Here is a 115,343-nt window from a genome sequence, read left to right on the forward strand (position 1 = left end):
GGCCGCGGCGGCCCGCGCTGCATGAGCATGCCCTTCTGGCGCGAGGACCTCTAAGTCTTTAACGTTCCGGTGCGGTCCCCCTACAACCGCACCGGTTTCGCCCGTCAAACGGGCAACACTGATACTTACGTAATTTATTTCTTCGAAAGGAATCGAACCATGGGTGTTAACCTCTCCGGCCGTAGCTTCCTCAAGCTTCTCGACCTCACCACCGAGGAGATCGAGTACCTGCTCAAGCTCTCCAAGAACTTCAAGGATATGAAGCGCGCTGGCGTTCCGCACCGCTATCTCGAGGGCAAGAACATCGTTCTGCTCTTCCAGAAGACCTCCACTCGTACCCGCTGCGCCTTCGAAGTCGGCGGCATGGATCTGGGCATGGGCGTCACCTACCTCGATCCGGGTTCGTCGCAGATGGGCAAGAAGGAGTCCATCGAGGACACCGCTCGCGTTCTCGGCCGCATGTATGACGGCATCGAGTTCCGTGGCTTTGCCCAGGACGACGTCGAGGAGCTCGCTGCTAAGTCCGGCGTGCCCGTGTGGAACGGCCTGACCACTGAGTGGCATCCCACCCAGATGCTCGCCGACATCCTGACCGTCCAGGAGAACTTCAACTACGACATCAAGGGCAAGACCCTCGTCTTCATGGGCGACTGCAAGAACAATGTCGCTCGCTCCCTCATGGTCGTCTGCTCCAAGCTCGGCATGAACTTCGTGGCCTGCGGCCCCGAGGAGTGCATGCCCGCTGACGACGTCATCGAGGCCTGCAAGCCCATCGCCGAGGCCAACGGCTGCACCATCAAGCTGACCACCGACGTCAAGGACGGCGTCACCGGTGCTGACGTCATCTATACCGACGTGTGGGTCTCCATGGGCGAGCCCGACGAGGTCTGGGCCGAGCGCATCGCTCAGCTCACCCCGTATCGTGTCACCTCCGAGGTCATGGCTATGGCCAACCCGGGTGCCATCTTCCTGCACTGCCTGCCCAGCTTCCACGACACCAACACTACCATTGGCGCCGAGAAGTGCGAGCAGTTCGGCATCACCGAGCAGGAGGTCACCGACGAGGTCTTCGAGAGCCCCGCTTCCAAGGTCTTCGACGAGGCCGAGAACCGCATGCACACCATCAAGGCTGTCATGTACGCTACGCTCAAGTAAGAGCTTCTAGCATCTCGCTCGGGGTGCATCGCTGCGCACCCCGAGCGCTTTTGTCTGGTAAAAATCTCGCACTGAGCGACATGCACGGCACGGAAGAGCCGCTTCGGGCGAGATCAGTAAATGATTTATGAAGGGGGGATGAGAACTATGACTGAGACCGCTAAGAAAAAGCGCGGTATGCCTTCATCGTTCACCATTCTTCTTGCTCTGCTGGCAATCGTCGCGGTTGTTACCGTTATCGTCTCCGGTACGTCCGGTGGCGAGGTTACCGCTGCCCGCCTGAGCGATTTCTGCACCGCCCCGGTCAAGGGCTTCGCTGACGCTCTGCCCGTCTGCCTCTTCGTTATGATCCTCGGCGGCTTCCTCGGCATGATGACCGAGACCGGCGCCCTGGACAACGGCATTGCCGTTCTGGTGCAGAAGCTTAAGGGCAATGAGATTATGCTCATTCCCGTGCTGATGCTCATCTTCTCCCTCGGTGGTACCACCTATGGTATGTGCGAGGAGACCGTTCCCTTCTACGCCCTGCTTGCCGCTACCATGATGGCCGCTGGCTTCGACCCTATGGTCGGTGCTGCCACCGTCCTGCTCGGCGCTGGCTGCGGCTGCCTGGGCTCCACGGTTAACCCGTTCGCCGTCGGCGCTGCCGTCGACGCTCTGACCGGCGTTGGCATTGAGGTCAACCAGTCCATCATCATCGGCCTCGGTGCCGTCCTGTGGATTGTTACCACTGCCATGTCCATCTTCTTCGTCATGAGCTATGCCAAGAAGGTCAAGGCTGACAAGGGTTCCACCATCCTTTCGATGCAGGAGCTCAAGGACGCCGAAGAGGCTCACGGCAAGGCTGCTTCCGAGGTTAACAAGGAGGTCAAGCTCACCGGTCGTCAGAAGGGTGTTCTGATCGCCTTTGCCTTCACCTTCGTCGTCATGATCGTCGGCTTCATCCCGCTGGCCGACCTCAACGAGGGCGTCGCCAACTTCTTCGATGCTGGCGCCGTCTATGACGCCGATGGTAACGCCATCGTTCAGGGCTGGTCTGCCCTGATCACCGGCCTGCCCATTGGCCAGTGGTACTTCGACGAGGCTTCCACTTGGTTCTTCCTCATGGCTATCCTGATCGGTATCATCGGTGGCCTCTCCGAGAAGCAGATCGTCAACACCTTCATCACCGGCGCTGCCGACATGATGTCCGTTGTCCTCGTCATCGCTCTTGCCCGTGGTATCTCCGTCCTCATGGCTAGCACTGGCCTCGACGTCTACGTCCTCGACGCTGCCGCCAATGCTCTGGCTGGCCTGTCCGGCGTGATCTTCGCTCCCATGAGCTTCCTGGTCTACTTCGGCCTGTCCTTCCTGATCCCCTCGACCTCCGGTATGGCTACTGTCTCCATGCCCATCATGGGACCGCTGGCTGTTAAGCTCGGCTTCTCGCCTGAGGTCATGGTCATGATCTTCTCCGCCGCCATCGGCGTCGTGAACCTGTTCACCCCGACCTCCGGTGCCATCATGGGCGGTCTTGCCCTGGCCAAGATCGAGTGGACGACCTGGCTCAAGTTTGCTCTCAAGCTCATCGTCGCTCTCTCCGTCGTCTGCGCCGTCATCCTGACCATCGCTTGCGTGATGCTCTAAGTACCCCTTGGGTACCCCACGGAAACCATGACGATCCTGTAAAGGATCACCTGGTCATCGTCTGTCCGGTGGGGTAACCCCACCGGTAGACTCCTACCTTTAGCCTCCTCCCGTTCCGTGCGCGGGAGGGGGCGCACTTATGTTCCGCGGTTTTACCAAACCGCGGAACCACTCGACGCTGCGCGCCGCCCAGAACTACAATTTGTCATTCAAAAGGCAAGGCATGACCAAAAGGTCTATGCCTTGCCTTTTTCATGCCAACTTGTACGTTCTGGACGGCGCTCGCTGACTTATGCTCAACCTGCGACGCTGTTATTGTTGGTGCAGGGGAACAGCTTGCCCGCTCTGGTGCCCGTTCGTTGACTTTGGCTCTGCCTGTGACGTTTCCATTGTTGGTGCGGAGTGACTTGGTTCCTGCTTCAAATTAGCTATCCCGGGTCCCCGGTGGTTGCGGTGGCGTGTTTGGTTGGTGCCTGTTGGTGGCCAGGCCCTTGCGAGGGGCAGGCTCCGTTATAATCGCCTAGAACATTAAATGGAAACGGGACGGGAGCCATACATGCGCCAGGGTTTCGACAACGCGAAGTATATCGAGCTGCAGGCCGCTCATATTAAGGAGCGCATCTCGCAGTTTGGCGGCAAGCTCTATTTGGAGTTTGGCGGCAAGCTGTTTGACGACTATCACGCGAGTCGCGTGCTGCCGGGTTTTGAACCGGACAGCAAGTTCCGCATGCTCAAGAGCATTGCCGATGACGTTGAGGTCATCATCGCAATCAACGCGAACCATATCGAGAAGAACAAGGCCCGTGGCGACCTGGGCATTACCTATGACGAGGACGTTTTGCGCCTGGTCGACCTGTTCCGCGGCAACGGTTTTGCTGTCGCGGCCGTGGTTATCACGCAGTATGCCGGTCAGCCCGCTGCCGACGTCTTCCGCAATCGTCTGAATGCACTCGGCATTCCCGCCAAGCTGCACTATCCCATTGAGGGCTATCCGCACGACGTCGATCTGATCGTTTCTGACGAAGGCTACGGCAAGAACGAGTTCGTCGAGACCACGCGTCCGCTCGTTGTCGTGACGGCGCCCGGCCCTGGCTCGGGCAAGCTCGCCACTTGCCTCTCGCAGCTGTATCACGAGCATAAGCACGGCACTGCCGCCGGCTATGCCAAGTTTGAGACCTTCCCGGTCTGGAATCTTCCTCTGACGCATCCGGTCAATATTGCCTACGAGGCCGCCACGGCGGACCTCGACGATGCCAACATCATCGATTCCTTCCACCTTGAGGCCTACAACAAGACCACGGTCAACTACAACCGCGACGTCGAGGCCTTCCCGGTGGTCCGTGCCCTGATGGAAAAGATCCTGGGCAAGAGCCCCTACCAGAGCCCCACGGACATGGGCGTCAATATGGTCGGCTTTGCCATCACCGATGACGATGCCTGCCGCGACGCTTCCAAGATGGAGATCGTCCGCCGCTACTTTACCGCGGTCGAAAATGTGCGCCGTACCGGCGTGGGCGATGAGCAAGTCGACCGTCTCAAGATTATTATGAAGAAAGCCGGCATCGATAAGAACTACTCACCGGCGCGCTCGGCGGCCCTCACCAGGGAGCAGCTGACGGGTGGTCCCGTGGGTGCCATGGTCATGCCCGATGGCTCCGTGGTGACCGGTAAGACCTCCACGCGCCTGGGCGCCGCAAGTTCGCTCATTATGAACGCCCTAAAGCATGTCTCGGGCGTCGACCTTGAGCTCGAGGTCATTAGCGATGAGGCGATCGAGCCCATCAGCAAGCTCAAGACGCATTTCCTGGGCAGCAAAAACCCGCGCCTCCACACCGACGAGACGCTTATGGCGCTGTCGATCACCTCGGCCACGAGTGAGACGGCCGCTCGCGTCCTTTCGGGCCTGGAGCAGCTGCGCGGTTGCGATGCCTTCTTTAGCGTGATTATCTCGCCGACGGACGAGACGGTACTGCGCAAACTGGGTATCAACGTGTGCTGCGAGCCCAAGTTTGAGCGTCGCGGTTTCTTCCATCGCTAAGTTTGAAGCACCGCGGTAATTGCATTGCATTTTGGCCGTATCGGGTTAGCGCCCGGTACGGCTTTTTGATCAATAAAGCGCCTATTTCGGCGAAAAATAGCCGTTTACCTGCCTAGAAACAATTTGAGCGGTATACAATAACCGTAACTGTTTCATCCTTAGCGGGATGCCGCATGATGGATATTACCTGCCATCGTGAGGTGTGTCGGTCGCGCACGGCGCGTTAGATGCTCGTGCTCGGTTTGAGGAGGCTGCTATGGCGGGCAAGGGTCGTGCGAGTGTCAACGATATGAAGCGTGTCGAGGTGCTGGTGTTGATGGAGATCGACCAGCAAACCGAAGACAATGGCGGGCCGTATGGTTTCTCGCGCAAAACGCTTGCCGAGCGCGTGGGGGTTTCGCCGTATCGTGCCCGCGCCGCAATCGATCGCTTGGATTCCGAAGGCATGATTGATGTCGTCTCGCGTTATAGCGACGACGGCGGTCAGCTTGCAAATGGCATTTGCCTCACCGAACGTGGCGAGTGGTATCTTGAGGGCGTCCGTACCGGCATGCTCGTTCAGGAAATGCTTGAGGATGAGGCTGCTGATCGATAGCAGCATGTAACCCTTGCCATAGCGACGCCACCCGGGAAACCGGGCGGCGTTTTGTTTCAAGATTGAGAAATGCAACCGCACGCGAGAAAAATTGCGAACGGTCCGCGGCGCGAGTATTACAATGAAGACCCGTAAGATGTGTATGGACAACTTCTACGGGAAGCGCAGGTAACTCAATATGACCAAGCATGTGTTCGTGACCGGTGGCGTGGTTTCGTCTCTGGGCAAGGGTATTACCGCGGCCTCGCTGGGCCGTCTGCTCAAGTCGCGTGGCTACAAAGTAACGATGCAAAAGGCCGACCCGTATCTGAACGTCGACCCTGGTACCATGAGCCCGTTCCAGCATGGTGAGGTCTTCGTTACCGAGGATGGTTACGAGTCCGACCTGGACCTGGGTCATTACGAGCGCTTTATTGATGAGAACCTGACCCGCGATTCCAACTTTACGACCGGTGCCATCTACAAAAGCCTAATCGCCCGTGAGCGTCGCGGCGACTTTTTGGGCGGTACCGTGCAGGTGATTCCCCACGTCACCAATGCCATTAAGGACAAGTTCCGCCGCATCGAGGAGCAGACCGGCTCCGATGTAGTCATCACCGAGCTGGGCGGCACGATCGGCGACATCGAGTCCCAACCGTTTGTCGAGGCCATCCGTCAGTACCGCAAGGAGGCCGGCCCCGAGAACGTCTGCTACATCCACGTGTCGCTCGTTCCCTATATCGCCGCCGCCCACGAGGTCAAGACCAAGCCCACGCAGCATTCCGTCAAGGAGCTCCGCAGCTTTGGCATCCAGCCCGATATCATCGTGCTGCGCTCCGACCACCATATCGATGACGCTATCCGCGGAAAGATCGCAAGCTTCTGCGACGTCGACACCGATTGCGTCTTTACCAACGAGGACTGCGCGAGCATTTACGATGTTCCGCAGCTGCTTGCCGAGCAGGACTTTGACCTGCGCATTTGCGAGCGCCTGGGTCTGGATCCGCGTGAGCGCGACATGAGCGAGTGGAACGAGTTCCTGCGCAAACAGAATCACGCCAACCATCACGCCGACAAGGTGAAGATCGCCGTCGTGGGTAAGTACACGCAGCTGCCCGATGCGTACCTGTCGGTTATCGAGGCCCTGCACCATGCGGGCGTCTTCTACGATCGCCATGTGGACGTCCAGCTGGTCGACGGCGAGAGCCTTGACGAGCAGAATGTCTCCGAGGTTCTGGGCGACGCCTCGGGCATCCTGGTCCCCGGCGGCTTTGGCAAGCGCGCCCTGGAGGGCAAGATTCTCGCGGCCGAGTTTGCCCGTGAGCACAAGATTCCGTATCTGGGCATTTGCCTGGGTATGCAGGTCGCCGTGTGCGAGTTCGCCCGCAATGTCGTTGGCCTTGCCGGTGCCAGCTCCTCCGAGTTTGATCCGGACGGTCCGTATAGCGTCATCGATCTGATGAGCTCGCAGGAGGACGTGACCGAGAAGGGCGGCACCATGCGCCTGGGCGCCTATCCGTGCAAGCTCGCCGCCGATACTCTTGCTCGTGAGGCATATGGTGAGGAACTCGTCTACGAGCGTCACCGTCACCGCTTTGAGTTCAACAACGCCTTCCGCGACCAGCTCGAGGACGCCGGTTTGGTTATCTCGGGTCTGTCGCCTGACGAGCGCTTGGTCGAGATGGTCGAGCTGCCGCGCGACGTGCATCCGTGGTATGTGGCAACCCAGGCTCATCCCGAGTTCAAGAGCCGCCCGACCAACCCGCAGCCGCTGTTCCGCGAGTTCGTGCGCGCCTCGATCGGCCAGCACGAGGGTGTCGACCGTCTGCAGGTGACGCCCATGAACCTCGCTACGGACTAAGGGTGCCGGCGAATAAGGAACATACCGAAGCTACTCCCTCGTCGCTCGCCGTGGCGGCGGGGGAGTATCTCGATTACCTCGCGGTCGAGCGGGGCTTGGCGCGCAACACGATTGCGGCCTATCGTCGTGACCTGACGACGTACTGCGCCTATCTGGAGCGGGCGGGTATTGTGTCTTTTGAAGAGGTGACCCGTCAGGTCGTGGAGGGCTTTGTCGCCGATCGCCGCGACGGAGGCTATTCCGACGCCTCGGTGGAGCGCGCGCTTGCTGCCGTGAAGGGCCTGCATGCCTTTTTGGTGCGCGATGGGGCCGTGGCCCAAAACCCGACGGCGGCGTTGCGCCTGCCTAAAAAGGCTGAGCGTTTGCCGGAGTATCTATCGGTGGAGGATGTCTCGGCGCTGCTCGATCAAGACTTTCCCGAGGGCGAGATGGGACTGCGCGACCATGCCATCTTGGAAGTGCTCTACGGATGCGGTTTGCGTGTGAGTGAGCTGGTTGGGCTCGATGTGGGCGATATCCATATTGACGATGGCTTTGTGCTCGTTCGCGGTAAGGGCTCAAAGGAACGCCTGTCCCCGCTGGTGGGAAGCGCGGCGCGAGCTCTGACGCTCTATTTAACTGAGGGGCGTTCTCGCTTGGCGGCCCATGCCCACGGAACCGAGACCTCGGCGGTCTTTTTAAATAAGAACGGCCGCCGTCTGTCGCGCCAGGGCATCCATGCCATCTGTGAGCGCTACGGGCGCCAGGTGGGGCTGGTGGGACTCCATCCCCATACCTTGCGACACTCCTTTGCCACCCACATGCTCGCGGGCGGTGCCGACCTGCGTGTGCTGCAGGAGATTTTGGGCCATGCCGATATTTCGACCACGCAGGTCTACACGCATGTCGACCGAACGCAACTGACCGAGGTCTATCTGGCGGCGCATCCGCTAGCACATCGCTAGCACCTCGCTGACCTGCATATTTATAAATACTAAAGGGGACGGGCCCCAGATTGCCGAGACGCACTTTTGCGCGCATGGGCAATCTGGGGCCCGTCCCATTTTTCGCCAGACACCGACGCGGTGGTGGGCCGTGTGTACCGTGGGTGGGGGAGTTTGGGGGCGATGTGAACGGCGTGTAAAGGGACGTAAAAATCGCCTCAAGGTCAACTTGAAGGTTGAGGTTCGCGGGCGTGGTTCTACAGGTGGCATCCCGCCTTTGCTGCAGACACAACATATTGTGTTTTCGAACATATGCTCGGGGGTGTTTTACAACATATTGGGGGTGGAATAGTGGGGCGGGGGGGGGGAAGGGGTGGGGAAAGGTGTTGAAAAATGGGGCGGTTCCCCATATTATTGATGACGTCGACAGGCGGGGTGGTTCCCCGCGTACGTGCCATCTGAGTAACCGAGGGGAGGGCGCACATGGGAATGACTGGTGCATACGAGCGCAATCTCGATGCAAAAGGTCGTCTATCCCTGCCTGCACCCCTTCGCGAGGAGCTTGGAGAGCACGTTCGCGTGTTCAAAGCCCTGGATGTCGATGCTCTGTACGTGTTCTCTGCCGAGGCCTTCGATAAGTGGGTCGAAGGACTCTTCGCGGGTCGTGAGGGCCACGAGGGTTTTAACCCGCGTGACATTAATGACCAGAAGCTCATGAGGGCGATCAACAAGCGCACCACGTCGATGGATGTGGACAGCGCCGGTCGTATCGGTCTTTCCGAGTCTCTCCGCAAGCAGGCGAACCTCGACCGCGAGGTCACGGTTGTGGGCAACTACGACCACCTTGAGGTTTGGGATCGCGCCGCGGCCGATGAGGACGATGACGATGAGGCCCTGCTGGACCTCTTCTTCTCGTAAGGGCAAGGCACGGGTAACGGATGGAGCGTGGGATCTTGACACAAGAATATCGGCATGAACCTGTCATGCTCGGCGAAGTGCTTGAGTCGCTGCAGCTAAAGAGCGGCTCCGTCGTCTGCGATTGCACCCTTGGCGGTGCCGGCCATTCGGTAAAGATGGCCGCGCAGGTGGGGGAGACGGGTCTTTTGCTCGGCGTCGATCAGGACGACATGGCCCTCGAGGCCGCTGGCGCCCGTCTGGACCGCGAGGTTCCCGGCGTTCCGCACCAGCTGCTGAAGGGCAACTTCGGCGACTTGGACGAGCTGCTTTGCTCGGCCGAGGTGCCCGGGGTCGATGGCTTCCTGTTCGATTTGGGCGTTTCGTCACCGCAACTCGATATCCCTGGCAGGGGCTTTTCGTATAACGAGGACGCCCCATTGGACATGCGGATGGATCCGGGCAATAACACCTTAAACGCAGCTGAGGTCATCAACACCTATAACGAACACGACCTCGCCCGGATTCTACGCGTCTACGGCGAAGAGAAGTTCGCCTCGCAGATCGCGCGCGAGATCGTGCGCCGCCGCGAGCAAGAACCGATCGAAACCACCGGCCAATTTGTCGAGATCATCAAGGCGGGTATCCCGGCTGCCGCTCGTCGGCATGGCGGACACCCGGCCAAGAAAAGTTTCCAGGCCATTCGCATCGAGGTCAATCACGAGCTCGATGTGCTCGAACGAGGGCTTGATGCCGCCACCAGGTGGCTCAACCCGGGCGGACGTATCTGCGTCATCTCGTATCACTCGCTCGAGGACCGTATCGTAAAGAACCACTTTAAGGAGATGAGCCAGGGGTGCACGTGTCCGCCGGAGATTCCGGTGTGCGTGTGCGGCAACGTGCCGATACTCAAGGTCATCACCCGCAAACCCTTGGTTGCCCAGCCTGATGAGGTTGAGCGCAACCCTCGGGCGAGATCAGCCAAAATCCGCGTGGCGCAGCGTCTGTAGGCACGACCGCGCGATATTGGACCTCCCGCTCGCACCATAAACGAAGCTTAAACACACTACCAACGTACTCGGGATGGGAGGCGGCATATCATGGGCTACAACACTTCAAGCGCAGCACTCGCCTATGATATGAACGCCATGCCCGCCTATCGTGAGACGCCGCAGGCCCCCGTTGCTCCCCGTGAGCAGCGCACGCCGCGCTTTGATGTCTACACGGGCGCGGGCCGTCAGGCAAACCAGGCGGTAAGCCCGGTTTTCATGAGCGTTCTTAAAACGTTTTGCATCATTGCGGCTATCTTCATGACGATCGGCGTCGCCCGCGTGGCGCTCGCCGGCGTTACGGCCCAGGTGCTCAACAGCAACGCCGAGCTTACCAACACGCTCGAAAAGGCGACCGATGAGAGCTCCGACCTGGAGGTCATGCATTCGGTCTATGGCGCCGACACGCGCATTCGCGACCTTGCGGGTGCTTATGGCATGGTGGAGCCCAGCGAGAGCGTTACACTTGACTTTTCGCAGGATGCAGCCGCGGGCGCCAACGCGACCGCGACCGCTCAGTAGCAAGACGGTAGCTGAGTATGACAAATGACTATCGCCGCGGTTCCGATGGGGGCCGCGGTTCTGGACGTCCCTCGTCGCGGGGACGTTCTGGTTATCAAGGAACGGGTCGGCAATCTTACAACGCCGGGCAGTCCCGTGGCAACGACCCGGCGTCGCGACTTCGCGGCTCGGGCGGCCCTCAAGTGCATAACACCAGGTCGCGCGAGAGTTCGTCGACCGAATGGCTCACAGGCACGCCTCTGCCTCGCCGCAAAGCCGTCATGGGCTTCATTGGGCTTGGCTTGGGCTTGGGCGTCTTTCGCCTTGCCGACTATCAAATTGTCGAAGCCGATAAACTGCGCGAGCGCGCCGATGCGCGCCGCCTGCTTGCGCAGACCCTCTATGCCAAACGTGGCACCATCTACGACCGCAACGGTAACGTGCTGGCGTCGTCGGTCGAATGTCGCAACATCGCCGTGAACCCCCAGCTTGTCGAGGATGTTGACAAGACGGTGTCGGCGCTGGTCAAGGCAACTGGAATCGATAAAAAGACCTGCCGCAAGCTCGTTGAGTCCGATGGAACCTGGGTGTATATCAAGCGCCAGGTGGACGAAGACGACGCTGCGGCGCTGGAGAAGAAGAACCTGCCCGGCGTGCTTTTTGAGCAGGCCATGAAGCGCGTATATCCATACGGCAATCTGGCATCGCAGGTGCTGGGTGTAGTGAATGTAGACAACGACGGCTTGACGGGTCTCGAAAAGCAATACAACAAGCTTCTGACCGGCACGAACGGTTCTCTCGTACGCGAGCGCGCGAGGGACGGCAGCTATATCGCGGGCGGTGCCTATAAAAAGGTGGCTGCGGTCGACGGCGTTGATATCGTGACGACGCTCGACGTCAATATCCAGCGTGCGGCCGAGGATGCCCTGGCAGAGGCTGTCGAGAAGACAAAGGCCAAGAACGGCTCGGCGCTGGTCACCGATCCTACGACAGGCGAGATCTTGGCAGCCTGCTCGTATCCGACCTACGACCAGACCAATTTGGAAAACGCCAAGACCGAGGATATGAACCTGCGCCTGGTCACCGACGCCTACGAGCCCGGCTCGGTCTTTAAGACGCTCGTGGCGGGCGCCGGCTTCGACTTGGGTGTCGTGCGGTCGAGTACGTCGTTTGAGGTGCCGGCGAGCATCAAGGTGGGCGACGATACCGTCACCGATGCCGACAAGCGCGACTACGCCATGACCATGGATGTACGCGAGATGATGCGCCGTTCGTCCAACGTGGGTTTTGTCCTGGTGGGGCGCAAGATCGGTGCCGACGACTTTGCCGCCTATGTGGACAAGTGGGGCATCGGTCACAGCTCGGGTGTCGATTTTCCGGGCGAGAGCCTGGGCATCGTCAAGGAGCGTGACCAGTATGACGGCGCCACGCTGGGCTCGATGAGCTTTGGACAGGCGCTGTCTGTATCGCCGATTGAGATCGCACGTGCCGTGGGCGGCATCGCCAACGGCGGCGTGATGATGACCCCGCACTTCTATAAGTCCAGCAAGGGCGACGAGAAGGACTGGGGCGAGGGCGAGCGCGCGATTTCGGAGGACGCCGCATCCCAGGTGACATCGTGCATGCAGACGGTCGTGTCGGAGGGAACGGGCGTTGGCGGCGCTGTTGACGGCTATGACGTGGCGGGTAAGACCGGTACGGCCGAACGTGCCGACGAGAACGGCGGCTACCTCAAGGAGAACTACATGTCGTCCTTTATGGGCTTTGCACCGGCACAATCGCCCAAGGTGCTGTGCTATATCACGCTCGACGGAACGCCGAGCGGCTCAGATGCCGCTGCGGTGCCGTTCCAGTCCATTATGGCCAACGCGCTCGACGTGCTGGGTATCCCGCACACGAAGTAGGGGGTTACAATCTTTGGGGCGTGGTTTGTTGTCCCATATGAGGGGTGTTCACATGCCCTGCACCACGCATGCGCGGCGCTGGGATACAATACGCCGATAGCATTATTTAGGTTTACAGGGGAGCTGCAATGATAGAGATCGCCGTCAACAACCTCGCGGCCGCAACAGGGGCCCGAACCGTGACGGGAGAAGTCGATCGGGTATGCCGCGGGTGCGTTATCGACTCGCGCCAGGTCGAGGAAGGGACGATTTTCGTCGCCTTTCCCGGTGAAAACGTCGACGGCAATGATTTTGCTTCCCGTGCCGTCCAGTCGGGTGCCGGCGCCGTCGTGATGACGCGTGAGCCCGAGGCCGAGCTGGTCTCGCTGGCGCAGGACAAGGGCTGTGCCATCTTGCTGACCGATGATCCCGAGGAGTTTCTGCTGCGTTTGGCGCATGCGTATCGCCTGGAGCTTGGCTGCCTGGTCGTTGGCATTACCGGTTCCATCGGCAAGACGACGACCAAGGACGTGCTCGCCGCTGTGCTCGCCAAGCGCTATCGTGTCTGGGCCACCAAGGGCAATTTCAATAACCTGATCGGCATGCCGCTCACGGTGCTTTCCGCTCCGGCCGATACCGAGATCCTGGTGCTCGAGATGGGCATGAACCATTTCCACGAGATCGAGCGCCTGTCCCAGTCCGCCAATCCCAACCTTGCCATCGTGAGCAAGATCGGCACCTCTCATATCGGCATTTTGGGCAGCCGCGAGAACATCGCCCGCGCTAAGGCCGAGATTGTACAGGGCATGTGCGCCGCCGGCGACTATTTGCCGCTGCTGGTTTTGGGCGGCGAGGACGATTTTACGCCGTTCATTCGCGATACGTTCGCCCAGCCTGCTGGTATCGACGTGATGCTGGCCGGTGTCTCTGACGATGATGAGGTCCGCGCCCGCGACGTTCGCGTTGATGACGAGGGCCGTCCGGTCTTTACGCTCGATTTTGGTCAGGGCGAGACAATCGATACCATGCTTGCCATCCCCGGCGTGCAGTCCGTTCCTAATGCCGTTAAGGCCGCCGCGGTTGCCTATCGCCTGGGCGTGACGCCCGAGCAGATCGATGCTGCCTTTAGGGGCCTCACGATCACCGGTCACCGCCAGGAGATCAAGCGCGCCAAGAGCGGTGCCCGCGTCATCGATGACTCCTATAACGCCAGCGCCGAATCGATGGCAGCCGGTCTCGACCTGCTGTGCTCGCTTTCGTGCACGGGGTCTCGCATGGCGATCCTGGGCGAGATGGGCGAGATGGGCGATGAGGCTCCTCGCATGCATGAGCTCGTGGGCGCTTATGCCGCCGCCAAGAAGCTCGACATGCTGGCGTGCGTGGGTGGTGAGCTGGCCCAGCTTATGGCCGATGCCGCACGCATGATGGGCATGGACGAGGACCGCATCCAGGTGTTCTCCGATTATCAGCAGGTGCTCGACCGCATGGGCGGCGCGCTTGAAAAACATGATGTTGTACTGGTCAAGGGTTCCCGCTTTGTTGAGCTCGACCGCTTTGTGGAAGGTGTGTGCTAGCCCATGTTCGGCAATCCCTCGTATCCAACGTATCAGGCTTTTTTGGGGCTTGGCATCGCCGCAGCCATTGCGCTGCTGCTCATGCCGTGGTGGATCAAGCTGCTCAAGGTCGAGGGTATCGGCCAACAGGTTCGTGCCGACGGCCCCAAGCGTCATTTGGTTAAGCAGGGAACGCCCACCATGGGTGGCGTTGTCATCCTCGTCGCGATCTCGCTGACCTGCCTGCTGATGGGCAAGCTCACCACCGAGCTCGTACTCGTGCTGCTCGCCACGCTGGCGACCGGCGTGCTGGGCCTGATCGACGACCTGACCTCCGTTACGCATGGGCGCTCGCTCGGTCTGACGCCTCATGCCAAGATGATCGGCCTAACCATTATCTGTGTCACCTTTACGGTACTTGCCGTCAACTGGTGCGGCGTCGCCCCCGAGATTCGTTTTCCCGGTGGGTTGACGATCGACCTTGGCGTGCTTTCGACCACCATCTGCGGCTATTCGTTCCCGTGGCTCTATATTGTCTTTTGCTGGCTGATGATTGCCGGTCTTTCTAATGCCGTGAACCTGACCGATGGCCTTGACGGTCTTGCTGGCGGCACCTCCATGATCGCCATGCTCGCCATGGCTGCCATGGCGTTTTTGCACGGAGACGTGAACCTGTCCATCTTCTGTACCGCGTGTGCCGGTGCCTGCTTGGGCTTTCTGTGGTTCAACTGCTATCCGGCGAGCATCTTTATGGGCGATACCGGCTCGCTTGCTCTGGGCGCCGCGTTTGCCTGCACGTCCATCATGACCAACACCGAGGTCGTCTCCCTCATCATCGGCGGCCTGTTTATCGTTGAGACTCTGTCGGTCATGATTCAGGTTGTCTACTTCCATTTTACGCACAAGCGCGTCTTCCTTATGGCGCCCATCCATCATCATTTCGAAAAGAAGGGCTGGGCCGAGACCAAGGTCGTCATCCGTTTTTGGATTATCGCTGCGGCCTTTGGTGCCGTTGGCCTTGCTCTGTTCTTCCAGTTGGGATAGTGGTCTTTCATGCCTCTTGCTGATGTCTTTAGCCTGCTCGTTTTGGGTCAGGGCAAATCCGGTCTCGATGTCGCCCGCTGGGCGCTGGCACATCCCGAGCGCGTAAGCGCCGTTACCGTGTATGGCGGCGGCACCTCTGAGCCCAATGACGCCACGCGTGCGCTCGAGGCTGCTGGTGCGTCGTTTGTCTATGGGACCGAACAGGTCGAGGGCGCCTATGACGTATGCGTGACGTGCCCGGGCATCTCGGAGTTCTCGGGCTTCTTTAAGGCCGGGCGCGAGCATGCCGCCCAGATTATGGGTGAGCCCGAGTTTGCCTATCGCCTGTCGCCCGATAACTGGATTGCCATCACGGGCACCAACGGCAAGACGACCACCACGTCGCTGACCGATTATCTGCTCAAGGCTTCCGGTGAGGCCAGTGTAGCTGTCGGCAACATCGGCGAGCCGCCTATCAACGAGATTGACGGCCGAGCCCACAACGAGTGGTTTGTGGCTGAGCTCTCGAGCTATCAGATTGCTACGACCACCGAGCTCCACCCTCGCGTGGCGGTGCTGCTCAACATCACTCCCGACCACTTGGGCTGGCATAAGAGCCATAAGAACTATGCGCTTGCCAAGATCAAACTGTTTGACAATATGGTCGATGACGATCTGGTGGTCGTCGACGTCGAAGACGCCGGCATTCACGAGTTCGATGAGTACATCTACACGCCGGGTCGTCGCATCTGCAAGGTTGCCTTTGACGAGCCAGAGGGTGAGGATGTCGCCTTTGTGCGCGATGGCAAGATGATCGTGCGCCTGAAGGGCGTCGAGACCCCGCTCATCGCTGCATCCGAGCTCAAGATCTCGGGCCATCACAATGTTATCAATGCCCTGTGCGCTGCCACGGCTGCCTTGGCAGTCGGTGCCGATGTCGATGGCGTCTGCCGCGGTCTGGCCTCGTTCCAGCCGCTCGAGCACCGCGTGGAGCCGTGTGGCGAGATTGACGGCGTGCGCTACGTCAACGATTCCAAGGCGACCAACACCGATGCGGTCGAGAAGGCCCTGACGGCATTTCCCGATGACGATGTGATCTTGCTGCTCGGCGGCCACGATAAGGGCACGCCGCTCACGGACTTCGCGCGCGTCGTTATGGACAACGTGCGCTCGGTCGTCTGCTTTGGCGATGCACGCGAACGCTTCACCGCCGCTATGGACGAGGCCGATGTTGATGGCGATGTGGATATCGCCCAGGCGGATGACCTACGCGACGCCGTGGACGTTGCCCGTTCGCTGTCGAGCCGTGGCGATGTGATCTTACTTTCTCCTGCCTGCTCTTCGTTCGATGAGTTCTCGGGCTATGAGGAGCGCGGCCGCGTGTTTAAGGACTACGTGGCCCAGCTTGCCGCTACAGCGAAATCACAAATGGAATAGGGGTTGCAGTGAGAGAGGAGAGCCCCCGACAAGGTATGAGGAGGCCCGACTCGGACCGTGCTTCCTCACGTCGCATCACACCGCGTTCCAGCCGCGGCGGGCAGTCGTTTAGCGAACGCTATATTGCCGGCGTTCCCGCCCGTATCATGCGCCCCCGTTTGATATTCATGGCCTGCCTGTTTACCTTGGTGTGCTTTGGCCTGCTGATGGTGTACTCGGCATCTTCGGTCGAGGCGCTGCACGAGAATGGCTCGGCGACGTTTTTTCTGGGTCGACAGGCCGCGTTTGCCGTGGTCGGTGTTCTGGCGCTGATTGCCATCGTGCGCGTTTTGCCGGACAGTTGGTTTGGGGAAGACGTGCTCAGGATCTTCCTCATAGGCATGATAGGGCTACTGTTTCTGGTGTTCTTGGTGGGCAGCGGCAGCCGTGGCGCCACGCGCTGGCTCAACATCGCCGGCATTCAGTTCCAGCCTTCCGAGTTTTTAAAGCCATTTGCCATTGCGTATTCGGCCATCATGCTTGATCGCTTCTTTTCGCCCGGTGGCAACATCAACGAATTCCTTCGCAAGATGGGCATCTACCTGGGCATTTCGCTCTTTCTGATCTTTATCCAGCCCGATTTCGGTACTGTCCTGATCATCCTGTTGACCCTCATGTGCATGGCGTTGTTTGCGGGTCTCGACCCTAGATTTATCATCGGCGTGCTAATCTTCGGCATTCTCGTGATCGTGATTGCGCTTGTCGCAGAGCCGTACCGTATGGTGCGTATTCAGGTTGCCTTGAACCCTTGGGCCGACGAGTATGGTGACGGCTATCAGGCCACGCTTGCCATCATGGCCTTTGCCTCGGGCGGTCTGTTCGGCCGTGGCATCGGCAACTCAACCATGAAGTACTCGTATCTGCCTGAGGCGCACAATGACTACATCCTGGCCATCATTGGCGAGGAAGTCGGTTTTGTCGGAACCGTGCTGTTCTTCTTGGTGTTTGCGATGCTGATCTACTCGGCGTTTCGCATTGCCGAGCAGGCGACCGATCGTCGGGGCGCGCTTATGGCGTCTGGCTCCGCGGTCATTCTCGCGGTGCAGTTTTTGATTAACGCGTTGGGCATCCTCAACGTGTTTCCCATGACGGGCAAACCGTTGCCGTTTATTAGCTATGGCGGTTCGTCGATTATTGTGTCGCTTATGCTTGCCGGGTTGGTCCTGCGCGTTTCGTACGAGAGCGCCCGTCGCGATGAGTACGACCGTCGCCGCGAGAGCTTTGCCGTTATGGATGAGAGTACCGCCGGCGTGCCCCACGTGCGCGGCGAGCGATCTTCGCGTAACGGTTTTACCGTCCTGGATGGCTCTGCGACCGAGCCGGCAGCCCGCCCGCGTCAGCGAACGGCTCCGCAAGGTCGTCCGCAGCGCCCCAGCCCTCGCAACGCGGGCGGCGGATATAATCGAATCGATTTGAACTCGGACCCGTCGGCGCGTCTGCGCACCGACGACCAGGGACCGCGTGTACGAAGGGACTACCATGACCGATAAAATGACCGTTGCTATTGCAGCCGGCGGCACGGCAGGACACATCAACCCCGCGCTCGCCTTGGCCGAAGAACTGCGTGACCGTGGCCACCACGTTGTGTTCGTGGGCCAGTCGCGCAAGCTCGAGGGTCGTTTGGTCCCCGAGGCTGGGTTTGATTTTGTGCCCATTACGGTCACGGGCTTCGACCGCTCCCGTCCTTGGACGGCGCTGACCTCGCTGTGGCGTGTCAATAAGGCCAAGCGTGCGCTCGCCAATCATTTCTCAAAGGTCGGCAAGCCCGATGCCGCCATCGGTTTTGGTGCCTATGTCGAGGTTCCGCTGCTGGGGTGGTGCAAGGGCGCAGGCGTTCCGTATCTGCTGCATGAGCAGAACTCTGTTCCGGGCCTGGCCAACAAGATGATGAACTCCCACGCCGCCCGCGTGTGCATCTCGGTGCCGGCAGCGCGTTCGGTCTTTGAGCGCGAAGGTGACCCTGACCACGTGCTCATGACCGGCAACCCCGTACGTCGCTCGGTGATCGAGGGCGATCGCGCTCGTGGCCGCAAGGCACTTGGCGTTCCCGAGGACGCTACGCTGCTGCTCGTCTTTGGCGGTTCACTTGGCGCCCAGCACCTCAACGAGCGCGTGACTTCGCTCAAAAACGAGCTGCTTTCGCGCAAGAACCTCTATGTGTTGCATTCGACGGGTGCCGACGGCTTTGAGGAGACCGAGCGCGCTTTGGCGCTGACGCCCGAGGAGGCGAAGCGTTACCGCGTCCAGCCTTACATCGACAACATGGGCGATATGCTGGCTGCTGCCGATTTGGTGCTCTCGCGTTCGGGTGCATCGAGCGTGGCCGAGATCGCTGCGCTCGCCGTGCCCTCGGTGCTCGTGCCGTATCCGCATGCGACGGCCGACCACCAAACCACCAATGCTCGTTATCTGGTCGACGCCGGGGCCGGCGTGCTCTGCGCCGATGCCGATATCGACGGTTCTGCCTTTGCCGATGAGCTGCTGCACCTGGTCGATGACGCGGCGGCGCGCGACGCCATGCGTCAGGCGGCGCGTGGTCTGGCTCAGGATAGAGCCGCCGCTCTTCTGGCGGATGCGGTAGAGGGTTTGCGTTAGTTAGACGGGATATCTTCGGTCGCCCTCGCGCTGATGCGGTAGGTGCGGTACAGTTAACGGGTTACAGGCAGTGTTTACGCAAGGAGTACACGAGCACATGGCTGATTCCCAGACTGCAACCTCCGCGCCCGAGTTTAAGAGCGCCCACTTTATCGGTATCGGCGGCGCCGGCATGAGCGGCATCGCCCTCGTTCTGCACGAGCGCGGTTATGCCGTTACCGGCTCCGACCTTAAGACGTCACGTTATATCCGCCAGCTTACCCGCGCTGGTGTGAAGGTGCATGTGGGCCATGAGGCCGCCACGATCGACGAGGTCAAGCCCGACGTGGTTGTTGTCTCCACCGCTATTCCGGAGTCCAACCCTGAACTCGTGCGCGCTCGCGAGCTTGGTATTCCCGTGTGGCCCCGTGCCAAGATGCTCTCTGCTTTGGGCCACGGCTACACCACCGTCGCTGTTGCCGGCACGCATGGCAAGACCACCACGTCTTCGATGTGTGCCACCATGCTCGACCGCATGGGTCTGGATCCGAGCTTCCTGATCGGTGGCATCGTCGAGGGCTATGACACGAACGGCAAGAACGGCTCGGGCGACTACTTTGTCGCCGAGGCCGACGAGTCCGACAGCTCCTTCCTGTTCCTGAACCCCAACGTAGTCATTGTGACCAACGTCGAGGCCGACCACCTCGATCACTACTCGGGTATCGAGGAGATCGAGGCAACTTTCGCCAAATTCATGAGCCTGGTGGGCGAGGACGGCACCGTCATCGTCTGCGGTGAGGACCCGCATCTGGTCGAGCTCGCCAAGTCGACGGGCCGTCACGTGCTTTCCTACGGCTTTGCCGAGAGCAACGACATCGTCTGCATGCACCCGGATGTCAAGGGCATCCAGAGTGACTTTATCGTTCGCTTTGAGGACGGCACTGAGCGCGCTGTGGAGATCAAGAGCAATCCCGGTCGCCACAACATGCTCAACGCCACGGCGGTGCTCACCGTCGCCCATGTCCTGGGCCTTGACATCGACGCCGCCGCCAAGGCGCTCTCGAGCTTTGAGGGCGTCCGCCGTCGCTTTACCCACGTGGGCGATATCGATGGCATCACCGTGGTCGATGATTACGGCCATCACCCCACCGAGATCAAGGCGACGCTTGCTGCCGCTTCGTCGCTGGGTTACAAGCACGTCGACGTCGTGTTCCAGCCGCACCGCTATTCGCGCTTGCAGGCCCTGTGCGACGACTTTGCCGATGCATTTGCCAATGCCGATAAACTGCTGCTGATTGATGTGTTCTCGGCTGGCGAGATGCCCATTCCGGGTGTCACCTCTAAGATGCTCGCCGATACCGTGCGCGCCAAGCATCCTGGCAAGGAGGTCGTGTACTGCTCCAGCCGTCTTGAGCTCAATCAGGAGCTCGAGCAGATGGTGGGCGAGGGCGACCTGTTGCTCACCATGGGTGCCGGCGACGTTACGACCGTCGGTCCCGAGTTCATTGAGTATCTGACTGCCAAGAAAGACGCTTAAGTCTAATGGGTCTGTTTAACGCCGTCATGGCGCTCTCGGGCATGATCGACACGGATGTGATCGAGGACGAGCGCCTTGCGCGTCATACGAGCTATCGTATCGGCGGCAAGGCCGACCTCTTTGTGACGTGCCATAGCTATCATGCCCTCCGCCGCGCCGTGGCGGTGCTCGATCGCGAGCAGGTGCCGTGGGTCATCATCGGCAAGGGCTCCAATCTGCTGGTTGCCGATGGCGGTTATCGCGGTGCCGTCATTTCGCTCGGACGTGAGTTCCAGCGCACGGTTGTTGCCGATGACGGTTGTACGCTGACGGTCGGTGCGGGCGTGATGTTTGCGCGCCTGGTCAACGATGCCCTGTCGCGTAGCCTCTCGGGCCTTGAGTTTGCCGTTGGCATTCCTGGTTCGGTCGGCGGTGCGATATCTATGAATGCCGGCACACGGACCGAGTGGATTGGCTCGCTGGTTGAGGATGTCGTAACGTTTGACCCGGCATCCGGTATCAAGCATTATGCGGGGTCCGAGATCACTTGGGGCTACCGCGAATGTAGCCTTCCCCGCAATGAGATCATCCTCGAGTGCGTGTTCAAGCTTAAACCGGCGCCCAAGGCCGACATTCGCGAGCGCATGGAGCGGTACCTGACGAGGCGCAAGCGTACGCAGCCCATGGGTCGCGCATCCTGCGGGTCTGTCTTTCGCAACCCGCCCGATGCGAGTGTGGGCAAGCTTATCGAGGATTGTGGATTAAAGGGTTTTTCGATTGGCGGCGCGGAAGTTTCGCCCGTTCACGCTAATTTTATCGTTAATAACGGAACTGCCTCGGCCGATGACGTTGCCGCGGTTATTAGACATGTGCACGGAAAGGTGAGGGAGGCGTATGGCATCGAGCTCAGACCGGAAGTTAAATTCCTCGGCTTCTAGAGCATCGAAACCCACCTTCCGCCGCGCCGGAGGGCGTTCCGGCGCGCCTGCCAAACCTCAACGCAATACCGTCGCGCACTCTAAGTCTGTCGGGCATGCTCGACAGACCAGTCGTCCGGTCGTCGGCTCGCAGCTCGGTAATCGTCCGGCCGCAAAAAAGTCCTCGCGTCCCTCGACGACGTCAAAGCCTGTTATGGGCGCCAAGCCTGCCCGTCCCATGGCAGCTCCCAAGCCCTCGACGGGAACTAAAGCGGCGCGTCCAGGTCGCACGCTGGGCGCATCGAAACCGCGCTCGCTGACATCGGTGCCGGCTACCGCCAAGAAGCCTTCGAGTAAAAAAGGTTTCAACCCGTTATCTTCACTTGGAGCGATGGCAAATAAAACATCAGACGCCGCTTCTGTCGTTACAGGCAAAGGCAAAATCGTGGGCGGCGTTCTGGTCGTCTTGGCCGTGCTCGTCGTCGTTGCCACCGTGGTGATCAACTCTGGACTGTTTACTGCCACTGATATTCAGATTCAAGGCAGCGAGCATGTGACGAAGCACGATGCTATCCAGCTGATCGACTTGCCCGAGGGAACGTCGCTTTTTAACGTCGATCCCGACCAGATTACCGAGGATCTCAAGCAGAACCCGTGGGTTTCGGGCGTGGATGTCCAGCGCCAGTTTCCCCATACGCTTATCATCACGCCGACGGAGCGTAAAGTTATCGCCATTGCGTATATCAGCTCCGACGACCTTGCCTGGGCTATCGGAGACGATGACACCTGGATCGCCCCGCTGTCGACGTCGGTCGAAGTGGACGACCAGGGCAACGTCATCACGACAGGGCAGGGCTCAAATACCTTGACCGGAATCGATGCCGCGCTGGCGCTCGCCAAGCATTATGGCGCGGTGTTGTTGACTGATGTCTCGGCGGATGTCGCTCCGGTTTCCGGCCAGGCGGTGAACTCCAAGGCCGTTAAGGCCGGCCTGGATTATGTGCGTGGTTTTTCGAGCGAGTTCTTGGGACAAGTCAAGGATATTTCTACGCCTTCGGTCGAAGCCATCTCGGCAAACCTCAATAACGGCATTGAGGTGTCGCTGGGCGATTCGGACGATATCGCCAAGAAAGAACGCATCGTGACCAAACTACTTTCGCAGGTAGAGGGCGTAACTTATATTAATGTGCGCTCTCCGGGCAACTACACGTTTAGGAACGCACCGACCGCCTAGCATCCTAAATGGCTTTGTTGAGGGGCCATACCACGCCGTTTATCTGGTTTGTTTGGTTTTCACGGTCAATTATTTGACTGATACGTTCATAATGTGCAAACATAATACGGTTTACCTTTGCATTTACTTTCAACCTGAAGGTTAATGTGCGCAGGGGTCGACCCATGCTATGGCTATAACCTTTGTTCGGAGGACCGACATGCACGAGACAGAGATCAACAACTACCTTGCCGTCATTAAGGTGGTCGGCGTCGGCGGCGGCGGTACCAACGCGGTCAATCGAATGATCGAAGAGGGCATCCGCGGCGTCGAGTTTGTTGCCATCAACACCGATGCTCAGGCACTCGCGATCTCTGATGCCGATATCAAGGTGCACATCGGCACCGACCTTACCCGCGGCCTGGGCGCCGGCGCCAACCCCGAGGTTGGCCGCAAGGCTGCCGATGAGTCCCGTGACGACATTGCCGAGGCGCTCGCTGGCGCCGACATGGTGTTTATCACCTGCGGTGAGGGCGGTGGCACCGGTACCGGCGCTGCTCCCATCGTTGCCGATATCGCGATGAACGAGGTCGGCGCACTGACCGTCGCCGTCGTGACCAAGCCCTTCACCTTCGAGGGCCGCAAGCGCAAGAAGAGCGCCGAGGAGGGCATCAAGACCCTCTCCGATTGCGTCGACACCATGATCGTCATCCCTAACGATAAGCTGCTCGACATCGCCGAGAAGAAGACCACCATGCTCGAGGCCTTCGCGATTGCCGATGGCGTCCTTTCCCAGGGCACCCAGGGCATCACCGACCTCATCACCGTCCCCGGTATCATCAACCTGGACTTCGCCGATGTTAAGACCATCATGAAGCAGGCCGGTACCGCCATGATGGGTATCGGTACCTCTTCTGGGGATACTCGTGCCGTCGACGCTGCCCAGCAGGCCATCTCCAGCCCGCTGCTCGAGAGCTCCATCGATGGTGCCACGCGCGTTCTGCTCTCCATCGCCGGTTCCAAGGACCTGGGCATCCAGGAGATCAGCGACGCCGCCGACGTTGTCGCCAACGCCGTCGACCCCGAGGCGAACATCATCTTCGGTACCGTTGTCGACGAGTCCCTGGGCGATCAGGTGCGTATCACCGTCATCGCTACGGGCTTCTCCGATTCCAACGTCAACCGTCAGGACGAGCTCTTTGCTGCTCAGCAGTCTCAGAGCAAGGCCGCTGCCTCCGCTGAGCCGCAGCGCACCGCTCCGGCTGCCAGCCCGGCTCAGGCCGCTCCGACCCGCAACGTCGGTGGTACCGAGCTGCCCAACTTTGGCAACGACCAGTTCGAGCTTCCCGACTTCCTGAAGCGCGGCAGCTTCTAGTTCGTTTTTCTCAACGACCTGCACGGGGTGTGTCCATTTGGATGCACCCCGTTTTATTTCTCGTTTGTAAACGAAAGCCTCCAATCTCCTTACGTTCCCTTTACGTTTGGTCCCTACCGCTGCGGGTATCCTTTTAAGGAAGTATGACAGCCGTATAAACGCGGACTGCGCGGCGACGCCGCGGTACTTGTGTTATTAGGAGGCTTTAGTATGGCAGCACGTGCGGACAACGTTTCGCGTGTCGACCATGATGGAGTTACGTTGGTGGAGGGCGCGACATCCGATGTCCGCTTTGCCTTTACCGAGCGCACCGGTGGCGTTTCTGAAGATGCGTACTCCTCGCTCAACCTGGGCTCGCATGTAGGCGATGACCCCTTTGCTGTTCAAGAAAATCGTCGTCGAGCGCTCGAAGCTATGGGCGCCACTGAGTGCGAGCATAATCTGCTCGTGCCCAATCAGGTACATGGTGACCATATCGTTACGGTGGCTTCGAACGGCGCCGACGATCTTGAGGCTGTTCGCGAGCAGATTGCCGAGGGCTGCGATGCCATCGTCTGTACGGCCCATGACGTGCCCGTGCTGCTCTGCTTTGCCGACTGCGTTCCCGTGGTGCTGGTGGCCCCTGGCGGATTTGCCGTGGTGCACTCCGGTTGGAAGGGCACGATTGCACGTATTTCTGCCAAGGCGTGCCAGGCGCTTTGCGATGCTGCCGGCTGCGATGCGAGCGACGTTTCCGCCTATATCGGCCCCCATATCTTGGCTGACGAATATGAGGTATCCCAGGAACTCATGGATCGCTTTGCCGTCGAGTTCTCTTGCATCGATGCGAGTGCCTCTCGCATGCTCGATCTTTCCGCTGCCATTTGTGAGGCGCTGGTAAATGCCGGTGTGGACGCGGATAATATCGTGGATACCCAGCTTTCGACTGTGCGCCAGAACGACCGCTTTTATTCCTACCGTAACGAGGACGGCACCTGTGGGCGCCATGCTGCGATCGGCGTGATGCTATGAGAAAGATCGTATCGGTCCTGAGCGCCGCTGTGCTTACGCTTACGCTGTGCGCCTGTTCTTCGGGATCTTCTACCTCTTCCATTACCGTGGCCGGCTCCACGACCTGCCTTCCTATCGCCGAAATTGCGGCAGAGGGCTTTAAGGAGGAGACCGGCATCGACGTGCTCGTTTCCGGTTTGGGCTCTTCCGCTGGCATCGAAGCCGTCAGCGCTGGCACGGCCGATATCGCCAGCTCCTCCCGTGGACTCAATGCCGACGAACAGGATCTGGGCCTGACTCCCATCGTCATTGCCCACGACGGTATCGCGGTCATCGTGAACGACGATAACCCGGTCGATAACCTCTCGACCGAGCAGCTCCGCGATATCTATGCCGGCAAGATTACTAATTGGAAAGAGGTCGGTGGCGAGGACCTGAAGATTCAGGTCATCAACCGAGACGAGGCATCCGGCACGCGTGAAGCATTCCGCACCATCGTGATGGACGGCACCCCGTTCGATCGCCGCTCGGCCGTTCTTTCGGGCACGGGCCAGGTGCGCGACGTGGTATCTCGTTCGCACGGTGCCATTGGCTACATTTCGCTGGGCTTCGTCGATAGCCTCAACGCCAAGACCTCGGTCAAGGCCGTCTCGGTCAATCATGTTGAGGCGTCCGAGAAGACGGTCGCGAGCGGCGGCTATCCCATCTCACGCGACCTTTACTTCTTTGTGAAGGGTGCGCCTTCGCAGCGGGCACAGGACTACATTGACTATGTGACGTCCCAGAAGATGGACAAGCAGATTCGCGAGGCGGGCTTTATTCCCGTCACCAACGACGGAAAGGGGAGTGAGTAGCGTGGAAGCACAGGAAATCCCCCAGATTGAGCAGGAGGCTCAGGCGCCCAAAAAGCGTGAGTTGGCGTTGGTATCGCATAGCACCTATCTCAAGGAGAAGGCGCTACAGTGGATCTTTTTTGCCTGCGCGTTCTTGGCGGTCGTCACCGTCATCCTGATTTTTGTCTTTACCACGTACTCGTCGCTGCCCGTCTTTACCGATATCGGTCTGGCGGACTTCTTTAGCTTTACGTGGGCGCCCTCCGAGGGTCACTACGGTATCATGTCGCTGCTGGCGGGCTCCGGTCTGGTGACGGTCGGTGCGCTCGCCATGGGCGTGCCCCTGGGTGTGGGCACGGCCGTGTATCTGGTCGAGATCGCCAGTAAGCGCGTGCGCAGGCTCATCAGCCCCGCCGTCGATCTACTGGCGGGCATCCCCTCCATCATCTACGGTTTCTTTGGCATGGTCATCATTCGTCCGTTTATCGCGCAGCTGACCGGCGGTCTTGGCTTTGGCGCACTGACGGCGTGGTTCGTGCTTGCCATCATGATCGTTCCCACCATCACCACGCTCACCATCGATGCCCTCAATTCCATTCCCATGGGTATTCGCGAGGCATCCTATGCCATGGGTGCCACCAAGTGGCAGACCATCTACAAGGTCGTGCTGCCTGCAGCCAAGTTGGGCATCGTCGATGCGATTGTCTTGGGCATGGGGCGTGCCATCGGCGAGACCATGGCCGTGCTCATGGTCGTTGGCAACGCCCCGGTTATTCCCGATAGCATTGCGAGCCCCATCTCGACGCTCACGAGTCAGATCGCGCTCGACATGAGCTATTCCTCGGGCCTTCACCGCTCGGCCTTGTTTGGAATGGGCGTGGTCCTGTTTATCATTTCCGCAGCATTGGTGGGCATCGTCCGTCTGATTTCCAAGAAGAAGAGGGGGTAGGCTATGTCCGATTCCGTTGACACGACGGTCGATGCGACCTCATCGCGCGAGCGCATCAAGCGTGCCCTTTCCCATGGTAAGAAGGGCCGCATCAACAAGGATCTGTCCAACAAGATTATGCTCGGCGTGTTTCGCGCCGCGGCCTATATCACCACGCTGGTACTGGTCGCCATTATCGCCTACGTGGTCATCAACGGTCTGCCGCACATCTCGCTCGACTTTATCTTCGGCTGGCCGCAGGGCGTAAACGCCGAGGGCGGCATTTGGCCCACAATCGTCTCGACCATCTACGTGACGGCGCTCGCCATGCTCATCTGCACGCCGGTTGCCGTCTTGGCTGCGGTCTATCTGGCCGAGTACGCCAAGCAGGGCAAGGTCGTCGACATCATTCGCTATGCTGCCGATGCTTTGGCCTCGGTGCCCTCCATTGTTATGGGCCTCTTTGGCTATGCCTTGTTTGTCGAGGCCATGGGCCTGGGTCTTTCGATGGTTTCGGCCGCCCTGGCACTCGCACTTCTGATGCTGCCCATTGTCATGCGCACCACCGAGGAGGCAATCCGCGCCGTTCCACGCTATATCCGTTGGGGCGCATATGGCCTGGGCGCCACCAAGTGGCAGGTCGTCTCCAAGATCGTGCTTCCTTCGGCTTTTGGCCGCATCGCCACCGGCATCGTGCTTGCCATCGGCCGAGCCATCGGCGAGACCGCCGTGGTGCTCTACACCATGGGTCAGGCCATCAATCTGCCTATCTCGCCGCTCGATTCCGGTCGCCCCATGACCGTTCACCTTTATCTGCTTGCCAATGACGGCATCAACATGAACGCAGCCTACGGCACCGCGCTTTTGCTGATGGCGATTATTCTGGCCTTCAACCTGTTTGCGCGTTATCTGTCGCGCAAACGCCGCTAGTTAAGGAGTCCCATGTCCGTCTATCAGTCCGCTCCCACGCTGGAGCAAGCGGCCATCACGGCCAAGGATTTCAACTTCTGGTACGGTGACTTTCATGCGCTGACGGGGCTCGACCTCAATATCGCTAAGAATGCCATTACTGCTTTTATTGGCCCTTCGGGTTGCGGCAAGTCGACGTTTCTGCGCTGCATCAACCGCATGAATGACCTGATCGAGGGTACGCGCGTCGAGGGCACCATGGCGCTCGACGGCAACGATATCTATGCCGAGGGCGTCGACCCGGTCGACCTCCGTCGTCGCGTGGGCATGATCTTTCAGCAGCCCAACCCGTTCCCTAAATCCATCTACGAGAATGTCGCCTTTGGCCCTCGTCTGCAGGGCGTGACTAGCAAAAGCGACCTCGATGACATCGTGGAAGAATCGCTCAAGCGCGCCAACCTCTGGAAAGAGGTATCCAATCAGCTCAACAAGGATGGTTTGGCGCTCTCGGGTGGTCAGCAGCAGCGTCTGTGCATCGCGCGCGTGCTTGCGGTGCAGCCCGATGTCCTGCTGATGGACGAGCCCTGCTCCGCCATCGACCCTACCTCCGTCTCTAAGGTCGAGGATCTGATGGCCGAGCTGGCGCCCGAGATGACGATCATCATCGTTACGCATTCAATGCAGCAGGCTGCTCGTATTAGCGACTACACCGCATTCTTTTTGCAGGAGGTTGCCGGCGAACCTGCCACGCTCATCGAATATGGTCAAACCGACGCGATCTTTACCAGCCCGGTGGATTCGCGGACGGAAGACTATATCACCGGCCGCTTTGGCTGATCGGTGCGACTAGTCCCAAGCCGATCGGACTTGGTCCGGTGCGTATTCACTGTGCGGGCGGCATGACCGCACCCAACTGATTGGAGTGAACCATGCGCAAACTGTTTTCCCGTCAGCTCATCGAGGCCCGTCACGAGATGCTGAGCATCTACGAGGCGGTAGACCTAGCGCTTCACGACGCCGTGAAGGCCTATGTGACCGACGATCGCAAGCTCGCCACCAAGACCAAGAAGCGCACGCTTTCGATTGACGCGCGCTGCGCCAACTTGGAGGCCGTGTGCTACAACCTGATCGCTACGCAGTCGCCGGTCGCCTCCGACTTCCGTTTGCTGCAGACAATCATCTATGTCGACTTTAACCTGCAGCGTATGACCGATAAGGTTCGCCAGATCTGCCGTGCCGCCAGTCATATGGTCAAGGCCGACATCTCGCTGCCTCAGGAGCTTGTGACCTTGGTTGAAGCCGAGGCCGAGGCCGTCTATCAGGTGCTGGGCTCTTCGCTTTCTGCCCTGGTTGCCAACGACATGTCCATCATCTGCAACCTGGCCGTCGAGGACGAGCCGGTGCACGCCGCCTACGAGAAGTTCTTCCGTACCTTTAACCGCATGGATGCCGGCGAGTTTATGGATGACAACAGCAATTACGACGACCTGCGCCGTGCCATCATGGTCTCGCGCTATCTCGATCGTATCGCCTCGATTTCCATCGATGCCGCCTGCCGTCTGACCTTCTTGTTGACCGGCCAGCGCATGAACGCCGGCGATATCGCCCGTACGGATGAGGATGAGCTCGAGAGCATGCGCGTGCCTTCGGGTGAGGGTGTCATCATAAGGCCCGCCGTCGACGCGCGTTTTGTTGCCAAGGTGCCCGCTGACGAGGTGAGTGAAGGTCTTCGCTACCTGTTTGATCATCTTGAGGATGAGGATGATGCCGAGGACGACGAGGAGTAGGGTAGCCCTGTTCGTCGAAAGATTGTAAATACCTAAGGGAGCGCGGCCTTGCGGATGCGGGGCCGCGCTCTTGCGTTAGCATGGGACTACTTGTTGTGCTGTTAGCGGAGGCGATTGGCAATGGATAACTACTTGGACTTGATACGCGCTCGCCGCGAGCAGATTCTGGAGCGTTTTTATGCAGCGCTCGATCGCGCGGGTCGTCCCCACGATGCCGCGCGCCTGATTGCCGTCTCCAAGACTGTTGGCGTCGATGAGACCGTTGCCGCTATGCGGGCGGGGTATCGCCATTTTGCCGAGAACCGCCCGCAGGAGCTCCTTCGCAAGCTTGTGGGCCTTGCGGAGCATCCGGAGCTACCCGAGGTGCACTTCGATATGATCGGCAACCTGCAGACCAACAAGATCAATGCGGTTCTGGGCTCGGCCGAGCTGATTCATTCGGTCGGCTCGCTGCATTTGGCTCAGGCTATCTCGAGCCGTGCGGTTCGAAAGATGGAGGCGGGCGAGCTCTCTGGCCCCCAGCGTGTGCTGATCGAGGTCAATGTGAGCGGCGAGGAGTCCAAGGGCGGCTTTTCGCCCGATGAGGTTCGTGACGCCGCAGGTGAGCTTGCGGAGCTTGAGGGAATTTGTGTGCAGGGGCTTATGACTATGGCGCCACGGGGGAACAAAGATGTGGCGCGCCGCACCTTTGCCGGACTTCGCGAGCTAAGGGATGAGCTTGAGGCTGCGCACTCCGATCTGAGCCTGACCGAGCTTTCCTGCGGCATGAGCGAGGACTTTGAGTCTGCCCTTGAGGAAGGCTCTACGCTCGTTCGCCTGGGTAGGGTAGTATTTAGCCCGGAGTTTGCAGTAAAATAAGGCTCTGAAGTGCGCGCTGATTATCGGAGTGCCTGCACTAAACCGCGAGAGGACACAAGCATGGGCTTCCTTGACGAGATTAAAAATAAGATGCACCTGGGCGGCCAGCAGGGTTACGACCAGGGTTATGGTCAGGACGACGACTACGGCTACGATGATGGCTATGACGACGGCTACCAGAACAACGGTTACAGCGGTGCCTCGGGCGAGGGCTTCTACACCCAGGATGAGCCGAGCAACGGCCTGTTGGGTCAGACGCGCCGTGGCGAGGCCGAGTCGGTGGCCGTGTACACACGCTCCGGTCAGCTGGTCGGCGACGATTCTCGCCACGCTACGACCTACAACCCGCCATCGCGCTCGCAGGAGACGGTTGCGGGCGGTTATCGCCCCGGTGCCTACGACACGCCGTCGAGCTACGCCGAGAGTACACGTGCCCGCGCTGCTGCCCCCGCACCCGCTTCCTCACCGAGTGATGCCTCGGCGTATGCGAATAACATCATCAACGCTACGCCGCAGCTGCCGGCCTATGTCCTGCGCCCCGAGAGCTATGACGACGTGGAGACCGTTGTGCGCCGCGTGCGTACCAAGCAGCCTGTCGCGCTGATTTTTGTCGGCGTTCGTACCGAGGTCGCCAAGCGCGTCCTGGACTTCTCTTACGGCTTTGCCTGCGGCCTGGGTGCCACAGTCAAAGAGGTGGGCGATCGCGTGTTTATGGTGCTGCCCGCCGGTTGCGAGGTCAAGGATTCGGACCTCAAAAAGCTCCGTGCCGACGGCTACCTTAAGTAAAAGCAAGACGAGGAGATTCTCATCAACATCTACACCATTGTCCAGCTGATCAATACGCTGTTCAACTTCTACTCCACGCTCATCGTGGTCTACTGCCTTATGACGTGGATCCCTATGAAACAGGGCGGATTGCTACAGGATATCGCCGCTGTTCTCGATAGTGTGTGCGGCCCGTGGCTCAATTTGTTCCGCCGGTTTATCCCGCCCATGGGCGGCATCGATTTTTCACCGGTCGTTGCGATTATTGCGTTGCAGTTGGTGCAGAAGCTGGTTCTGCAACTTCTTATAGGTATACTCATATAAAACTGGCTTAGTAACTCACGTCGGGCGCACGGCGCCAAGGCGAAGATAAAGGAGAACTTGTTATGGCTATTACCCCTGCTGACATTCAGGCTCAGACCTTCTCTGAGGCCAAGCGCGGCTACGATCCCGCCGAGGTCGACGTCTTCCTGGAGACGCTGTCCTCTGAGGTCGACGCCATGCTCGCCAAGATTGTCGATCTTAAGGGTCGTCTGACTGCTACCGAGCAGCAGCTTGCCGATACGCAGGCCCAGCTTGCTCAGGCTCAGGACGCCGCCGCGCAGGCCGTTCCCGCCGCTCCTGTGGCCGCTCCTGCACCCGACTTCTCCGCTCAGGAGCGCCAGATTTCCGCGGCGCTGATCGCTGCCCAGCAGACCGCCGAGGGTATCGTTAACGACGCCAACGAGAACGCCGAGCGTATCCGCAACGAGGCCGACGCCAAGGCCCGCGAGGTCATCCGCCAGGCCCTGACCGAGAAGCAGGCCGAGCTCGAGGAGATCGACCGTCTGAAGGCTTCCCGTGAGGAGTTTAAGGCCGAGTACCTCAAGCTCATCCAGCACTTCATGGACGATGCCCAGAACTCCTTCCCGGCCGATCTCATGGCTTCCACGCCGGTCGGTTCTGCCGCTTCTTCGGCTGTGACCGTTCCTGCTGCCGAGCCGCTGCCCGTCGCCGAGCCGGTTATCCCCGTTGCCGATCCCTTCGCGCCGATCGACAACTTCGCCGCCGACGACTTGGACTAACGATCGGACTACAATCTAGCATCCTTGTGAGGAGCTCGCGCCTGTGGGCTCCTTTTTGTAGTTTTTTGGGACATGCCTTAATTTCTACCTTTTTTGATGATTTTAAATACCGTGCTACGGGGGATGCCTGTTACGAGTTCGATTTGTTTGAGCGAAAGTCCGATGTCTGCAAGTTTGATTCGCGCTTCATTTCGCGGTGGTTTTTCCAAGCTTTTGACTTGCACGCATCGCAAAGGATATAAGGCGGCTTCGGCAACTTCACGATAATCCTGCTCAGAAATTGACCTTCCGGTTTTGATGTAATACGCATTGGGAAGTCCGGACGTACTAAATCGATAGAAGCTCTCGGTGCTGCCGAGCAGGGCGTTAATCGTTGATGTGTCGGTAATCTGCGGCTCAGTCATGTATTCGTGAAAACTGCTCCATCGGTATTCCAATAGGGAGGCACGTCCCCCTTTGACTGGGTTATCGTGGATATACCTCATGGCTTGCAAGAGCTGATTGTCGTCTTCGATAGGCTTGCTGTAGAAGCGACCCTTGAACACGGGGCCCTCCAGCCCGGTTTTTTGTATAAAAAGCGATATACTAGATATAACGAAACAACGAACTGAATAAAGAATACAAAAAAAGAGCCACGACCAGTTAAAGCCTGAGAAACTTTAACTGCGAGCCTTAATTGATTACCACCAATCAATTAAAGAAGTCGAGACCCAAAATTTGGTAAAGTATTTAATTACTTTATTAATCAGATACTTAAATATCTGTAAACCCATTATATCGGGTTTTTGAGGGGATTTCAAGTCTTTAAGAAGATACCAGGCAATCAATTAAGAAAACCTTGATTCTCATTTTCATTGCAACAGCCTCAGGACTCAGCGCAACGCGTTGCGCTGAGTCCTGAGGCGCGAATCCGGGTAGGCAACCCCAGAGGGGCCGGAATCCCCCGGCCCGCGATGGAGGGAGGCCGGCATGTCCAGACCCAAGCCGTCCGGAAGGTCGTACGGGAGGCTCACGAGGCACGAGAGGAACACGGTCGAGAGGATGCTCGACCGCAACCGCAGCGCCCGCGAGATCGCCGCGGAGCTCGGCAGGTCGCCCTCGACCGTGACCAGGGAGGTGGCGGCGCACCGCCACGTCACCGCGCCGCGCTCGCGCTACGGCGAGCCCGCGCCCGCGGACCTCTCGGGGGCCTGCCCCAGGCTCTCCGCGTGGCCGAGGTGCTGCAACGGCTGCTCGCACAGGAGGGGCTACGGCTGCTCGAGGAGGCCCAGGGTGTTCTACAGCGCCAGGAGGGCGCAGGAGGCGGCCGACGCCGAGCTCTCGGCGAGCAGGTCCGGGATCGACGAGACCGAGGAGGGCGCCGCCGCCAAGCTCGCGGCCATCAGGGACGGGCTCGCGCGCGGGCTCTCCCCGCAGCAGATAGCGGCGACGACCCCCGGGCTCAGCGCCTCCACCGTCTACAGGTGGGTGGACGCCGGCTACGACGGCATGACGAACATGGAGCTCAGGCGCAAGGTCGGCTACAGGCCGAGGTCGCGCCGGGCCCCGGGGAGGGCGACGTCCCACTCGTCGCGCAGGTCGCACGCGTCGTTCCTCGCGCTCGGCGAGGACGCCTGCGCCGCGGCCTGGGAGATGGACACCGTCGAGGGCTCCAGGGGCGACTCCGCCAGGCTCCTCACGCTCCTGCACCGCCCGAGCCGCTTCCAGCTGGCCCTGCCGCTGCCGGACGGCACGTGCGCCTCGGTCCTGGCGGCGCTCTCCTCCCTGCGCGGGGTCCTCGGCGAGGACGGCGCGAGGCGCGCCTTCGGCGCCGTGCTCACCGACAACGGCAGCGAGTTCGCCGACGAGGGCGCCATCGCGGCGCTGATCGGCGAGCGGGACGGCGAGACCAGGCTCTTCTACTGCGACCCCCGGCAGAGCCAGCAGAAGGGCGCGTGCGAGAAGAACCACGTGGAGATCAGGAAGCTGCTGCCCAAGGGCGCCGGGGCCAGGTTCGACCGGCTGACGGCGGCGGACTGCGCGCTGCTCATGTCGCAGGTGAACTCCGAGCCGAGGGGGGCGCTCGGGTTCCTGACGCCGGCGCGCGTGCTGCGGATGGCCCTCGGGGAGGACGCCTCCGCCCTTATGGACGCGTTCGGGATAGAGGAGCTGGCGCCCGGCGAGCTCGACCTCACGCCCGGCTGCATCGACAGGGCCAGGGCCGCGAGGGGCGAGGGGCCGCTGGCGGGATAGGCGGCGGGCCGGGACATGGGCCGGAGGGCCCGTTGCGCTGAGTCCGGAACGGCTGCGCGGCGGGCTGGCGGAGCATGCGGCGGCGGCATGGTGGCACCGGCCTCCACAGCCTCTCCACCTGCGGAAACGAGGCGACGGCCAGGTGCCGGGAGCTATTCCCGCGTTGCGCTAGCTGCGGAAACGCGGGGCCCGTTCAGGCTGTTGCGTTGAGATTGAAAATCAACCTCAATTAAGAAAAACTTAGTTGATTGCCTTTTTTGTTGTGATTCAACTTTGATCGTAGCTTCTAACTAATTAATTTTCGTAAGAAAGGAGAACAGCTGAATGAATATCCCTTTTGTTGTAGAAACTGTGCTTCATGACGGCTTGTTAAAGTACAAATTTAAAAATAGTAAAATTCGCTCAATCACTACCAAGCCAGGTAAAAGTAAAGGGGCTATTTTTGCGTATCGCTCAAAAAAAAGCATGATTGGCGGACGTGGCGTTGTTCTGACTTCCGAAGAAGCGATTCACGAAAATCAAGATACATTTACGCATTGGACACCAAACGTTTATCGTTATGGTACGTATGCAGACGAAAACCGTTCATACACTAAAGGACATTCTGAAAACAATTTAAGACAAATCAATACCTTCTTTATTGATTTTGATATTCACACGGAAAAAGAAACTATTTCAGCAAGCGATATTTTAACAACAGCTATTGATTTATCTTAAAATTTTGTGTATAATAGGAATTGAAGTTAAATTAGATGCTAAAAATTTGTAATTAAGAAGAGGGATTCGTCATGTTGGTATTCCAAATGCGTAATGTAGATAAAACATCTACTGTTTTGAAACAGACTAAAAACAGTGATTACGCAGATAAATAAATACGTTAGATTAATTCCTACCAGTGACTAATCTTATGACTTTTTAAACAGATAACTAAAATTACAAACAAATCGTTTAACTTCTGTATTTGTTTATAGATGTAATCACTTCAGGAGAGATTACATGAACAAAAATATAAAATATTCTCAAAACTTTTTAACGAGTGAAAAAGTACTCAACCAAATAATAAAACAATTGAATTTAAAAGAAACCGATACCGTTTACGAAATTGGAACAGGTAAAGGGCATTTAACGACGAAACTGGCTAAAATAAGTAAACAGGTAACGTCTATTGAATTAGACAGTCATCTATTCAACTTATCGTCAGAAAAATTAAAACTGAATACTCGTGTCACTTTAATTCACCAAGATATTCTACAGTTTCAATTCCCTAACAAACAGAGGTATAAAATTGTTGGGAGTATTCCTTACCATTTAAGCACACAAATTATTAAAAAAGTGGTTTTTGAAAGCCGTGCGTCTGACATCTATCTGATTGTTGAAGAAGGATTCTACAAGCGTACCTTGGATATTCACCGAACACTAGGGTTGCTCTTGCACACTCAAGTCTCGATTCAGCAATTGCTTAAGCTGCCAGCGGAATGCTTTCATCCTAAACCAAAAGTAAACAGTGTCTTAATAAAACTTACCCGCCATACCACAGATGTTCCAGATAAATATTGGAAGCTATATACGTACTTTGTTTCAAAATGGGTCAATCGAGAATATCGTCAACTGTTTACTAAAAATCAGTTTCATCAAGCAATGAAACACGCCAAAGTAAACAATTTAAGTACCATTACTTATGAGCAAGTATTGTCTATTTTTAATAGTTATCTATTATTTAACGGGAGGAAATAATTCTATGAGTCGCTTTTTTAAATTTGGAAAGTTACACGTTACTAAAGGGAATGGAGATAAATTATTAGATATACTACTGACAGCTTCCAAGAAGCTAAAGAGGTCCCTAGCGCCTACGGGGAATTTGTATCGATAAGGGGTACAAATTCCCACTAAGCGCTCGGGACCCCTTGTAGGAAAATGTCCTAAGTGTGGCAACAATATTGTATTAAAAAAATCGTTTTATGGTTGTTCAAATTATCCTGAATGTAAGTTTACTTTAGCTGAACATTTTAGAAAGAAAAACACTGCATATCCGGTGCCGAGTCTCTGGAATGCCTCGCTCACGTTGGCATCTGGGTCATCGAGTAACAGGTGCGTATGGTTGTCCATGAGACACCATGCCAAGAGGCGCATGTGGTGGCGTTGAAACGACCTGTTGAGTAGATTGAGATAGTAAAGCCTATCTTCGGCGTCCTCGAAGATCTGCTGTCCGCCGGCGCCCTTTTGAACCACGTGATAGCATCCTTTTTCCGTTAGGGTTCGTGGGCCTCGTGACATAGATCCTCCAAAGCATCGGTCTGTCGACTGGACTTTAAGGATAAGCATGGGAAGGCCGAGCTCTGCTGATGTGATTGCAGAACTCGGCGAACGGGTGAGCGGTCAGAGGTAGATTTTGAGGCATGTCCCAAAAATCTACTTGAGGAGGAAGTCGGAGAGGGGAATGGTGCGGGCCTCGCGATGCTCGGGATCGGCGATATGATCGGCAGGATAGCCACAGACGAGCATATGATACGGATAGACGCCCTCGGGCAGGTTGAACTGCTCACAGGCCATCTTGGGCTTAAAATGGCACACCCAACACGTACCCAGGCCCTGCTCCTTCGCCTCCATCATCATCTGATCGCACACGATCGAGGTGTCGATCTCGCTGGAGTTCATCTGGTCATAAGGGCGCACCCAGGCGTCATCGGTAACGCTGCAGATAAGAAAGATAAGCGGCGCCCCAAAGATAGACCCATCACGAGCAAAGCGTGGCTGACAAGCAGCAGCCCTTTCCAACAACTCCGGAGTATCAAGCACCATCACACGGCTTGGATGATTATTGCAAGCAGAAGGAGCAATACGCCCCGCCTCAACAACGGCATCCACCACCGACTGCTCAACAGGACGGTCCTCAAACGAACGACAAGAATACCGAGACCGAGCCAGATCCAAATACGACATAACCAAACCCTCCAAAGTCAGCAAATCAATCCAAAGTAAACCAAAGGGTACCCAAACCCCCATCCACCCAAACGCCCATCACAGCCCCAAAGTACCCAATCGGGCATAAAAGGTCGCATCGGTCAAGTCCTCATCGCATTCTAACTATCAGCCAAGGTTCCCAATGGTGGTACCTAAGGCGAAGGCCCGACACCTATTTACTTTCGAACGACTCTGCCATGCAGCCGGAGTGAGAAAGCAAATAGGTGCCGGGCCTTCGCCGGTGGGACGGGTGCCCCCAATTAACTGTTCTTCATGACAATCGAATCCACAACATCGGCCACATTCTCACAGCAGTCAGCGCAGTACTCCAGGAAGGCATAGACGTCACGCCAGGCGATGACCTCGAGCGGATCCTTGCCGTTGACATGCAGGTTGCGCATAGCGTTGATGTAGAGCTCGTCGGCCTCGGACTCGATGGTGTTGATCTGGATGACGAGTTCGCGCAGGGTCTTGGACTTGCGGTAGTTGGGCAGCTCGACCATCAGGTCCTTCATGGCGCGGCAGGCGTCGGTCACCTTGTGGGCGATCACGATGGCATCGGGATGGATGCTCTGGATGTTGGTGAAGTAGACGCGCTGCACGACGCCCTCGATACGGTCGAGCACGGTGTCGAGCGAGCAGCTCATCAGGTTCAGGTCCTCGCGCTCAAGCGGGGTGATAAAGGCCGTGAGCAGGGCGTCCTCAAGCTCATGGTGTTTCTTGTCGGCCGCATGCTCGATCGCGTGCATCTTGTCGAGCATATCGTGAATCTTCGCGGGATCGAAGTTCTCGAAAATCTGGGTGAGCAGCTCGGCAGCCTGGACGGCAAGGTCGGCGCAGGCGACGTAGTTGTCAAAGTAGAACGAATCGGGTTTCTTTGCCATGAGTGGGTCCTTTCGAGGCGAAGACGGGTGGGCGAAGTATTACGGTCCGGATGGGCGCTCGGTGTGACTAGATGAACATCATGAACAGCTTGGCCATAACAAAGCTGATGAGTCCACAGGCGGGGAAGGTGAAGAACCAGGTGAACATCATGTCCTTGACCACGCCAAAGTTGATGGCCGAAAGGCGCTTGACGGCGCCGACGCCCATGATGGCGCAGGTCTTGATGTGGGTGGAGGACACGGGGATGCCGGTAAGGGTGGCAAGCAGCAGATTCGCGGCGCCTGCGAGGTCGGCGGAGAAACCCTGATACTTCTCGAGCTTGACCATGCTCTGGCCGACGGACTTGATGATGCGCTCGCCGCCCACGCTGGTGCCGATGCCCATGGTGGCCGAGCACAGCAGCATGATCCAGATGGGGATGCCGGCGTCGCCGACGCCGGTCTGGCCGTTGGCGAAGGCGACGCCTAAAAAGAGCACGCCGATGAACTTCTGTCCATCCTGCGCGCCGTGCATAAAGCTCATGGACGCAGCGCTCGCGATCTGAGCGTATTTAAAGAAGACGTTGGCGCGTCGCCTATTGGCGGCGGCAAACAGAATCGAGACGAGTTTGCACAGGACCCAGCCCATGACAAAGCCCAGACCGATGGAGAGCGCCAAGCCGTAGATGACCTTCATCCACTCGTGGATGTTGACGCTGCCGGCACCGCCGAGGGCGATGGCGGCGCCGGTGAGGCCGGCGATGAGGCTGTGGCTCTGAGAGGTGGGAATGCCAAAGCGCGATGCCGTGGCGCCGTAGACGACGATAGAGAAGAGCGCCGCACACAGGCAGGCGAGCGCCATGGTGCTGTTTCCGCCAAAGTCGACGATATGTGAGATGGTGTTGGCGACGCTCGCGTTAAAGTGCGTCATGATGAGCACGCCCAAGAAGTTGAATGCGGCGCTCATGAGAATGGCGGCGCGGGCGGGCATGCAACGCGTGGTGACGCAGGTCGCGATGGCGTTGGGCGCGTCGGTCCATCCGTTGACGAAGATGGCGCCGAGTGCGAGGATCACGGTGACGGCAAGGACTGGGTTTGACACAAGTTGGCCGAGGAAGGTTGAGAACGTTACGTCCATATATGGGCTTTCTCGAAGTTTGCAGACACGTTACAAAAACATGATAAATCGTATCACCTCCTGCGGGTTTCTTTGCCGAGTTCTGATGGGAGAAGTAATTTTTTGGCACTAAAATTGAATATTAGCCCTGTTGACCGTGGGTGTTCTTTTTGCTATCACGCCATGCGGACACGCGCGTTCGCTCCGACATTCCAAAACCACAGTCTGTTCGCTTTACAATATGCAAACATGCGTTCGATAATGGGAAGCATGGAATATCGACAGACAGATGGCAAAACTCGACGCGTGCACAAACAGTATGTGGACGTTGTGGCTCGCATCCTCGCGGGCGGACAAGTTGTGCCGGTCACCGTCTGCTGGGTCGACGGTCGTTGCTTTACAATTGACGAGATTGTCTCGTCCACGGGCTTTGGCTTAACGGTTCACGGTGTTCGTACGGCAACGTATAAGGTTCGTTTTGGCGGGCATGCGACCGAGTTGTATCTGGAGGACCAGGCGTGCGGACGGCCGGACGGCTCGCAGGCCCACGTGATGCGTTGGTGGGTCTGGGCGTTTGACCGTACGCTTGAGGGCGAGCGCCGTAGGTAAGGACGCACGGCGTTCGGGTACAATGACAGGAATCTTGTCAGCTACTGCGCCGTTATTTGTGGCGCTTTTTGAAAGGACGAACCTATGAACGATATCCAGGGCTATCAGAACGGCCCCGTCGAGAGCGGCGCAAGCCGCGCCAAGGAGATGTCGCCGCGCGCGTACAACCTTGTCATGTCTGCCCTGATCTTTTTGGGCTTTTGCGCCATGGGCGCCGGTGCTTACTTTACGAGCACCATGTCGTTTGCCCGCATGATGATGAGCGGCGCCGCTTTGCCGCTGGTCTTTGGCTCGTTTATTTTGACCATCGTCGGCATTGTCATGATGTCGGCTGCCGCGGGCAAGCAGTCTGTGGGCCTGTCGCTCACGGGTTACGTGATCTTTGCGAGCACCTTTGGCCTGACCGCGTCGTTTGGCCTTGCCAACTACGACCTGCCCACCATCAACGCCGCCTTTATCGCCACCGCCGCCATCACCTTTGTCTTTGGCGCGCTGGGCGTGACCTTCCCCAAGTTCTTCCAGCGCGTGTACGGCATCGGTTTTGGCGTTCTGCTTGCCACGATCCTGGTCGAGATCGTGCTGATGTTTATGGGTGTTTCGCAGTCTATTACCGACCTGATCGTGATCGTGGTGTTCGCCGGTTTTATTGGCTACGACACCTATGTGGCCACGACGGTGCCGCCCACGCTGCCCAACGCCGTGCTCATGGCGTCCAACCTGTTCGTGGATATCATCAACGTGTTCCTGCGTATCCTGAATATCCTTGGTCGTCGCGACTAGCGGCGAGTTGCAGCGGTGCTTGCCGCGTGCGTAAATCAATGCGAAAGGCGGTCCTTCGGGGCCGTCTTTTTTGTACGTGGCGGGGTATCATGGATGGGAAAAACCGAAAGCGGCAGCGACAGGAAAGGTGACCACTCATGGCAGATGTCGACAACAGGAACCGTAACCGCAGGCCCAACCGCGCGGGACAGTCCAACCCCAAGCGTGAGGCTCGCGCAAAGGCCGCCGAGCGCCACGTGGCGGCTGTGTCCGAGGCGTGTGCCAAGGATATCGAGCGCTCGCTTGCCGGCGTTCGCGAATTCGACGGTATGCCTGCCGGCTTTGTCGCGGCGATGAAGGCCAAGGCCCAAGCGGCTGCGGCTGCCGAGGAGCCGGTTGCCGAGGAGTCTGAGTCCGCCGAGGTCGAGGCCGCTGAGGTTGCGTCCGTCGAGACCGAGGTCACGGACGAGTCTGCGCCTGCCGAGGAACCCGCAGAGACCGAGTCCGCGCCTGCCGAGGAGTCCGCTCCGACCCTGCCCGAGGTCACCGTGCTTGATGCCTCCGCCACGCAGGCCATTCTGGACAACGGCCGTGGCTATGCGCAGTTCTGCGACATGGCAGTGCTCGCCTTTGCCTCGTTCACCAACCCGGGTGGCGGCTACATCCAGGGCTATCTGGGCCAGGAGGCTACGCTCTGCGCCGATTCGTATCTGTACAACGTGCTCGACAAGCAGCGCAAGTGGTATGGCGAGAACCGTCGCCGCAATATCAACTGCGAGCTCTACCGCAACCGTGCGCTGGTAGTGCCTGCGGTGCGTTTTGACCGCAACCACGTGCATGCGTATGCCGATGTGATCGTGGCCGCCGCGCCCAATGCCAAGCGCGCACGCCAGGAGTACCGCGTGAGCGACGATGCACTGCTGGACGCGCTGCGCGAGCGTATCCGCTTTGTGCTCGCCATCTGCGACGAGCTGGATCGCGAGAAGCTCGTACTGGGCGCTTGGGGCTGCGACAACAACGGTTTTGATGCCGAGGCCGTGGCCGAGATTTTCCGCAAGGAGCTCGCATCGGGCGACTTCAAGGTCAAGCAGGTCTTCTTTGCTGTGCCCTCTACGCGCTGGGATGAGGACTTCGCCAAGTTCGAGCATGTGTTGGCAAGCTTCCCCGAGCGCAACGAGGAGTCCTATGCCCAGGTTGCCGCCCGCGCTGCGGCCGCCCGTGCCGCCGAGCAGGCTCAGGCCGCTGCCGAGGACGATGAGGACGAGGACGATTGGCGCAAGTACCTGTAATCGGTACGTGCTGACAGATAGGTCGAGCCGACGGGAGAGGCTGCTTCCGTCGGCTTTTTATTGAGTGGGGAGCTTACGATGAAAAACGTTATGTGCTTTGGCGACAGCAACACCTATGGCTATGATCCGGCTGGTATGCGCGATGGCACCGCGGTACGCTATGCACAGGATGTACGCTGGTGCGGCGTGGCGCAGCGTGACCTGAGCGAGGGCTGGCATGTGATTGAGGAGGGGCTCAACGGCCGCACGACGGTGCGCGACGATATGTGCCACCTGGACACTAACCTCAACGGCATTCGCGCGCTTCCGATGCTGCTCGAGGCCCATAAGCCGCTGGACGCCATTGTGATCATGCTGGGCACCAACGACTGTAAGACGGTCTTTAACGTGACGGCTTCCGATATCGCCCGTGGCGCCATGGCGCTGATTCGCGCCGTCCGTGCGTTTGCCTGGACCGATGCCGCGCCCTGCCCACGGATTCTGCTGATGGCACCTATCAAGATTAAGCCGCAGATCGCCGACGTATATATGACCGACTTTGACGAGCATTCCGTAGAAGCCTCGGAACATTTTGGTGAGTACTACGCGCATGTGGCTGAGCAGTTTGGCTGCGACTTTTTGAATGCCGCCGACTTTGCCGAGCCGGGCGATATCGACTATCTGCATATGATGCCCGAAAGCCACGAGAGCCTGGGTCACGCCGTGGCAGCCAAGCTCCAAGAGATGCTCGGTGAGTAGTGCGATCCCAAGCCACCGCAAAGGTGTCTGTCCCCTTTGCGGTGGCTTGGGCTGCGAATCTTAATACTGCCACATGTGGTTGACGGGGCCGGAACCTTTGCCCATGTCAAAGCCGGCGGCCAGAGCGCCTGTCAGGTATGCCTTGCCGGCGTTGACGGCATCGGCAAGATCCATGCCCTGGGCCAGCGCGCAGGCGATGGCGGACGAGAGCGTGCAGCCGGTGCCATGCGTGTTGCCGGTCTCGATGCGCTTGTGGCGGAACCACGTGGTGAGTGGATCTCCCAGATGGTTGCCCTCGTCATCGAGTGGCGCGGGCTCTGCTAGCACATCGTTGGCCTCGTTGACGAAATGCCCGCCCTTAACGAGGGACGCGCATCCAAAGCGGCGGGTGAGAAGCATGGCGGCATTTTGCTGCGTGCGCTCGGAATCGACTTCGTAATCGAGCAGGGCCATGGCCTCGGGAATATTGGGCGTGATGACCGTTGCCAACGGGAACAGGCGGCGGGTGAGCGCCTCGGCGGCATCTTCGGCAATCAGCCGTGCGCCCGAGGTGGCTACCATGACGGGGTCGACTACCACGTTTGTCGCGTTCCAAGCGCTCAGGCGGTCGGCGATAACATCGATAATTTCGGCAGAGGAAACCATGCCAATCTTGACGGCGTTGGGGCGGATATCGTCAAAAACGGCATCGATCTGCGCCGCGACAATATTCGGGGAGATGTTCTGCACGGCGGTGACGCCCAGGGTGTTCTGTGCGGTGATGGCGGTGATGGCCGTCTCGGCATACAGGCGGTGCGCCGTGATGGTCTTGATGTCGGCCTGAATGCCGGCGCCGCCGCTGGAATCGGATCCCGCGATGGACAGGACGGCAGGTACCTTACTACGATCCATGTTCGCTCCCTTGTTCGGTCGGAATCAAATGGGTCTATAAGCCAGCATTATAAAGATGCCCGGGCCGGCTGTATGCCGATCCCGGGCGGGCGGTGCAATCTTTACGCAAATGCAAGCAAATGTTCACACGTCAACAATTGACAGGCACCAACTCGCCGCCAGAAGCGGCCGCGGCGACAGGGCTAGTCCTCCATGCCGAGGTCGATCGTGGTGCCCTCGAAGATCTTGTTGACGGTGCGGACGGCGCACATCTTGCCACACATGGTGCAAGTGCCCTCGGTGGCGGCGGGGGACTCCTCGTAGCGCTTCTTACCCGTAACCGGGTCGAGCGCGCACTTCCACATGGCGTCCCAGTCGAGCTTGCGGCGTGCCTGGCCCATCTTGTCGTCCATGTCGCGGGCGTGGGGCACCTTTTTGGCGATGTCGGCGGCGTGTGCGGCGATCTTGGTGGCCATGAGGCCGTCGAGCACATCCTGGGCGTTAGGCAGGCATAGGTGCTCTGCCGGTGTCACGTAGCACAGGAAGTCGGCACCGGAGCTGGCGGAGATGGCGCCGCCGATGGCAGCGGTGATGTGGTCGTAACCTACGCCGATATCGGTCACCAGCGGCCCGAGCACATAGAACGGGGCGTTGTGGCACAGGCGCTTCTGTAGCTTCATGTTGGCGGCGATCTCGTCGAGCGCCATGTGACCCGGGCCCTCGACCATGACCTGGACGCCGGCGGCCCAAGCGCGCTTGCACAGCTTGCCCAGCTCGATCATCTCAGCGGTCTCGGTGGCGTCGTTGGAATCGTAGAGGCAGCCCGGGCGGCAGGAGTCGCCGAGCGAAATCGTCACGTCGTACTCGTGGCAAATCTCGAGCAACTCGTCGTAGAACTCATAGAACGGGTTCTCGTTACCGGTGACCTCCATCCAGCCAAACAGCAGTGAGCCGCCGCGGCTCACGATGTTCATCAGGCGGCCGGTCTCCTTAAAGGTCTTGGTGACCGACTTGTTGATGCCGCAGTGGATGGTCATAAAGTCCACGCCGTCCTCGGCATGCGCGCGCACGACCTCGAACAGGTCGTCCTTGGTCAGCTTGACCAGTGGCTTTTCCATGTAGCCGATGGCGTCGTACATGGGGACGGTGCCCACCATGAGCGGCGTCTCGTCGATGAGCTGCTGGCGGAACTGGCGTGTCTTGCCCGAGTTGGAGAGGTCCATGATGGCGTCGGCGCCAAAGTCCTCGGCAATCTTGACCTTCTTCCATTCCTCGGCGGCATCGGCCTTGTCGCCCGAGATGCCCAAGTTCACATTGACCTTGGTGGACAGGCCCTCACCGACGCCAAAGGCGCGCATGCCCTTTTTGATGTGCACGATGTTGGCGGGAATGGCGATGCGGCCGTCTGCCACGCGCTCGCGGATGTACTCGGGGTCGCGATGCTCGCGCTCGGCAACCTCCTTCATCTGCGGCGTGATCTGCCCGGCGCGGGCGAAGTCGATTTGCGTGACGAGCTTGGGCTCGGTCTGTGTGCTCATTGGCACGGCTCCCTTCGTTGGCATTACCCATATCAGGTTTGCGGGTCAGGGCGGGCGCGCCCAGTCTCAGCCTGCCGTCTTGTCCTGCAAGCTCCCCGTTTATGTGGTGGGCTCAAGTATAGCCTGAATGGGTACGATTGACGCGATGAGCATGCCCATGGGGAGGCGAACATGGAAGACAAGCATCTATATCGAGAGACGCAATGGGATGTATCGGCCGAGGAGGGCCGTGCCCATCATGGACTGGTCGCAATTGGTTTTGCGATCCTTGTCGTGATGGTGGTTGCCTGTTGTATCTGGACGTTTGGTGGTCGCGGCGGCGCTTCCTGGGAGTTTGAGGCCGACGATGCCCTGCCGATCATGACGGTGAAGGTCACTGGCGGTAATACGGTGGTCGCGCCGGGCGACTATTGGTATCCGTGCGATGGATTTGTCCAGCTGCAGCTGAGTGGTGGGTCCATTCCAGGTGAAGAAATCGAACGCGTGACGTTTGACGCGGCGCTCAAAACGCTCACGGTGAAGCTCAAAGATCAAGGAGATGTGCCCACGACCATGGATATCGCCCTGACGGAATGGCGTCTGGAACCTCCGTCGGGCGTTACGGTATCCGACGTAGAGCACATTAGGATTACCTACCAAGATGGCTCGACGAGCGAGATTGCAAAGGCCGATGGCTTGGCGGAGTAATGGGGTGTTTGGAAACGGCGGGCCTATTGTGCCTGCGCGTTCATGAAAACCAGGGTGTTTTTGTCTGAAAGCTCGGGGATGTGCCGATAGCCGATGTTGAATGCGGTAAGTTCACTTTCATCCTCGAGCTTGTTTTCCGCCATCCACCGCACCATGGAGCCGCGCGCCTTTTTGCTGGCGGTCGACCGTTGGATGGGCTTGCCGTTGCGGATACCCTCGCCAAAGAGGCATGTGACGGCCGTGGCGTCGCCCGCGAGGTGGGGCAGAACGGCTTTGGCATACTCTACGCTGGCGAGGTTGACGATTGTGGTGTTTGAACCTGCCGGGGCGATAGCCCGCGCGAGCTTGTCGCCCCAAAACGCGTAGAGGTCTCGGGTATCGTCGACGGCAAGCTTTGCGCCCATCTCCAGCCGATACGGTTCAACGGCATGAAAGGGGCGTACGCATCCGTAAAGGCCCGAGAGGATCCATAGATGGTCTTGCAGCCATGCGAGCTGCGCGGAATCCATCACCTCGGGCGACATGCTCTGGTACTGAATGCCGTGATAGGACATGATGGCAGGGGAGATGCGGCGCGCGATACCGGAATCGGCAAGATCGTCGTTTCCCAAGATGGGCTCGAACTCATGCAAAATGTCGAGACAAAGGGCCAGCAGCTTGTCGCTGACGTTCCACAGAGCTCGTAGGCCGCTGTCGCCTTCGGTTCGTTCGATGTCCAAGAGCGCATGGTGCAGCTGGGCGGTCTCGCGCGCAAAGGGCGGAATCCCCTGAACTTCAAAAGCATCTTGGGCCGCGCGCATCTGCTTGGCGGGCGAAATGATGATCTGCAGCATGGACTCTCCTCTGCTAAAAAGGAAGTTGCGGTGGAATACGGTCTGTTTTGGCCGTTTATGGGCCAGTTTAGTCCGTATTTCACCGCAAGTTATGAAGGGCTGGCTGGGCTCGTTTTACGAGGGTTGGTTAGGCGCGCTCGATGAAGGCCTTGTAGCCGCGGTAGGCCTCGTAGATATCGGCCTTGTTGGCGACCTCCCACAGGGCGTGCATGGACAGGACGGCAACGCCGGAGTCGATGACGTTCATGCCGTACTTGGCCATGATGTAGGCGATGGTGCCGCCGCCACCTGCGTTGACGCGGCCGAGCTCGCAGGTCTGGAAGTCAACGCCCGCCTCGTCCATGATGTCGCGGATGAGGGCCACATACTCGGCATCTGCGTCGTTGGAACCGCCCTTGCCGCGGCTGCCCGTGTACTTGTTGAAGCACAGGCCGCGACCCATGAAGGCTGCGTTCTTGGTTTCGAACTTGCCGGCGTAGCCCGGGTCGAAGCCGGCGGACACGTCGGAGGAGAGCATGCGGCTGTGGGCGAGTGCACGGCGCAGGGCCAGCGGGCTATCCTCGCCGGCGAGCGTCATGATCTCGGCGACGGTGTTCTCGAAGAAGCGGCTCGTCATGCCGGTGGCACCCACGGAGCCGATCTCCTCCTTGTCGACGATGAGCGTGATGCTCGTGCGCTCGACGTCTGCCACATTGATCTGGGCGAGCATGGACGGATAGGCGCAGACGCGGTCGTCGTGGCCATAGCCCAGAATCATGGAGCGGTCGAGGCCCATGTCGCGGGCCGGGCCGGCGGGCACGACCTCGATCTCGGCGGAGAGGAAGTCCTCCTCCTCGACATCGTACTGCTCCTTGAGGATATCCAGGAACATCTGCTTGACGGGCTCCTTGGGAGCGTCTTTGTCGTCCTCGTCAAACTTGACGGGGCGGCCGCCCACGATCACGTCGAGGATCTCGGCGTCGACGGCGTCCTTGGCGGGCTTGGCCATCTGCTCGCTCGAGAGGTGGATCAGCAGGTCGGAGATGGTAAAGACCGGATCGTCGGCCTTGTCGCCGATGTTGATGTCGACGGTGGTGCCGTCCTTTTTGCAGATGACGCCTACGAGCGCGAGCGGGGAAGCGACCCAGTGGTAGCTCTTGACGCCGCCGTAGTAGTGCGTGTCGAGGTAGGCCATGTCGCCGGCCTCGAAGGCGGGATTCTGCTTAAGGTCCAGGCGCGGCGAGTCCACGTGGGCGCCCAGGATGTTAAAGCCCTGCTCGAGCGGGGCGGTGCCCAGGTTGACGAGCATAAGGTCCTTGCCGTGGTTGGCGGCGTACACCTTGTCGCCTGCCTTGAGCTCGCGGCCTTCGGCGATCACGGTCTCCAGGTCGACGTATCCCGCCTCCTCGGCCATCTTGATGCCGGTCTTGACGCACAGGCGCTCGGTCTTGTTCTCGCTCAAAAACTGCTTATAGCCGCGGCAAAGCTCCTCGAGCTCCTCGACTTGCTGTGGCGTGTACTTTTTCCATGCGCAGGGACGCTCCATGACGCAGGCTCCTTTCGGATCGATCGTGCTGGTTGATGTACCGTGAGCCATCGTATCACGCGCGGGCTCACGGTGGCGGGGGAGCTTGATGTGCGGTGGCCGCGGGGCAGGGAGCGTGTAAACTGGTGTGAGCAAACCGTGCCCAGCCTAAAGCGAGGTATTCAATATGTCTGACAAGCGCCGCACTTTTGCCGTTATCGACGGCAACTCGCTCATGCACCGCGCCTTCCACGCCGTGCCGCCGACCATGAACGCGCCGGACGGTCGCCCCACCAACGCGATCTTTGGCTTTCTGAACATGTTTCTTAAGATGATCGATGCCTTTAACCCCGACGGTGTGGTCGTGGCGTTTGACAAGGGCAAACCGCGCGTGCGCATGGAGATGCTGCCGCAGTATAAGGCGCAACGCCCGCCCATGGACCCCGACTTGCACGCGCAGTTCCCCATGATTAAGGAGCTGCTCGCCGCGCTCAACGTGCCGATTTTGCAGTCCGAGGGCTGGGAAGGCGACGATATCCTGGGCACCATGGCGCGCCTGGGCGAGGAGGCCGGCTGCGACATGCTGCTGGTGACCGGCGACCGCGACATGTATCAGCTCGTGACCGAGCACGTCAACGTGGTCTCGACCCGCAAAGGCCTGTCCGACGTGGCGATTATGACGCCCGAGAGCGTGGACGACCTGTATCACGGCATTACACCGGCGCTCGTGCCCGATTTTTACGGCCTGAAGGGCGATACGTCCGACAACATTCCCGGCGTGCCGGGCATCGGCCCCAAAAAGGCGAGCGCGCTCATCGCGCAGTACGGCAGCCTGGACGAGGTTATCGCGCATGCCGACGAGGTCAAGGGCAAGATGGGCGAGAACCTGCGTGCACATATCGACGATGCGCTGCTGAGCCGCAAGGTTGCAACCATTCGCACCGATGCGCCTGTCGAGCTTGACTTTGACGCAACGTCCTTCCCGGCGTTTTCTGCCGACGAGGTGTCCGCGGCGCTGGGCACGCTCGGCATCACGGCCATGCAGAACCGTTTCCTCTCGCTGATTGGCGGCGAGGGTGGGGCTGCGGCCGCTGCCAGCGCGTTTGAGATGCCTGCCGTTTCGCGTGCCGCCGCCGGCGATGCCGAGGCGCTTGCCGCCGCTGCCGCCGAGATCGCTCGCGCGATTGATGCCGGCGAGTGGGTCGCCGCCGTGGTGGACGACGACAAGGAGGAGGGCGCGCTTTTTGGCCTAACGCGTACGCTGTGGCTGGCGACGTCCAAGGGGCTGTTTGCGCTCGAGGAGGGCGACGGCGCATCGCCTGCCGTGGTCGATGGCTTCAACGTTGCTCACGGCGTGATCGCTGGCGTGCTCGCGCGCCTGTTTATGGAGGGCCGTGTGGCGAGCCCGGATATGAAGGCGCTGCTGCATGAGCTTTCGCCCATTGATTCTTCTGAGCCCGAGCTCATGGATCCGCTGGCCGTCGATTCCACGCGCATCTTCGATACCGTGGTCGCCGCCTACCTGCTGGATTCCGACCGCTCCGAGTTTGATGAGGCGTATCTGGCTGATACCTATCTGCAGATGGCGCTGCCTGCGGCGCGCGGCGCGGAGGGTGCCGGCGAGCACGCTCCTGTTCCCGCTGCCCGCACTGCGGCCCTGACGCTGACGCTCGTGGCGCCGCTGCGCGACCGCATGGCCCGTGAGAACGCTGCCAACGTGTTCGATGGCATCGAGATGCCGCTCGTGCCGGTGCTTGCCAAGATGGAGCGCGCGGGCATGCTCGTGGATCCCGACCGCCTGCGTAATCTGTCCGAGGGCCTGGCGACCCAGATCACCGAGGTCGAGCGCAGCATTCGCGACCTAGCGGGTGACGAGACCTTTAATATTGGCAGTCCCATGCAGCTGTCGCATGTGCTCTTTGATGTGATGGGGCTTCCGACCAAGGGCCTCAAGAAGACTAAGCGCGGCTACTATTCGACCAACGCCAAGGTGTTGAGCGACCTTGCCCGCGACCACGAAATCGTGCGTCTGATCTTGGACTGGCGTGAGAAGTCTAAGATCAAGTCCACCTATCTGGATACGCTGGGCCCGCTGCGCCGTGGTGACGGTCGCGTGCACACCACGTACAACCAGACCATCACGGCAACGGGGCGTCTGTCCTCGAGCGACCCGAACCTGCAGAACATCCCGACGCGCTCGGAGCTGGGCCGTACCGTCAAGACGGCGTTTTCGGCAGGCGAGGGAAGCGTCTTTTTGGCGGTGGACTACTCGCAGATAGAGCTGCGTCTGCTGGCACATCTCTCGGGTGACGAGCACTTGGTGCGCGCCTTTAACGAGGGCGAGGACTTCCATGCCGAGACGGCGGCGCGCGTATTTGGTGTGCCGGTGTCCGAGGTAACGCCCGACCTGCGCAGTCGCGCCAAGGCCGTGAACTTTGGCATCGTGTACGGTCAGCAGGCCTACGGCCTGTCGCAGTCGCTGCATATCTCGATGGCCGAGGCGCGCGACATGATTGACCGCTACTACGAGGCCTACCCGGGCGTGCGTACGTTCCTCGACAACGTGGTGGCGCGCGCCAAGCAGACGGGCTACGCCGAGACCATGTATGGCCGCCGTCGCCATATTCCGGAGCTCAAGGCCAAAAACCCGCAACTCCGTGGCTTTGGTGAGCGCACGGCCATGAACCACCCCATGCAGGGAACCGCCGCCGACATCATCAAGATCGCCATGGCCCGCGTAAGCCGTCGCCTGGAAGAAGAGGGTTTTGCCGCTCACATGATCTTGCAGGTGCACGACGAACTGGACTTTGAGTGCCCAGTGGATGAGGTCGAGGCGCTCACCGCGATGGTCCGCGACGTCATGGAACACGTAGTAGACCTCCGCGTACCGTTGATCGCCGAAGCCAGCACCGGCATAACCTGGGCCGACGCGAAATAGGAAAGCACTCGGTAAGGCAAGCTCGCCCAAGACGCAAGCCCCCACATACTTAAGATTTGGGACAAACACTACTGATTAATTTGTCCCACAGTAACCAAAACAGAGGGGAGCCCCTTCCAACAAGGAGCTCCCCTCTGCTCAAATCATTTCAGCTAAGTATCTAGACACTCAAGACGCCATCCTGGCGGCAGGAAAGTAAACCTAGGGCCTGGCCGGGCGGCACGGGTTAACTTTTCGTAGATTCCGCACGCAAAGAAAGCCACTTAATGTGGCTTTCGTCTTGCGCAGGACCTGACCGAGCGAAAAGTTATCCCGTGCCGCCCGGCCAGGCCCGATGGGACGGCTACCGAGCCGCCAAGATGGCGTCGATGAGCGTCAGTACGCCCCCGTCGTTGTTGCTCGGAATGCGCCACTTGGCGTGCGCGTTCATGTGCTCCTCGGCATTGTCCACGATAAAGCTGTGCCCGACGCGCTCGAGCATGGGGATGTCGTTGTAGGTGTCGCCCACGGCGGCAGCATCGGCAATATCGATGCCCAGGTGCTCGCACAGGTGAGCGACGCCGGCGCCCTTGTCGACGCCCAGGTTCATAAAGTCGATCCACTCGCGCCCGGCGTTGGTGACGTAGAGCTTGTCCGAGAACTCGGGGCTATAGGTCTCGCGGAAAGCGGGCTCGGCGTCGTAGCCGGGGAAGAAGACCGATATCTTGTTGGACTCGAAATCAATGCCCTCAAAGCTGTCGACGTAGTTGATTGTGTTGTAGTAGACGCTGATCTCGTCGTGGTATTGATGGTCGCGGGCAAGCACGTAGAACTCGTCGAAGCAGCACAGGACGGGGACAGCGCGAGGATCCTCCGAGGCACGGCTCAAGACCTGCTGATACAGCTCCACGTCAATATTGCTCTTATAGATATAGCTGCCGCGATAGATCACGCACGCTCCGTTGTCGGGACAAAAGGCGAGGCGGTTCTTAATGCCCTCGAACATTTCCTCGAGCTTGGGGGCGGGACGTCCGCTGGCGGGGCAGAATACGATGCCTGCGTCGGCGAGCTTGTCCAGGCGCTCATCAAGACCCTGGGGCAGCACACGCTCGTCGGTCAGCAGCGTCTTGTCCATATCGACGGCGAGAAGCTTAATGTTGCCGATGTTGGCGTCCGATTCGTAAGTTTGCATAAAAATGCGCCTTTCGTTTCGAAATTGTTTCAGACGTTATAATCATCAACCAGTAACCGAGCGTATTGTCGCAGGAACGGGGCGTATTTGCACCACGCTTCACAAAGTAATGAAAAAAAATTTCAGAAATTTGAATTTGTCGCTTGCGCAGCGTGCACTTTATCGTAATATAGCGAACATCGAAAACGGAGACGGCAAAAGAGCCGTTTACCGAGGAAAAGGTACCGTTTGCGATATTTGAATTGCGCCCGGCGATACGTGAAAGGAGAGGCAGATGCAGTTCGTAAAGATCATCACCACTGCAGACAATGCCATCCGACGTCAGCGCGCAATTTCCCGACGACGATAACAATCGTCTCTGTCCGCATGGGGCGCAATGCCTCAACAGAGTCATTTTGAGGTCGTTGGGTTTAAGCACGACATAGCCGCATGTTTCTAGGGCATGCCTGTGATGCATTCTGCTGAATAACCTGATATTGCACGGTTTTTGACCTCAAGGTGACTTGCAACTGACCGATGTTCTAACTAGCTACCAAGGGCGAAAGGAAACAGCCATGAGCAAGGAAAAAGTCGTTCTCGCATATTCCGGTGGTCTTGATACATCCGTATGTGTTAAGTGGCTCCAGGACGAGAAGAATCTCGATGTCGTTTGTGTCTGCGGCAACGTGGGCCAGGAAGAGACCGGACTGGATGCCAAGAAGCAGAAGGCGCTCGACCTGGGCGTTCTCGATTGCCAGGTGCTCGACCTGCGCGACGAGTTCTCCGATGAGTTCCTGACCAAAGCCATCGCAGCAAACTCCATGTACGAGAACAAGTACCCGCTGCTCTCCGCCCTGTCTCGCCCGCTGCTTGCCAAGAAGCTTGTTGAGGTCGCCCACGAGTTTGGCGCGACCTACGTCGCCCACGGCTGCACCGGCAAGGGTAACGACCAGGTTCGTTTTGAGGCCGCCGTCAAGGCCCTCGACCCTGAGCTCAAGGTTATCGCCCCGGTTCGCGAGTGGGACCTGAAGTGCCGTCCCGACGAGGTCGCCTATGCCCACGCCCACAACGTGCCGGTTCCCGAGGGCGCCAACGACAACCCCTACTCCATCGACGACAACCTGTGGGGTCGTGCCATTGAGTGCGGTCACCTGGAGGATCCCTGGAACGAGCCGCTCGACGACGCTTGGGTTATGACCAAGAACCCCGAGGACACGCCGGACACCCCGACCTACACCGAGATTGAGTTTGAGGCCGGCAAGCCCGTCGCCGTCGACGGCAAGAAGATGAAGCTCTCCGAGATCGTCATCGCCCTCAACAAGATCTCCGGCGACAATGGCTTTGGCCGCCTCGATCTGGTCGAGGATCGCCTGGTGGGCCTTAAGAGCCGCGAGTGCTACGAGGTTCCCGGAGCCCTGACGCTTATCACCGCCCACAAGGCGCTCGAGGACATCTGCGTCGAGGGCGACCTGCTCAAGACCAAGATCAAGCTCGAGCAGGATTGGGCCACCGCCGTGTACAACGGCCAGTGGTACAGCCCGCTCAAAAACGCTCTCGATGCCTTTATGGCCGATACCCAGAAGTTCGTGACCGGCACTGTCCGTCTGAAGTTCTTTAAGGGCAACTGCCATGTCGTCGGCCGCAAGAGCCCCTTCAGCCTCTACGACTACGGTCTGGCTACCTACGACCGCGACACCACGTTTGACGAGAAGGCCAGCGCCGGCTTTATCGAGATCGATACGCTGTCGCTCAAGACGTGGGCAAAGGTCCAGGGCCCCAGCTCTGCTGCCGCCCAGGCCTAGCGCCTCCTTCCCTCGGTATCCGCGCGGCCCATCCGCGTGATACATAACGGGCGCACGGGGTCCCTACCTTTCGTTATGCTTGCTGACACTTCTTAACATCGGTGGCCCCTACGTTCCGCCCGCATATATGATGCCGCGTCTGCGGCTGAGTCCGAGCCCCGCCGGGGTTGTCCGGCGGGGCTCCTTCTATCAATTTGGCGGCTCTGCGCCTATATATATGAGGAGTATCCATTATGTTCAATGCTATCGCGCATGCTTTACTTGCCCTCGCGCCCGAGTTCGATGCTGCAAGGGTCGAGGACGTCCCTATGAGCCTGAAGGCCTGGATCGATGGTTCGCAGGGCAACATCCGGAGGGAGACGTTGGGCGCCAAGTGCATGGCGCGTCACTTCTTCGCTATTTAGCTTGTCAGCCTCGCGTGCGGCGAGGGATGTGCAAAACTAGCAGTTGATAAATCGCTTTAGCGACAGGGCGCATTGCATTGGGCGCTTGGTTTGGTATTTGAGGAAAGGGGACGGTTCCATGGCTCTTTGGGGCGGTCGTTTTGAGGCAGGCGTGGCCGAGGTCACGCAGGAGTTTGGCGCGTCGCTGCCGGTCGACAAGCATCTCTATAAGCAGGATATCGCCGGCTCTAAGGCTCATGCCAAGATGCTGGCCGCCCAGGGCATCATCAGTGTCGAGGACGAGCGGGCGATTGCCGAGGGCCTGACCGGAATCGAGCAGGATATCGATGCCGGCAACTTCACCTTCGATATCAACGACGAGGACATCCATATGTCCATCGAGAGCGAGCTGACGCGTCGCATCGGCGAGGCGGGCAAGCGCCTGCATACCGGGCGTTCGCGCAACGACCAAGTGGCGACCGATACGCGCCTGGGCGTCAAGGCGCTGGCCAAGGAGCTCATGGAGGCCAATCTAGAACTGCGCCATGTGCTGGTGGATGCGGCTAAAAGGTACGACAAGGTGATTCTGCCGGGCTATACGCACATGCAGCATGCTCAGCCCGTGCTGCTCTCGCATCATCTGCTGGCGTATTCCTGGATGTTCGCGCGCGACTTTACGCGTCTGAAGGCCGCTTTTGATGCTGCCGACAACTGCCCGCTGGGCGCTGCCGCGCTTGCCGGTACGAGCTATCCGCTCGATCGCCAGATGACGGCTGCCGAACTTGGCTTTGCGGGTGTGATTCCCAACTCGCTCGATGCGGTTTCCGACCGTGATTTCCTGCTCGATTTGCATTACGCCGGCTCCGTCATGGCCATGCACCTGTCGCGTCTTTCCGAGGAGATCGTGCTGTGGTCGAGCTCCGAATTTGGCTTTATCACGCTTTCCGACTCGTACTCCACCGGCTCGTCCATCATGCCGCAGAAGAAGAATCCCGACTTTGCCGAGCTTATCCGCGGCAAGAGCGGCCGTGTGTATGGCAACCTGGTGCAGCTGCTCGTGACCATGAAGGGCCTGCCGCTTGCTTATAACAAGGACTTGCAGGAGGACAAGGAGGGCGCGCTCGATACCGCCCATACGCTCATGCAGTGCCTGTCGGTTATGGCCGGTATGATTTCGACTTGGACCGTCAACGAGGATACCATGGCGCGCGAGTGCGGCGTGGGGCACCTTGCCGCCACCGATGTTGCCGATTACCTGGCTAAGCGTGGTCTGCCGTTCCGCGAGGCACATGCCGTGGTGGGCCATCTGGTCCTGATGTGTGAGAAGCGTAGCTGCAATCTTGAGGACCTGCCGTTTGAGGTGTTCCAGGAGGCAAGCCCGCTCTTTGAACGCGATATTACCGAGGCGCTCGACATCCCCTCAATTGTCGCCGCGCGTACGACCGAGGGCGGTACCGCCCCTGCCGCCGTTGCCGTGCAGCTTGAGCGCGCCGAGGCACAGCTCGTGACCGACGAGGGCGTGTTTGGATCGCTGACCAAGGTCGTCGAGATGGGCCACGGGGTAAAGTAAGGGTTTGGCCGAAGCCGTTTTTGCCATTTATTGAGGAATCGTTTTTTGCTTTACGGGCGTCTGCTGATGTGGGCGTCCGTATTTTGTTGCTATGGGGGAGGGGCTTGTCGAGAAGTTCTGTAGGACCTTTGGGCAGGTTGTGAAGGGGGTACGTTCGCGGGCGGCAACCGACCGTCTGCTCTGCTCGATGCGGTTGATGGGCAGTCGGATGGTACTCTAATCGAGCTTCGAAACAGAAGTGACACATATGGAGCGCTTTAATAAATTGTAGCGTTTCAAGAAACAGCTTTTTGTTTAACTGCAGCTAAAACTCTGTTACGATGCAGTCCAGGCGGGTGCCGGAATGGGACTTGGGCACGCGCGAACCTACTTGAAAGGCTACCTTATGGCTATCGAGAAGACCTTCATCATGATTAAGCCCGACGCGGTGCGCGATCGCAAAATCGGCGAGATTGTTGCTCGCATTGAGCGCAGCGGCCTTGTCATCGAGCGCATGGAGATGACCACGCTCGAGCGCGCTACCGTAGAGGAGCACTACGCCCATCTGGCCGACAAGCCCTTCTTTGGCGGTCTCTGTGACTTTATGACGAGCGGTCCGGTCGTCAAGATGGTCGTTTCCGGTCTCTCCGCTGTTGCTAAGATGCGCACCCTCATGGGCGCTACTAATCCGCTTGACGCTGCTCCTGGTACCATCCGCGGCGACTTTGCCGTCGATGTCAACGCCAATGTGATCCACGGCTCCGACTGCCTGGAGAACGCCGAGATCGAGATCAAGCGCTTCTTTGGCTAAACCAGCTTTGACTCCTTAAAGCTGTTAGCGTGTGGCTTGGGCGCCGCGGAACTCCATCCGCGGCGCCCTTTTATTCCATAATCTATGAAGGGGCCCGCTCGGTCATGAGTTCCGAGCGGGCCCCTGCTGTTAGCTTGTGGCACTGAGTGGTTTAGGCCTCGTCGACGACCTTGAGGCCGCGCGTGTGGTCGATCTCGTTGAGGAGGTTAACGCGACGCTCGTGACGACCGCCCTCAAACTCGGCGTCGAGCCACTCGTCGACAATCATCTTGGCGAGCTCGGAGCCCACGACGCGGGCGCCAAAGGCGAGCACGTTGGTGTTGTTGTGCATACGGGAGAGCTTGGCGCTGAAGGGCTCGGAGCACACGACGGCGCGCACGCCCTCTACCTTGTTAGCAGCCAGGCTGATACCGACGCCGGTGCCGCAGATCAGGATGCCCAGGTCGACGTCGCCGTTGGCAACGGCCTTACCCACCTTGTAGCCGGCGATGGGGTAGTCAAAGCTCTCGGAGGTGTCGGTGCCAAAGTTCACGACCTCGCAGCCGCGCTCCTTCAGGTGCTCGGAAATGATGTTCTTGAGCTCGACGGCGGCGTGGTCGTTACCGATACCGATCTTCATGGATGGTTCCTCTCTGGTCTGTGCGGCGCAAATGCTAAAGGTGTTTACCGCGTTCGACTGCATGATAGCGCGACTTTTGCGTAAACGCTCGAGCGTTTTTTAGTCAAACGCTTTAGCAGGCAACAGGACTGGCTTCTCGTGAATGAATGTCGTCAGTTTGCGCTTGAGCGCCGTCCGCCGGAACCATGGTTGCGGTTTTTGATGCATTGTTATCAAATAAAGGAGCTAACATTTTTTGAGAGCCTAGCCCGTTATGCAAGCAGGAGATACCTATGCCTACCGATTCCATCCGCGATGCCGCGTTTTGCGATGTTTTGAACCGCGAACTTGTCTGTGCACTCGGCTGCACCGAGCCCATTGCCGTTGCCTATGCAGCGGCGCTGGCGAGTCAGACGCTCGGTTGCGAACCCGATCATATGGATGTTGCATGCTCGGGCAATATCATCAAGAACGTTAAGAGCGTGACCGTGCCCAACTCGGGCGGTATGCACGGTATTGAAGCCGCAGCCGTGCTGGGTGCCGTGGGCGGCGACGCTAAGAGCGCTCTCGAGGTGCTCGAGAGCGTTGACGACGAAGATCGTACTCGCGTGACCGAGCTCCTCGCCGACGCCGGCTACTGCGATGTGTCGCTTGTCGAGGGTGTGCCCAACCTCTACATCAAGGTGACTGCGACGGCCGGGGGCCATACCGCGGTCGTCGAGATTACCGACCACCACACCAATGTCACGTGCCATACCCTCGACGGTATTCCGGTGTGCGGCAAGTCGGCGGGGGAGTGTGCCGCCTGCGCCGAGCGCGTTGTGGCCGAGCGCGCGGCAGATAGCGCTGACACGCCCATGTCGATTGAGTCCATCATCGACTTTATCGAGGACGGCGATATCGATGGTGCCCGCGCTGTCGTTGAGCGTCAGATTGAGCTGAACGGCGCGATCAGCGCCGAGGGCCTGGCGCACGCTTGGGGTGCCGAGGTTGGCCGCACGCTGCTGGGTGCTCGTGCCGATGACGTCGCCTGCCGTGCCCGCGCCCGTGCGGCCGCCGGGTCCGACGCCCGCATGAACGGCTGCGCGCTGCCGGTCGCCATTGTGTGCGGCTCGGGCAACCAGGGCATTACCTGCGCACTGCCCGTTATGGAGTATGCCGAGTACCTGCGCTGCGACCACGATCGCCTGGTGCGCGCCGTGATGCTGTCCGATCTTATCGCCGTGCATATCAAAAGTTATATTGGTGCACTCTCGGCGTTTTGCGGTGCTATTTGCGCCGCGTGCGGTGCCGGTGCCGCGATTACCTGGCTGTGCGGTGGCACGCGCGAGCAGATTGGCGCGACGGTCTCGAACACGCTCGGCAACGTGGGCGGCATCGTGTGCGATGGCGCCAAGGCGAGTTGCGCGGCTAAGATTTCGGCAGCCGTGGACGCTGCGATTCTGGGTCACGATATGGCTATGCAGGGCCGCGGCTTCCGTGCCGGCGAGGGCCTCATTCAGGATACCGTCGAGCAGACAATCGCCAGCATGGGCTACGTGGGCCGTGTGGGCATGAAGGACACCGACGTCGAAATCCTCAACATTATGATCGGCAAGACTCGAGTCTGTTAGGACAGTTCGTCGGCTATTTGGTGTTCGTAGAAGGCTTCTACTACGGCGTTGAAATCGCGGGCGAAGTCTTCCATGGTGCCGCGCCAGGTGGCTCGGCTTGGTTTGCCTTGGCCCACATAGGCGGTTTGGATACCGCAGGCGGGGCTGGGGAAGTCGCGCTTGGGGTCGTTGCCCACCATGAGAACCTCATGCGGCTCGAGCCCCATGACCTGCAGCTGCTCTAGATAGTATGTGGCATCGGGCTTGCAGCGCGTGGTGTTACCCATGTGCGTCACGAGCTCGAAGGGCGCGTCTGTCAGCTCGCCCCAGCCCATGCGGCACTCGATGGCGCCTTGAGGAAAGCTGGGGTTGGTGAAGAGCGCGCAGCGCAGCCCTGTGTCCTGTACCGCCTGAAGCGCGGCGTGCGCACCCGGCATGGCTTTCGCATTGATCATGTCATCGTTCTTGTGCGGCAGGACTTCGCGGTCGTAGTAGGTAAACGCCTCGTAGATAAGTGGGTCCGAGAGACAAATGCCGCACCGGCGCTCAACCTCTTCTTGGTAGAACTCCAGATTGGTGCGATTATCCGTGCCGCTTCGACGATTGGCGTTGAGATCGACCAGAATCGTGCCCAGGCGTGCCATCGTGCCACCACGGCTGCGTCGCCCGATATCCGCGAGCATCGACGAGACATCCTTAAAATAGCGAAGGATGAATGCGTTGAGGTTGATGCTAAGAAGCGTCTCGTCCATATCGAAAACGACTGCTTTGAGCACGCGGGCACCTTTCTCGAAAAATCGTTCCAGAATCGTTGGCTCCGGATACTTTACCCTAAAGGCGTATGGGCAAACTGCTTATCGTCAAGTTGTGGAGACAGCTGTCCATAAGATTACGAAAAAGTCTCCACACGAGTAAAAAAACGCAGTTCACGCTTGAAATCGAACCCATTTCCCCGTAACCTATACGAACGTGATTGCATAAGCGTCACATTAGTATCTGTCGGCTCCCGAGTGTTCCTAAACGTTGTGTGCATGTCGCACCCTTCTGTAGGTCCTAGCAATCGGGGCCCCGTAGTTCGAAAGGGGTCCACCTTTGAGTGAGATTCAGAACTCGTCCATTTTCTCTCTTGACGATGTCAATGAGGAGGAGATGAACAACCTCATCGACGGTACGATTACCGACTTTGATGAGGGCGATCTCGTTAACGGCACTGTCGTTAAGATCGAGCATGACGAGGTGCTCGTTGACATCGGATTCAAGTCCGAGGGCGTTATCCCGGTCCGCGAGCTGTCCATCCGCAAGGACGCTAACCCTGCAGACATCGTTGCACTCGGTGATCCCATCGAGGCTCTGGTTCTCCAGAAGGAGGACAAGGACGGTCGTCTGGTCCTGTCCAAGAAGCGTGCCGAGTACGAGCGTGCTTGGAACCGCATCGAGGAGAAGTTCAACTCCGGCGAGAACGTCGAGGGCGAGGTTATCGAGGTTGTCAAGGGCGGCCTGATCCTCGACATTGGCCTGCGTGGCTTCCTGCCCGCTTCCCTCGTCGACCTCCGTCGCGTCAAGGACCTCACCTCCTACATGGGCACCCGCATCGAGGCTCGCGTCATCGAGATGGACCGCAACCGCAACAACGTCGTCCTCTCCCGTCGCGTCGTGCTCGAGGAGTCCCGTAAGGCCGAGCGCTCCGAGATCCTGTCCAAGCTCAAGTCTGGCATGCGTCTCCAGGGCACCGTTTCCTCCATCGTCGACTTCGGCGCCTTCGTCGACCTCGGCGGTATCGACGGCCTCATCCACATCTCCGAGCTCTCCTGGAACCACGTCAACCATCCTTCCGAGGTTGTCAAGGTCGGCCAGGAGGTCGAGGTCGAGGTTCTCGACGTCGATCTCAATCGCGAGCGCATCTCCCTGGGTCTCAAGCAGACCACCGAGGACCCGTGGCGCGCACTGGTCAAGAAGTACCCCGTCGGCGCTATCGTCGAGGGCACTGTGACCAAGCTTGTCCCGTTCGGCGCTTTCGTCGACCTGGGCGAGGGCATCGAGGGCCTGGTTCACATTTCCGAGATGGCCAACAAGCACGTTGATCAGCCTTCTCAGGTCACCCACGTGGGCGACAAGGTTCAGGTCAAGGTCATGGAGATCGACCTCGACCGTCGTCGTATCTCCCTGTCCATGAAGTCCGCTGCTGAGACTCTGGGCGTCGAGATCGAGGTTACCCCGCTGCCTTCCGAGAAGAAGGACGAGGAGACCGACGCCGAGTAAATCGGTTTGACGATCACTTGTTTTAAGGGATCCGTCCGCAATGGACGGGTCCCTTTTTGCATTTGCTGCTGATGCACGCGATGCTACCCGGGCTGTCCACAGGCTATTGGGTTGTCGGTGCATGAAAAAACGCCGACATCCCGCCTCGGGGAGGAGGCGGGAACGCACCGAGTAGACGGAGGGGTGCGGAGCGCGGTCGCGTCTCGACTGACGACGTTGCCCATCGACGGAACTATTGTAGCGCATGGGTGGTTCTTGGTTTATCGTGTCGAGCGCTTGTGTTGTGCCGTTGCCTGCGGTGGCGGTGTGCTACACTCTTGCACTGCTGAGTGGGCCAGACGGTCGCGCGATGTGCTGCTTGCAGCACGCGTGAGGAAAGTCCGGGCTCCAGAGGGCGGGATGCCGGCTAACGGCCGGGCGGAGTGATCCGACGGAAAGCGCCGCAGAAAAGAAGACTCCCACCTGCGCCGCAAGGCGTAAAGGGAAAAGCTGAAACGGTGGTGTAAGAGACCACCAGCGTCGTGGCAACACGGCGGCTTGGCAAGCCCCATCCGGAGCAAGCGCGAATAGGAACGCTATGGGCCGGCCCGGTCCGCGTTCGGGTAGCGTGCGTGGAGCTGCATGGTAACGTGCAGACAAGATAAATGACCGTTCACGACAGAACCCGGCTTACAAGCCCACTCAGCACTTTGTTGACGCTGCGAACCCGTCAGCGCGGCAATCTGTCTTTCAAGCCTTCGGGCATGACCGTAAGGTCCATGCCCTCGGCTTTCAAGGCACCTTGCTCGCGCTGACGGGTTCTCGCTGTTGGTGACGGATTCATCGGCGGCTCCATTCTTTTCGCCGGGGTTATTGGTACGGCCTTTGCCGTATTATTGAGGCTGTTTGTTGCTTTGCTTGTTGTTGAGGGGCTTTGTTGGACAGCTATTTTACTCTGCAATCGAATATTGAGGCTTCGGGCGAGTTTGTGGACCGCAAGAGCCGGTTTATTGCCCAGCTGGTCCATATTGAGTCCGAGGATGAGGCGAATGCCTTTATCGAGATGGTTCGCAAGCGTCATTACGACGCTCGACACAATGTTCCCGCGTGGATTTTGGTCGATGGACGCGAGCGCCAGAGCGATGACGGTGAGCCGAGCCGCACGAGCGGTATGCCGACGCTCGAGGTGTTGCGCGGCGCAGAGCTCAAAAATGTTTGCTGCGTGGTGACGCGCTATTTTGGTGGCACGCTGTTGGGGCCTGGTGGCTTGGTGCGCGCCTATACCGCTGCGACGCAGGCGGCAGTGGCCGCGGCTCAGGAGGCCGGGCAGATCGTTGAGATGACAAGCGTCGTGCCGGTTGACGTGCGTGTGGCCTATCCGCAGTATGAGCAGGTGCTTCGTTTGGCGCAGGATTCGGGTGCCAAGGTTTTGGATACCGATTACGCGGATGCCGTGACACTTCATTTGGTGTTTAAGGCAGGGGAGCAGGAGCCGTTTTGCGCTAAGATGCGCGAGCTTATGGCGGGGCGCGAGGAGATTGAGGTCGACGCTCCCGAGTTTGCCGAGTTCTAACGGCGACGGCCGGCGTGCTTTTGGATGGATTCCAAGCGCGCCGGCCGTCGTTTTTCTGTTGCTGCCGTTTACTCGGCGAGCTGCTTTAGCACATCGCAGGCAATCTCGACGGCATCGTCGATGCAACCGGGGCAGCTGCGGAGCGGACCCTTATCCGATCCGATACCCTTGAGCGTGCCGCAGACGGTCGTCGTGTTCTTCTCGCCAAAACGCTTGGCAATCTCGCGCGACAGCTTGTAGGTCTGGCCCTTGGTCTTGGGGTTTTCCATGCCGTCGCTCATTACAAAGCCCATGATGGCCACGGCGCCCGAGATGGCGCCGCAGGTTTCGGTCATGCCGCCCATGCCGGCGCCAAAGCCCTCGGTGAGGGCAAAGGCGACCTGGGGGTCGAGCCCGACGGCGGGCGCGAGCGTGCAGGCGACGGCCTGCGCGCAGTTAAAGCCGCGGGCGTGGTACTCAGCAGCCTGAGCCTGACAGGCGTTGATGTCGAGCTGGGCCGTATCGATTTTCTTCATCGTTGTCTCCTTGGTCACGGTGTACCCGCCTATGGTACCCGTGACGGTGCGTGTAATCATCGAGAGCTTCATGTATGCCTCATTTTATCTATCGAGCAAATGTCTAAGGCTTGAGATAAATACCCCTGATTCATTTGTCCCATAACCTACCTTTGGGATGGGTTGAGAGGGGTGCAAGGTAGCGGTATCGTGATCCGAACAAAAATAAAACCCAAGTAAGGGAGATAGATATGAGTGAGCAGACCATCGGTACGACGTGTGTTCAGGGCGGTTATCGCCCGGGTGATGCAGAGCCGCGCCAGGTGCCTATCTACCAGTCAACCACGTGGAAGTACGACACGTCGGAGCACATGGGCAAGCTGTTCGACCTGGAGGAGTCGGGCTACTTCTACAGCCGTCTGCAGAACCCCACGTGCGATTTGGTTGCCGCCAAGATCTGCGAGATGGAGGGTGGCACCGCTGCGATGCTCACGAGCTCGGGCATGGCCGCGAACTTCCTCGCGATCTTTAACGTTGCCGGCGCCGGCGATCACGTGGTCGCGAGCTCTGCCATCTACGGCGGTACCTACAACCTGCTTGCCCATACCATGGGTCGTATGGGCTTGACCTGCACGTTCGTTGCCCCCGACTGCACCGATGAGGAGCTCGAGGCAGCCTTTGAGCCCAACACTAAACTCGTCTTTGGCGAGACGATCGCCAATCCCGCCCTCGCCGTACTCGATATTGAGCGCTTTGCCAAGGCCGCGCATGGCCACGGCGTGCCGCTGATGGTCGACAACACCTTCCCGACCCCCGTGATGTGCCGTCCCTTTGAGTGGGGCGCCGATATCGTTACGCACTCCACCACCAAGTACATGGATGGACATGCTGCCTACCTGGGCGGCGTGATCGTCGACCACGGCCAGTTTGACTGGATGGCCCATGCGGACAAGTTCCCGGGTCTCACCACGCCCGACGAGAGCTACCACGGCGTGACCTATGCCGAGAAGTTCGGTCGCGAGGGCGCCTTCATTACCAAGGCCACCGCGCAGCTCATGCGCGACCTTGGCCCCATGCAGAACCCGCAGGCGGCGTTCTTCTTGAACAGCTCGCTCGAGAGCCTGCATGTGCGCATGCCGCGTCATTGCGAGAACGGTCTGGCCGTTGCCAAGTTCCTGCAGAGCCATCCCAAGGTGCGATTCGTGAGCTATCCGGGCCTGGAGGGCGACAAGTACTATGACATGGCTCAGAAGTACATGCCCAACGGTACCTGCGGCGTTGTGAGCTTTGGCTTTAACGGTGGTCGCGCGGCGGCCGAGACCTTTATGAAGAGCCTCAAGCTCGCTCAGATCGCCACGCATGTGGCAGACGCCCGCACCTGCTGCCTGCATCCCGCTAACGCTACGCACCGCCAGATGAACGATGAAGAGCTTATCGCTTGCGGCATCTCCGCCGACATGGTGCGCCTGTCGTGCGGCCTCGAGGACACGGCCGATCTGATTGCCGACCTTGAGCAGGCGCTCGAGCAGTGCTAGGCTAGCGTTCGCACAAGGCGCCGATCCCGGCAGAAAGCTTCGGCGATCTTTCGTTCCGATTCCGTAGGCGGGACCCCAATCGCGACTGTTTGCAGGCGATTGGGGCCCCGTTTTTGCGTTGCGCCACTCGAAAGGATGGATATGGAGAAAACCGCAGAGCAGCTGCGTCGTGAGCACATTGCGCTTGAGGGCGACACCCATGGCAAGAACAAATGGGCGATTCTGTTTACGGTACTCATCATGACGTTTATGGTGTGTCTTGATTCGACCGTCGTGACCGTGGCGCTGCCCGTGATGCAAAAGGAGCTGGGCGTGGGCCTCGACCGCATCCAGCTGGTGAGCTCGGTGTACCTGCTTGCGACGTGCGTGGCTATGCTGCCGTTTGGTCGCTTGGGTGACGTGCGCGGCAAGGTGGGCGTATTCCAGCTGGGTGTCATCGTCTTTTCGGTCGGTTCGCTGCTGTGCGGTCTTTCGGCCTCGCTCGAAGTTCTTATTCTGGCACGCATTGTGCAGGGAGTCGGTTGCGCGGCGGCCATGGCCAACAACATGGGTATCATCACCGAGTCGTTTCCGGCGCGCGAGCGCGGTCGTGCCATGGGTATTCTTGCGACCTTCGTAGCCCTCGGCATGATGTGTGGCCCCGTGCTCGGCGGCATGCTGGTGGCAAGCTTTCCCTGGGAGAGCATCTTTCTCATCAATCTGCCCATTGGCGTCATCTCGTTTATCGTGGGGCTCTACACGCTGCCGCATGTTAAGCCGGAGGCCGGTGAGCGCCCCATGTCCCTGATTGAGGCTGCTCGCCGCTGCTTTGCAAATCCGGCCTTCACTATCAACCTTGCCTGCATGCTCATCGTGTTTGTTGGCATTGGCGCATCCGAGTTTATCCTGCCGTTCTATTTGCAGGACGCCCACGGCTTTGGTTCCGACATCTCCGGACTACTCTTTTTGGCGCTACCGATGGTGAATGCCTTTATCGGGCCGCTTTCGGGTGCGGTTTCGGATCGTCTTGGCTGCGAGGGCCCCACGGCGGTCGGCCTGGGCGTGTACGTGTGTGGCCTCCTTGCGGTAAGCACGCTCGACGAGCGCTCTTCTATTCCTGTGATCGTGTGCTGCGTCGCGTTTATGTCGTGCGGTACGTCGATTTTTCAGAGCCCCAATAACTCGCTGTATATGGGCTCGGCTCCGCGCGAAGCACTTGGCTTTGCGGGCAGCCTGGGTAGCCTTGCGCGCTATGCTGGCATGGCACTCGGCATTACGGTGGCGTCGAATATCCTGTATGGGCAGATGAGCGTGGCGATGGGCGAGGCCGTGACCAGCTTTGTTACAGGCCGTCCGGATGTGTTCCTGTTTGGCTTTCGCTCGGTGTTCTACGTGCTCATGGCTGTGGTCACTGTGGGCTTTGCGCTCGCCATGGTGCGTTTGGTGAAGATGCGCGCCCGCCATTAACTTGTGGGGGCAGGCTTGCCATGAATCGGGCCTATCGACTGGTCTTGCGGCTTTATGGTGCGCAGGGGCTTATGGGGCGGGCGGGGGTCGGTCCGTGGTAGACTATCGAACAACGTTTATTAATCGCGCGGTATCGTTGCCGCGAGAAGGGGTTGCGCCATGCAGGAGCTTGAGGATCGTATTCGCCGTGACGGCATCGTAAAGGCCGGTAACGTCCTTAAGGTTGATGCCTTCCTCAACCACCAGTGCGACGTTGAGCTGTTCGACCACATGGGCGCTGAGTGGGCCCGTCTGTTCAAGGATGTCGAGATCAACAAGATCCTGACGATTGAGGCTTCGGGCATTGGTATGGCCTGCATAGCGGCTCAGCATTTTGGCGGCGTGCCGGTGGTCTTTGCCAAGAAGGCGCAGTCCATCAACCTTGACGGCGAACAGTATGCCACGACCATCTACTCCTTTACCAAGCAAAAGGAGTACCCGGTCATCGTGGGCAAGCGCTTCCTGTCCGAGGGCGACAAGGTCCTGATCATCGACGACTTTTTGGCCAACGGCTGTGCACTCGAGGGTCTTATCAAGATCTGCGAGGCTGCGGGTGCTGAGGTGTCCGGTATTGGCATTGCCGTGGAGAAGGGTTTCCAGGGCGGCGGCGATAAGCTCCGCGAGCGCGGCTTTCGCGTTGAGAGCCTGGCCCGTATCGCCGATATGGACTGCGAGAACGGCGAGATCACCTTCGCCTAAGCGCGCAACACAAGCGATTGGTATGCGATGTGACAAAGGGGATCTCCCTTTGTCACATTTTTTTGTATGAGGGGAGGTGTTGATATGGATGAGAACACGATGGGATGGCGCGAGTATGCGCGCTATGCCGAGATGTCGGTCGAGGAGTTGGCGCGCGATTGCGAGGTGCAGGTGTTTCGCGCGACGGGTCCGGGCGGACAGGGCGTGAACACGACGGACTCGGCGGTACGCATAAAACATATCCCTTCGGGGATTATCGTGACGGCGCGTGAGAGCCGCAGTCAGTTCCAAAACCGTAGCAGCTGCCTGCGTAAGCTGCGCGCTGAGCTTGAGCGTCGCGGGCGTCCACCGCGCCGACGCGTAAAGACCAAGGTGCCTCGGCGCTCTCGCCAGCGCAGGCTCAATGACAAGCACTTCAATGCCATTAAAAAGGCCAACCGTCGCAGGCCGTGCAGCGACGAATAGCTTCCTCACAAGTTGCGGTGAAATAGGGACTATTTTTCGGCTTTAGCTGCATAAACAGTCCCTATTTCACCGCAACTTAGGTGGGGTTAGCGGGTTGGGTGCCAGACGTGGAGGGCGCCTGCGAGGATGTCCACCTCGATGCGCGAGGCGACAATGGGCTCGCCGTCGGCCTGAATGGGGTAGTCGGGCTCCTCAAAGGTGAGCTCGGCGTGGCGGCAGCGGCGCATGCGAACCGGCGGCAGCCTGGTATGGTGGCCGTCCTTGGCCGAAAGAAACATAGGCAAGGCAACCGCGCGAGGGACGGGGCCGCAAGCGTAGCAGACGTCGAGCATGCCGTCACAGGGGTCGGCATCGGGGCAGATGCGATAGCCCGAGCCATACGTGGGGCCAAGCTGGATGGCCATAATAATCGCGCGTACGCGCTCGGCGGGCGCGCGATCAAAGCTGATGGTCATGGGGTAGTTGCGATAGCGCAGGCCAAACTGCTCAAGTCCCGAGAGGGTGTAGAGCGGAGCGCCCGTCAAGCCCGTCTTTTCGCGCAGCTCGGTGGTGCCCAGGCCGATGGCGGCATCGATACCGACGGAGAGCGTCTGGTCGTAATACTCGACGATCGCCTCGCCGCTGCCGCTTGCGGGGTTCCATGAGCGAATGCGTCCGATATCCTGATGCTGCAGCTCGCAGGTGAGCAGCGCGCCAAAATCTTTGCCGGAGAAATCGTCGATACCGAGCGTTTGGGCAAAATCATTGCCGGAGCCTACAGGCAGGACGGCAAGCGCCGGTCGAACCGCCTCTTCTTGCGCCATCAAGCCATTGACGACCTCGTGGATCACGCCGTCGCCGCCGAGGGCGATAATCGTGCGGTAGCCCTGGGCCTGTGCGGCAAGTACCTTGGCATGTCCCATGCGCTCGGTCAGCACCAGGTCAAACTGGGATGCGCGCGCGGTCATATCCAAAAAGCGCTGCAGGCGCTCGGCAACCTCGTGCGCGGCGCCCGACTGGGCGGCAGGATTGGCGATGATGAGCGTGCGACCAAAATCAGTTGCGTGCATGGGGCGACTCCCGGCGTATGACGTGACGGTGCGGTCGCGCTCAGGTCAAATTGCCCCCGATTGTGGCTGCACGGCGAATACTAACGTCTACTCTATCAGGTCGTTGTGGCGCTCGATAGCCTCTGCCACCGTGTGGCCCTCGTCCACAATAAGCGAACGGCGTTTAGGCGAGACAATACGCTGCGCGGGATATACGCCGCGGTGGCCGCCGACGAGATAGCTAATAAACGAAACGATGACAAAGAAGCCCGCGGCCGTTCCATGGAACAGGTCGATGGCCATCATGCAGGTGGTGATGGGCACGTTGAGGCCGGCGCAGAACACACCGAGCATGCCGAGGGCCGCCACAAAGCTCGGGTCGAGCCCGGTGAGGCATCCGATCCATCCGCCGAGCGCCGCACCGATGCCGAACAGGGGCGTGACCTCGCCGCCTTGGAAGCCGGCGCCCAGGGTGAGCGCCGTCACCACGAGCTTGATGGCGGCGTCGGAAAGGGTCGTGTTACCGGCAAACCCGACGCCCGAGAGCCAGGTGGCAAGGCCGGCATACTTCCAGGCGTCGAGCATTGCGTAGGCCGCGAGCACCACGAGCGCGCCCACGAGTGCGCGAACGAGGTAATTGGTGATAAAGCGACCGTACAGGCTCTTGACGGTTCGAACCGACCAGGCAAAGAGGCGTGCGGTGAGACCAAAGATAATGGCGCTGACAACAACGATGGCAACCGTCCGCGGCGTCATGTCGGGGACGCTGGCGATAACATTCGCCTCATACTCGGTACCTAGGGCGAGTGATGTAAAGTAGCCGGTAAACGATGCGACCAGGCAGTAGATGCCCGCGGTGTAGTCGATCTTGCCGATAAAGCACATCTCCATGCCAAAGAAAGCTCCGGCAAGGGGCGAGCCGAATACGGCGCCAAAGGCCGACGAGATGCCGGCGAGCATGAGGTCGTGGTGGTCATGCTTTTTGAGGTGGGCGAGGTTCGAGATGTTGCTGGCGATAGTGCCGCCAATCTGCACCGCGGCTCCCTCGCGACCGGCCGATCCGCCCGTTAGGTGCGTGAGCGTGGAGCAGACGAAGGTGAGGACGGCCATGCGCATATGGATGAGACGTGTGCCCAGGGCGGAGTCAATGACCAGGTTGTTGCCACGCTTGGCGGCGAGACCGTGGTTCTTGTAGACCCACGCGGTGGCCATGCCCACGATGGGGAGCAGGGCGAACACCCACGCGTGGTGCTCGCGATAATCGGTCGCGATATTCAGCGAGGCCAAAAACGCCCAAGCGGCAACGCCCATGGCGAGTGAGACGATAACTACGAGCGCGAGCAGCTTGGCGCTTGCGAGCATGTTGCGGGCATTGCGGCGCGTGTCTGCAGCCAAGAGCTGCTCGGAGCGGGTTAGTTGATGCCTGCCTGCCGTGATGACGTCGTTTAGGGAGAAAAGACCGCCGTCGTCGAACGGTTGGGAATGATCCTGCGCTTCGTTTGCGCTTTCGGGTTTGTCGGTAAAAGCCATACGTTCCTCTTTTAGGTTGCAACGCAAGCATTATAGAACGTGTCAAACGTGACAAATCGGCAGGTTGGTTTTGTTTCTGTTTCGCGGCTTGCGGCCGACAGATGTATTCGAGAACGTGGGTCATGTCGCCGCCGTGCAGCGGGGGATTATACTGAGATAAACATAATGAATCGGCGCCCGTGATGTGCGCCGCGGATTAAAGAGGTACATGTGGCAGAGGAACTCATGCGGCTGGAGGACGCCCAGGCGATTGTCCTTTCACAGATGCAAATGACGGAAGTTGTCGAGATTCCCGTATGGCAGGCCGCCGGCCTTCCCTTGGCCGAGGACGCGGTGGCCGATATCGATATCTCGCCGTTTGCCAACAGCGCTATGGACGGATACGCCGTGCGCTCGGCGGACTTGGCGCAGGCATCTGGCGAGGCGCCGGTGACGCTCGACGTTATCGGACACGAGGCCGCGGGCCATGTGTTTAAGGGCGCAATCGGCGCGGGCGAGACAGTCCGCATCATGACAGGCGCGCCGGTGCCCGGGGGCGCGGATGCCGTGGTGAAGTACGAGATCGTCGATGTGCTCGACGGCGACGGCAACGAGGACTCGCATGTGAGCTTTTCGGCGCCTGCTAAAGTGGGGGAGAACGTTCGCTCTGCCGCCGAGGAGGCCCATGCCGGCGACGTCGTGATGCGTGCTGGCGAGGTTGTGGCCCCGGCCGGCGCCGGCTTGTTGGCGAGCGCCGGGTATGCGAGCGTGAAGGTGCATGCCGCCCCGCGCGTGGGCATTATCTCGCTGGGGACGGAACTGGTCGCGCCGAGTGAGCTGCCGGCGCGCGGGCAGATTCGCGATTCCAACTCCTCGGCGTTAATGGCCGAGGCGCTCGATGCCGGGGCAGATCCGGTGTTCTTTGGCATCGCTCCCGATGATGAGCAGGCGATTGCCGAGCTTGTGCATCGCGCCACGCGAGAGTGCGATTTTGTCATTACGAGTGGTGGCGCCTCGGCGGGCGATTACGACTACGTGACGGCGCTCGTCCGGCGCGAGGGCGAGGTGTTGTTCGATCGCATCTCGATGCGTCCGGGCAAGGCCATCACGTTTGGCCTGCTCGGGGGTAAGCCCTACCTGGGGCTTTCAGGCAATCCGGCCGCGGCGTATGTAGGGTTTGAGATGCTTGCCCGCCCGGCGATTCGCAAGATGCGCGGCTTTGCCGAGGGCGTGCGTCCCGTGCAGCAGGCGACGCTCACGCACGGCGTGAAAAAGCGACAGCATCGCCGTTTCTTCGATCGCGCCACGGTTTTGCGCGACCCCGAGACCGGTGAGCTGTTGGTGACCGAGGCCAAGACGCAGAATTCGGCGCTGCTCGGCACGATGCAACGGGCCAACTGCCTGCTGCGTACTGACGAAGGACCGTGCGAGCTCAAGGCGGGCGACGTCGTGGACGTTGTGCGTGTCGACTTGCCTGAGGGAACGGTGCTATAGGAGGATCGCTATGGAGTTGAAGATTTCGATCGTGACGTGCTCGGATACGCGCGATCTTGCGCAGGACGAGGCGGGTGCCGCACTCGAGGACCTTATCGAGACGCAGGGATGGACGGTCGCCTCACATGTGGTCGTGCGCGACGACGTCAGTGAGATCGGTGATGCCATTGTGGAAGCTGCCGATGAGTGCCACGCCAATGTCGTGCTCACCTGCGGCGGCACGGGGCTTTCGATGCGCGACGTGACGCCCGAGGCGACGCGTGCCGTTTGCGACCGCGATGTGCCGGGTATTGCCGAGGCAATCCGTGCGTACTCTATGACCAAGACGCGCCGCGCCATGCTCTCGCGCGCTATTTGCATGCAACGAGGTCATACACTTGTCGTAAACTTTCCCGGTTCTACGAAGGCCGCCCGCGAAAGCTGGGAGGCCATTGCGGACCAGCTGGAGCATGCGGCTCATATGACAGCGGGCGGTGGACATACCAACTAAGCGGTTTACCTGCGGCGGGGCGACCTGAACGGCTGCTCCGCTTTTGTTTTCCGCCGAAGCGACGCCGAGGTGCACGGTAACTTGAAACTATATTCTCAGACGAGAATAATTTTTCAGAATCATTATTCGCACCGAAGTATAATCTAATTACAGAATAAAGCCTGCGGCGAGGTGCCCGGGTGTATCGTTCGAAAGGGTTGAACATGTTCGATATGGTTTCTCGCCGCGGATTCGTCTCGCTCTCTGCTTTCGCCGCTGCCGGCCTTGGTCTTGCCGGCTGTTCGGGCAGCAAGACGTCCGAGCCGGCCGGATCAGATGCCGGTTCTGCTAAGGCATCTTCCAAGAAAGCTGTCGAGCTGCAGGTCTTTGCCGCCAACTCGCTCGAGAAGGCTCTGCCCGAGGTTCAGGAGCTTTACACCGAGCAGACCGGCACCACCTTTGCCGACACGCAGTTTAAGGCCTCCGGCGACCTCGTCGAGCAGATGCGTGCCGGCGCCACGGCCGATGTGCTCATCACCGCTTCCAAGGGCACCATGGATGACGCCGAAGCCGCCGAGCTCGTCGACACCGACACCCGTGAGGATATGTTCGTCAACGACCTTGTGATCATTCGCGCCGAGGGCTCCGATACCAAGGTCGAGGCCATCGCCGACGTTGCGAACCTGGACGGCAAGATCGCCATCGGCGACGCCAAGACCGTTCCCGCCGGCAAGTATGCTAACCAGGCGCTGGCTTCCGTGGGCCTCTACACCGGTACCGAGGGTGATGATGGCGAGTACGCACCCGAGATCGCCGACAAGGTCGCACTGGCAGACAAAGTTGGTACCGCCGCCGCCTATGTGTCCACAGGCGACTGCGTGGCCGGTTTTGTCTACAGCTCTGACATCTTCCGCTACGACGGCATCGAGGAGGCCTTCGTGTGCCCCGAGGATTCGCACAAGCCCATCGTGTACCCGGGTGCCGTTGCCGAGAGCTCCGAGCACGCCGACGAGGCCAAGGCGTTCATCGACTTCTGTCTGACCAACAAGAAAGCGCAGAAGATTTGGGCTAAGTACGGCTTTGAGCTTTCCGCGTAGTGCGGCTTGGCGCGATAATTCCATCGTTTTGTGTTTCACTCCGTCCTTGTATTCGCTTGGAGCTTTTCGTGCTTAAAAGATTCCGCATGCTTGTCGCCTGTGCTTTGACCCTCGCGCTTTGCTGGGTGCCGGGATTTGCGTTTGCTGGGGACGCTGAGGACGGGGCCCAGGTTGCTGCGACCGCTCATGGGCTTTCCTATGGGATCGAGGGTTTTGAGCGGTTGGCCAAGGGGACCGCTCGTGCCATGGAGGGCCAGCCTGAGGGCTACCGGTTTCCCGTTGACGAGGACGTGGACCTTGTAGTGGCGCCCGCTGCCGATCGCGTTGTGGTGTGGATATCGCCCGAGGTGGTCGAGAAGTATGGATTGGATCCGCAGGACAACGAATGCGTATCGGGTCTCAAGGCCCTCGTCTGTAAGCTCGACAGCGCAAACTGCATGGGAGGTGCGCAGCTGGGGGACGTTGATCTTCCTTGGTATGTTACGGCGGAAACAACGTTTGATGCCGGCGGGTATACCTATGGCTTTGACGAGCGCGGTGCGGATGGGGATCGCTATGTGGTGATTGCATCGGCCTCGGGTGATGCCAAGGGCGGCGCGCGTTGGCTTGATAGCGCTCAAATGATAGAGGCATCGTCTGTCGTGTTGCGGGATGAGCAGGGGCCCTTGGCCTCTCTGGCTTCCTTTTTAGGCGGCATCGACTACCGCCCGTTTTGGGTGTCCATAAAAACGAGCGGCCTTGCCCTGGTGATCTCCTTTGCACTGGGCCTGTTTGCCGCGTGGAAGACTATGGGTACCTCGAGTCGCATCAAGGGCCTGCTCGATTCGGTCTTTACGATTCCTATGGTGCTGCCGCCCACGGTCTGCGGCTTTCTGCTCCTCATGCTGTTTGGCCGCTCGACCGGGGTGGGCCAATGGCTCATCGCGCACGGCATCTCGATCGTCTTTACCTGGCCCGCGGCGGTCATCTCGGCTGTCGTTGTGTCGTTTCCGCTGGTCTACCGCACGGCGCTCGGAGCTTTCGAGAGCCTCGACACGCAGATGCTCGACGCCGCGCGAACCTTGGGGTGGTCCGAACGTCGCATCTTTGCCAAGCTCATGATGCCGCTCGGCTGGCCCTCCATCGCCGCCGGCGCGGTGCTTGCCTTTGCCCGCGCGATGGGCGAGTTTGGCTGTACCCTGTTCTTTGCGGGCAACTACGCCGGCATCACGCAGACCATCCCTATCGCCATCTACTTTGAGTGGATGGGCGGCAACACGTCGGTGGCCCTCTTTTGGGTCGCCATCGTTATCGTGTTCAGTTTCCTGGTCATCCTGTTCATCAACATGTACACGGCGCATTCGCAAAAGTATCGCGAGCGCGGCCTCTCCCGCGCGGAGCGCAAGCAGGCCATGCAGCTGGGCGGTCAGACCGATTCGCTCGACCCGGTGGGCGGCGATGCCTTGCGCATCGATCGCGAGGCGCTGGCCGAGCTTATGCGCGATGACGCGGCACCTCAGGGAGGTCGATAAGCTATGTCGCTCGTTTTGGATATCAAAAAACGCTATCCCGGTTTTATGCTCGACATGCAGCTTGAGGCCGGCGAGGAGCGTGTGGCGCTCCTGGGTGCCTCGGGTTGCGGCAAGAGCTGCACGTTGCGCTGCATTGCCGGCGTGGAGACACCCGACGAGGGGAAGATCGTCGTCAACGGCGTGACCTTTTTTGACTCGGTGGCGGGCATCAATCTGTCGCCCCAGGAGCGAAAATGCGCCCTGATGTTTCAAAACTATCAGCTGTTCCCCAATATGACGGTGGCCGATAACGTGTGCGCCGGCGTTGAGGGTGCAGGCGACGCCGCGGCGCGTAAAAAACTTGCCGAGCGTTACCTGGGCATCTTTGGCCTAGCCGATTTCGCCGACCGCTATCCCGCGCGCCTCTCGGGCGGCCAGCAGCAGCGCGTGGCGCTCGCGCGCATGGTGGCGGCGCACCCAGGCATCTTTATGTTTGACGAGCCCATGAGCGCGCTCGATGCTTACCTCAAGAGCGCGCTCGAGCAGAACATGCTCGACCTGTTCGACGTGTGCAACCGCACCGTGCTCTACGTGAGCCACGACATCGACGAAGCGTGCCGCCTGTGCCAGCGCATCTGCGTGATGCACAACGGGCACGTTGAAGAGATCGGTTCTGTCGAGGATGTGGTTCGCCGCCCGCAGACACTGGCGGCGCTGCGCCTGACGGGCTGCAAGAACACAAGCCGGGCGCGCAAGATCGGCGACGAAGAAGTTGAGGCCCTCGACTGGGGCATGACCTTTAACGTGGGACGCGAGGTTCCCGATGACGTGGCGTACCTGGGGATTCGCGCAAGTTACTTCCATGTTGACAATCGTGCCGAGCGGGGCCGCAACAGCTACGATTTGCACGTGGCCCGTGTGAGTGATTCGCGCTTTGAGCGGCTGGTGCTGTTGGACGTGCCACGTGTTGATGCACCCACGCGTCTGCAGTGGAAGGTCAACAAGGTGAGCGTGCCTGTAGAGGAGTTGCCGCAGGCGGGGGAGACCTTGCGCATGCATTTTGATGCGAGCAGGATTCATTTGGTTTGTCGATAGCGCCGGGTAATGCCGTCGGGGATATAAGCCTCGGCGGCTTTGTTTTTGCCGTTCGTCGAATGAGAGATGACAAACTCTTATCAATCAGGATAATAATTTATTAAAGGCGGCACACGACGCTGTCGTACGAATGTCAACGGTGTTCGCATGGTCGATGACCGTTGATATAGTTGACCTTAACTTGTAAAGGAGGGTGCGCACATGCCGCAGACGACATACATTTGCCGCGTTGCCGCGCGTGCCCTATATATCGCTCGGAGCCGCATATGAGCAGGTATGTTCACGGCTCCGGGAGAGACGACGCACAACTAAATAGTCAACCGCAAAGCAGGTTCCCCAAAATTCCGGGCTTGAGCACGGCAGGGCAATCGCCGCCCGTCGTGCATCGATATCGCTGTTATCCGTTTTTGGTTCGAGAGGGGAACCGTCATGGCTGAAGAATTTGATTTCCATCCGATGTGGGAGAGCCTCGGCATGAATCTTGCCGACCACGACATGCTGCTGGGCGCCGTGGGCCAGATGTACGGCGATATGTTCTTGACGCAGAACAATCGCCCCAAGTCCACGTCCTACCTGGACTTTGTGGCCACCAACATCCACAGCGGCCGTATTAAGGAGATGCTCGACAAGAAGGAGGCCGGCGAGGCCACCAAGATCGTCGGTTCGTTCTGCGTGTACGTGCCCGAGGAGATTGTGCTTGCCTGCGACGGTATTCCCGTGGGCCTGTGCTCGGGTGCCGATTGGGCAACCGATAAGGTCGAGGAGCATCTGCCGCGCAACACCTGCCCGCTTATCAAGAGCTTTGCCGGCTTTAAGCTGGGCGAGGTCTGCCCCTACATTGAGTCGAGTGACTTGGTGGTAGGCGAGAACACCTGCGATGGCAAGAAGAAAGCCTACGAGTTCTTTGCCACGCAAAAGAACATGTACGTCATGGATATTCCCAACGTACACGACGAGTCGACGCTCGTGACCTGGAAGGCCGAGGTCAAGAAGCTCGCCGCCAAGATCGAGGAAGAGTGCGGCGTCACGATTACGCCCGAGCGTCTGAAGGCCGCCATCCACGCCGTCAATGAGAAGCGTCGCGCCCTGCAGCGCCTCGCTGCCACGCGCGCTGCCGACCCTGCGCCCATCAGCGGTCTTGACAGCCTGCTGACCGTTCAGGCCGCCTTTATGGACGACACGCCACGTCTGACCGGAGCCATTAACGATATGGCGGCTGAGTGCGAGCAGCGTGTCGAGGCCGGCGAGGGCGTGGCGCCCAAGGGGACCAAGCGCATCCTGTACACCGGCACGCCCATGGCCGTGCCCAACTGGAAGCTGTTCAACCTCATCGAGAAAGCCGGCGGCGTTGTGGTAGGCGAGGAGTCCTGCACGGGCTCGCGCTACTACAAGGACCTGGTCGACGAGTCCGGTGAGACGGTGGACGAGATGCTCGATGCCATCGCCGAGCGCTACTTTAAGATCAACTGCGCCGTCTTTACGCCCAACGACCAGCGTATGAAGGACATTGTCCAGATGGCCAAGGACCTGCATGCCGACGGCATTGTCGACGTGGCCCTGCAGTTCTGCACGCTCTACGAGATGGAGTCGTTTGCCGTGGAGAAGGCCGCCGAGGAAGCCGGCATTCCGTTTATGCACATCACGACCGACTACGCCGGTGAGGATGCAGGCCAACTGCAAACCAGGATCGAGGCCTTCCTGGAAACCATTTAGGGCTATCCGTCCCGGCGGCTTTCCCAGGCATCCGATCTTGCCGTTCAAACCGTCGCTTGCGTGCGAAAGTACGCGGCGCGTCTCTTTCACGGCAACCTCGGGCACCTGGGAAAGCCGCTTCCTTGGTTGGTTAAAAGGTTTAGGAGTTATATGTCGGAAAATATTGAGCAGCCGTTGCCCAGCACGTTTGAGGAGTTCAACGAGCAGCGCAAGGCGGCGTTTATTCGCGTTAAGGATTACAAGCAGGCGGGTAATCGCCTGGTCGGCTTTTTGTGCAGCTATACGCCGCTCGAGATTATCGATGCCGCGGGCGCCTCGAGCGTGGCTCTGTGCGGTACGTCCGACGAGGTGATTCCCGAGGCCGAGAAGGTGCTGCCGGCAAACCTCTGCCCGCTCATCAAGTCGACGTATGGTTTTGCCTATTCGCAAAAGTGCCCGTTTACGTACTTTAGCGACATGATCATCGGCGAGACCACCTGCGACGGCAAGAAGAAGATGTACGAACTGCTGGGGGAGCTCAAGCGCACGCACATTCTGCACCTGCCGCAGGGTCGCGATCGCGCCTACGAGCGTGAAAGCTGGTACGAGGAGTGCCGCCTGCTCAAGGAGGAGCTCGAGAACTTCTACGGCATCACGATTACCAACGATGACCTGCGCGCTGCCGTCCGTCGTCGCAACCGCCTGCGTGCCGCCCAGCTCGAGATGTTTGCGCTGCAGGCTAACCAGCCGGCGGCCATGAGCGGCGTCGACCTGATGAGCACTATGTTTGCCGGTACGTTCAGCTTTGATATCGAGGCCTATACGCAGCAGCTGGAGCAAAAGGTTGCCAAGCTGCGCGAGGCCTACGACGCGGGCGAGCGCCCGGTTGCGGCGGATGCCAAGCGCGTTCTGATCACCGGCTGCCCGGTGGGCGGCGTGATCAACAAGATAGGCCGTACTATCGAGTCCAACGGCGGTGTGGTCGTGTGCATGGACGACTGCTCGGGCGAGCGCACGGCGGCCATGATGATCGACCCGGAGGCTCCCGATATCCTGCGCGCCATCGCCGACCGCTACTTGGACATCAACTGCTCGGTCATGACGCCCAACGACGGTCGTATGGAAAACACGCTGGCCATGTGCGAGAAGTATCATGTCGATGGCGTGGTAGAGAGCGTGCTACAGGCCTGCCACACCTTTAACGTGGAGAGTGCGCGCATGCAGGAGGCTGTCGAGGGTGCGGGTATTCCGTATATGAAGATCGAGACCGACTACAGCAACGGTGACATGGGCCAGATCGAGACCCGCATCGCCGCCTTCATCGAAACCCTGTAGGATAAATGCGGCAAAGGGACAGTCGCTTTGCCGCATAGAAGGAGGATGCCGTGGTTGGCATTGGTATCGACATAGGCTCGACGGCGGCGAAGGCCGCGGTGGTGGACACGGACGGCGCCATCGCGTGGACCTGCGTCATGCCGACGGGGTATTCGTCGGTCGATGCGGCGGAGCGCTTGCGCGGCGAGCTTGTCGCGGCTGGCTATGACGTGTGTGCCGACGATGTTCGCGTGGTCGCGACTGGCTACGGCCGTGTCGCCGTGCCCTACGCTCACAAGGTCGTGACCGAGATTACCTGCCACGGCACCGGTGCCGTGCGTCTGTTTGGCGATCACGGCACGGTGATTGACGTGGGGGGCCAGGACACCAAGGTCATCCAGCTTAAAGGCGGCCGCGTGGCCAAGTTTGCCATGAACGACAAGTGCGCTGCCGGCACGGGGCGCTTTTTGGAGATCATGGCCGACCGCCTAGGCATTTCCCAGCAGCAGATGGCCGACCTGGCGCGTTCCGGCGAGCCTACCAAGATCAGCAGCATGTGCACGGTATTTGCCGAAAGCGAGGTTATCAGCCTGATCGGTCGCGGTGAGCCGCGCGAGAACATCGCACGTGGCGTGATCGACAGCGTGGTCTCGCGCGTGGCGACCATGGCCGGGCAGGCGGTGGGCGCCCCGTACTATCTGACCGGTGGTCTGTGCGAGAACGCCTACGTTGTGGAGCGGTTGGGCGAGCTGCTGGGGTCGCCGGTGACCACCTCGCCCCAGGCCCGCTTTGCCGGTGCCATCGGCGCGGCGATTCGCGCACAGGCGCTCGATTAATGCATCGGCCGTGGGCCTGCATTCATGCGTATACTGGTAGGAAATGATTGACCGGCGAGAGGAGGTATCGATGGCTGACGATCAGATTAAGCTCACGTCTATGACTGCCGCGAGCGGTTGAGCCGCTAAGTTGGCTCCTGGAGCCCTCGCCCAGGTCTTGGGCGACTTACCCAATGTGCATAACGACAACCTGCTCGTGGGGTTCGATACCTCCGACGATGCGAGCGTCTTCCGCGTCGGCGATAACCTGGGCCTCGTGCAGTCCATCGACTTCTTCCCGCCGATGGTCGACGACCCGTTTCTGTTTGGCCAGATCGCGGCGGCAAACTCGCTGTCGGACATATACGCCATGGGTGGACGACCGAGTCATGCTATGAACCTGCTGTGCATTCCCAATTGCCTGGGCGTTGAGGTTGCCGGGCAGATTTTGGCGGGTGGCGCCGACAAGTGCGTCGAGGCTGGCTGCACCATCGCGGGCGGCCACACCATCAACGACGACGAGCCCAAGTACGGCCTGTCCGTGAGCGGTTTTGTGCCACTCGACCGCATGCTCGCCAACAGCGGTGCGCGCGTGGGCGATGTCCTACTGCTGACCAAGGCGATCGGCTCGGGCATTATCACCACGGCCATTAAGGGCGAGCTCATCGAGCAGGACGAGGCCAGCCGGATGTTTGATTCTATGCGCACCCTCAACGAGGCCCCGATCCGTTTGGCCGAGGGGCTCGAACTTCACGGCTGCACCGACATTACGGGCTTTGGCCTGATTGGGCATGCGTGCGAGATGGCCGAGGGCTCGGGCGTGCAGATTGAGCTTGCGTCGGGGGCGGTGCCGCTCTTTGACCAGGTGCTCGACATGGCGCGTCTGGGCATTATCCCCGCTGGCTCCTATCGCAACCAGGACTTCTTTGGCCCGCGCGTGGCTGCCGACGAGGACCTGGAGCCGGGCATGTTGGATGCGCTGTACGATCCGCAGACCTCGGGTGGTTTGCTCATCGCGGCGCCTGCTGCCGATGTGGATGAGCTTGCGCGTCGTTTACATGCCGAGGGGCGCGTTGCCGCCACAATCGGTCGCGTGTGCGAGCCGGTGCCGGGCGGTCCTGCTGTTCGCGTTGTGCATTAAGGAAAACCGTTTATGCGACCGCCTGCTGTTCTGGGCGGTCCCTTTTGAAAGGATGTAGCTATGTCTACCAAAATTGAAGTCAATGCCATGGGCGATGCCTGCCCGCTGCCCGTTGTCAAGACGCTTAAGGCGCTCAAACAGCTTGACGGCGAGGGTGCCGTGGTGACCTCGGTCGATAACGAGACCGCCGTCAAGAACATCTCCAAGATGGCGCAGGAGAAGGGCTGCACGGCCTCGGTCGAGAAGGTTTCTGACGCTGAGTGGCACGTGACCGTGGCGACCTCTGGCGCCATTGCCGTGGCCGATCCCGAGCAGGATGGCGCTGCCTTCTGTGGTGCCAGCACCGGCAAGGGCGAGCTCGTCATTTCCGTCTACACCGACTGCATGGGCCGCGGCGACGACGAGCTGGGCCACAAGCTCATGAAGGCCTTCATCTTTGCCGTGACGCAGCAGGAGGAGCTGCCCGCGACCATGCTGTTCTACAACGGCGGAGCCAAGCTCACCGTCGAGGGCTCTCCGGTGCTCGACGACCTGAAGGGGCTGGCTGAGCAGGGCGTCGAAATCCTCACCTGTGGCACCTGCCTCGACCACTATGGCATTAAGGACCAGCTTGCCGTGGGCGAGGTCACGAACATGTATGTGATCGTGGAGAAGATGGAGCAGGCCGTGCGCGTCGTGCGCCCGTAGCGTATTGGTTGGAGTTGCCATGAGGGAGAAGCGCCCGGCGCTTGTCATCACGTTTCCCACCACGGCGGCCGCCATGGGCTGCGAGTCCCTGTGCATCGAGCGCGGCCTTCCCGGGCGAACGATTCCCGTGCCCGGGGAGGTCGCTGCCGGCTGTGGTCTGGCGTGGAAAGCGTTGCCTGCCGATGAGGAGCTGCTGCGCGGCGAACTCGCCGCGGCGGGCGTTCCCACCGAGGGCTATACCGTGATTGATATGTGGGAGGTCGTGCGATGATCTACCTGGATAACGCGGCGACGACCATGCACAAGCCGCAGACGGTCATCGATGCCGTGACGCAGGCGATGTGCTCGCTCGGCAATGCCGGGCGCGGCGCCACGTCGGGTGCCCTCGATGCCGCTCGTACGATTCACGGTTGCCGTGCCAAGCTCGCGCGCTTGCTGGGCTGCCCGCGGGCTGATCATGTGTGCTTTACGCCCAACTCTACGGCGGCGCTCAACACCGCCATCTGTGGCGTGGTGCGCCCCGGCGACCGCGTGGTCACGACGGTGCTCGAGCACAACTCCGTGCTGCGTCCGCTCAACCGCCTGGCAGCGGAGCGGGGTGTGACCGTTGAGCATGCGGGCTGTGACGTAAGCGGCGCGCTCGACTACGACGAGCTCGAGCGGCTAGTCACGCCCGGTACGCGTGCCGTGGTGGTGACGCATGCCTCTAATGTGACCGGCAACGCGGTCGACATTGCGCGCGTGGCGGCCTTGGCACATGCCGCGGGTGCGCTTGTGATCGTCGATGCCTCGCAGTCTGCCGGTACGGCGCATATCGATATGCAGGCCATGGGGCTCGACGTGGTGTGCTTTACCGGCCACAAGGGGCTCATGGGCCCGCAGGGCACCGGCGGCCTGGCCGTGGCGGAGGGCGTCGACGTGGCGCCCTGGGCCATGGGCGGCACGGGCGTGCACAGCTTCGATGCGTTACAGCCCATGGAGTGGCCCACGCGGCTCGAGGCGGGCACGCTCAACGGCCACGGTGTCGCCGGCCTTTCTGTCGGCCTCGACTTTATCGAGGCCCAAGGTGGGGTCGAGGCGATTGCGGCGCATGAGCGAGCACTGGCGGATCGCTTTCTCGCTGGCGTGCGCGAAATCCCGGAGATCAAGCTCTACGGTGCCTTTGACCAGCCCGTGCGCTCGGCGATCGTTTCACTCAACGTGGGCGATATCGATTCGGCCGAGATTTCGGACGCGCTCATGCAAGGGTGGGGGATTGCGACGCGCCCCGGCGCCCACTGCGCTCCGCTCATGCACCGCGCGTTGGGGACCGAGCGCCAGGGTGTCGTTCGCTTCTCGTTTGGGTATTTCAACACGGACGAGGAAGTTGACGCCGCGATTGAAGCTTTGCGCGATTTAGCTTGCTAAAGCGTATATACTTGCGGGATGGGCCTTTTGCCCGTCCCGTTTTTGTTTCGACCCGAAAGGTGGTCCCATGGCCTCATCCGCGCCGCGCGGCCTGCGCTCCGACCATGTCGTTACCGTCGGTATCGCCCTGTTCTCGATGCTCTTTGGCGCCGGCAACCTTATTATTCCGCCGCTGCTGGCGCTGCAGGCAGGTTCTGCCACGCCGGTCGCCATGCTCGGCTTTCTCATTGCCGCCATCGGCCTGCCCGTCATGGGCTTTATCGCCGTGGCACTTGCCGGAACGGCGCGCGAGCTTGCCGGCCGTGTGCATCCCAAGTTCGGCGAGTTCTTTGTCGCGGCGGTGTATCTGGCTATCGGCCCGTGCCTGGCCATTCCGCGCACGAGCTCCACGGCCTTCGAGATGCTGGTGCCGCTGTTGCCCGAGGGCGTCTCGCTCGGCACGGCGCGCCTGGTGTTTGCCGTCGGCTTCTTTGTCGTCGCGTTTGCGCTCACGCTGCGCCCGGGCGTCATCACACGCGTGCTCGGCCGCATTACGGGCCCCGCGCTCATTGCGCTCATCGTGCTGGTCGTTGGTGCTGCCGTGATCTCGCCGCTGGGTCCCGCTGCCGCGCCGCAGGCCCCCTACGATGCTGGCGCTGCCGTGCAGGGCTTTCTGACTGGCTATCAGACCATGGACCTGCTCGCGTCGCTCGCCTTTGGCATCATCATCGCCGAGACCATCCACGAGTTGGGTGTTACCGATGACAAGCGCGTGGCCTTCGAGATTTCGCGTTCCGGTGTGATCGCCGGCGTACTCATGGCCATCATCTACTGCGGCTTGGGCCTTGCCGGTATGCAGCTCGGCACCGTGATGCCCGACGCTACCAACGGCGCCGCCATCCTCGCCCGTTCGGCCTCCATGCATTTTGGGCTTGCCGGCACGGTCGTGGTCTTTGCGATCTTTTTCCTCGCCTGCATGAACGTGTGCATCGGCCTCATCAGCTGCTGCTCGCGTTACTTCTGCGAGACGTATGTGGTCGAAGGGGGAGCGGAGGCCTCTGAGGAGGCCATGCGCCGCCCCTTTGCGGTTCTCGCCTTTGTGTTCGCAGCGTTTTCGTGCGTGCTCTCCAACGTGGGCCTCGACGTGATTCTTATGTTCTCGGTGCCCATGCTCAATGCCTTGTATCCCGTTGCCATTGTGCTGGTGCTTATGGGCCTGGTGCACGGTTTTTGCGACGCGCATCCGCAGGTATGGGTCTGGGTCGGCGGCGTCGTCGCGGTGCAGAGCGTGATCACCTCGGTCCGCGACGCGTTCTTTGCTGGCGCGTGGCTACCGTTCGATGCGCTGCCGCTGGCGGATATCGGTGCCGCGTGGGCGCCGGTCGCCGTGGTGGCGTTTGTGATAGGCCTGCTCCACAGCCGGTTTGTCGCACATTCGAGGAGCTAGAATATCGCCGCTTGCACAGGCGGGAAGTCTCCCCTATAATTTCCTTCGCTTTGGGACACGCAAGGTTTATGCCTTAGCTGCTCAACACCTTCGGGACGTGGCGCAGTTTGGTAGCGCGCCTGCTTTGGGAGCAGGATGTCGCAGGTTCAAATCCTGTCGTCCCGACCATATCTTGCGGGCGTAGTTCAATGGTAGAACCCCAGCCTTCCAAGCTGATGACGCGGGTTCGATTCCCGTCGCCCGCTCCATAAGAATTGTTTTAACGGCTTTGGTTTCCTTTGGGAATCAGAGCTGTTTTCGTTTACGCGCCGGGCGACGGGAATCGAACCCGTCAGGGTGCGGAGCTGAGAAAATGCGTGAGCATTTTCCAGCGCAGCACGCAAGGGCCGAAGGCCCGCAGCGAAACAAGGATTTGCGAAGCAAATCCTTGGACTTCCCGTCGCCCGCTCCAAGCTATATAATCGCAGGCCAATATGCTAATTTGGCTCGCGTTTATTTTTATACCGTCCGACCTCGCGGGGCAAATGAACCAAGAGCGTTTGTCCCACATCGTAAGAAAGTAGTGATTGCCATGGCACAGAGTAAGGCAGAATACCCCACCCCCGACTGCCTGGCGCCCGCCGCGATCGAGGCTAAGTCCGAGGCCGCCGGCGTTACCAAGGCCAACCTGCCGGTCTCGAAGGCCTTTTTGCTCGCCATGTTCGCCGGAGCGTTTATCGCCTTCGGCGGCCTGTTCTTCACGGTCTTTCTGAGCGATCCCACGCTTGGCTGGGGCGCCCAGCGCTTCGTGGGCGGTCTTGCTTTTTGCCTGGGACTGGTGCTCGTGCTCATTTGCGGCGCGGAGCTGTTTACCGGTAACTCGCTTATGGTATGCGCGCTTAAGAGCAAAAAGATTACGCTCGTCCAGATGTTCAAGGCTTGGGCTGTTGTGTGGATCGGCAACTTTGCCGGCGCCCTGTTCGTTGTCTTTTTGATTTACATGGCAGCTATTTATAAGCTCAACGGCGAGGCCGTCGCCAATACCATGGTGAGCGTCGCCGCCGGTAAGGTTGCGATCGACGCCGTTACCATCTTCTTCCGCGGCATTTTGTGCAACATCTTTGTCTGCCTGGCCGTATGGATCGGCACTGCCGGCAAGACCGTGGTCGACAAGGTCGTGGGCATTTTGCTGCCCATCGCTGCCTTTGTGGCCTGCGGTTTTGAGCACTGCGTCGCCAACATGTACTTTTTGCCCATGGGTATTTTGATGCACTCCTGCGGCTATGGAGCCGATGTCGCTGGCGCCGATGCCCTCAACGCTGCCGGGTTGGCGCTCAACCTTACGGTCGCCACGCTGGGCAATATCGTGGGTGGCGCCCTGATCGTGGCGCTGGGCTACTGGTTTATCTACGCCAACAAAGAGTCCTAAAGGACCCAACCCATAACCGACCAAAAAGGGACAGGTTTATTTTGGCAGGTTTTGAGCGAGGCGCTGCGCCGTCTTGTCACGAGCTGCCATAATGGACCTGTCCCTTTTTGCATGTGCGTTGCCGCATTTTGCTGCTGACGACAAAGGGGACCCGCTTTTTATTGAACATGTCGAAAGGCTTTCCATGAGCGACTGCGAATCCATGCCTGCCGAGGTGCGCGACCGCCTGCGCTCCATTCCCGCCGTTCACGAGCTGCTGGCCGAGTGGCCGGTCATGAAGGCTGCCGGCGATGCGGGCGACATGATTGTGCGCGAGGCGATTGATGCCGAGCTCGATGCCGAGCGCGAGGCGATTCGCTCTGGCGTCCCCGCTAGGAATAAGCGCGAGCTCGCCTTGGCCATCGAGCAGCGGTGCCACCGACTGTCGCTGCCGACCCTGCGCCCTGCCGTCAACGCGTCGGGCGTTGTGATTCACACCAATCTGGGCCGTGCTCCGCTTGCTCCCGCAGCGGTGCAGGCGGTGGCCGATGTCGCCCGCGGCTACAGCACGCTTGAGTATGACGTCGCGACCTGTGCCCGTGGGGGCCGCAAAGAGCATGCCGCGCGTCTGCTGCGCACGCTCACGGGGGCGCAGGACGCCCTGGTTGTCAACAACAACGCCGCGGCGGTGCTGCTGGTGCTTGCCGCGCATGCAAGCGGCAAAGAGGTCATCGTGAGCCGTGGCGAGCTTGTCGAGGTGGGCGGCAGCTTCCGCATTCCCGATATCATGGCGGCTTCGGGTGCCAAGCTTGTCGAGGTGGGCTCCACCAACCGCACGCATCTGGATGATTACCGAAGCGCCATTACGCCCAATACGGCGATGATCTTGAAAGTTCATCCTTCTAACTACCGTATCGAGGGTTTCCACGAGGAGGTTTCCGCGGCGGAGCTTTCTGCGCTGGCGCATGAGCACGGGCTGTTACTGTACGAGGACCAGGGCTCGGGCGCTTTGCTTACAGATGAGGTGCTCGTCGATGCTGGGGAGAAGCCCACGTCCGCCTCGCTTTGCGCCGGCGTTGACGTCGTCTCGTGCTCGGGCGACAAGCTGCTCGGCGCCTCGCAAGCGGGCATTATTCTCGGTAGCGCCCAGGTAATCGCCGCCTGTGCCTCGCATCCGCTTATGCGCGCGCTTCGCCCCGGCAAGCTCACGCTCGCGGCGCTCGAGGCCACTTTGCGCCTGTATGTGACCGGATCCGATACAGCGCATCGGGAGATCCCGGTGCTCAACATGCTTTCCGGCGCGCCGGCTCCGCTCGAGCGTCAGGCCAAGCGCCTGCATGACCGCATGCTGCGCAAGCTTCGCGAGTCTCAGTGTGAGGAGGCGGTGGAGCTGCAGGTTGTCGAGGGCGTGTCTGCTCCGGGCGGCGGTTCGCTGCCGACCGTCGAGCTCCCAACTTTTTGCGTTGCCGTCTGTCCCGTCGATGGGCGTCTATCCGCCGATGGCCTAAAGCGCGCTATGGTACAGGAGCCCGATACGCCGGTTGTGACGCGCGTGCGGCACGACCAGGTGCTTTTTGACGTTCGCACGCTTTTGCGCGACACCGACCTTGACCTGTGTGCGTCTGCGTTGGCGGATGCCGTGCGGGCAGGTTTGCGTCGATGACCGCGCGCGAGCTTGTCGAATGTCCCGTTATCGTCGGAACGGCAGGACACGTCGACCACGGAAAGTCGGCCCTTATCGAGGCGCTGACCGGCAAAAATCCCGACCGTCTGGAGGTCGAACGGCGCCGAGGCATGACCACTGAGCTCGGCTTTGGCGAGCTCGAGCTTCCCAGCGGCAAGCTTGTCGGCTTGGTCGACGTACCCGGGCATGCGCACTATCTGCGCGCCATGGTGCAGGGCGCCACCGGCGTGGACGTTGCGTTGCTGGCGGTTTCGGCCGTTGAGGGCGTGATGCCGCAGACCCGCGAGCACGTTCGGGTTCTGGAGCTGTTGGGTGTGACGCGCATGGTCGTCGCACTCACGATGCGCGATTTGGCCGACCACGAGATTGCCGCGCTGGCGGAGCTCGATGTCGAGGCGTTTCTGGACGGGACCGTGTTTGCGGGTGCCTCTATAGTGCCGGTGTCCTCCAAGACGGGCGAGGGCCTGGACGAGCTGCTTACGACGCTCGATAACACGGTTTGTTCGTGCTGGTCGGAGCATCTGGAGGCGACCGCTGGCTCGGGCGCCGCGCCCCGTCTTCCCATCGACCGTTGCTTTAGCATCCGCGGCACCGGAACCGTCGTGACGGGTACGCTGCACGACGGTCCCGTTTCGGTTGGCGATGAGCTCGTTGCGCTGCCGTCGCAAACGCGCTGTCGCGTGCGCGGGGTGCAGGTTCACGGGGATACCCAGTGCGCGGTTCCCGGCCAGCGCGTCGCCCTGAACCTGGTGGGCGATGGCGTGGCGGGCCTCAAGCGCGGCGAGATGCTCGGCGTCGAGGGTCGCGTGGGCCAGACGCTGCGCTTTTTGATGCAACTGACATATGTGGGGCGCGATGGCGTGCGAGCCGGCGTTCTTGCTTCGGGTACACGCGTGCACGTTATGGCGGGCACGGCTGAGGTGCTCGGCCGCATTATGCTTTTAGACGACGAGCCGCCTATTGCGGTCGGCGAGACGCGTGTGGTGCAGGTGCGCCTGGAACGGCCGCTGCCGTTGCGCGCCGGCGATCATGCCGTCATTCTGTCGTATTCGCCGATTTCGCTGCTTGGCGGCGGACGCGTCCTGCTATCGCGCTGTCGCCGCGCGCGGGTCCTGTCGGCGGGGGAGCGCGCGTTGTATGCGGCGCTTGAGTCCGGAGATGTCGCGGACGGCGTACACGCGTGGCTGGCGCTGCAAACGCTGCCTGTTGCTGCTGCCGGTGTTGCCGCAGCGCTCGATCTTGTTACCGGCGAGGTCGAGATCGTTTTGCGTGGGCTTGTGGACCAGGCTGCCGTGTGCGAGCTTGCTGCGGGCGGTGCGGTGCTCTACGCAGATGCCTCGGCTCTCGATGCTGCAATGGATGTGCTGGCTGCGGCCTTGTCCTCCATGCACGCGGCGGCTCCCAAGGAGATCGGCTTTACGTCCGGTGCGGTCGCGCACGCGGCTTGGCCGGGCGCCGGTAACGATGTCGCGATGGCACTTATTGCCGAGGGCTGTGCACGTGGCGTGTGCGCCGTCGACGGTGCCGAGGTGTTCGACCCGCATTCCGCCGCCGCGGCGATACGCGTGGTGCGCGAGGCTGGCCAGCGTATCGTGGCCCTGCTGGATGAGGCCGGTCTTAATGCGCCGACGCTTCCCGAGGTGAGCGAACAGTTGCAGCTCGATCGCGACACCATGACGCGTGCACTGCGCGAGCTTTCGCTCAACCACTCGATCGTTAAGGTCGAGCGCGACGTTGCCTTGTCCGCCGCTGCCGAGGCCCATGCGCGTGAGGTTGTTGCGACGGCTATCGAGGCTGCTGGCGGCGCCGCCACCACGAGTGTGCTGCGCGAAGCCCTGGGCGTGTCGCGCAAACGAACCATTAGCATCTTGGAGCACCTGGATGCCGTGCGCTTTACAGTACTCGACAAGGAGTCCGGCGGTCTGAGATCGCTGCGTTAGCGGTTTCCGCATCGCTCTTTTCGGTTGTGGTCTGTTGGGTTTGGTAAAATACCGCCACGTTTGGGAGCGGATGGGCTCCGGTGGGCCCCGCGGTCTTCAAAACCGTTGTGAGGCGTGCAAAACGTCTTGGATGTGTTCGATTCACATCCGTTCCCGCCAACGCATCTCGCCAAAACCACCACAAAGGTGCCTGTCCCCTTTGTGGTGGTTTCGAAACGTGCGGGAAACAGCTTCGAAACACGCGATTTGCTCGTCAGGCGGTCAAAAAGCTATCTACCTGCATCGTAATCAAAATGAAACATCCGCTCGTTGCCTTATTCGTAACTTTGTAGCAACAGTGCGATATTATCCATACTCGATAAAGCTCACGGCGCATGGGGCGCCGCGAACGACACCTTTCTTTTCCATCAATTGGAGGAAGCATGAGCTACACGCAGAAAGTTCTCGACGAGCTCAAGGCCCGCTATCCCGAGCAGCCTGAGTTCATCCAGGCCGCGACCGAGATCCTCGGCACCATCCAGCCGGCGCTCGACGCCCATCCCGAGTACGAGGAGGCCGCCCTACTGGAGCGCCTCGTCGAGCCCGAGCGCATCGTTATGTTCCGTGTTCCCTGGGTCGACGACCAGGGCAAGGTCCAGGTCAACCGCGGTTACCGCGTCGAGTTCAACTCTGCCATTGGGCCCTACAAGGGCGGCCTGCGCTTTAACCCGACGGTCACCCTGGGTATGCTCAAGTTCCTGGGTCTGGAGCAGATTCTTAAGAACAGCCTGACCACCCTTCCCATGGGCGGCGGCAAGGGCGGCTCCGACTTTGACCCCAAGGGCAAGTCCAACAACGAGATCATGCACTTCTGCCAGTCCTTCATGACCGAGCTCTACCGCCACATCGGCCCCAACACCGACGTTCCCGCCGGCGACCTGGGCGTTGGCGGCCGCGAGGTGGCCTACATGTTCGGTCAGTACAAGCGCCTGACCAACGAGTGGACCGGCGTCCTCACCGGCAAGGGCCTCTCCTTTGGCGGCTCGCTCGCCCGTACCGAGGCCACCGGCTACGGCCTGGTCTACTTTGTGGACGAGTACCTCAAGAGCCGCGGCGACTCCTTCGAGGGCAAGAACGTTGTCGTTCACGGTTCCGGCAATGTCGCTATCTACGCCGTCCAAAAGGTTTCCCAGCTTGGCGGCAAGGTGCTGGCCTGCTCCGATACCCACGGCTGGGTCGAGGATCCCGACGGCATCGACTACTCCGTGCTCGAGCACGTCTACAACCAGAAGCGCTCCGGCCACGACAAGGGCGTCACGCTCGCCATGTACGTTGACGAGAAGCCCGGTGCCGTGTGGCACGAGGGCGACGGCCGCGGTGTGTGGCAGCTGCCCTGCGACATCGCGCTGCCCTGCGCTCGCGAGAACACGCTGCTGCTCGAGGACGCCCAGGCGCTCGTCGCCAACGGCTGCAAGGTGGTCGGTGAGGGCGCGAACATGCCCACGACCATCGAGGCCACGACCTACTTCCAGGAGAACGGCGTCGCCTTTATGCCCGGTAAGGCTGCCAACGCCGGCGGCGTGCTCGTGTCCGGCCTGGAGATGAGCCAGAACGCCGAGCATCTGTCCTGGACCTTCGAGGAGGTCGACGGCAAGCTCGAGCAGCTCATGCGCGGCATGTTCCACAACGTGGACGACACCGCCAAGGAGTATGGCCAGGAGGGCAACTTCGTCATGGGTGCTAACATCGCCGGCTTCCTGAAGGTCGCCGACGCCATGCTTGCCCAGGGCGTCTGCTAAATCCAGCTCGACATAGCAACTGATAAGGCTCCCAGCATTTTTGCCGGGAGCCTTTTTCTATGATGGTGAGGGTCGTGCGCCCTCGTTTGGTACACTTAGAGATACTGGACAAGTGAAGAGATGGGGGAGAACGTGCTCAAGTTCGGTACCTACGTCCGTGTTGGAAACGCGGCCGAAGCCTATGAGCTCTTGCAGAAAAACCGCAACAACAAGATTGTGGGCGGCGGCATCTGGATGCGCCTGGGATCGCGTCGCGTGGCGACGGCGATTGACCTTTCGGCCTGCGGACTCGATCAGATCGAGGAGACCGAGACCGAGTTTCGCATCGGTGCCATGTGCACCCTGCGCCAGCTCGAGTGCCATGCCGAGCTCAACGCGCTCGTCAACAACGTATTTGAGTTTGCCGTTCACGACATCGTGGGCGTGCAGCTTCGCAATACCGCCACGGTGGGTGGCAGCATCTACGGCCGCTTTGGTTTTTCGGACGTGCTTTCCGCCTTCCTCGCGCTCGATTCCTATGTTGAGCTGACGGGCGCCGGCCGCGTGCCGCTCGCCGAGTTTGTGAACATGGGCTATGTGCGCGACGTGATCGAGCGCGTCGTGGTCGTTAAGCACGATTACCGCGCGAGCTACGAGGCCGTGCGCAAGGCCGCGACCGACTTCCCCTCTCTAAACGTTACCGCCGCCTGGTGGGATAACAGCTGGCATGTCACCGTGGGTGCCCGCCCGCTGCGTGCGACCCTGCTGCAGGGCGAGGCATGCGGCCTCGAGAGCGAACAGCCTTCCGAGGACGAGCTGCGCGCCCTGGCCGCGTCCGTGCGCGCGCTGAGCTATGGCACCAACATGTGGGGCTCGGCCGAGTACCGCCGCCGCATCTCGGCCCCGCTGGCGATTCAGGCCGTGCGCCGCGCCGCCGGCATCGAGCTTTCGGCCGCGCTTGCCCGCGAGCTCGAGGGTGTGCAGATTCCCAAGCACGCCACGGACGAGTATTCCTGCCGCCGCGTGCCCGGCGTCGATTCTAGCGAGGTGCGCTAATGGCTGCCAAACTCATCGATCTTTCCTTTACGCTCAACGGCCGCAAAGTCAAGGTTCAGATTGCCCCCGACACCATGCTCTTTGCGCTGCTGCGCGAGCAGGGCTGCGCGTCGGTGCGCTGTGCCTGCGAGACCACCAACTGCGGCCTGTGCACGGTGTGGCTCGATGGCGACCCGGTGCTGAGCTGCTCGGTTCCCGCCGCCCGTGTTGAGGGCCGCTCGGTCACCACGCTCGAGGGCCTCAAGGCCGAGTCTGAGGCGCTCGCCCGTGCGATGGCTGCCGAAGGCGCTGAGCAGTGCGGTTTTTGCGCCCCCGGCCTCATCATGAACGTGCTTGCGCTCGCCCGCGCCGCCAAGGAGGACCCGAGCCTCGTCGCCACGCGCGAGGAGCTCTCGCGCCAGCTCGCCGGCAACCTCTGCCGCTGCAGCGGCTACGAGAGCCAGCTGCGCGCCATCGTGCGCTTCCTTAACGAGTCTGGCGTGCAGGTGGGCTTCGAGATGCCCGAGCTGCCGGTCAATAACACCAGCTCTGACGGCGTCACCTACAAGCAGATCACCCACAAGCAGCCCAAGAAGGACTCGAAGGCCCTGCTCGAGGGTCGTCCGGTCTACACCGGCGATATGGTGCCCGCCGGTGCGCTCATCGTCAAACTCAAGCGCAGCCCCTATGCCCGCGCCAAGATCCGCTCCATCGATACGTCGCGCGCCCTGAAGGTACCGGGCGTCGTGGGCGTCTACACCTACGAGGACGTGCCCAAGCGCCGCTTTACCATCGCCGGCCAGAGCTACCCGCAGCCGAGCCCCTACGACCGCCTGATCCTCGAGAACCTGGTGCGCTACCAAAACGAGGAGGTGGCGATCGTCGCCGCCGAGACCGAGGAGGCCGCCGACAAGGCGCTCAAGCTCATCAAGGTCGACTACGAGGTGCTCGAGCCGTTGCTCGACTTTACCCAGGCACTCGATAACGACATCGTGGTCCACCCCGAGGGCGACGTGACCTTTATGTTCCCGCAGGGCGGCGACGTGCCCCGCAACCTGGTGTGCAGCGGTACCAGCGACTTTGGCGACCTGGACGAAGCCTTCGCCCAGAGCGACATCGTCTTTGAGCGCACCTACACCAGCCAGGCCACGCAGACCGCTCCCATGGAGACCTTCCGCGCCTTCGCGACGACCGACGCGTTCGGCCGCATCTCGGTGACCACCTCCACGCAGGTGCCCTTCCACGTGCGCCGCATGGTCGCGCAGTCGCTCGATATCCCGCAGTCGCAGGTGCAGGTCATTAAGCCGCGCATCGGCGGCGGCTTTGGCTCCAAGCAGACGGGCTGCTGCGAGATCTTTGTTGCGTTTGTGACCCAGCAGACCGGCCGTCCGAGTTACTGCTGCTACACCCGCGAGGAGACCATCACTGCGGGCAACTCGCGCCACCAGATGCAGATGACCGTTAAGCTGGGCGCCATGAACGACGGCACCATCACGGCCATCGATCTGCACACGCTGTCCAACGCCGGCGCGTACGGCGAGCACGCTACCACGACGATCGGCCTCTCGGGCCACAAGAGCCTGCCCATCTACAACCACGTGAAGGCGAGCCGCTTTAGCTGGGACGCCGTCTACACCAATACCAACCGCGGCGGCGCGTATCGAGGCTACGGTGCCACCCAGGGCCAGTTTGCCGTGGAGAGCGCCGTCAACGAGCTCGCCGACATGCTGCACATGGACCCCGCCGACCTGCGCCTTAAGAACATCGTGCGCGAGGGCGAGATCATGCCGCAGTATTACAACGAGAAGCTCAACGCCTGCGCGCTCGACCGCTGCCTGCTGCGCGCGATGGACATGATCGGTTGGCGCGACAAGCCGCTGGCCGTGGACCTGGGCGACCGCGTGCGCGCCCTGGGTTGCGCGCTTACCATGCAGGGCTCGGGCATCTCCAACGTGGATATCGCCGGCATTGACATGCGCCTGGAAGAGGACGGCTTCATTACCATCGGCACCGGCGCCACCGATAACGGCATGGGCGTCGACACGATCCTGGCGCAGATTGCCGCCGAGGAGCTGGGCGTGGAGAGCTCGCTCATCGTGGTACGCGGCGTGGACACCGATGTGTCGCCGTTCGACGCTGGCTCGTACGCGAGCTCGGGTACGTACGTGACGGGCCTTGCCGCCAAGAACGCCGCGACCGAGCTGCGTGAGAAGATCTGCGCCAAGGCCGCCCAGATGTGGGACGTGGACGCCGTCGACGTGGTCTTCGACGGCCAGTACGTGCGCCTGTCCGACGAGCGTGCCGCTCGCGAGCAGAACCGCTACCTCACGCTGCGCGAATTTGCCAACCTATGCGTCAAGAACATCGCGGGCGGCGACGCGCTGACCTCGCACGCCTCTGCCTGCCTGCCCGTTTCGCCCCCGCCGTTTATGGCCGGCATTGCCGAGGTCGAGGTCGACAAGGCCACCGGCAAGGTGACCGTGGTGGACTACGCGGCGGCCGTCGACTGCGGCACCGTGATCAACGAGGCGCTCGCGCGCGTCCAGGCCGAGGGCGGCATTGCCCAGGGTATCGGTCATGCGCTCTACGAGATCGTCGAGCACGACGACCGTGGCCGCCTGCGCACCGGCAACTTTATGAGCTACAAGCTGCCCACGCGCCTGGATATCGGCAGTATTCGCGTGGCCTTTGAGCCGAGCTACGAGCCTACGGGCCCGTTTGGCGCCAAGTCGATCGGCGAGGTCGTCATCAACACGCCGCTCGCCGCCGTGGCCTCGGCCGTGGCACACGCCACCGGCCACCAGGTGCGCTCGCTGCCGATCACGCCCGAGAAGGCCCTGCTGGGGGAGTAGCGGGTCGGCGAACAAGTCGTAATGGGCGGGGCGGGGCAACTCGCCCCGCCTTTCGCACTCGTGGTGAGGTCGTGAGCCTGTAAAACGTGTGCGTGCGCTTGTCGTTCGTATCTGCTATCATTCCTAGTCTGTGCGCTCATGCGGGCGTGGCGGAATTGGTAGACGCGCCAGATTTAGGTTCTGGTGGGATTCCCGTGAAGGTTCGAGTCCTTTCGCCCGCACCAACGCATCTGCGTCGGCTTCGGCCGTCGCGACTCTTTGTTGCATAAAGGTACCAGCACCTCAGATAAGCTGGGCAGTATGAGGAGGAACGTGTTGAACATCACCGCTTCTGACGTCAAGGACGCCAAGCTCACCGCTACGGTCACCATCCCGGCCGCCGACGTCGACGCCGCGATCAAGAAGGCCTACAAGGACACCGCCAAGAAGTACCGCTTCCCGGGCTTCCGTGCCGGCAAGGCTCCCCGTCCGGTCATCGATTCCGCTCTTGGCGCCGAGGCTACCCTCGCTCAGGCCACCAACGACCTGATCGCCGCCAACGAGCCCGCCGTCCTCAACGAGCTGGACATCGTCCCCACCAAGAGCGGTGACTACAAGGAGCTCGACCTCGCCAAGGATCACGAGGACTACACCTACACCGTCGAGTTCTCCCTGCGTCCTGCTGCCGAGCTCTCCTCCTTCGACGCCGTCGAGATCGAGATGCCCCCCGCGGAGGTCACCGAGTCCGAGATCAACAACCAGGTCGAGATGCTCCTCAACTACCGTGCCACCTTCGAGGACGTTGAGGGTCGCGCTGTCGAGGCTGACGACTATGTGACCGTCGACCTCAAGGCCGTCGAGAACGCCGACAACTTTGCCGCCGAGGGTCGCATGCTCATCGCCGGTAACGACAGCAACCCCAAGGAGTTCAACGAGGCCCTGATCGGTGCTAACGTTGACGACGTCAAGACCGTCACCTGGACCGACGAGGTCGAGGAGGGCGAGGAGGCCGAGACCCACACCGTCGAGGTCACCGTCAAGGGCATCAAGGTCCGCAACACCCCCGAGCTCACCGACGAGCTTGTCAAGTCCGACTTCGGCTTCGACAGCATCGACGCTATGCGCGACGCCATCAAGATCGAGATCGAGCAGGACAAGGCTTCCCGCCTTCCGGCCGAGAAGGAGAACCGTTGCGTCTCCGCTCTCGCCGAGCGCCTGCAGCTCGACGAGATGGACGCCGACTACGAGCAGTCCGTCTTTGAGGAGCTTGGCCAGAACTTCCTGTCCAACCTCGCTGCCCGTGGCATGACGCTCGACACCTGGCTGCCCGCTTCCGGCCTGACCATGGAGCAGTTCATCGGCGATCTGCACAAGCAGGCCAACGACGTTGCCCGTGAGTCCCTGGCTCTCGACGCCCTCGCCCGTGAGCTCAAGATCGAGGTCACCGTGGACGACATCAACGCCGAGTTCGAGAAGGCCGGCGTCAAGGACGTCGAGGCTTCCAAGGCCGAGTTCATCGCCGATGGCCGCATGCCTGCCGTCCGTGAGTCCATCCGTCGCTCCAAGGCCGTCGATCACCTGGTCGAGAACGCCAAGGTGACCGAGGTCGACGAGACCGCCAAGGACGCCGAGTAATTCTCGCCACCTTGCCCACGAGCGCTTGCGTGCGCCCATGATGGGGTAAAGTTATAAGCCGGTTATCCGGTTGCTTCGTACGGTGCCAGCCAATGCATAGCATGCGGGCACCGTACGTTTATCTAGAACCAATTTGGTCCGCAAGAGAGAAATGGAGATGCGTATGATCGCTAAGTTCGATTCCGCCCTCGTGCCATACGTTATCGAGCAGACGCCGCGCGGCGAGCGCAGCTACGATATCTATTCACGCCTGCTCAACGACCGCATCATCTTCTTGGGCGAGGAGATCAACTCCGTCAGCGCCAACCTGGTCGTTGCCCAGCTGCTGCATCTTGAGAGCCAGGATGCCGAGAAGGATATCTCGCTCTATATCAATTCGCCCGGTGGCGAGGTTTACTCTGGCCTGGCGATTCTTGACACCATGAACTTCATCAAGCCGCAGGTCTCCACCATCTGCGTCGGTATGGCCGCGTCTATGGCTGCCGTGCTGCTTTCGGCCGGCGCCAAGGGCAAGCGCTTCTGCCTGCCGCACTCCAAGGTCATGATTCACCAGCCCAGCGGCGGTGCCCAGGGTCAGCAGACCGAGATCGAGATCGTGGCCGAGGAGATCAAGAAGACCCGCCGCGAGCTCAACCAGATCCTGTCCGATGCCTCGGGCCAGCCGATCGAGAAGGTCCAGGCCGACACCGAGCGCGACAACTACCTGACCGCTGCCGAGGCCCTCGACTACGGCCTGATCGACCGTATCGTCACCTCGCGCGATCTTGCCGCGAAGGACGCCTAGGATGGCAGGAAACATGCAGGACAACTTTGACGAGAATGGCAACCCCATCCGCTGCTCCTTCTGCGGAAAAGAGCAGGGGCAGGTTCGCCGCCTTGTAAAGGGTCCGACCAACATCTTTATCTGCGACGAGTGCGTTGCCGCCTGCTCCGAGATCCTTGAGGAGTCGCTGGCTTCGGACTTTATGGACGCTGCCCGCAACGGCAAGCTGCCGGGCTTCCTCAACGACCACGGCCAGGCTGCTGGGCAGCCCGCCGTGGACCCCGAGGCCGAGGGCTTTGAGCTCGAGGACGACCGCCAGGTCATCACGCATGTGCCGACGCCGCACGAGATCTATGACGAGCTTTCGGCCTATGTCATGGGTCAGGAAGACGCCAAGCGCGCCATGTCGGTGGCCGTTTACAACCACTATCGCCGCGTGATCGAGGGCGGCGCCGCGGTGTCTGCCTTTGACGATGGCATGGGCTCGCAGTTCGATGACGATATGGATGAGGTAGAGCTCGCCAAGTCCAACATCCTGCTGCTCGGTCCCACCGGTACCGGTAAGACCCTGCTCGCCCAGACGCTCGCGCGCATCCTCGAGGTGCCGTTTACCATTGCCGACGCCACCGCGCTTACTGAGGCTGGCTACGTGGGCGAGGATGTGGAGAACATCCTGCTCAAGCTCATCAACGCTGCCGATGGCGATATCGAGCGCGCGCAGGTGGGCATCATCTACGTGGACGAGATCGATAAGATCGCCCGCAAGGCCGAGAACCTCTCTATTACCCGTGATGTCTCGGGCGAGGGTGTTCAGCAGGCGCTGCTTAAGATTCTTGAGGGCACGGTGGCAAGCGTTCCGCCCACCGGCGGCCGCAAGCATCCCCAGCAGGAGCTGCTGCAGATCGACACGACCAACATCCTGTTCATCTGCGGCGGTGCTTTTGTGGGTCTGGATAAGATCATTGCCGATCGCGTGGGCAACAAGGGCGTGGGCTTTAACTCCGAGATCGCCGGCCCCACCTCGGTCGACGAGAACGATCTGCTGCGTCAGGTGCTCCCGCAGGACCTCAACGCCTTTGGCATGATCCCCGAGTTTGTGGGACGTACGCCCGTCGTCACCCAGACGCAGGCGCTCGACGAGGACGACCTGGTGTCGATCCTGACCGAGCCCAAGAACGCCGTGGTGCGCCAGTACCGCAAGATGTTCCAGCTCGAGGACGTTGAGCTTGAGTTTGAGGACGCCGCCCTGCACGAGATCGCCCGCATGGCGCTCGCCCGCAAGACCGGCGCCCGCGGCCTGCGCTCCATCTGCGAGGACGTGCTGCAGCAGACGATGTTCGACCTGCCCAGCGAGGAGGGCGTCACCAAGGTCATCGTGACCGAAGCCTCCGTAAAGGGCGAAGAACAGCCCCAACGCATCTACGGCTAAACCTGCCTAAAACGTGCTTGTAAATAGCCTCCGACCACCCGCGGTCGGAGGCTATTTTATATATACGCAATAACCCCAACTACCTGTGTTATTCTGTGTGTTTGTTTAAGCCTCAGCGAAGTCATTCAGACTGAAGTAATCGATACCTAAGGGGAGGAACGCAGACCCTAACGGGCCTGCGTTCCTCCCCGGCGGGACAGGGAGAGATATATGGAAGAGATGCCCAAGAATTACGATCCGTCGACCAACGAGCCGGCGATCCTGCAGAAGTGGCTCGACGGCGGCTACTACAAGCGCCGCGAGGGCGTGGGCGACTGCACCGTCACCATTCCGCCTCCCAACGTGACCGGCAAGCTCCACATGGGTCACGCCACCGACGACTCCATTCAGGACGCCATCATCCGTATGGCCCGCATGCGCGGCAAGTCCACGCGCTGGGTGCTAGGCACCGATCACGCCGGTATCGCCACGCAGACCAAGGTCGACAAAAAGCTCAAGAGCGAGGGCATCAGCCGCCTGGAGATTGGCCGCGACAAGTTTGTCGACGCCTGCTGGGATTGGACCCACGAGTACGGCGGCATCATCGTCGAGCAGATCAAGCGCATGGGCTGCTCCGTCGACTTCGACAACGAGCGCTTCACCATGGACGAGGACTACGCGCAGGCCGTGCGCAAGGTCTTTTGCGACTGGTACCACGACGGTCTGATCTACCGCGGCAAGCGCATCGTCAACTGGTGCCCCAACTGCACCACCGCCATTTCGGACGACGAGGCCGAGTATAAGGACGAGAAGGGCCACCTGTGGCACCTGCGCTACCCGCTGACCGAGCCGGTTAACGGCCAGGACTACATCGTCGTCGCCACCACGCGCCCCGAGACCATGCTCGGCGACACGGGCGTCGCCGTCTCCCCGAAGGACCCCGAGAAGGCCGCCTTTGTGGGTAAGACCGTCAAGCTCCCCATCGTCGACCGCGAGATCCCCATCTTTGAGGATTGGCATGTCGACGCCAACTTCGGTTCCGGCTTTGTCAAGGTTACCCCGGCCCACGACCCCAACGATTACGCCATGGGTCAGGCCCACGATCTGCCGCAGATCAACATCTTCGACGAGCACGCGGTGGTCGTCGAGGGCTATGGCGAGTTCACCGGCATGAACCGCGACGAGTGCCGCGAGGCGGTCATCAAGTGGTTCGAGGAGCACGACCTGCTCGACCACGTCGAAGAGCTCGACCACTCCGTCATGCACTGCTACCGTTGCGACTCCGCGCTGGAGCCGTGGCTGTCCGAGCAGTGGTTTGTGGCCGTCGACAAGCTCAAGGGTCCGGCGCTCGACGCCGTCAACTCCGGTAAGGTCACCTTCCACCCTGCGCGCTGGACGCAGACCTACACCACCTGGATGGAGAACCTCAAGGACTGGTGCATCAGCCGCCAGCTGTGGTGGGGCCACCGCATCCCCGTGTTCTACTGCGAGGACTGCGGCTGGGAGGACGCCCTTACCGAGGACACCGACGTGTGCCCCAAGTGCGGCGGCCATCACGTGCATCAGGACGAGAACGTGCTGGACACCTGGTTCAGCTCTCAGCTGTGGACCTTCGCCACGCAGGGCTGGCCGCAAAAGCCGGAACTGCTCGAGGGCCATCACCCCACGACGGCGCTGGTCACCGCGCGCGACATCATCGCGCTGTGGGTCGCCCGCATGGTCATGAGCTCGCTGTATTTCTTGGACGAGGTGCCGTTTAAGGACGTCGTCATCTACCCGACGATACTGGCCAAGGACGGCAGCCGCATGTCCAAGTCCAAGGGTAACGGCGTTGACCCCATGGACCTCATCGGTATGTACGGCGCCGACGCCATGCGCTACAACCTGCTGACGCTGTGCACCATCAACCAGGACGTCAAGTTTGACGCGAACATCGATAAGAAGACCAAGAAGCTCATCGACAGCCCGCGTACCGACCAGGCCAAGAGCTTTGTGACCAAGATCTGGAACGCCAGCCGCTTCCTGCTCATGAACATGGAGGGCTACACGCCCGGCGAGCCCGTCGTGGAGACGCCGGCCGACGCCTGGATGTTCAGCCGTCTGGCCAAGGCCGTGAAAATGGTCACCGAGGGTATCGAGAACTACACCTTTGGCGACATGGCCCGCGGCGTGCAGCAGTTCTTCTGGAACGAGGTCTGCGACTGGTACGTCGAGGTCACCAAGGCCCGCCTGAAGGGCGAGGGCCGACTGCAGGCTCAGCGCAACCTGATCTTTGTGCTCGACACCTCCATTCGCCTGATGCACCCGCTCATGCCGTTCGTTACCGAGGAGATCTGGGACAACATGCCGGCGAGCGTGCTCGATCTGGACGCCGAGGGCAACGTGAACCGCGCCGAGGCGCTCATGATCGCCAAGTGGCCCGAGCCCGCCGACTACGCCAAGTATGTTGACGAGGACGCCGAGCGCGCGTTTGAGCTGTGCCGCGCCGTCGTTTCCGCCGCTCGCGCCACGCGTTCGCGTTATCGCTTGAGCCCCAAGGCCGAGCTCGACGTGGTCGTGCGCGCCGGTGCTGAGGACATCGAGAAGCTCGAGAGCCTGCGCTCCACGATTGAGCCGCTGGCGAACACCGCTTCGCTGGTCATGGGTACCGACGTCGAGAAGCCTGCCGCGAGCATTGCCGTGGTCGATAGCGGCGTCGAGGTCTTCGTGGTACTCGAGGGCAAGGTTGATCTTTCGGCCGAGAAGGCGCGCCTGGAGAAGGAGATCGCCGCGGCTCAGAAGGAGCTCGCCGGCTGCGAGAAGACCCTTGCCAACGAGGGCTTTGTGGCCAAGGCCGCGCCTGCGGTGGTCCAGAAGAAGAGGGACCGTGCAGCTGAGCTCAAGGAGATCCTGGTGGCGCTGACTGCTCAGGTTGCTGATTTCTCGTAGGCGGTACTGGGGGACGCGTCCCGATGCTTTGCTCTCCGCTGCGGACAGTCCTGCGCAAGACGGACAGCACATTAAGTGCTGTCCTTTGCGTGCGGAACTTGCGGCGAGCAAAGCATCGGGCCGCTCCCAGTTCGTTTACGTGGTCGTTTGCATCTGGCGTGTTAGGGCCACTTGGTCGTGGCCTTGATCTTGCTGCAAAGCGGTGTTTGGCTGTTATTTTGAATGGGAGGGGCTCGTTGTTTGTTGCGGGCCTCTTTTTATGTTGAGGGGACTTTGGGTTATGGCTAAGCGTTCTGGGTCGTATGTCGTTCCTTTCTCGTTTGAGTTGCTTTCGTTTGATGAGGCTGTTGGGCTTGCTGCTGATACGGGGCGGATTTCTGGGGATGCTGGTCCTTTGCTTGAGACGGTTGTCGATATGCTTGATGAGCTGGGACGTCCGGACGAGTATTTCGATTGCATTCAGGTTGCCGGTACTAATGGCAAGACTTCGACCACGCGTTTTTCGGCTGCCATCCTTCGTGGTGAGGGGTTAAAGACCGCGCTGTATACGTCGCCGCAGCTGGTGCGCTATCCCGAGCGCATGGAGGTTGATGGGCGCGTTGTGAGCGACGAGTCGTTTGCCCGTGGTGTTTCTGCTGCTGTTGAGGCGGGACATCGCGTGAATGCCCGTCGTGTGGCGGCGGGGGAGCGCGCCTATACCATCACGCCGTTTGATCTGCTGACGGCTGCTGCTCTTGTGGTGTTTGCCGAGGCCGCGGTGGATGTTGCCGTGCTTGAGGTCGGCATGGGCGGACGCTGGGACGCCACGAGTGCGACCGATCCCGTCGCCGTTGCCATTACGGGCATTGGGCTCGATCACACACGCATTTTGGGCGATACGCTCGAGGCCATTGCGGGGGAGAAGGCTGCGGTTATTAAGCCTGGACGCCTGGTTGTTTTGGGCGAGGGTACGCACGAGGCGAGCGTTCAGCGCGTGATGGATGCACGTTGTCGCGAGTGCGGCATAGTGCCGCTGGTGGTGAACCATGCCACGACCAAGGTGCCGGCACATGTGGGCGACACGGTTGAGTTTAGCTGCACCACGCCGCGTGCGATCTATACGTCTAGCATGGTCAAGCCGGCGTATCAGCCGCAGAATGCCGCGTGCGCGATTATGCTGTGCGAGGGGTATCTGGGTCGCGAGCTCGATCATGACAAGCTCGATGCGTCGCTTATGGGCTGCCCCACGCCGGGTCGCTTTGATGTGCTGGGAACCAATCCGCTCAAGCTGATCGACGCCTGTCATAACCCTCAGAGCTGCGAGAACTTTGTGAGCGCACTGGACGAGATCGATTCGTGCGTAGAGAATCGCCCCACGCTGCTGTGCGCCGCGCTGGCCGATAAGGACGTGGCGGGTATCGTTGACGTTCTGGTTCCGGCGTTCCCCCGCGTGGTCGTAACCCAGACCGATTCCGATCGCGCCTTGCCCGCACAGGAGCTTGCCTCCCTGGTGGACGCCGACAAGCTCGCGGGCGTATATCCGAGCGTGCCCGAGGCCCTCGCTGCCTTCGATGCCGCGGGCGAGCCTTTCGTAGCAGCCGGTACCATCACCCTAGCCGGCGAAGTAGCGGGGCTGCTCCGTTAACCCATCCCCTCATCAGTTGCGGTGAAATACGGACTGTTTTACAAGCCAGAAGCCTCAAACGGTCCGTATATCACCGCAACTCAAAAGCAGTCAATTTGGGACGGGGCTTTTTTGGCTGCCCTGCGCCTCGAGTTGACTTGCTCGCCACGAAATGGGCCTATTTACTACGTTTGACCGGTAACCCTCGACCATACCGAGAATTGCGAAATCAAAACCGCAGGTAAAGGGCTTGCCAGTTTTGCGAAAACACGGGTATGGTCGACCCACGCGGGCTAAACGTAGTAGATAGGCCGTTTTTGTGGCGGCATTCATGTGATGCGGCAAAGGGACAGCCCCTTTGCCGCATTGCCTAGTCTAAGCGGACCGGATCGTGGGGGTAGGCGTTGAGAACCTCGACGCCGTTCTCGGTCACCAGGGCTAGGTCCTCGATGCGGACGCCGGTGTGACCGGGGAGGTATATACCCGGTTCGATAGAGAACGTCATGCCCGGCTCTACGACCTGCTCGTTGGCGAGCGAGACATCGCCCGGCTCGTGGTCTTGCAGACCGATTGAGTGACCCAGGCGGTGCGTAAAGTACTGCCCATAGCCCGCATCCTCAATCACGTCGCGTGCGGCGCGGTCCAAGTCGCACATACGAACGCCCGGCGTGATGAGCGTCTCGGCGGCCTCGTTGGCGCGGCGCACGATGTCGTAGACGTGCGCGGTCTCCTCGTCCGGCTGGCCCCAAAAGAACGTGCGTGTCATGTCCGAGCAGTAGTTGCGACGGCGTCCGCCAATGTCGAACAGCACCACGTCGCCATGCTTGAGCACGGTATCGTCGGGTTCGTGATGCGGGTCGCCGGCGTTGGCGCCAAAGCTCACGATGGGCGGAAAGCTAAAGCCCTCGCAGCCGTGCTTGCGGTACAGGCCGAGCATCTGGTCGGCGATTTCGCGCTCCGTCACGCCCTCGTAGACGAGTTTGATGGCATCGGCCATCACGGCGTCGTTGGCGGCCGAGGACACGCGCATAAGCTCCTGCTCGGCGGCATCCTTGTAGGTGCGCGCGGCGGTGACGGCAAAGTCACCCAGGAAAAACTCGCTTGCGGCGTGGTGCTCTATGAGCGGCATCAAAAAGCCGGAACGCATGACAGTGTCGACGCCAAGCGGCTTGGCTGGGTCGATCTCACTCGCGATGGCGTCGGTCACGACGTCGGTGTCGGTGTGGTAGGCCACGCGGGCATTGTCGTACTCGGGCAGCTGATGCAGGGCGTTGACTAAGATCACGGGCTCGTCATCGCGCGCGAGCAGCACGCCGCAAAAACGCTCGAACATATCGGCATAAAAGCCGGTCAGATAGTAGATCGACCACGGGTCATTCACAAGCAGCTGCGCGCCGGGGTGCTGAGCCTCGAGCGCATCGAGCACGCGCGCCACACGCTGGTCATCGACATGTGCCATACATCGTCCTTTCGCTAGGTTGCCACCATGGTATCCCATGCCCGGCACATAGGGACGTTCCTTTTATGCCGGCACCTTGGGACACTCCTTGCAAAAGCAGCCAAAAGAGCCCCGTCCCAAATTAGCTGCTTAGGTTGGATCGATGTTCATGCTGGCGACTAGGTCAATGTTGGTGCCGAGAAGATCTTCCTGCACGACGTCGCCCATGCGGATGGGGGCGTCGACGACTAGGCCGCGGATGAGGTCCATCGCCTGGGCATGGAGTTCGAGCGGGATGGCTTCGGCCGTGCGCACGGGCAGCAGCGCCTCGTCGCCGCCGGATACGGCCACGGTGGTGGTAAGCACGCGCATGGGACAGGTGAGCTCCTGATGCGCGAACGTATCGCCACGTGGGCAGCTGTTGCCGGTTACGGAGTGCACCTCTGCCACGGCGCCGTCTGTGTCGCGCTCCACCTCTACGGTCAGGAGGCACTCGGATGGGCAGGTGGTGCAGTTGAACTGCAGCGTTTCAATCGCGTTTGTGCTCATGACTCTACGCCTCCTCAACGGGGTCGACGGACAGGACGATTTCGCTGGCACCCAGGTCGAGTGCGCGCTGAATCACCTTTGTCGGCAGCGGGAAGCTTTCCATGACGCTCGGTTTAAACGCGCGGACTTTGCCCGCAAACACTTCTTCGCCGTTGGCCAAGATGCGTACTCGAGCGGTATCGACCGGCCGGCGCACGCGGAAGTTAAGTTTAGTGAGCCCGACGGTCGTAATGCGGCCCGGCAGTGCGTAGCCTGCGATGCCGGCGGGGGAGACCGTGAGCTCGCAGCCCGTGCCCGCAGCGCCCACTTCGTCATCCGCGCCGTTCCCCAGCGCGTACGCCGCCGCGGCTGCACCGGCGCGTTCGGACTCGGTCGTCACGTTGTCGGCCAGGTCGTGCACGTGCAGCACGTTGCCACAGGCAAAGATGCCCGGCACGCCCGTTTGCAGACTCTGGTCCACCACGGCGCCGCGCGTGTGCGGGTCAAGCTCAACGCCCGCGGCAACCGAAAGCTCGTTCTCGGGAATCAGGCCCACCGAGAGCAGCAGTGTGTCGCACGAAACGATGCGCTCGGTTCCCGGAATGGGCGCCAGGTGCTCGTCGACCTGACTCACCTCGACGGCCTCCACGCGGTCGTGCCCGATCACGCTCGTCACCGTGGTGGACAGGTGCAGCGGAATGCCAAAATCGTCCAGGCAGTTCTTGACATTGCGGCGCAGGCCGTTGGCGTACGGCATGAGCTCGTACACGCCCTCGACCGAAATCCCCTCGAGCGTGCAGCGGCGCGCCATGATCAGCCCGATGTCACCCGAGCCCAAAATGACGGCACGCGAGCCGGGCTTGAGATTTTCGATATTGATGTATCGCTGCGCCAGGCCCGCCGTAAACACGCCGGCGGGACGGCTACCTGGAATCTTGATCTCGCTGCGGGTGCGCTCGCGGCAGCCCATAGCAAGGACGACCGCTCGCCCGGTGAGCTGTAGCATACCGGCGGGGCTCATGAGCGTGACGGTATGGACCGCGGCGGCTCCCGCACCCTCGTCCACGCTCGACGCGCCCGCGCCCTCGCTCGAATCGATCCCAAGTACCATGCTGTCCAAGAACAGCGTGATTTCGGTCTCGCGCACCTGGTTGATAAAGCGCTGCGCGTACTCGGGACCGGTGAGCTCCTGCTTAAAGTGTGAAAGGCCAAATCCGGGGTGGATGCACTGGCGCAGGATGCCACCCAGATGCTGCTCGCGCTCCACGATGGCCACGCGTGTGCCGGCCTTGTGCGCGGCAAGCGCGGCCGCCATGCCGGCGGGGCCGCCTCCGATAACGACCACGTCGAACGCCCGCGTTTGCACGGTCTCAACGGCGTCGGTATTAATCGCGCTCGACCCGAATTCCGCCATCCTAGCGCACCCCCTTCAGCAGTCCCTCAACCAACCAAGATCCGGTATCCTCCAACAGCACCTCGCTGGGGTCACACCCCAGCTCGCGGGCCAGAATCGCCACCACGCGGCTTTGACAGAAACCACTCTGGCACCGACCCATGCCGGCGCGGCAGCGGCGTTTGACACCCTCGACCGAAACCGCGCCCGGACGGCGTCGAATCGCGGCCACAATCTCGGCCTCGGGCACCGTCTCGCAGCGGCAGACGATCTGCCCCCACGCGGGGTCGGACTCAATGAGCTTTTCCTTGCGCGCAAGCGGCGCGCGGTCAAAGTCGTCCGGCGCGCGGCGAATCGGGTCCCAATCGGCACGTTCGCGCAGGGCTACGCCGGCATCGCGCATAACCTGCTCCATGCGCTCGGCAATGGCCGGCGCGCTCGCCACGCCCGGCGACTGAATGCCCGACGCCTGGAACAGCCCCGGCACCACGGCCGCCTGCCCAATAAAGAAGTCGTTCGCACCCTGAATGACCGGACGCCCGCCGGCAAACGCGCGCACCACGCGGCGCGTGTCCAGATCGGGCACCAGCTTGCGCGCGCCGGTCAGGAGCGCGTTGACGTCGTCCGCATAGGTCTGCGTGTCGCCTGGCTCGCGCACGGCAGCGGTCGCGGTGATCACGGTGTTGCCGTGTACCGTGCCCGTGACGATAACGCCCTTGGACACCGGCGTGGGCACGGGATAGAGCGGCATGAGCGTGCGCGGCTCCTTGTCCAATACCACGATGTTTCCCTGGCGCCAGACCATCTGAAACTCCTCGGCGCCGGCCATATGCGAGATGTCCGCGGCACCGTTGCCCGCAGCGTTGATCAGGTAACGGCAACGCACGTCGCCGGCGGGCGTTGCCAGCGTAAAACGTGCAGCCCCGTCGGTTGCCTCGCTGCCAGCAACCTCAATCGCCTCCACCGGTGCGGAGCGCATAAACGTCACGCCGTTGGCGACGGCGTTCTCCAGCGCGGCGATGGCCACTTCAAATGGGTCAACGTAACCGGTCGAAGGGCACCACAGCGCGCACGTCGCCTCGGCACTCGCGCGCGGCTCCAGCTCGTGGATGCGGTCGGGGCCGATAATCGACAGTTCGGGCACGCCGTTGGCAAGGCCATTCTGGCGCAGCTTCTCCAGGTGCGCGCGGTCTTCGTCGTTAAAGCCCAGCACCATCGACCCGGTGCGGCGGAACAAAAAGCCTAGCTCCTGGGCCCACATGCCATATAGCTCGCAACCACGGGCGTTGACCTGCGCCTTTACGGTGCCAGGGGCCGGATCGTAGCCGGCGTGCACCAGACCGCCGTTGGCCTTCGATGCGCCCAGTGCGATATCGTTGGCCGCCTCGACCACACAAATGGACAGGTCATAGCGCGCGAGCTGCCTCGCGATGGCGCACCCGGTGATGCCCGCGCCCACAATCGCGATATCAAACGTTTCCGTCACAGTGCCTCCCAGACAAGTTGACAGGCTGTCAATAGGACTATCCTACGGTCTGCACACCCCCAGCGCGGCGGCAATGCGGCGAACAGCCCCGCAACACCCGCCAACGGCAGGCGAGGGGAGACTCGGCAACGTCGACAATCTCGTCCGCCGACAACTACGGCAACCGTTCGTCTCGATCTGTAACAGTTAGACGAGGATTTGGGTTCCAGATGTTACAGATTGAGATGTTAGTCTGACGGCGCACCCGCTCGTCTAAATCTGTAACATCTAGGACCAGATTCCGCTCCCACCTGTTACAGATTGAGATGTTTGTGTCCGCACCAGCCCCGCCCCTAGCCGTGGTCCCATATAAACAAACCCCGTGGTAAACTTGACCGGACTGTAAATATCCCGAAAGGTACCCGTAATGTCCAAGTACATCTCCGAGCTCATGTCGCCGCAGCTTATGGGCGTCGTCTATGCCTTCGTTGGCTTTATCATCGCCCTGTATGTGCTGTCGGTCGTCTATGTGTTCATCGACGCTCGCCGCCGCGGCGCCAGCGCCTACGTGGCATGGGGCATCATCGCCCTCATCCCGTTTGTGGGCCTCATCGCCTACCTGGTCTTGCGCCCGCACTCCTACGCGGCCGACCGCGAGGAGCAGGAGCTGGACATGGCCCTGCGCGAGCGTCAGCTTGCCCAGTACGGCACCTGCCCGCAGTGCGGCGCGCCCATCGAGAAGGACTTCGTCGTCTGCCCGGTGTGCGACACCCAGGTTCGAAACGTCTGCCCCAGCTGCCATCGCCCGCTCGATGCGCACTGGAAGGTCTGCCCCTACTGCCGAACTCGCATCCAGTAACGCATCCATCGCCGGGCCGGCCGCAAGCCACGGGCAGCGCGCGTCCCGCGCAAGCCACACGCGCACCCCGCCCCACACGATGAAGCATGCGTAGAAAATCGCCCGCCGTGCCATTAAGGTGCGGCGGGCGCTTGTATACCAAGGCAACCTGCCTATAATGATGCAAGTCAAAAACGCCGAGCGCATCGCACGCACTTGCATCAGGCATCCGAGAGGAGAAAACATACCCATGAAGGCACTCTACAATGACGGTTCGGTGGCCGAGCTCCCGCAGGACGAGGTCACGCACGTCATCCGCCACTCCGCCGCGCACATCATGGCGCAGGCCATCAAGCGCCTCTATCCCGAGGCCGACTTTGCCTACGGTCCCGCGACCGACAACGGCTTCTATTACGACGTCGACCTGCCCGAGGGCGTCAAGATCAGCGAGGACGATTTCCCCGCGATCGAGGCCGAGATGAAAAAGATTGTCAAGGAGAACCTCAAGTTCTCCGTGTACGAGAAGCCCCGCGCCGAGGCCATCGCCCTTATGGAGGAGCGCGGCGAGAAGTACAAGGTCGAGCACATCGGCGACCTGGACGACGACGCCCGCATTACCTTCTACCAGCAGGGCGACTACATCGACATGTGCGTCGGCCCCCACATCTGCTACACCAAGGCCCTCAAGGCCTTTAAGCTCACCGGCGTCTCGGGCGCCTACTGGAAGGGCGACAAGGACAACAAGATGCTCACCCGCATCAACGGCGTCGCCTTTGCCACCAAGGAAGAGCTCGACGAGCACATGCACATGCTGGAGGAGGCCAGGAAGCGCGACCACCGCAAGATCGGTCGCGAGATGGACCTCTTTATGATGCGCGACGAGGCCCCCGGCTTCCCGTTCTTCCTGCCCAACGGCATGATCCTTAAGAACGCGCTGCTGGACTACTGGCGCGAGATCCACCACAAGGCCGGCTACGTGGAGATCTCCACGCCGCTCATCATGAACAAGCAGCTGTGGAAGACCTCGGGTCACTGGGACCACTACAAGGACAACATGTACTCCACCGTCATCGACGACGAAGAGTACTGCATTAAGCCCATGAACTGCCCGGGCGGCGTGCTGGTGTACGCCTCCAAGCCGCATTCCTATCGCGAGCTGCCCATTCGCGCCGGCGAGATTGGCCTGGTGCACCGCCACGAGCTGCGCGGCGCCCTGCACGGCCTGTTCCGCGTGCGCTGCTTTAACCAGGACGACGCTCACCTGTTTGTGCGTCCCGACCAGCTGACCGACGAGATCGTGGGCGTGGTCAACCTCATCGACTCCGTGTACCAAAAGTTTGGCTTTAAGTACCACGTTGAGCTTTCTACCCGCCCCGAGGACTCCATGGGTTCCGACGAGGACTGGGCGCGCGCCGAGGAGGGCCTGCGCACCGCTCTGGAGCAGCTGCATATGGACTATGAGGTCAACGAGGGCGACGGCGCCTTCTACGGCCCCAAGATCGACTTCCACCTGGAGGACTCGCTCGGCCGCACTTGGCAGTGCGGTACCGTCCAGCTCGACTTCCAGATGCCGCTCAACTTTGACCTGGAGTACGTAGACGCCGACGGCACCAAGAAGCGCCCCATCATGCTGCACCGCGTGTGCTTTGGCTCCATCGAGCGCTTCATCGGTATTCTGATTGAGCACTTTGCTGGCAAGTTCCCCACCTGGCTGGCCCCCGTGCAGGTCAAGGCGCTTCCGGTTTCCGAGAAGAGCCGCGACTATGCCCACGAGGTGTGCGCCAAGCTGGAGGAGGCCGGCATCCGCGTGGTCTGCGACGACCGTGACGAGAAGATTGGCTACAAGATCCGCGAGGCCCGCAGCATCGACCGCGTGCCCTACATGCTTATCCTGGGCGAGAAGGAGGTCGAGGCCGGCAACATCTCCGTCCGCGATCGCTCCAACGAGACCGTTCAGATGAGCGTTGACGAGTTTGTTGCCAAGGTACTCGAGGAGATTAAAACCCGCGCCTAAGGCAACCCAACAGAAACAACGAAAGGCGACCGTCCACAAAGGGCGGTCGCCTTTTTTAATGCCAAAACGAGAAAAAGCCGCTGGTAGAGCGCCTTTTTTGTTGTGCAAAAAGGTACAGGTTTTTGTAGAGGGCTATGGAGATGTGTCCTTTCGCGCCGCAATTTGTGCAATCTGGGAAAACAGTCCGAATTAACTTGTATAATGGCTCGTGTCGAAAGATACAAAAACCTGTACTTTTGCGACTGCGCCTAGCTGCGAGCGAGAAGATGTTCTAAACGCCCCGGTATTTGCGTGCGTCGCAAAGCCAGAAAAGGGGGCGAGAGATGGAGCAGACAACGCGGCGCCAAGAGCAACTGCCGGGCGCATTCAACGGCGCAACTACCAACAGCCAGCATGGCCGCGTCCGCTGGTATCTGGTCCACACCCCCAACGGTAAAGAGCGCGAGACCTGCGAAAAGGTCCGCCGTATTATCCCGCACGATCTGATGCAGGACGCTTTTGTGATGCAAAAGGAGTTCTGGTTTAAGCGGGACGGCGCCTGGTCGCTCCAAACCAAACCCATGTACAAGGAATATTTCTTCGTCGCCACGCACGATGCCGCAGCGCTCGATAGGGCTTTGGCTCAACTGAGCTTTGGCTGCCGCATTGCCGGCAGCAGGGAGCGGGCCTATGCGCCTATGCCGGACGATGCGCAGGAGTGGTACCGCAGCGTGCTGGACGACGACGGAGTGGTGCGCAACAGCGTGGCGCGCATAGAAGATGGCGTGCTGCACATAGAGCAGGGTCCACTTGTGGGGCAAGAGGCCCGCGTTAAAAAGGTCGACCGTCATAAGCGCTGGTGCCTGGTGGACGTGGGCGAAGGCGTCTCCGCTTTTAGGGAGCTGCTTCCGCTGGACGTTCCCAGCAAAACGTAAGGGATACGTTGCACCGGCAATTTATTTGGTTTTTGAATTTGTGGATTTGGGGGGGGGGGGTTCCTGGGGACAGGAACGAAAGTTTTATTGTGACTGCTAAAGAAGTAACAGAGAATAATGCGCCCGTGGGGGCGACGCTCATTGCTCGGGCCATGGACCGGCGCAAGGGCACGGCGGGTGCTGGGGTCGGCTCCGCTGCAAACACGGGTGCGGTGAGCCTCCCGGGCTCGCCCGAGTTCGCTGCAGAGTCCCGTGCGCTCGACACGCGATCGCTTGGCTACCGCTTCGTGAAGCGCACGTTCGACATCGCGTTCAGTGCGTGCGTCTGCGTCGTGGCTCTTATCCCTGGCACGGTTCTTTGCGCGTTCATTGCGGCCGACACCAAGGGTGCTCCCATCTATGCGCACGAGCGGGCTGGGCGCTTCGGTCGCCCCATCCGCGTGCTCAAGTTCCGCTCCATGGTCGCCGACGCCAACGACGTGGAGAAGTACCTCAGCCCCGAGCAGATCGAGGAGTGGCACCGCGAGCGGAAGGTCACAAACGATCCCCGCATCACCAAGCTAGGCCGCGTCCTGCGCAAGACTTCCCTGGACGAGCTGCCCCAGTTCTTCAACGTGCTCGCGGGCCAGCTCTCCGTCATCGGCCCTCGCGCCATCACCTACGAGGAGCTCGGGAACTTTACGCACGAGCAACAGGTGCAGGTGCTTGCCGTCCCGCAGGGCATTACCGGTGCCTGGCAGTCGGGCCCGCGCAACCTCGCGACCTTCGAGAACGGCCTGCGCCAGGAGTTCGAGCTTGCCTACGCGAAGGGTGCCAGCCTCAAGGCAGACTGGAAGGTCTTCTTCAAGACCTTTGGCGTCATGTTCGGCAAGAAGAAGACGGGGAGGTAGCGCATGAGTGCTGACAAACCCCTCGTCTCGATCGTGGTGCCGACCTACAAGCGCTCTGACAGGATTCGCGTGGCCCTGGACTCAATCGCCGCGCAGGACTACGGCGCGGAGAACATCGAACTGATTGTAGTGAGCGACAATCGGCCGGAGTGGCCGGAAAGCGCCGAGACCGACGCGGCGGTCGCCCCCTATGCCGCGAGCCTTCCGCACTTTAGGCTGCTGCACACCTCCGGCCAGACCGGCGGCGGGGCGGCGCGCAACTACGCCTGCCGCCAGGCGACGGGCGAGTACCTCACGTTCCTCGACGATGACGACGAGTTCCTGCCTGACAAGGTGTCCACCCAGGTCGCCTTCATGCAGGAAAACTCCCTCGACATGAGCTGGCAGGATGTCTCGTGGTATGACGAACGTGGCCGGCTTGTGGAGCACCGCAGGCTCGACCATTGCGAGGACTTCTCCACCGAGGGTCTGCTGCGCGCGCACCTCCTAACGCCGATAAGCCCAACGGCCATCTATATGCTCAGGCGCGACCTGTTCGACCGCACTGAGGGTTTCGGCGAGGTGGCGACCGGCCAAGACTGGTGGCTGATGCTGCGCTGCATAGAGGCTGGCGCCCACATGGGCTACATGCCCGAGGTGCACGTGAGGCAGTACCTCCATTCCGGCGAGAGGCTCTCGCTTGGCAAGAACAAGGTAAACGGCGAGGTCGCAAGGCACGAGGTGGTGCGCGGCTACTACCCGCGCCTCAGCAAGAAGGATGTGCGCTACATCGAATTTCGCCACAACGCCGTGCTCGCCTTCGCTATGAAGCGCAGCAACCAGCCAGGCCAGGCTGTGATTTACGCCTTAAAGGCCATTGCCTCATCGCCCGCCGCCTGCGTCTCTGAGGCGCTGAAGTTCTTCGGCAAGGCGAAATCCTAACTATTTCATATGTGTGCCTGCTCTTAACGAAAGGTTGAATGATATGTCCGAAAAAATGAAGATAGCAGTCGCCGGCACCGGCTATGTGGGGCTCTCGTTGGCCGTTCTGCTCTCGCAGCACAACGAGGTGCGCGCGCTCGACATCGTCTCCGAGAAGGTAGAGAAGATTAACGCTTTTCAGTCGCCCATCCAGGACGACGAGATTGAGCTCTTCCTGGCCGAGGCTAAGGCGGGCACGAGGAAGCTCGACCTGCATGCAACCGTGGACGTCGCCGAGGCCTATACAGGCGCGGATTTCGCCATCGTGGCCACGCCAACGAACTACGACTCGGACCGCAACTTTTTCGACACCTCGTCTGTTGAAGCCGCAATTTCGGCAATCCGCTCGGTGAACCCGACGGCCTGGATTGTCATCAAGTCGACCATCCCTGTGGGTTACACTTCGTCGCTTCGCGAGACGCTTGGCGACAGCCGCATCATCTTCAGCCCCGAGTTCCTTCGAGAGAGCAAGGCGCTCTACGATAATTTGCACCCTAGCCGCATCGTTGTGGGCGCGCCCAAGGACGACGAGGAAGCTGTGAAGGCCGCAAAGACGTTTGCTGGGCTGCTCGCCCAAGGCGTCGGCCCCGCCGAGCTTGAGCGCACCAACCCTGATGGCACGACGGGCATCCCGCAGCTCGTTCTTGGTACCACCGAGGCGGAGGCCGTGAAGCTGTTCGCCAACACCTACCTGGCACTTCGCGTGGCGTACTTCAATGAGCTGGACACTTACTGCGAGATGAGGGGACTCAACACCAAGGACGTCATCGATGGCGTGTGCCTAGAGCCCCGCATTGGCTCCCACTACAACAACCCCTCCTTCGGCTACGGCGGCTACTGCCTGCCCAAGGACACCAAGCAGTTGCTGGCCAACTATAAGGACGTGCCTCAGAACCTTATCGAGGCCATCGTCGATGCCAACCGCACTCGCAAGGACTACATTGCAGACGAGGTACTGCAACTGCTGTGGGACAAGGTATACGAAGGCAAGGAGAAGCCCGTGGCGGGCGTGTACCGCCTGACCATGAAGTCGAACTCCGACAATTTCCGCGCCAGTTCCATCCAGGGCGTTATGAAGCGCGTGAAGGCCAAGGGAGTGCCGGTCGTTGTCTACGAGCCAACGCTGGACGCGCCGGAATTCTTCGGTTCCGAGGTGACGCATGACCTTGAGAAGTTCAAGGCCGAGTGCGACGTGATCATTGCCAACCGGTGGAGCGACGATCTGGCCGATGTTGCCGGCAAGGTGTATACCCGCGACCTATTCAAGAGGGATTAGTATTTGTGGCGATTACTGCTGATAAAAAAAAGAGACGGCTGCTCCTTCTGACGAGGAGGTTCCCCTTTAACCGCGGCGAGGTCGCCGCTGAGTCCTATCTCGAGAACGAGATAGGCGTTCTTTCGACCTATTTCGACGAGGTGCTCGCCGTGGGGACCGAGGCGCAGCCGGGTGACGCGCCCACCTGCGCGCTGCCGGGCAATGTGACGCCCCTGGCCTTGGGTTGCGGTAATACCTCCAAGGACAAGGCTTTGCTTGCAGTCAAAGGGATCGCGTTTCCCCTTTTGGGCGGTGCGGACGTTCGTGAGGCCTATGCCACAGAATCCGTTCATGGAATCGGAAAGCGCGTGTTTCGGGGCTACTTTGCCGCGAGGGCGAAGGCAAAGGCGGACGTG

Annotated in this window: 100 protein-coding genes, 4 tRNA genes, 1 other RNA gene, 1 pseudogene and 1 riboswitch (1 of these 107 running past the window's edge); of the genes and pseudogenes, 87 read left to right on the plus strand and 19 right to left on the minus strand. The window is 60.5% G+C overall.

From position 1 onward, the window contains the following. Window positions 1-159 precede the first annotated feature (159 nt). The 29 genes from argF to DW003_RS03940 all read left to right on the plus strand — a co-directional run bounded on the left by argF (window position 160) and on the right by DW003_RS03940 (window position 32,285). Window positions 160-1,155 carry an ornithine carbamoyltransferase gene (argF, locus tag DW003_RS03800; RefSeq protein WP_006234279.1) on the plus strand — a complete coding sequence of 332 codons (996 nt, stop codon included), beginning with the start codon at window positions 160-162 and terminating at the stop codon, window positions 1,153-1,155. Window positions 1,156-1,293: 138 nt separating this feature from the next. Continuing rightward, window positions 1,294-2,781, plus strand: a complete 1,488-nt coding sequence (locus DW003_RS03805) for a YfcC family protein (protein WP_369832164.1) — start codon at window positions 1,294-1,296, stop codon at window positions 2,779-2,781. A gap of 556 nt (window positions 2,782-3,337) precedes the next feature. Further along, window positions 3,338-4,819: a DUF1846 domain-containing protein gene (locus DW003_RS03810; protein ID WP_022094206.1), complete on the plus strand. Its 1,482-nt coding sequence runs from the start codon at window positions 3,338-3,340 to the stop codon at window positions 4,817-4,819. 256 nt (window positions 4,820-5,075) lie between these two features. Then, window positions 5,076-5,414, plus strand: a complete 339-nt coding sequence (locus DW003_RS03815) for a hypothetical protein (RefSeq protein WP_022094205.1) — start codon at window positions 5,076-5,078, stop codon at window positions 5,412-5,414. A gap of 178 nt (window positions 5,415-5,592) precedes the next feature. Further along, window positions 5,593-7,254, plus strand: coding sequence for a CTP synthase (locus tag DW003_RS03820; RefSeq protein WP_006234274.1), 1,662 nt, complete (start codon window positions 5,593-5,595; stop codon window positions 7,252-7,254). A 2-nt stretch (window positions 7,255-7,256) separates the two neighbouring features. Continuing rightward, window positions 7,257-8,198, plus strand: a complete 942-nt coding sequence (gene xerD, locus DW003_RS03825; protein ID WP_187361891.1) for a site-specific tyrosine recombinase XerD — start codon at window positions 7,257-7,259, stop codon at window positions 8,196-8,198. Window positions 8,199-8,660: 462 nt separating this feature from the next. Further along, complete coding sequence (locus tag DW003_RS03830) at window positions 8,661-9,095, plus strand: division/cell wall cluster transcriptional repressor MraZ (protein ID WP_006234269.1); 435 nt, start codon at window positions 8,661-8,663, stop codon at window positions 9,093-9,095. A gap of 20 nt (window positions 9,096-9,115) precedes the next feature. Next, window positions 9,116-10,081, plus strand: coding sequence for a 16S rRNA (cytosine(1402)-N(4))-methyltransferase RsmH (gene rsmH / locus DW003_RS03835; RefSeq protein ID WP_117584231.1), 966 nt, complete (start codon window positions 9,116-9,118; stop codon window positions 10,079-10,081). A 90-nt stretch (window positions 10,082-10,171) separates the two neighbouring features. After that, on the plus strand, window positions 10,172-10,642 hold the full coding sequence (locus DW003_RS03840) for a hypothetical protein (RefSeq protein ID WP_022094483.1): 471 nt from the start codon (window positions 10,172-10,174) through the stop codon (window positions 10,640-10,642). Window positions 10,643-10,824: 182 nt separating this feature from the next. Continuing rightward, window positions 10,825-12,525 carry a penicillin-binding protein 2 gene (locus DW003_RS03845; RefSeq protein ID WP_316242809.1) on the plus strand — a complete coding sequence of 567 codons (1,701 nt, stop codon included), beginning with the start codon at window positions 10,825-10,827 and terminating at the stop codon, window positions 12,523-12,525. 128 nt (window positions 12,526-12,653) lie between these two features. Beyond that, window positions 12,654-14,078: a UDP-N-acetylmuramoyl-tripeptide--D-alanyl-D-alanine ligase gene (murF, locus tag DW003_RS03850; RefSeq protein ID WP_118387650.1), complete on the plus strand. Its 1,425-nt coding sequence runs from the start codon at window positions 12,654-12,656 to the stop codon at window positions 14,076-14,078. 3 nt (window positions 14,079-14,081) lie between these two features. Further along, on the plus strand, window positions 14,082-15,101 hold the full coding sequence (gene mraY, locus DW003_RS03855; RefSeq protein WP_089571579.1) for a phospho-N-acetylmuramoyl-pentapeptide-transferase: 1,020 nt from the start codon (window positions 14,082-14,084) through the stop codon (window positions 15,099-15,101). A 9-nt stretch (window positions 15,102-15,110) separates the two neighbouring features. After that, a complete protein-coding gene (gene murD / locus DW003_RS03860) occupies window positions 15,111-16,517 on the plus strand; it encodes a UDP-N-acetylmuramoyl-L-alanine--D-glutamate ligase (protein WP_118387652.1) in 1,407 nt (468 codons plus the stop codon). A 35-nt stretch (window positions 16,518-16,552) separates the two neighbouring features. Continuing rightward, a complete protein-coding gene (gene ftsW, locus DW003_RS03865; protein WP_118387654.1) occupies window positions 16,553-18,046 on the plus strand; it encodes a putative lipid II flippase FtsW in 1,494 nt (497 codons plus the stop codon). After that, window positions 18,036-19,151 (plus strand): undecaprenyldiphospho-muramoylpentapeptide beta-N-acetylglucosaminyltransferase, encoded by a 1,116-nt coding sequence (gene murG / locus DW003_RS03870; RefSeq protein WP_118387655.1) that lies wholly within the window; start codon window positions 18,036-18,038, stop codon window positions 19,149-19,151. Before ftsW ends, murG begins: the two co-directional genes overlap by 11 nt. Before the next feature lie 97 nt (window positions 19,152-19,248). Further along, window positions 19,249-20,667 carry a UDP-N-acetylmuramate--L-alanine ligase gene (gene murC / locus DW003_RS03875; protein WP_117636008.1) on the plus strand — a complete coding sequence of 473 codons (1,419 nt, stop codon included), beginning with the start codon at window positions 19,249-19,251 and terminating at the stop codon, window positions 20,665-20,667. A 5-nt stretch (window positions 20,668-20,672) separates the two neighbouring features. Next, window positions 20,673-21,584, plus strand: a complete 912-nt coding sequence (murB, locus tag DW003_RS03880; protein ID WP_117564655.1) for a UDP-N-acetylmuramate dehydrogenase — start codon at window positions 20,673-20,675, stop codon at window positions 21,582-21,584. Between the two features lie 424 nt (window positions 21,585-22,008). Then, entirely contained in the window at window positions 22,009-22,797 is a 789-nt protein-coding gene (locus DW003_RS03885; protein WP_233545497.1) for a cell division protein FtsQ/DivIB, read from the plus strand. 199 nt (window positions 22,798-22,996) lie between these two features. Then, window positions 22,997-24,151, plus strand: coding sequence for a cell division protein FtsZ (ftsZ, locus tag DW003_RS03890; protein ID WP_055251674.1), 1,155 nt, complete (start codon window positions 22,997-22,999; stop codon window positions 24,149-24,151). 210 nt (window positions 24,152-24,361) lie between these two features. Then, entirely contained in the window at window positions 24,362-25,162 is an 801-nt protein-coding gene (locus DW003_RS03895) for a polyphenol oxidase family protein (protein ID WP_118387659.1), read from the plus strand. Continuing rightward, window positions 25,159-25,995, plus strand: coding sequence for a phosphate ABC transporter substrate-binding protein (locus tag DW003_RS03900; protein WP_118387661.1), 837 nt, complete (start codon window positions 25,159-25,161; stop codon window positions 25,993-25,995). The genes DW003_RS03895 and DW003_RS03900 overlap by 4 nt, the downstream gene beginning before the upstream one ends. A gap of 1 nt (window position 25,996) precedes the next feature. Next, window positions 25,997-26,923, plus strand: coding sequence for a phosphate ABC transporter permease subunit PstC (gene pstC / locus DW003_RS03905; RefSeq protein ID WP_118387663.1), 927 nt, complete (start codon window positions 25,997-25,999; stop codon window positions 26,921-26,923). Window positions 26,924-26,926: 3 nt separating this feature from the next. After that, window positions 26,927-27,832: a phosphate ABC transporter permease PstA gene (gene pstA / locus DW003_RS03910; protein ID WP_118387665.1), complete on the plus strand. Its 906-nt coding sequence runs from the start codon at window positions 26,927-26,929 to the stop codon at window positions 27,830-27,832. 12 nt (window positions 27,833-27,844) lie between these two features. Then, window positions 27,845-28,648, plus strand: coding sequence for a phosphate ABC transporter ATP-binding protein PstB (pstB, locus tag DW003_RS03915; protein WP_118387667.1), 804 nt, complete (start codon window positions 27,845-27,847; stop codon window positions 28,646-28,648). A 92-nt stretch (window positions 28,649-28,740) separates the two neighbouring features. Beyond that, window positions 28,741-29,598 (plus strand): PhoU domain-containing protein, encoded by an 858-nt coding sequence (locus DW003_RS03920; RefSeq protein ID WP_118387669.1) that lies wholly within the window; start codon window positions 28,741-28,743, stop codon window positions 29,596-29,598. Window positions 29,599-29,718: 120 nt separating this feature from the next. Next, a complete protein-coding gene (locus tag DW003_RS03925) occupies window positions 29,719-30,456 on the plus strand; it encodes a YggS family pyridoxal phosphate-dependent enzyme (protein WP_118387671.1) in 738 nt (245 codons plus the stop codon). 60 nt (window positions 30,457-30,516) lie between these two features. Beyond that, window positions 30,517-31,242 carry a cell division protein SepF gene (locus DW003_RS03930; RefSeq protein ID WP_118387673.1) on the plus strand — a complete coding sequence of 242 codons (726 nt, stop codon included), beginning with the start codon at window positions 30,517-30,519 and terminating at the stop codon, window positions 31,240-31,242. A 57-nt stretch (window positions 31,243-31,299) separates the two neighbouring features. Continuing rightward, window positions 31,300-31,545: a YggT family protein gene (locus DW003_RS03935; protein WP_255413436.1), complete on the plus strand. Its 246-nt coding sequence runs from the start codon at window positions 31,300-31,302 to the stop codon at window positions 31,543-31,545. Between the two features lie 62 nt (window positions 31,546-31,607). Further along, window positions 31,608-32,285 carry a DivIVA domain-containing protein gene (locus DW003_RS03940; RefSeq protein WP_118238459.1) on the plus strand — a complete coding sequence of 226 codons (678 nt, stop codon included), beginning with the start codon at window positions 31,608-31,610 and terminating at the stop codon, window positions 32,283-32,285. Between the two features lie 77 nt (window positions 32,286-32,362). Here DW003_RS03940 and DW003_RS03945 read toward each other — a convergent pair whose 3' ends face one another. Further along, complete coding sequence (locus DW003_RS03945) at window positions 32,363-32,830, minus strand: hypothetical protein (RefSeq protein WP_118238460.1); 468 nt, start codon at window positions 32,828-32,830, stop codon at window positions 32,363-32,365. 424 nt (window positions 32,831-33,254) lie between these two features. Between DW003_RS03945 and DW003_RS03950 the strand changes: the two genes are divergently transcribed. The 5 genes from DW003_RS03950 to DW003_RS10115 all read left to right on the plus strand — a co-directional run bounded on the left by DW003_RS03950 (window position 33,255) and on the right by DW003_RS10115 (window position 36,660). Further along, a complete protein-coding gene (locus DW003_RS03950; protein ID WP_118387677.1) occupies window positions 33,255-34,517 on the plus strand; it encodes an IS30 family transposase in 1,263 nt (420 codons plus the stop codon). 324 nt (window positions 34,518-34,841) lie between these two features. Beyond that, the gene (locus DW003_RS03955; protein WP_222847410.1) at window positions 34,842-35,234 is read left to right on the plus strand and encodes a hypothetical protein; all 393 of its coding nucleotides are present in this window, start codon (window positions 34,842-34,844) and stop codon (window positions 35,232-35,234) included. A gap of 71 nt (window positions 35,235-35,305) precedes the next feature. After that, complete coding sequence (locus DW003_RS03965; RefSeq protein ID WP_001814874.1) at window positions 35,306-35,389, plus strand: 23S rRNA methyltransferase attenuation leader peptide; 84 nt, start codon at window positions 35,306-35,308, stop codon at window positions 35,387-35,389. 124 nt (window positions 35,390-35,513) lie between these two features. Further along, window positions 35,514-36,251 (plus strand): 23S rRNA (adenine(2058)-N(6))-methyltransferase Erm(B), encoded by a 738-nt coding sequence (gene erm(B), locus DW003_RS03970; protein WP_010725416.1) that lies wholly within the window; start codon window positions 35,514-35,516, stop codon window positions 36,249-36,251. 145 nt (window positions 36,252-36,396) lie between these two features. Next, a complete protein-coding gene (locus DW003_RS10115; RefSeq protein ID WP_222847411.1) occupies window positions 36,397-36,660 on the plus strand; it encodes a topoisomerase DNA-binding C4 zinc finger domain-containing protein in 264 nt (87 codons plus the stop codon). Here the strand turns inward: DW003_RS10115 and DW003_RS10140 are convergent. The 4 genes and pseudogenes from DW003_RS10140 to DW003_RS04000 all read right to left on the minus strand — a co-directional run. Continuing rightward, a pseudogene (locus DW003_RS10140) lies at window positions 36,588-36,839 on the minus strand (transposase); the annotation flags it as partial. The gene DW003_RS10115 and the pseudogene DW003_RS10140 overlap by 73 nt on opposite strands. An 87-nt stretch (window positions 36,840-36,926) precedes the next feature. Continuing rightward, window positions 36,927-37,457 carry a nitroreductase family protein gene (locus tag DW003_RS03990; RefSeq protein ID WP_118237946.1) on the minus strand — a complete coding sequence of 177 codons (531 nt, stop codon included), beginning with the start codon at window positions 37,455-37,457 and terminating at the stop codon, window positions 36,927-36,929. Window positions 37,458-37,738: 281 nt separating this feature from the next. Continuing rightward, window positions 37,739-38,362, minus strand: a complete 624-nt coding sequence (locus DW003_RS03995) for a DUF47 domain-containing protein (RefSeq protein WP_118237944.1) — start codon at window positions 38,360-38,362, stop codon at window positions 37,739-37,741. Between the two features lie 67 nt (window positions 38,363-38,429). Beyond that, entirely contained in the window at window positions 38,430-39,479 is a 1,050-nt protein-coding gene (locus tag DW003_RS04000; protein ID WP_118237942.1) for an inorganic phosphate transporter, read from the minus strand. Window positions 39,480-39,728: 249 nt separating this feature from the next. Here DW003_RS04000 and DW003_RS04005 point away from each other — a divergent pair, with 249 nt between their 5' ends. The 4 genes from DW003_RS04005 to DW003_RS04020 all read left to right on the plus strand — a co-directional run bounded on the left by DW003_RS04005 (window position 39,729) and on the right by DW003_RS04020 (window position 42,853). Beyond that, entirely contained in the window at window positions 39,729-40,067 is a 339-nt protein-coding gene (locus tag DW003_RS04005) for a hypothetical protein (RefSeq protein ID WP_117758724.1), read from the plus strand. An 84-nt stretch (window positions 40,068-40,151) separates the two neighbouring features. Further along, window positions 40,152-40,847 (plus strand): Bax inhibitor-1 family protein, encoded by a 696-nt coding sequence (locus DW003_RS04010; protein WP_118387679.1) that lies wholly within the window; start codon window positions 40,152-40,154, stop codon window positions 40,845-40,847. A 137-nt stretch (window positions 40,848-40,984) separates the two neighbouring features. Continuing rightward, entirely contained in the window at window positions 40,985-42,115 is a 1,131-nt protein-coding gene (locus DW003_RS04015) for a TIGR02452 family protein (RefSeq protein WP_118387681.1), read from the plus strand. A 78-nt stretch (window positions 42,116-42,193) separates the two neighbouring features. Then, window positions 42,194-42,853: a GDSL-type esterase/lipase family protein gene (locus DW003_RS04020; protein ID WP_118387683.1), complete on the plus strand. Its 660-nt coding sequence runs from the start codon at window positions 42,194-42,196 to the stop codon at window positions 42,851-42,853. Window positions 42,854-42,913: 60 nt separating this feature from the next. On the opposite strand, the gene thiD is transcribed toward DW003_RS04020, so the two are convergent. Both thiD and thiC read right to left on the minus strand, forming a co-directional pair. Continuing rightward, window positions 42,914-43,744, minus strand: a complete 831-nt coding sequence (gene thiD, locus DW003_RS04025) for a bifunctional hydroxymethylpyrimidine kinase/phosphomethylpyrimidine kinase (RefSeq protein ID WP_118387685.1) — start codon at window positions 43,742-43,744, stop codon at window positions 42,914-42,916. A gap of 182 nt (window positions 43,745-43,926) precedes the next feature. Further along, window positions 43,927-45,261, minus strand: a complete 1,335-nt coding sequence (gene thiC / locus DW003_RS04030; RefSeq protein ID WP_117820371.1) for a phosphomethylpyrimidine synthase ThiC — start codon at window positions 45,259-45,261, stop codon at window positions 43,927-43,929. Continuing rightward, window positions 45,254-45,369, minus strand: a riboswitch (TPP riboswitch). Its footprint overlaps the gene before it by 8 nt. A gap of 63 nt (window positions 45,370-45,432) precedes the next feature. On the opposite strand from thiC, the gene DW003_RS04035 reads away from it, so the two are divergent. Then, window positions 45,433-45,948, plus strand: a complete 516-nt coding sequence (locus DW003_RS04035; protein ID WP_118387687.1) for a hypothetical protein — start codon at window positions 45,433-45,435, stop codon at window positions 45,946-45,948. A 23-nt stretch (window positions 45,949-45,971) separates the two neighbouring features. Here DW003_RS04035 and DW003_RS04040 read toward each other — a convergent pair whose 3' ends face one another. Both DW003_RS04040 and DW003_RS04045 read right to left on the minus strand, forming a co-directional pair. After that, the gene (locus DW003_RS04040) at window positions 45,972-46,781 is read right to left on the minus strand and encodes a YaaA family protein (protein ID WP_118387689.1); all 810 of its coding nucleotides are present in this window, start codon (window positions 46,779-46,781) and stop codon (window positions 45,972-45,974) included. 127 nt (window positions 46,782-46,908) lie between these two features. Continuing rightward, window positions 46,909-48,306 (minus strand): aminopeptidase, encoded by a 1,398-nt coding sequence (locus DW003_RS04045; RefSeq protein WP_118387691.1) that lies wholly within the window; start codon window positions 48,304-48,306, stop codon window positions 46,909-46,911. A 166-nt stretch (window positions 48,307-48,472) separates the two neighbouring features. On the opposite strand from DW003_RS04045, the gene polA reads away from it, so the two are divergent. Beyond that, window positions 48,473-51,223 carry a DNA polymerase I gene (gene polA / locus DW003_RS04050; RefSeq protein ID WP_118387693.1) on the plus strand — a complete coding sequence of 917 codons (2,751 nt, stop codon included), beginning with the start codon at window positions 48,473-48,475 and terminating at the stop codon, window positions 51,221-51,223. Window positions 51,224-51,566: 343 nt separating this feature from the next. On the opposite strand, the gene DW003_RS04055 is transcribed toward polA, so the two are convergent. Next, window positions 51,567-52,394 (minus strand): Cof-type HAD-IIB family hydrolase, encoded by an 828-nt coding sequence (locus tag DW003_RS04055; RefSeq protein WP_118387695.1) that lies wholly within the window; start codon window positions 52,392-52,394, stop codon window positions 51,567-51,569. A 554-nt stretch (window positions 52,395-52,948) separates the two neighbouring features. Between DW003_RS04055 and DW003_RS04060 the strand changes: the two genes are divergently transcribed. From DW003_RS04060 to ndk, 4 genes are all read left to right on the plus strand, one after another. After that, window positions 52,949-54,175, plus strand: a complete 1,227-nt coding sequence (locus tag DW003_RS04060; RefSeq protein ID WP_035138001.1) for an argininosuccinate synthase — start codon at window positions 52,949-52,951, stop codon at window positions 54,173-54,175. Window positions 54,176-54,408: 233 nt separating this feature from the next. Beyond that, a complete protein-coding gene (locus DW003_RS09920) occupies window positions 54,409-54,579 on the plus strand; it encodes a hypothetical protein (RefSeq protein ID WP_158573183.1) in 171 nt (56 codons plus the stop codon). Between the two features lie 118 nt (window positions 54,580-54,697). Beyond that, the gene (gene argH / locus DW003_RS04065) at window positions 54,698-56,128 is read left to right on the plus strand and encodes an argininosuccinate lyase (RefSeq protein WP_118387697.1); all 1,431 of its coding nucleotides are present in this window, start codon (window positions 54,698-54,700) and stop codon (window positions 56,126-56,128) included. Window positions 56,129-56,513: 385 nt separating this feature from the next. Continuing rightward, a complete protein-coding gene (gene ndk / locus DW003_RS04070; RefSeq protein WP_006234152.1) occupies window positions 56,514-56,918 on the plus strand; it encodes a nucleoside-diphosphate kinase in 405 nt (134 codons plus the stop codon). Between the two features lie 151 nt (window positions 56,919-57,069). Here ndk and rpiB read toward each other — a convergent pair whose 3' ends face one another. Beyond that, window positions 57,070-57,537 (minus strand): ribose 5-phosphate isomerase B, encoded by a 468-nt coding sequence (gene rpiB, locus DW003_RS04075; RefSeq protein WP_006234151.1) that lies wholly within the window; start codon window positions 57,535-57,537, stop codon window positions 57,070-57,072. 272 nt (window positions 57,538-57,809) lie between these two features. Here rpiB and DW003_RS04080 point away from each other — a divergent pair, with 272 nt between their 5' ends. Further along, entirely contained in the window at window positions 57,810-59,129 is a 1,320-nt protein-coding gene (locus tag DW003_RS04080) for a serine dehydratase subunit alpha family protein (protein ID WP_118387699.1), read from the plus strand. Here the strand turns inward: DW003_RS04080 and DW003_RS04085 are convergent. After that, window positions 59,126-59,884: an HAD family hydrolase gene (locus DW003_RS04085; protein WP_118387701.1), complete on the minus strand. Its 759-nt coding sequence runs from the start codon at window positions 59,882-59,884 to the stop codon at window positions 59,126-59,128. The genes DW003_RS04080 and DW003_RS04085 overlap by 4 nt on opposite strands. A 316-nt stretch (window positions 59,885-60,200) precedes the next feature. Here DW003_RS04085 and rpsA point away from each other — a divergent pair, with 316 nt between their 5' ends. From rpsA to DW003_RS04100, 3 genes are all read left to right on the plus strand, one after another. Further along, the gene (rpsA, locus tag DW003_RS04090) at window positions 60,201-61,367 is read left to right on the plus strand and encodes a 30S ribosomal protein S1 (RefSeq protein ID WP_022095232.1); all 1,167 of its coding nucleotides are present in this window, start codon (window positions 60,201-60,203) and stop codon (window positions 61,365-61,367) included. A 326-nt stretch (window positions 61,368-61,693) separates the two neighbouring features. After that, an RNA gene (rnpB, locus tag DW003_RS04095) (RNase P RNA component class A) lies at window positions 61,694-62,055 on the plus strand. 225 nt (window positions 62,056-62,280) lie between these two features. After that, window positions 62,281-62,919: a YigZ family protein gene (locus tag DW003_RS04100; RefSeq protein ID WP_187361892.1), complete on the plus strand. Its 639-nt coding sequence runs from the start codon at window positions 62,281-62,283 to the stop codon at window positions 62,917-62,919. 68 nt (window positions 62,920-62,987) lie between these two features. Here the strand turns inward: DW003_RS04100 and DW003_RS04105 are convergent, their stop codons facing one another. Further along, entirely contained in the window at window positions 62,988-63,506 is a 519-nt protein-coding gene (locus tag DW003_RS04105) for a C-GCAxxG-C-C family protein (protein ID WP_118387705.1), read from the minus strand. 158 nt (window positions 63,507-63,664) lie between these two features. On the opposite strand from DW003_RS04105, the gene DW003_RS04110 reads away from it, so the two are divergent. The 4 genes from DW003_RS04110 to DW003_RS04125 all read left to right on the plus strand — a co-directional run bounded on the left by DW003_RS04110 (window position 63,665) and on the right by DW003_RS04125 (window position 67,597). Next, window positions 63,665-64,948 (plus strand): O-acetylhomoserine aminocarboxypropyltransferase/cysteine synthase family protein, encoded by a 1,284-nt coding sequence (locus tag DW003_RS04110; protein WP_118387707.1) that lies wholly within the window; start codon window positions 63,665-63,667, stop codon window positions 64,946-64,948. A gap of 141 nt (window positions 64,949-65,089) precedes the next feature. Further along, window positions 65,090-66,394 carry an MFS transporter gene (locus DW003_RS04115; protein ID WP_118387709.1) on the plus strand — a complete coding sequence of 435 codons (1,305 nt, stop codon included), beginning with the start codon at window positions 65,090-65,092 and terminating at the stop codon, window positions 66,392-66,394. 159 nt (window positions 66,395-66,553) lie between these two features. Beyond that, window positions 66,554-67,132: a xanthine phosphoribosyltransferase gene (locus DW003_RS04120; RefSeq protein WP_118387711.1), complete on the plus strand. Its 579-nt coding sequence runs from the start codon at window positions 66,554-66,556 to the stop codon at window positions 67,130-67,132. A gap of 84 nt (window positions 67,133-67,216) precedes the next feature. After that, the gene (locus DW003_RS04125; RefSeq protein ID WP_370448109.1) at window positions 67,217-67,597 is read left to right on the plus strand and encodes a peptide chain release factor-like protein; all 381 of its coding nucleotides are present in this window, start codon (window positions 67,217-67,219) and stop codon (window positions 67,595-67,597) included. Window positions 67,598-67,683: 86 nt separating this feature from the next. Here the strand turns inward: DW003_RS04125 and DW003_RS04130 are convergent, their stop codons facing one another. Beyond that, window positions 67,684-68,646: a diacylglycerol kinase family protein gene (locus tag DW003_RS04130; protein ID WP_118387713.1), complete on the minus strand. Its 963-nt coding sequence runs from the start codon at window positions 68,644-68,646 to the stop codon at window positions 67,684-67,686. Window positions 68,647-68,733: 87 nt separating this feature from the next. Next, the gene (locus DW003_RS04135) at window positions 68,734-70,155 is read right to left on the minus strand and encodes a chloride channel protein (RefSeq protein WP_187361894.1); all 1,422 of its coding nucleotides are present in this window, start codon (window positions 70,153-70,155) and stop codon (window positions 68,734-68,736) included. A gap of 210 nt (window positions 70,156-70,365) precedes the next feature. Between DW003_RS04135 and glp the strand changes: the two genes are divergently transcribed. The 28 genes from glp to DW003_RS04270 all read left to right on the plus strand — a co-directional run bounded on the left by glp (window position 70,366) and on the right by DW003_RS04270 (window position 103,253). Further along, a complete protein-coding gene (gene glp / locus DW003_RS04140) occupies window positions 70,366-71,628 on the plus strand; it encodes a gephyrin-like molybdotransferase Glp (protein WP_118387715.1) in 1,263 nt (420 codons plus the stop codon). A gap of 10 nt (window positions 71,629-71,638) precedes the next feature. Continuing rightward, on the plus strand, window positions 71,639-72,118 hold the full coding sequence (locus DW003_RS04145) for a molybdenum cofactor biosynthesis protein B (protein ID WP_118387717.1): 480 nt from the start codon (window positions 71,639-71,641) through the stop codon (window positions 72,116-72,118). Between the two features lie 203 nt (window positions 72,119-72,321). After that, window positions 72,322-73,194 (plus strand): molybdate ABC transporter substrate-binding protein, encoded by an 873-nt coding sequence (gene modA, locus DW003_RS04150; protein ID WP_118387719.1) that lies wholly within the window; start codon window positions 72,322-72,324, stop codon window positions 73,192-73,194. Between the two features lie 68 nt (window positions 73,195-73,262). Next, window positions 73,263-74,705: a molybdate ABC transporter permease subunit gene (gene modB / locus DW003_RS04155; protein ID WP_233545498.1), complete on the plus strand. Its 1,443-nt coding sequence runs from the start codon at window positions 73,263-73,265 to the stop codon at window positions 74,703-74,705. Between the two features lie 3 nt (window positions 74,706-74,708). Continuing rightward, window positions 74,709-75,779 carry a sulfate/molybdate ABC transporter ATP-binding protein gene (locus DW003_RS04160; RefSeq protein WP_118387723.1) on the plus strand — a complete coding sequence of 357 codons (1,071 nt, stop codon included), beginning with the start codon at window positions 74,709-74,711 and terminating at the stop codon, window positions 75,777-75,779. Window positions 75,780-76,208: 429 nt separating this feature from the next. Beyond that, complete coding sequence (locus DW003_RS04165; RefSeq protein ID WP_117584066.1) at window positions 76,209-77,492, plus strand: double-cubane-cluster-containing anaerobic reductase; 1,284 nt, start codon at window positions 76,209-76,211, stop codon at window positions 77,490-77,492. A 150-nt stretch (window positions 77,493-77,642) separates the two neighbouring features. Continuing rightward, window positions 77,643-78,806, plus strand: coding sequence for a double-cubane-cluster-containing anaerobic reductase (locus DW003_RS04170; RefSeq protein ID WP_118237889.1), 1,164 nt, complete (start codon window positions 77,643-77,645; stop codon window positions 78,804-78,806). A gap of 50 nt (window positions 78,807-78,856) precedes the next feature. Further along, window positions 78,857-79,621, plus strand: coding sequence for an acyl-CoA dehydratase activase (locus DW003_RS04175; RefSeq protein ID WP_118387725.1), 765 nt, complete (start codon window positions 78,857-78,859; stop codon window positions 79,619-79,621). A gap of 70 nt (window positions 79,622-79,691) precedes the next feature. Next, the gene (selD, locus tag DW003_RS04180; protein ID WP_118387727.1) at window positions 79,692-80,741 is read left to right on the plus strand and encodes a selenide, water dikinase SelD; all 1,050 of its coding nucleotides are present in this window, start codon (window positions 79,692-79,694) and stop codon (window positions 80,739-80,741) included. A 60-nt stretch (window positions 80,742-80,801) separates the two neighbouring features. Continuing rightward, on the plus strand, window positions 80,802-81,428 hold the full coding sequence (yedF, locus tag DW003_RS04185) for a sulfurtransferase-like selenium metabolism protein YedF (RefSeq protein WP_118387729.1): 627 nt from the start codon (window positions 80,802-80,804) through the stop codon (window positions 81,426-81,428). A gap of 19 nt (window positions 81,429-81,447) precedes the next feature. Next, a complete protein-coding gene (locus tag DW003_RS04190; RefSeq protein WP_022095212.1) occupies window positions 81,448-81,699 on the plus strand; it encodes a DUF3343 domain-containing protein in 252 nt (83 codons plus the stop codon). After that, entirely contained in the window at window positions 81,696-82,835 is a 1,140-nt protein-coding gene (locus DW003_RS04195) for an aminotransferase class V-fold PLP-dependent enzyme (RefSeq protein ID WP_118387731.1), read from the plus strand. The genes DW003_RS04190 and DW003_RS04195 overlap by 4 nt, the downstream gene beginning before the upstream one ends. 67 nt (window positions 82,836-82,902) lie before the next feature. Beyond that, complete coding sequence (gene brnQ / locus DW003_RS04200; RefSeq protein WP_117840093.1) at window positions 82,903-84,261, plus strand: branched-chain amino acid transport system II carrier protein; 1,359 nt, start codon at window positions 82,903-82,905, stop codon at window positions 84,259-84,261. 91 nt (window positions 84,262-84,352) lie between these two features. Next, window positions 84,353-84,429, plus strand: a tRNA-Pro gene (locus DW003_RS04205). A gap of 6 nt (window positions 84,430-84,435) precedes the next feature. Beyond that, window positions 84,436-84,509: transfer RNA gene (locus DW003_RS04210), tRNA-Gly, on the plus strand. Window positions 84,510-84,832: 323 nt separating this feature from the next. Continuing rightward, a complete protein-coding gene (locus tag DW003_RS04215) occupies window positions 84,833-85,669 on the plus strand; it encodes a formate/nitrite transporter family protein (protein ID WP_117758999.1) in 837 nt (278 codons plus the stop codon). A 184-nt stretch (window positions 85,670-85,853) separates the two neighbouring features. After that, a complete protein-coding gene (selA, locus tag DW003_RS04220) occupies window positions 85,854-87,311 on the plus strand; it encodes an L-seryl-tRNA(Sec) selenium transferase (RefSeq protein ID WP_158558628.1) in 1,458 nt (485 codons plus the stop codon). After that, window positions 87,308-89,272 carry a selenocysteine-specific translation elongation factor gene (gene selB, locus DW003_RS04225; protein ID WP_117786476.1) on the plus strand — a complete coding sequence of 655 codons (1,965 nt, stop codon included), beginning with the start codon at window positions 87,308-87,310 and terminating at the stop codon, window positions 89,270-89,272. Before selA ends, selB begins: the two co-directional genes overlap by 4 nt. A gap of 62 nt (window positions 89,273-89,334) precedes the next feature. Then, window positions 89,335-89,431: transfer RNA gene (locus DW003_RS09925), tRNA-Sec, on the plus strand. A 263-nt stretch (window positions 89,432-89,694) separates the two neighbouring features. Further along, entirely contained in the window at window positions 89,695-91,050 is a 1,356-nt protein-coding gene (gene gdhA / locus DW003_RS04230) for an NADP-specific glutamate dehydrogenase (RefSeq protein WP_117840090.1), read from the plus strand. Window positions 91,051-91,182: 132 nt separating this feature from the next. Beyond that, window positions 91,183-92,085: a xanthine dehydrogenase family protein subunit M gene (locus tag DW003_RS04235; protein WP_199408869.1), complete on the plus strand. Its 903-nt coding sequence runs from the start codon at window positions 91,183-91,185 to the stop codon at window positions 92,083-92,085. Continuing rightward, window positions 92,085-94,916, plus strand: coding sequence for a molybdopterin cofactor-binding domain-containing protein (locus DW003_RS04240; protein WP_118387733.1), 2,832 nt, complete (start codon window positions 92,085-92,087; stop codon window positions 94,914-94,916). The genes DW003_RS04235 and DW003_RS04240 overlap by 1 nt, the downstream gene beginning before the upstream one ends. Window positions 94,917-95,056: 140 nt before the next feature. After that, window positions 95,057-95,140: transfer RNA gene (locus DW003_RS04245), tRNA-Leu, on the plus strand. Between the two features lie 88 nt (window positions 95,141-95,228). Continuing rightward, window positions 95,229-96,530 carry a trigger factor gene (gene tig / locus DW003_RS04250; RefSeq protein WP_233545500.1) on the plus strand — a complete coding sequence of 434 codons (1,302 nt, stop codon included), beginning with the start codon at window positions 95,229-95,231 and terminating at the stop codon, window positions 96,528-96,530. Window positions 96,531-96,693: 163 nt separating this feature from the next. Beyond that, a complete protein-coding gene (locus DW003_RS04255; RefSeq protein WP_022095182.1) occupies window positions 96,694-97,314 on the plus strand; it encodes an ATP-dependent Clp protease proteolytic subunit in 621 nt (206 codons plus the stop codon). Between the two features lies 1 nt (window position 97,315). Then, the gene (gene clpX, locus DW003_RS04260; protein ID WP_118387737.1) at window positions 97,316-98,722 is read left to right on the plus strand and encodes an ATP-dependent Clp protease ATP-binding subunit ClpX; all 1,407 of its coding nucleotides are present in this window, start codon (window positions 97,316-97,318) and stop codon (window positions 98,720-98,722) included. Window positions 98,723-98,932: 210 nt separating this feature from the next. Next, on the plus strand, window positions 98,933-101,629 hold the full coding sequence (locus tag DW003_RS04265; RefSeq protein ID WP_118387739.1) for a valine--tRNA ligase: 2,697 nt from the start codon (window positions 98,933-98,935) through the stop codon (window positions 101,627-101,629). A gap of 280 nt (window positions 101,630-101,909) precedes the next feature. Continuing rightward, on the plus strand, window positions 101,910-103,253 hold the full coding sequence (locus tag DW003_RS04270; protein ID WP_118387741.1) for a folylpolyglutamate synthase/dihydrofolate synthase family protein: 1,344 nt from the start codon (window positions 101,910-101,912) through the stop codon (window positions 103,251-103,253). 349 nt (window positions 103,254-103,602) lie between these two features. Here the strand turns inward: DW003_RS04270 and DW003_RS04275 are convergent, their stop codons facing one another. The 4 genes from DW003_RS04275 to DW003_RS04290 all read right to left on the minus strand — a co-directional run bounded on the left by DW003_RS04275 (window position 103,603) and on the right by DW003_RS04290 (window position 108,077). Continuing rightward, window positions 103,603-104,691 (minus strand): Xaa-Pro peptidase family protein, encoded by a 1,089-nt coding sequence (locus DW003_RS04275; RefSeq protein WP_118387743.1) that lies wholly within the window; start codon window positions 104,689-104,691, stop codon window positions 103,603-103,605. A gap of 129 nt (window positions 104,692-104,820) precedes the next feature. After that, a complete protein-coding gene (locus DW003_RS04280) occupies window positions 104,821-105,219 on the minus strand; it encodes a DUF1667 domain-containing protein (protein ID WP_117790743.1) in 399 nt (132 codons plus the stop codon). Between the two features lie 4 nt (window positions 105,220-105,223). Beyond that, window positions 105,224-106,612, minus strand: a complete 1,389-nt coding sequence (locus tag DW003_RS04285; protein ID WP_187361895.1) for an NAD(P)/FAD-dependent oxidoreductase — start codon at window positions 106,610-106,612, stop codon at window positions 105,224-105,226. Window position 106,613: 1 nt separating this feature from the next. Then, window positions 106,614-108,077, minus strand: coding sequence for an NAD(P)/FAD-dependent oxidoreductase (locus tag DW003_RS04290; RefSeq protein ID WP_118387745.1), 1,464 nt, complete (start codon window positions 108,075-108,077; stop codon window positions 106,614-106,616). A gap of 406 nt (window positions 108,078-108,483) precedes the next feature. Between DW003_RS04290 and DW003_RS04295 the strand changes: the two genes are divergently transcribed. From DW003_RS04295 to DW003_RS04325, 7 genes are all read left to right on the plus strand, one after another. Then, complete coding sequence (locus DW003_RS04295; RefSeq protein WP_035138069.1) at window positions 108,484-108,915, plus strand: zinc ribbon domain-containing protein; 432 nt, start codon at window positions 108,484-108,486, stop codon at window positions 108,913-108,915. Window positions 108,916-109,144: 229 nt separating this feature from the next. Continuing rightward, window positions 109,145-110,908: a threonine--tRNA ligase gene (thrS, locus tag DW003_RS04300; protein ID WP_117855028.1), complete on the plus strand. Its 1,764-nt coding sequence runs from the start codon at window positions 109,145-109,147 to the stop codon at window positions 110,906-110,908. A gap of 323 nt (window positions 110,909-111,231) precedes the next feature. Beyond that, complete coding sequence (locus DW003_RS04305) at window positions 111,232-111,822, plus strand: hypothetical protein (RefSeq protein WP_117847613.1); 591 nt, start codon at window positions 111,232-111,234, stop codon at window positions 111,820-111,822. Between the two features lie 125 nt (window positions 111,823-111,947). Continuing rightward, window positions 111,948-112,712, plus strand: coding sequence for a sugar transferase (locus DW003_RS04310; protein ID WP_199665664.1), 765 nt, complete (start codon window positions 111,948-111,950; stop codon window positions 112,710-112,712). Window positions 112,713-112,715: 3 nt separating this feature from the next. After that, window positions 112,716-113,633 carry a glycosyltransferase family 2 protein gene (locus DW003_RS04315; RefSeq protein WP_117564578.1) on the plus strand — a complete coding sequence of 306 codons (918 nt, stop codon included), beginning with the start codon at window positions 112,716-112,718 and terminating at the stop codon, window positions 113,631-113,633. A 43-nt stretch (window positions 113,634-113,676) separates the two neighbouring features. Continuing rightward, the gene (locus DW003_RS04320; RefSeq protein ID WP_271807643.1) at window positions 113,677-114,948 is read left to right on the plus strand and encodes a nucleotide sugar dehydrogenase; all 1,272 of its coding nucleotides are present in this window, start codon (window positions 113,677-113,679) and stop codon (window positions 114,946-114,948) included. 5 nt (window positions 114,949-114,953) lie between these two features. Continuing rightward, window positions 114,954-115,343, plus strand: the 5' portion of a protein-coding gene (locus DW003_RS04325; protein WP_117638202.1) for a glycosyltransferase. The gene runs 903 nt beyond the window's last position; 390 of the gene's 1,293 nt are visible here — the first part of the coding sequence; its start codon is at window positions 114,954-114,956; its stop codon lies beyond the right edge, outside the window.

Source organism: Collinsella sp. AF36-3AT (genome assembly GCF_003475205.1).
In the GTDB taxonomy this organism is placed as follows: Bacteria; Actinomycetota; Coriobacteriia; order Coriobacteriales; family Coriobacteriaceae; genus Collinsella; species Collinsella aerofaciens_AF.

Bases quoted from the DNA above. Each gene is read 5' to 3' on its own strand.
- DW003_RS03930 (WP_118387673.1), top strand. From the start codon at position 30,517: ATGGGCTTCCTTGACGAGATTAAAAATAAGATGCACCTGGGCGGCCAG.
- gdhA (WP_117840090.1), top strand. From the start codon at position 89,695: ATGAGCTACACGCAGAAAGTTCTCGACGAGCTCAAGGCCCGCTATCCC.
- DW003_RS04120 (WP_118387711.1), top strand. From the start codon at position 66,554: ATGCAGGAGCTTGAGGATCGTATTCGCCGTGACGGCATCGTAAAGGCC.
- DW003_RS04010 (WP_118387679.1), top strand. From the start codon at position 40,152: ATGAACGATATCCAGGGCTATCAGAACGGCCCCGTCGAGAGCGGCGCA.
- DW003_RS09920 (WP_158573183.1), top strand. From the start codon at position 54,409: ATGTTCAATGCTATCGCGCATGCTTTACTTGCCCTCGCGCCCGAGTTC.
- brnQ (WP_117840093.1), top strand. From the start codon at position 82,903: ATGGCCTCATCCGCGCCGCGCGGCCTGCGCTCCGACCATGTCGTTACC.
- DW003_RS04115 (WP_118387709.1), top strand. From the start codon at position 65,090: ATGGAGAAAACCGCAGAGCAGCTGCGTCGTGAGCACATTGCGCTTGAG.
- DW003_RS04160 (WP_118387723.1), top strand. From the start codon at position 74,709: ATGTCGCTCGTTTTGGATATCAAAAAACGCTATCCCGGTTTTATGCTC.
- thiC (WP_117820371.1), bottom strand. From the start codon at position 45,261: ATGAGCACACAGACCGAGCCCAAGCTCGTCACGCAAATCGACTTCGCC.
- ftsZ (WP_055251674.1), top strand. From the start codon at position 22,997: ATGCACGAGACAGAGATCAACAACTACCTTGCCGTCATTAAGGTGGTC.
- DW003_RS03840 (WP_022094483.1), top strand. From the start codon at position 10,172: ATGGGCTACAACACTTCAAGCGCAGCACTCGCCTATGATATGAACGCC.
- DW003_RS04170 (WP_118237889.1), top strand. From the start codon at position 77,643: ATGTCGGAAAATATTGAGCAGCCGTTGCCCAGCACGTTTGAGGAGTTC.
- DW003_RS04080 (WP_118387699.1), top strand. From the start codon at position 57,810: ATGCCTACCGATTCCATCCGCGATGCCGCGTTTTGCGATGTTTTGAAC.
- DW003_RS04015 (WP_118387681.1), top strand. From the start codon at position 40,985: ATGGCAGATGTCGACAACAGGAACCGTAACCGCAGGCCCAACCGCGCG.
- selB (WP_117786476.1), top strand. From the start codon at position 87,308: ATGACCGCGCGCGAGCTTGTCGAATGTCCCGTTATCGTCGGAACGGCA.
- DW003_RS03895 (WP_118387659.1), top strand. From the start codon at position 24,362: ATGGCAGCACGTGCGGACAACGTTTCGCGTGTCGACCATGATGGAGTT.
- DW003_RS04315 (WP_117564578.1), top strand. From the start codon at position 112,716: ATGAGTGCTGACAAACCCCTCGTCTCGATCGTGGTGCCGACCTACAAG.
- DW003_RS04265 (WP_118387739.1), top strand. From the start codon at position 98,933: ATGGAAGAGATGCCCAAGAATTACGATCCGTCGACCAACGAGCCGGCG.
- DW003_RS03925 (WP_118387671.1), top strand. From the start codon at position 29,719: ATGGATAACTACTTGGACTTGATACGCGCTCGCCGCGAGCAGATTCTG.
- DW003_RS04005 (WP_117758724.1), top strand. From the start codon at position 39,729: ATGGAATATCGACAGACAGATGGCAAAACTCGACGCGTGCACAAACAG.
- DW003_RS04270 (WP_118387741.1), top strand. From the start codon at position 101,910: ATGGCTAAGCGTTCTGGGTCGTATGTCGTTCCTTTCTCGTTTGAGTTG.
- DW003_RS04255 (WP_022095182.1), top strand. From the start codon at position 96,694: ATGATCGCTAAGTTCGATTCCGCCCTCGTGCCATACGTTATCGAGCAG.
- DW003_RS04125 (WP_370448109.1), top strand. From the start codon at position 67,217: ATGGATGAGAACACGATGGGATGGCGCGAGTATGCGCGCTATGCCGAG.
- DW003_RS03955 (WP_222847410.1), top strand. From the start codon at position 34,842: ATGAATATCCCTTTTGTTGTAGAAACTGTGCTTCATGACGGCTTGTTA.
- DW003_RS03820 (WP_006234274.1), top strand. From the start codon at position 5,593: ATGACCAAGCATGTGTTCGTGACCGGTGGCGTGGTTTCGTCTCTGGGC.
- argF (WP_006234279.1), top strand. From the start codon at position 160: ATGGGTGTTAACCTCTCCGGCCGTAGCTTCCTCAAGCTTCTCGACCTC.
- DW003_RS03830 (WP_006234269.1), top strand. From the start codon at position 8,661: ATGGGAATGACTGGTGCATACGAGCGCAATCTCGATGCAAAAGGTCGT.
- pstB (WP_118387667.1), top strand. From the start codon at position 27,845: ATGTCCGTCTATCAGTCCGCTCCCACGCTGGAGCAAGCGGCCATCACG.
- DW003_RS04165 (WP_117584066.1), top strand. From the start codon at position 76,209: ATGGCTGAAGAATTTGATTTCCATCCGATGTGGGAGAGCCTCGGCATG.
- DW003_RS03920 (WP_118387669.1), top strand. From the start codon at position 28,741: ATGCGCAAACTGTTTTCCCGTCAGCTCATCGAGGCCCGTCACGAGATG.
- DW003_RS04285 (WP_187361895.1), bottom strand. From the start codon at position 106,612: ATGGCGGAATTCGGGTCGAGCGCGATTAATACCGACGCCGTTGAGACC.
- rpiB (WP_006234151.1), bottom strand. From the start codon at position 57,537: ATGAAGATCGGTATCGGTAACGACCACGCCGCCGTCGAGCTCAAGAAC.
- argH (WP_118387697.1), top strand. From the start codon at position 54,698: ATGGCTCTTTGGGGCGGTCGTTTTGAGGCAGGCGTGGCCGAGGTCACG.
- DW003_RS04135 (WP_187361894.1), bottom strand. From the start codon at position 70,155: ATGGCTTTTACCGACAAACCCGAAAGCGCAAACGAAGCGCAGGATCAT.
- DW003_RS03805 (WP_369832164.1), top strand. From the start codon at position 1,294: ATGAGAACTATGACTGAGACCGCTAAGAAAAAGCGCGGTATGCCTTCA.
- DW003_RS04110 (WP_118387707.1), top strand. From the start codon at position 63,665: ATGAGTGAGCAGACCATCGGTACGACGTGTGTTCAGGGCGGTTATCGC.
- DW003_RS04130 (WP_118387713.1), bottom strand. From the start codon at position 68,646: ATGCACGCAACTGATTTTGGTCGCACGCTCATCATCGCCAATCCTGCC.
- DW003_RS04240 (WP_118387733.1), top strand. From the start codon at position 92,085: ATGGCTGCCAAACTCATCGATCTTTCCTTTACGCTCAACGGCCGCAAA.
- DW003_RS04045 (WP_118387691.1), bottom strand. From the start codon at position 48,306: ATGGAGCGTCCCTGCGCATGGAAAAAGTACACGCCACAGCAAGTCGAG.
- DW003_RS04305 (WP_117847613.1), top strand. From the start codon at position 111,232: ATGGAGCAGACAACGCGGCGCCAAGAGCAACTGCCGGGCGCATTCAAC.
- DW003_RS04190 (WP_022095212.1), top strand. From the start codon at position 81,448: ATGAGGGAGAAGCGCCCGGCGCTTGTCATCACGTTTCCCACCACGGCG.
- DW003_RS04060 (WP_035138001.1), top strand. From the start codon at position 52,949: ATGAGCAAGGAAAAAGTCGTTCTCGCATATTCCGGTGGTCTTGATACA.
- polA (WP_118387693.1), top strand. From the start codon at position 48,473: ATGTCTGACAAGCGCCGCACTTTTGCCGTTATCGACGGCAACTCGCTC.
- DW003_RS04195 (WP_118387731.1), top strand. From the start codon at position 81,696: ATGATCTACCTGGATAACGCGGCGACGACCATGCACAAGCCGCAGACG.
- murG (WP_118387655.1), top strand. From the start codon at position 18,036: ATGACCGATAAAATGACCGTTGCTATTGCAGCCGGCGGCACGGCAGGA.
- DW003_RS04280 (WP_117790743.1), bottom strand. From the start codon at position 105,219: ATGAGCACAAACGCGATTGAAACGCTGCAGTTCAACTGCACCACCTGC.
- clpX (WP_118387737.1), top strand. From the start codon at position 97,316: ATGGCAGGAAACATGCAGGACAACTTTGACGAGAATGGCAACCCCATC.
- DW003_RS04035 (WP_118387687.1), top strand. From the start codon at position 45,433: ATGGAAGACAAGCATCTATATCGAGAGACGCAATGGGATGTATCGGCC.
- DW003_RS04275 (WP_118387743.1), bottom strand. From the start codon at position 104,691: ATGGCACATGTCGATGACCAGCGTGTGGCGCGCGTGCTCGATGCGCTC.
- DW003_RS04145 (WP_118387717.1), top strand. From the start codon at position 71,639: ATGGAGTTGAAGATTTCGATCGTGACGTGCTCGGATACGCGCGATCTT.
- DW003_RS04105 (WP_118387705.1), bottom strand. From the start codon at position 63,506: ATGAAGCTCTCGATGATTACACGCACCGTCACGGGTACCATAGGCGGG.
- rsmH (WP_117584231.1), top strand. From the start codon at position 9,116: ATGGAGCGTGGGATCTTGACACAAGAATATCGGCATGAACCTGTCATG.
- DW003_RS04000 (WP_118237942.1), bottom strand. From the start codon at position 39,479: ATGGACGTAACGTTCTCAACCTTCCTCGGCCAACTTGTGTCAAACCCA.
- DW003_RS04020 (WP_118387683.1), top strand. From the start codon at position 42,194: ATGAAAAACGTTATGTGCTTTGGCGACAGCAACACCTATGGCTATGAT.
- DW003_RS04055 (WP_118387695.1), bottom strand. From the start codon at position 52,394: ATGCAAACTTACGAATCGGACGCCAACATCGGCAACATTAAGCTTCTC.
- DW003_RS03965 (WP_001814874.1), top strand. From the start codon at position 35,306: ATGTTGGTATTCCAAATGCGTAATGTAGATAAAACATCTACTGTTTTG.
- murC (WP_117636008.1), top strand. From the start codon at position 19,249: ATGGCTGATTCCCAGACTGCAACCTCCGCGCCCGAGTTTAAGAGCGCC.
- murF (WP_118387650.1), top strand. From the start codon at position 12,654: ATGATAGAGATCGCCGTCAACAACCTCGCGGCCGCAACAGGGGCCCGA.
- DW003_RS03995 (WP_118237944.1), bottom strand. From the start codon at position 38,362: ATGGCAAAGAAACCCGATTCGTTCTACTTTGACAACTACGTCGCCTGC.
- DW003_RS03900 (WP_118387661.1), top strand. From the start codon at position 25,159: ATGAGAAAGATCGTATCGGTCCTGAGCGCCGCTGTGCTTACGCTTACG.
- selA (WP_158558628.1), top strand. From the start codon at position 85,854: ATGAGCGACTGCGAATCCATGCCTGCCGAGGTGCGCGACCGCCTGCGC.
- thiD (WP_118387685.1), bottom strand. From the start codon at position 43,744: ATGGATCGTAGTAAGGTACCTGCCGTCCTGTCCATCGCGGGATCCGAT.
- ndk (WP_006234152.1), top strand. From the start codon at position 56,514: ATGGCTATCGAGAAGACCTTCATCATGATTAAGCCCGACGCGGTGCGC.
- DW003_RS04040 (WP_118387689.1), bottom strand. From the start codon at position 46,781: ATGCTGCAGATCATCATTTCGCCCGCCAAGCAGATGCGCGCGGCCCAA.
- DW003_RS03990 (WP_118237946.1), bottom strand. From the start codon at position 37,457: ATGTCGTATTTGGATCTGGCTCGGTCTCGGTATTCTTGTCGTTCGTTT.
- DW003_RS04320 (WP_271807643.1), top strand. From the start codon at position 113,677: ATGTCCGAAAAAATGAAGATAGCAGTCGCCGGCACCGGCTATGTGGGG.
- DW003_RS03815 (WP_022094205.1), top strand. From the start codon at position 5,076: ATGGCGGGCAAGGGTCGTGCGAGTGTCAACGATATGAAGCGTGTCGAG.
- DW003_RS03810 (WP_022094206.1), top strand. From the start codon at position 3,338: ATGCGCCAGGGTTTCGACAACGCGAAGTATATCGAGCTGCAGGCCGCT.
- thrS (WP_117855028.1), top strand. From the start codon at position 109,145: ATGAAGGCACTCTACAATGACGGTTCGGTGGCCGAGCTCCCGCAGGAC.
- mraY (WP_089571579.1), top strand. From the start codon at position 14,082: ATGTTCGGCAATCCCTCGTATCCAACGTATCAGGCTTTTTTGGGGCTT.
- yedF (WP_118387729.1), top strand. From the start codon at position 80,802: ATGTCTACCAAAATTGAAGTCAATGCCATGGGCGATGCCTGCCCGCTG.
- DW003_RS04295 (WP_035138069.1), top strand. From the start codon at position 108,484: ATGTCCAAGTACATCTCCGAGCTCATGTCGCCGCAGCTTATGGGCGTC.
- DW003_RS04215 (WP_117758999.1), top strand. From the start codon at position 84,833: ATGGCACAGAGTAAGGCAGAATACCCCACCCCCGACTGCCTGGCGCCC.
- murD (WP_118387652.1), top strand. From the start codon at position 15,111: ATGCCTCTTGCTGATGTCTTTAGCCTGCTCGTTTTGGGTCAGGGCAAA.
- DW003_RS03940 (WP_118238459.1), top strand. From the start codon at position 31,608: ATGGCTATTACCCCTGCTGACATTCAGGCTCAGACCTTCTCTGAGGCC.
- DW003_RS03950 (WP_118387677.1), top strand. From the start codon at position 33,255: ATGTCCAGACCCAAGCCGTCCGGAAGGTCGTACGGGAGGCTCACGAGG.
- modA (WP_118387719.1), top strand. From the start codon at position 72,322: ATGTTCGATATGGTTTCTCGCCGCGGATTCGTCTCGCTCTCTGCTTTC.
- murB (WP_117564655.1), top strand. From the start codon at position 20,673: ATGGGTCTGTTTAACGCCGTCATGGCGCTCTCGGGCATGATCGACACG.
- ftsW (WP_118387654.1), top strand. From the start codon at position 16,553: ATGAGGAGGCCCGACTCGGACCGTGCTTCCTCACGTCGCATCACACCG.
- pstA (WP_118387665.1), top strand. From the start codon at position 26,927: ATGTCCGATTCCGTTGACACGACGGTCGATGCGACCTCATCGCGCGAG.